The following is a 115,343-nucleotide window of genomic DNA, read 5'->3' as shown; positions in this document are numbered from 1 at the left end:
GACCAGCGCTTCGCGGCCTACTCCGCCGAATTCCCTGAGTTGGCCAACGAGCTGGTGCGTCGCCTGGCCGGTGACCTGCCTGCCGACTTCTCGGAAAAAGCCTCGGCCTACATCGCCGAAGTCGCGGCCAAGGGCGAGACCATCGCCAGCCGCAAAGCCAGCCAGAACACCCTGAATGCCTTCGGCCCGCTGCTGCCTGAGTTCCTCGGCGGTTCGGCCGACCTGGCCGGTTCCAACCTGACCCTGTGGAAGGGCTGCAAAGGCGTGACCGCTGAAGACGCCAGCGGCAACTACATGTACTACGGCGTGCGCGAGTTCGGCATGAGCGCCATCATGAACGGCGTGTCCCTGCACGGCGGCCTGGTGCCTTACGGCGCGACCTTCCTGATGTTCATGGAATACGCGCGCAACGCCGTGCGCATGGCCGCGCTGATGAAGAAGCGTGTGATCCACGTGTACACCCACGACTCCATCGGCCTGGGCGAAGACGGCCCGACGCACCAGCCGGTCGAGCAATTGACCAGCCTGCGCACCACGCCGAACCTGGATTGCTGGCGCCCGGCCGACGCGGTGGAATCCGCGGTGGCCTGGAAGCACGCCATCGAGCGCAAGGACGGCCCTTCGGCGCTGATCTTCTCGCGCCAGAACCTGCAACACCAGGTGCGCAGCGACGCGCAGATCGCCGACATCAGCCGTGGCGGCTACGTGCTCAAGGACTGCATCGGCGAGCCGGAGCTGATCCTGATCTCCACCGGTTCCGAAGTGGGCCTGACCGTTCAGGCCTACGACAAGCTGACCGCGCAAGGCCGCAACGTACGCGTGGTGTCCATGCCGTGCACCAGCGTGTTCGAAGCCCAGGACGCGGGCTACAAGCAATCGGTATTGCCGTTGCAGGTCAGCGCGCGTATCGCCATCGAAGCGGCGCACGCCGACTACTGGTACAAGTATGTGGGCCTGGAAGGCCGCGTCATCGGCATGACCACCTACGGTGAGTCGGCGCCGGCGCCAGCCTTGTTCGAAGAGTTCGGCTTTACTCTGGAAAACATCCTGGGGCAGGCTGAAGAACTGCTGGAAGACTAAGTCAGTCTGCGTTGTCTGTACTGGCGCTATCGCGGGCAAGCCCGCTCCCACAGGTGGATTGCGGTCTACTGTGGGAGCGGGCTTGCCCGCGATGGCGATGGTGCATTCAACACCGAACTCACCTTGATCGAGAACCCCATGCCCCAACCGCGTCCCTACAAAGTTGCACTCAACGGCTACGGCCGCATTGGCCGTTGCGTCTTGCGTGCGCTGTTCGAGCGAGGGGCGGCGGCCGGGTTTGAAGTTGTCGCGATCAACGACCTGGCCGACATGGCCAGCATCGAATACCTGACACGCTTCGACTCCACCCACGGTCGCTTCCCCGGCGAAGTGCGGGTCGAGGGCGATTGTCTGCACATTAATGGCAACTGCGTGCAGGTCTTGCGCAGTGCCACCCCCGAAGGCATCGACTGGAAAGCACTGGGCGTCGACCTGGTGCTGGAGTGTTCCGGTGTCTATAACACCCGCGCCGACGGCCAGCGTTTTCTCGACGCCGGCGCACCGCGTGTGCTGTTTTCCCAGCCGATGGCCAGCGAGGCGGATGTCGACGCCACCATCGTCTACGGCATCAACCAGGACTGCCTGACCGGCGCTGAACTGCTGGTGTCCAACGCTTCGTGCACCACCAACTGCAGCGTGCCGCTGTTGCGCCTGCTGGACCAGGCGATCGGCATCGATTACGTGTCGATCACCACCATCCACTCGGCGATGAACGACCAGCCGGTGATCGACGCCTATCATCATGAAGACCTGCGCCGCACACGCTCGGCGTTCCAGTCGGTGATTCCGGTGTCCACCGGCCTGGCGCGCGGCATCGAACGACTGTTGCCGGAACTTGCCGGACGAATCCAGGCCAAAGCCGTACGGGTACCGACGGTGAATGTGTCCTGCCTGGACATCACCCTGCAAACCGTGAGCGACACCGATGCGACCGAGGTCAACCGGATCCTGCGCGACGCCGCCACCCGCGGCCCGCTCAAAGGCTTGCTGGCCTATACCGAGTTGCCCCACGCCAGTTGCGATTTCAACCACGACCCGCATTCGGCGATTGTCGATGCCAGCCAGACCCGCGTTTCCGGCCCAAGGCTGGTGAACATCCTGGCCTGGTTCGACAACGAATGGGGCTTTGCCAATCGAATGCTCGACGTTGCGGAACATTATCTGCACATCGCTACCAAACAACCTCAACAGTAATTCAGGAACTGCCACCCATGACCGTGTTGAAGATGACCGACCTCGATCTGCAAGGTAAGCGCGTACTGATTCGCGAAGACCTCAACGTCCCAGTCAAGGACGGTGTGGTGACCAGCGATGCGCGAATCCTGGCTTCGCTGCCGACCATCAAGCTGGCCCTGGAAAAAGGCGCGGCCGTGATGGTCTGCTCCCACCTGGGTCGCCCGACCGAAGGTGAGTTCTCTGCCGAAAACAGCCTCAAGCCTGTGGCCGACTACCTGAGCAAGGCCCTGGGGCGCGACGTGCCGCTGGTGGCGGATTACCTCGGCGGCGTCGACGTCAAGCCGGGCGACATCGTGCTGTTCGAAAACGTGCGCTTCAACAAGGGCGAGAAAAAGAACAGCGACGAACTGGCCCAGCAATATGCCGCCCTGTGCGACGTGTTTGTGATGGACGCTTTCGGCACCGCCCACCGCGCCGAAGGTTCGACCCACGGCGTGGCCAAGTTCGCCAAGGTTGCCGCTGCTGGCCCACTGCTGGCTGCCGAGCTGGACGCACTGGGCAAGGCCCTGGGCGCACCGGCCCAACCGATGGCCGCCATCGTGGCCGGCTCCAAAGTCTCGACCAAACTCGACGTGCTCAACAGCCTGAGCCAGATCTGCAACCAACTGATCGTCGGCGGCGGCATCGCCAACACCTTCCTGGCCGCCGCCGGCCACCCGGTGGGCAAGTCCCTGTACGAGCCGGACCTGCTCGACACCGCCCGCGCCATTGCCGCGAAAGTCAGCGTGCCATTGCCGGTAGACGTTGTAGTCGCCAAGGAATTCGCCGAAAGCGCCGAAGCCACCGTCAAGCTGATCGCTGACGTAGCAGACGACGATATGATCCTGGACATCGGCCCGCAAACGGCAGCCAACTTCGCTGAACTGCTGAAGGCTTCCCGGACTATCCTGTGGAACGGCCCGGTTGGCGTGTTCGAATTCGACCAATTCGGCAACGGCACCCAAGTGCTGGCCAAGGCCATCGCCGAAAGCTCGGCATTCTCCATCGCCGGCGGCGGCGACACCCTGGCGGCTATCGATAAATATGGCGTTGCTGACCAGATCTCCTACATTTCTACCGGCGGTGGCGCATTCCTCGAATTCGTTGAAGGCAAAGTCCTGCCGGCCGTTGAAGTATTGGAAACTCGAGCCAAAGGTTAAGGCGCGTGATCCGGAAAAGGAGTATTCCCATGATCAAGTCGTTGGCACTGGTGATCGCAGCGGGCCTGTTGGCCGGCTGCGGCAGCACGCCAAGCGCGGCGCCAGCGCCCGGGAAACCGGTGCCGGCGTCGGAAAAAAGCTGCTACCAGGCTGATTGGCAAGCCGAGACCATGCCGGTGATCAACAAGCGCATCGGCAACGAACGGCTGGAGAAATACGACTCCGCGCCAAACGGTCAGGAACAGGGTTGCCCTTGACGGGTCTGATCAACTTGAGGATTGGCAATGAAAGGCGCTTTCGTCCTGGCAGCCCTGGCTTTATTGACCGGCTGCAGCAGCATGAACATGTTCAACAAGGCAGAAACTGCCGACAAGTGGACCACCTGGACCTGCGACAGCAAGGCCGAGGTCAACTGGCGCTTTGCCAACCCGGCCAAATCCGAGGTGGATGTTCGCCTCGGCGGTTCCGACCAGGTTTACCGCCTTAAACAGGACGTTGCCGCCTCGGGCGTTCTGTATGCCAACGACCAATTGGCGTTTCACACCAAAGGCGAGGAAGGCCTGGTTTACTGGGTGGCCACGGATGATCTGATCGGGCGCGGTTGCAAGGCTCAATAAGTGGAACTCGATCTCAAATCCAATGAGATCCAACTGTGGGAGCGGGCTTGTGTGGGAGCTGGCTTGCCTGCGATGCAGACACCTCGGTACAACAGATGTACCGAGTTGATGCTATCGCGGGCAAGCCCGGCTCCCACACAAGCCAGCTCCCACATTGATCCGGTTCACAGTGGCATTTGCACCAGGCCACACCAGCAATAACGATTCAGCAAGCCAGGTACGCAAACCCTGACCTGCAATAACTTGAATAGCAGCCGCCGCTACGGCAGGCTTGCACGAATTAACGACCCTCGACCGGGAGAGACAACACAATGGCACTTATCAGCATGCGTCAGATGCTGGACCACGCAGCCGAGTTCGGCTACGGCGTCCCAGCCTTTAACGTCAACAACCTTGAGCAGATGCGCGCCATCATGGAAGCCGCTGACAAGACCGACTCCCCCGTGATCGTCCAAGCTTCGGCCGGCGCGCGCAAATACGCCGGCGCCCCGTTCCTGCGTCACCTGATCCTCGCCGCCATCGAAGAATTCCCGCACATCCCGGTGTGCATGCACCAGGACCACGGCACCAGCCCCGACGTGTGCCAGCGCTCGATCCAACTGGGCTTCAGTTCGGTGATGATGGACGGCTCCCTGGGCGAAGACGGCAAGACCCCAACCGACTACGACTACAACGTGCGCGTCACCCAGCAGACTGTGACCATGGCCCACGCCTGCGGCGTCTCGGTTGAAGGCGAGCTGGGCTGCCTGGGTTCGCTTGAAACCGGCATGGCCGGCGAAGAAGACGGCATCGGCGCCGAAGGCGTGCTCGACCACAGCCAGATGCTGACCGACCCCGAAGAAGCCGCCGACTTCGTCAAGAAAACCCAAGTCGACGCCCTCGCCATCGCCATCGGCACCAGCCACGGCGCCTACAAGTTCACCAAGCCCCCAACCGGCGATGTACTGGCCATCGACCGCATCAAGGAAATCCACAAACGCATCCCCAACACCCACCTGGTGATGCACGGCTCTTCCTCGGTGCCGCAAGAGTGGCTGGCGATCATCAACCAGTACGGCGGCGACATCAAAGAAACCTACGGCGTGCCGGTTGAAGAAATCGTCGAAGGCATCAAGTACGGCGTGCGCAAGGTCAATATCGATACCGACCTGCGTTTGGCGTCGACCGGTGCGATGCGTCGGTTGATGGCGACCAACCCGAGCGAGTTTGATCCGCGTAAGTTCTTCGGCGCGACCGTGACTGCCATGCGTGACGTGTGTATCGCACGTTATGAAGCGTTTGGTACTGCCGGTAATGCATCGAAGATCAAGCCGATCTCGTTGGAAGCGATGTATCAGCGGTATTTGAAAGGTGAGTTGAACGCTAAGGTGAATTAAGCCTAAGGTGTTCAAAAAGAAGCCCGCAGAGATGCGGGCTTCTTTTTGCCTAGAATTTGATCAGGCGGCGTTGGGCTTATCAAAACCACGGGGTTTGATCACGCGGAACACATCCCAACGATACGCGCTCTTGGGTCAAGGCGTCTTATGTTCTGCTTATAGTTGAGCGCTATAACAAGTGGGTAAAACTGTTCTGAAAAACTGTCAATGTTAACAGGTGCGAAAAAATGACGACCCTGTAGAGTTAGGTGTGTGAGCTTTTTATAGTCGCTATTTTTAACGGAAGAGGTGTGCGATCGTGAAGCACGTTACCCAACTAGAGGCCACTTATTATAGTGAGCCTATTAATGAAACATTTTATACTTTCAAGCTGACATCGGTTGATAACGATAGTGGGAAAATTATAGGTCAGTGCGGTAAGGGGCAGTATTTGGGAAGTGATTTTACCGGGTGGTTAAGCTGGCGGGGCGGTGTGCTGCCTTATGAGGTAATTATCCACTTTAAGGCTGATGGCGAGACGGCTCTTTTGTATAGTGATGATAAAGAATTTGATCGTTTGTACGGTAAGCTTTATAGGCTTGAAAAATCGGCCTCTCTCCCGGATTTTCCTAAAGGCGATGAGCAGTACGACATTGTTTTTAATAAGGATAAGGCAGCGAGTACTCCTCAGCCTTCCACTAATGTTACGAGTGGTTGACTTGTCATGGCTTAACTTTTTTCTCTGAGAACGCATTCGTTTTACTCAAGAAAGCTTATGTTGGGTACTTATAAGATTTGTTAGAGTAGATTTTACTCTCACGCTCCCTAGCGTAGATCCTATTATTAAAAGCTCTGCCGCCGAAACCGATGTTCAAGAAAAAAACGTTGCGTGACTTTTACGCTAGCTGGCCATAGCAAAATGCTGAGTGTAAAAGCTTAAGTTTTACGTATGTATCCCTTCAATTTAAAGGTTGGAGAACAATAATGTCCAGATCGCTTGAGTATCCAATTCCCGTTTTAACGAAGGACGATGTCCGCGTTATTAGTGTCTATGTCTCTGAAGGCAAGAATATGCCTATCACCAGTACTTCTATAGCGCAACGTTTTCCCAATGAGCCCTCTGCGTGGAAACCAGAAATAGAGGCGAAGTTTAAAGCTATCTATGATCATGCTAATTCTTGGGATGGCGTTAAACGCTCTATGAGCGAGTTAAGTGGCATTCTTGATGCATTTGCAGACAGTTTTATTTCGTACGGTGACCAGGCTGTTGCCCTTATCAAAGGCATGAAGGGTTATGAAAGTGCGGGCATTGGCTCGCTGGACGCAGGGCAAATTGCATCGCTCCCTGCGGTCTCCATCGATGGAGGTGACGCTCAACCGTTTTTGAGTCTCACCGATGCAGTCAAGTCGCTTAAGGCGGCAATTGATTCAGAAAAGATAAAGACACATGCCATTTTATCTAGTGTTGATGCGTTCAAACTCACTTTGACTAACGTCATTGAACCGTGGCTAGGTGCGATGATCCAGGCATCAAATCCAGATAATCTCAATGTAGAAATATCAAACCTGCGACTACAAATTACACAGCTGAAAGACACAGTAAAGCAATCCAAGGCTGGCAGCCCAAAGCCCAGTGTCACTCCTCTTTTGGGGCTTGAACTATTACTTGCCCCCTTATATGCCGCTAAAACGGATATTTCTTCACATGCTGGTGTGTCCGCGCTCAGCGATCAACTTAAATTAAAGGTTGAATCGCTTGAAACAAGTGTTGGTTTGAGAGGGTTTATCACTAAGCTACACGACACAATGGGGCCACTTTATGATGCAGTAACCCCCGTCGTTAATTCAACGGCTCAGTTGCACACTCATTGGGATGCTGTGAGCTACGAAATTGATAATTCTGTCCATCAGTTCACTAATTACTCCCTATTGGGGTTATTTGTTTTGAAGATGGAGGCTGCCCTTAATGATTGGCGTAATATTAAGGCAAATTCTAACGTGCTTCGGGATGCGCTGACTGACGTATAAAATATTTTACGAGGTTACTATCATGAATACTGGAATTGTAACTCTATCGCGACCTAACATGGTGGCAATGAAAGGAAGCAGAATTACGATTAGATCGTATGTAAATATCCGTCTCAGTAATATAAAAAACTCAACAATAGTGGGCGACTTGAAGGCATTGGATAGTTATCGTGAGGATGTCGATCAACGGGGGAATGACACCTTGCGTAAAATGATCGATTTGTCCGATTCTTCAAGTGTTGTTAATGCATTAAGCTATCTAACTCGCGTAGATAGAAACGCAGACCCGGGTGCATTTTCAGCCTTTGAGCAAAATTTGAACTCGGTGCTCACCGATAAACAAAATGACTTGCTTCAGTGGCGTAATACCCTCAATACGGCAGTATTCAATCTAAGAACTATGAGCCTGACCGATAATACCTATAAGTTGACTGAGCTGGAGAATACAATTGCTACGCTCAGGCAAATTGCGAAAAAAGAAAGTGATGGATCACATTACGACGAGATGCTCAAGCGAATGGCTACATTGGAATCGGCAATTGAGGCGTATGAGAGTGAAACATTTCTCGATAAAGCCAAGCCTGTAATTGATGAGGTCGTCAAGACTGTTGGTTCAGTAGTTGACTCCCCTGCTACTTACAAGGCTACACTGGTGAAAGAGGGTGCGACGGTCGTGAGTTTAATTCTTAATATTGCTAACGCTGCGGTTAAATATGATGATATGGTCACCCTGCGGGGGCAGTTGGCTGTGAAAATTAATACGCGCGAACTGGCTGCGGATTTGACAGATCGGGATATCAGAGAACATGTGCACGAGCTTGAGCAGTTACGAAGTTTCGAGATGTTGAAAGGTGTAAAAACTGAATACGTCAATGAAATTCAAAAAGTCGCCGATTCCTGTACGTCTTTTCTAGATGAAGTCTACTCAAGCACGCCGTCAGATGCGGAAGGTATTGCTACCCGTTTTAATCTTCATGCACCTTTATTCCAGGCTTATGCGAGCGACCTTTTTAATCAATGGTTGCGTGTGTAGAGTTTTACTTTTTAGCGAGTGTGCTCACTCAAAAGGACGTATCTCGTGGATAGCCATATCTAACAAATTTCATGAGGGAATATGGGTTGATTATCTTCATGGAGGGCGGTATGCCCGCGATGGCGATGTGTCAGTTACCAGATAAATAAACTGACACACCGCCATTGTGGACAAGCCCGGCTGCCAAACCGGTTCACGTTGTTTGAAGGTGTGGGTTAATCAGTGAGTATTCCGAGAACTCCTCAGACGATTCCTGCTTGAAGTGAGGCCTAACAGTTCACTCGTGATCAATATCCAACTTCTCAAACGTCACCTTGGCCCCCTCGTTGGTATCCCCGCTGTTGTCCTGCACATACACGCCCGCCTTGAAGTAAAGCGGTTTTGACGCCCACGCTGCGCCGATACGCGCGTTCCATTCCTTGTCGGCGGCGTACACGGCGAGCAGTCCGGCTTTGTTCAGGTTGATCACGTAGGTGAAGCTTTTTTGCAGCGGCACATTGGACGCGATGGTGATCACGCGGCTTTCATCTTCATCCGGGCGCATGCGCACTTTGGCGACGATGTTGCCGGTCTGGGTCTTTTCCTTGAATGGGTATTCGAGTTTGATCAGCGGTTTCTGGCTGTCATAGGCATGAATCTGTCCGATCACGATCTTGCCGGTGGACGGTACCTGATTGACGGCCAAGGTGGCGCGCAGGAAGTTGTCTGCGTCCGGATAGGTCCAGTTGCGCAGACGTCCGTCGGCGTAAGTTCTCGCAATTCGCTCCGAGAATAAATCTATCCCCATTCTCAGGCATGGCCGGCGAAGAGGACGGCATCGGCGCCGAAGGCGTGCTCGATCACAGCCAAATGCTGACCGACCCCGAAGAAGCCGCCGACTTCGTCAAGAAAACCCAAGTCGACGCCCTCGCCATCGGCACCAGCCACGGCGCCTACAAGTTCACCAAGCACCCAACCGGCGACGTACTGGCCATCGACCGCATCAAGGAAATCCACAAACGCATCCCCAACACCCACCTGGTGATGCACGGCTCTTCCTCGGTGCCGCAGGAATGGCTGGCGATCATCAACCAGTACGGCGGCGACATCAAAGAAACCTACGGTGTGCCGGTGGAAGCGATTGTTGAAGGCATCAAGTACGGCGTGCGTAAGGTCAATATCGATACCGACCTGCGTTTGGCGTCGACCGGTGCGATGCGTCGGTTGATGGCGACCAACCCGAGCGAGTTTGATTCGCGTAAGTTCTTCGGCGCGACCGTGACTGCCATGCGTGACGTGTGTATCGCACGTTATGAAGCGTTTGGTACTGCCGGTAATGCATCGAAGATCAAGCCGATCTCGTTGGAAGCGATGTATCAGCGGTATTTGAAAGGTGAGTTGAACGCTAAGGTGAACTGAGCCTGAAGCGTTTATGAGAAAACCTGCAGAGATGCGGGGTTTTTGTGGGGGGTATATAAATGAGTGCGTGTCAAACGAATCGGACCTGCGTTACAGCGGTTTGCCCCTGCACCTGACCCGCTGCGTTGGTCACGACCATTCTGAACAGCATATCGATATTCAGTAGTTGGCTTTGAAGGTTGGGCAATGTTGCACCCAATACGTCTCTTGCTGCGCCGTTTCTTTGATAGACATAAGTATCCACGGTCACTCTGGGATAGGCTCCACCTCCAGGCATGGTCCCGGTTCGCTGGAGAGAGGCTGTCATCGTGTCGCCGGCCTTTAGGGTAATGGCGGACGAGGCAGGTAGCAATGAGGTGGCTATGACGGTGCCGCGTGCCGCAATGATTGGATAAGATAGCGTGGCGGGCACGGGCGGGCGGTTACCTTGAAATTGTGATCGGGGGGCGGCTGGGAAGGGCATGATGGTTACCTTCTTGAACGATTGGAAATCGCTCATCAAATACTTGATTTAGTAGACCAGTGGTACATATGGAGCCCCGCTTGGCGGGGCAACGGGCGGCTGGTTCGTCTGCGCTGGGCCATAAACCACGCCTCCTGGGCAAGAGACGCCGTCTTCAACCCAGAGAGCGCCCACATATTGTCCTGTGGTTTGAAAAATCCTGCCGTGCGGATCGCTGGAGAGCTCTACGCCTGGGAAATTGACAGTAAAAAGAGCATATTGGGGCTCGACAGGGGTAGCGTTTGCTCGTGTATCGAGTGCGGCTAACTCAGCCTGCATATTAGGGGTTAGATTATACGTTAGAATCATATCTGAAATAGCGAATACGTCAGTACTTCCGTCGGAATGCAGCAGTGAAACTGTTCCGTTAGCTATGTCTGTAATTGTCGAATCCTGGTATTCGGTTCCGAATGCACTAACGGTTATAGATTTTCCTACTTTATATCCGACTATGGGGAGTTGGCAGAGTTCAAAGATGTCAGGCGTGATCTGTGCGCTCTATGAGTGAGGTCCGTGTTAACTTCGACTGTTCAAGGTTTCGGTTGTTTTTGTGGGTGAGTTAGCGTTTGCTTGAGATACCTCCTGATTGTCGTTTACCGTACAGGGAATGGTTTCTTGATTCTGACTTGCGTTATCGTTTGTGTACTCACCGAAATAAAATAGCTAAGGAGGCTGGATGACTGTCGCTCTCGACGGGTGAATCTGAATCTCCGCTCAGTCAGTCCATTGGTGCTTCGATTGACCTCTTTCAAATAGGAACGTCTACTGTCAAAGTTGACAGGTGTTTCAATTGATTGGTTATAACGGAAACGGAGAGGTAATGCGCCCAGTCATAATGGTGCGTTCAAACCGAGGTGTGAAGTTCTGGAGGATGATATCAGCGAGCCATCTTGTAGTTAATGACTGTTAATTTATACACTGTTAACTCTGACAGTTGACAGAATAGCTTGAGTAATTATGTTATGGGGTGTACCTGCTTTTTTGATCACGAGGATAAAGAATATGCCGTCTTATATCATGCATCCCCCGCTTGAAGTGTATTACTCCGATATGAGTGGCCCTGGGTTTGTTGTAGAGCCTGAATTGGGCCTTGATCCCAAAAATCTCATTAATACAAACTATGCAAAATACAGTAAGCCCTACAGTACTTTTCAATGGTTGGGGGGGGGTGAATCTAAGGTTGCACCTTAATTCAATTGCGATTTCTGCAGGCGATCAATTGGAATACTATGTTTACAACATAACAACGCAAAATATGTTGTCGCGCTATACCTACAGGCAGGTATTTCAGAATTATGGCGGAGGCGTTCAACAAGAAGCGATCATCATGGTAGGCATGCCCGCTCTCAGTCAACTGGGCGCGGGCATTCTTGAGGGTTTCGGTTCACTGACGACAGCCAATACCGTATATGTATTTGGTTCCACCTTCAGGACTCTCGTACTGCCTTGATTGGTAGGGGCAAGCAGTTATAACTACTTTGATCATGGGCGATTAATATTTAACGTTCGCCAATGTCACCCTTGCCCTTCCATTAATTAAGTAAATTCAATCTTCGTCACCGCGGATTGGCCTATCAGCAGGCCCGTCGGATCCGTCACTGCCAACCTGATCAGATATTCAGTATTGAGTAAGTAATTTGCCGGATTCTGTAACTCTGCGCCTAATACATCGTTGGGCTGTCCAGGTCTTGTATAACTGTAGGTATGGAAGGGGACGCGTGGGTAAGGTGTGTTGGAGGAAGGCTGGAGTCCATTCTGTTGGATCGTAGCGATTACACTGTGGCCAGCCATCAACGTAGCGATCATTGCAGGAGTCAGGATAGAGTAGAAAATGTGGTACCCGTAATAAGCCGGGATTTTATACGTTAGCGTAGCGCCGATGGGCGGAGGAGGTTCTTGAACACGAACCTTTGGAGCGCTAAATGGCATGATGTCACCTACATTATTCATGTGAGATTGGGGAGGGCTGTAGTCAAATAATAAATATGTATTGCCTTGCATTATCGATCAGGGAGTGAATTCTATTTTGCGAGCCGCGCAGATATGGTAGGTGTCAGTCGATATTGAGTAAATATCCATCAAAATAAGTTGATTGCCTGTGCCAAGGCTGTTCATTTCTCCAACGGTGATAATAGCGGAAAATGCTGTATCCCACGCCATAGGGGCATTAAAGGAAGAACGGTAGGACCCTGCACCTTTAGTGATATTAATGATCCTGAAGCGTACGCCATCACCTTTTTTAAACATGGTTGCATAGGGGTCTGACATCAAATTAAAGCCTGACGTCTTGGCATGTGAGGGCATGTTGATGCCTGGATAATTGTAATCGATACAGTTTGGATCGCTTCTGTTAATACAGATTTTCGGATTCAGCGGTATTTGTTTAGGATCGACTGGAGATAACGGATAATAGTAAGCCGTTGGTTGATTCTCAAGTTTATAAGAGGGCATGGTTGTCTCCTTTTAACTCTATCATGGAGGGTTCTGAGACATCACGACGCTAGAATACGGCTGCCTTGTAGATGTCCATATGCGATGGTTCAAGTTTCCAAAGGGAAAGCACGTTCCGTAGTGTCGTTCGGTGCATTCGTATACTGACGTGTAAATAATAAGCCATTGACATTGACATTGACATTGCCAGAGGCTGCGGGCTCGCAGACTTATCAGATGGTGAAAGATTAGGGATACCCAATACAACTTTAATATCATCATGAAGCAAAACGTCTTCGTCTCCATTCGGATGCACAAGGGTAACTGAATCGTCGTCTATTGTTTTCAAGATCACGACGGTTATGTCGCCGAAAAAATCGATCGTGATTGTCTCACCCTCTTTGTATGCCAGTATTTGCGCTCGCCTTTCATTCAAAACCGTGGGCATGATATCGGTACTCTGCAGAGTTGGACTCAAGGGTTCAGTCTTTTTTCTCGCTTTTCGATGCTCCATCCTTGGAGCCATATTCAATAGATAGTGATGATTAAATTGCTTGATTATCGCACGAGAGTCTACTGTTAAAGTTGACAGGTAATTAAGTCTATTTGCTATAAGTAAGGTCCAGATGTGACGGAAGGCTTATAAAGAACTTTGCCTATTATTTAGGCCTATGGTTCTTATGTAGAACCGATGCGCGCGCACCGGTACTATTCGAAAGACACGCCAATCACTCGTGATCAATATCCAACTTCTCAAACGTCACCTTCGCCCCCTCCTTGGTGTTGCTACTGTTGTCCTGCACATACACGCCGGCCTTGAAATACAGCGGCTTTGACGCCCACGCGGCACCGATGCGCTCGTTCCATTCCTTGTCGGCGGCATACACGGCGAGCAGCCCGGCTTTGTTCAGGTTGATCATGTAGATGAAGCTTTTTTGCAGCGGCACATTGGACGCGATGGTGATCACGCGGCTTTCATCTTCATCCGGGCGCATGCGCACTTTAGCGACGATGTTGCCGGTCTGGGTCTTTTCCTTGAATTGGTATTCGAGCTTGATCAGCGGTTTCTGGCTGTCATAGGCGTGAATCTGTCCGATCACGATCTTGCCGGTGGACGGCACCTGATTGACGGCCAAGGTGGCGCGCAGGAAGTTGTCTGCGTCCGGATAGGTCCAGTTGCGCAGGCGTCCGTCGGCGTAAGTCTCGCAATTCGCTCCGAGAATAAATCTATCCCCATTCTCAGGCATGGCCGGCGAAGAGGACGGCATCAGCGCCGGTAATGCTTCGAAGATAAAGCCGATCTCGTTGGAAGCCATGTACCAGCGTTACCTGAAAGGTGAGTTGAACGCTAAGGTGAATTGATCCTCAAGCGTTTAAAAGAAGCCCGCAGTGATGCGGGTTTTTTTTCGGCTGGATTTTTTCCAGGCGAAACGCCCGGTCTGTGTAGGTTAAGTTTCTGTTCGGCACTGTCCATTTCTGTTTTATAGGTGGGCTGTCCAAACTGCGCTTTTATCGTTTCCGAATGGTTTAAGGTTAATCCTTATAACAATCTTCGGGAGATTTAATAATGGGCTTTATTAAAACGGCTGGCGCTTTCATGGCGTTTTTTGCAATGGGTTCTGTCGCTTCGGTACACGCCGAAAGTCGGGTGTTTACCGCATCTATTGATGAGAAAGGCACAATCACCGCGCAATCGCCGAAGTGGGTAAAAGAAGTGAAGTTGACCGCGCAGCCTGATTATTTTTCCGATTACAAAGTCAGGTTCGTGCCGGGCGCATTTAAACAGGCGCCGCGCTTTTGTACGGTCTCGGTAACGGATGTGAGTTCAAATGAACATATATTTTATGGTCATGCCAAGTTGGGCGGGATGCCGAGGCTTAATTACGTAAATGTATTGACGCTGAAAGTTGGCGATAACAAGCCGGCGGGAGATGCTTCGATGGGGTTCATGTTGATGTGTGTTGAATAGTCCGCTCCGCCTCCGATCTTAGGCGGTTATAAAGAAGCCCGCAGCGATGCGGGCTTTTTTTCGGATGGACGTTATCAAGCGGCGTCAGGCGTATCGAAGCCGCAGTGCTCGATCACCCGGAATACGTCACTCACGTCCTGAACCAGAATGCGCGCCGTGTTTGCCACATTATTCAGGTCGCGCTCGCCAAAGTCCGGCAGGCTGGAGCAGGCCATCAGGTTGAGGTGTTCGAGGGCGGCGTTGAGGCGTTCGCGCAGGCAGGCGTGGAGGTCCCGCAATGGGGCGTCGCTGTCGATCAAAAGCACGGGCGCGTCGGTGGCGGTTTCAGTGCAGGGGTAAAAGCGGCGGGGCGGAAGTGGGTTCTTCATGTCAAATCCTTAACTCAGTAGAAGAATGACCACCCATTGCTGCGAAACAAATGGGTGGCAGCTGTACGCGGGTTCGCAGACCGAGGAGTTAAGACCCGGCAGACCCGAAGGTCTCCCACGCACAGCCGCCATAACAAAGACGACCGTCGGCTGGGAGCCTGGGCTGTTTTTGACGGGTGCGGAATTAACTCTGTAGGGCTGCGAAACCCTATCGCCGGTCAAGACCGGCGACGGGTCGAACTATAAGCGTCGCCCAGACTCACCGCAACGGCCCTGTAGGACGAACACCAACCCCACAGGCAAAGGAGATTGACTGTGGGAGCCGGGCTTGCCCGCGATGGCGGTGGGCCAGCCGCTGGAATTATTGACTGGTACACCCCCATCGCGGGCAAGCCCGGCTCCCACAGGGATCGTCGGCGTGTTCAAGTGTGCGAATGGTCTATGGGTCATTAGGACGAGGCCTACACGAAATGCAGCACTGCTCAGTCGTGATCAATATCCAACTTCTCAAACGTCACCTTCGCCCCCTCGTTGGTGTTGCCACTGTTGTCCTGTACATACACGCCCGCCTTGAAATACAGCGGCTTTGACGCCCACGCGGCACCGATGCGCTCGTTCCATTCCTTGTCGGCGGCATACACGGCGAGCAGTCCGGCTTTGTTCAGGTTGATCACGTAGGTGAAGCTTTTTTGCAGCGGCACATTGGACGCGATGGTGATCACGCGGCTTTCATCTTCATCCGGGCGCATGCGCACTTTGGCGACGATGTTGCCGGTCTGGGTCTTTTCCTTGAATTGGTATTCGAGCTTGATCAGCGGTTTCTGGCTGTCATAGGCGTGAATCTGTCCGATCACGATCTTGCCGGTGGACGGCACCTGATTGACGGCCAAGGTGGCGCGCAGGAAGTTGTCTGCGTCTGGATAGGTCCAGTTGCGCAGGCGTCCGTCGGCGTAGGTTTCGCGCAGTTCACTGCGTGGGTAAATGGCGTTTTCCGTACGGGTGCCGGTGACGGGCGTCCAGAATTGCACGTTGCTGCCTTCGGCCTGGAAATATTGGTCCTTGAAACCGCTCATCAGCCTGGAGGTTTGGATGGTCGTAGGCGGGGAGCCGACAGGAATGCTGAGGTTCCAGGTGGATAGGTCAATCATGGCGTAGGCCTTTTTACAGAGGGGTGTAGGCATTGGCCCTTGGGCCAGACAGGTTCTTTATAGGTGGTGTTAACCAGATTGTTAAATGTTGCTTGGCAATTTATTGGCGTCAGCGAAGTGTCAAAAAGCCATGTTTCCCAAGATCCGTGGGCTTCAGGCACTGACCGTTAGTCGGCTTCCTGAAAATTGGCGCAATGATGGCACTGAGGTTACTTCTGATTTTTCGGTGCCGGGGCTAGAGTGAGGCCTCAGTGTTTGTCCGGGTTTTACCCTAGAAGTGACCGGAGCAGCTCCCTAAGGAAGAGACGTAGCATGGAATGCGCTCCACACCACGGCGATGGCGATTCGGTTCTTTTGGTGGTCGATGACTACCCGGAAAACCTCCTCAGCATGCGTGCGCTTTTACAGCGCGAAGATTGGCAGGTCATCACCGCAGGTTCCGGCCTGGAAGCGCTCGAATTACTGCTGGTGCACGAAGTCGATCTGGTGCTGCTGGACGTAATGATGCCCGGCATGGACGGCTTTGAAGTCGCGCGCTTCATGCGTGGCAGCCAGCGCACGCGCATGACGCCGATCATCTTTCTCAGCGCCGACGCCCAGTCGCCGGCCGCCGTGCTGGAAGGTTACGCCAGCGGCGCCATCGATTACCTGTTAAAGCCTTTCGACCCGCATATTCTCAAGCCCAAGATCGAGGCGTTGCTGGAACATCAGCGCAATCGCCGGGCTTTGCAGCGCTTGAGCCACGATTTGGAGTCCGCCCGGGCGTTCAATGCGTCGGTGCTCGACAACGCATCCGAGGGCATCCTGGTGGTCAGCGAAGCAGGGGTGATCGAATACGCCAACCCGGCAATTTCACGGTTGCTCAATGCCACCGTGGACGAGTTGCAGGGCCAGCAATTCCTGAGTTTCCTGCAAAAGCCCCATGTGCCGGCGTGGCTGGAGTCGCAGATGTACGCCGGTTACCGCAAGGGTGAAACCTGGCGCCTGCATGATGCGATCCTGCGTACCCGCCGTGGCCAGCAAGTGCCGGTGGCGTTGTCGTGCGCGCCGCTGCCCGCCGAGCAGAAGGCGATGGTGGTGACGGTGCTGGACATGTCCGAGGTGCGCCACCTGCATCAGCAATTGGAGTTCCAGGCCGTCACGGATCCCTTGACCGGGCTGCTGAACCGGCGCGGTTTCTACCAGGCGGTGGAGAACACGTTGCTGCGCAGCGAACGCGCTGAGCAATCCCTGGTGTTGCTGTACCTGGACCTGGACGGCTTCAAACGGGTCAACGATTCCCTGGGGCATGACGCCGGCGACCGGGTGCTGCGCTGGGTGTCGGAGCAACTGCAGGGGTGCCTGCGTTCCTACGACATCCTTGGGCGCATGGGCGGCGATGAATTTACCGCGCTGCTTGAGCTTGAGTTTCCTGAGCAGGCGGCGAAGATTGCGGAAAAACTGATCGAACGTGTGTCGATCTGCCAGCAAGTGGATGGCCTGGACGTGATGCTCGGGGTCAGCATCGGCATCGCCACCTTCCCGGATTGCGGCTCGGATCTCAATGGCCTGCTGCGCGCAGCCGACATCGCCATGTACGAAGCCAAGCGCGCGGGCCGTCAGCAATATCGTTATTACGACCAGGAAATGAACGGCCGCGCCCGTTCGCGCCTGATGCTCGAAGACAGCGTGCGTACAGCCATTCAAAACAAGGATTTCATCCTGGTCTACCAGCCTCAGGTTTCCTTGGAAGACGGACGTTTGCGCGGCGTCGAAGCCCTGTTGCGCTGGCAGCATCCAAGTGTCGGCGATGTGCCGCCGGGGCTGTTCCTGCCGTTGCTGGAAGAGGCGCGGCTGATCAGCCAACTGAGCACCTGGATCTACCAGCAGGCTGCTGCCCAGCGCCAGACCTGGCAGGCGATCTTTGATGATGAACTGATATTGAGCGTGAGCTTGAGCAGCAACCAGTTCTGTATGCCCAACCTGGCGAACCAACTGCAGCAGGTACTCGAACGACATGGGTTACAGGGGCGCCAGTTGGAGGTGGAAATCAGCGAAGAGAGCTTGATGAGTAACCTCGAGGAATCGACCAAGCAGCTCAAGTTGCTGCGTCAACTTGGCGTGCGTACCGCCCTCGACGACTTCGGCCTGGGCCACTGTTCCCTGGCGCATCTGCGTGACCTGGCCTTCGACACCCTCAAGCTCGACCCGCAGTTGGTCGCGCGCCTGCCGGGTTCTGCGCGGGACGCGGTCATGGCGCGCAGCATTATCGAGCTGTGCGGGCATTTTGAGGTGGCGGTGGTGGCTGAGGGGGTGCAAACCCAGGAGCAGGCCCAGTGGCTCAAGGCCAATGGTTGCGCGTTTATTCAAGGCCCGTTGGCGGCGCAACCGTTGATGGCCGAGGAAGTGGCCGACTGGTCGCGCGCCCGCTTGCGCTGAATTCGCTACACTGGCGCCTATCCGAACCTTGTTGCAGACCCCATGACCGCGCTGAAGTATCTCCAGGCCTATCCCGCAGCCCTCCAGGAGCAAGTGCGCCAACTGATCGCCAAGGATCAGTTGGGCGCTTACCTGGAACAACGTTACCCCGAACGCCATGCCGTGCAGAGTGACAAGGCGCTGTATGCCTACGCGCTGGCCTTGAAGCAGGAACATCTGCGCAATGCGCCGGCCATCGACAAAGTGCTGTTCGATAACCGCCTGGACCTGACTCACCGCGCCTTGGGCCTGCACACCACGATCTCGCGGGTGCAGGGCGGCAATCTGAAGTCCAAGAAAGAAATCCGCATTGCCGCGCTGTTCAAGGAAGCCGCGCCGCAATTCCTGCGCATGATCGTGGTACACGAACTGGCGCACTTCAAGGAATCGGACCACAACAAGGCGTTCTACAAACTCTGCGAGTACATGATGCCGGGCTACCATCAAGTGGAATTCGACCTGCGCGTGTACCTCACTTATCGCGACCTGCAGGGCAAGCCCTGACCGCACAAGGCGACCAACCATGGATGTGAGCAAGACCAAGAGCAGCTTCTACCGCCGCCTGTACGTGGCCTACCTGATCGACAGCGGCCAGGCCAGCAGTGTGCCGGCACTCACCGACGCCACGGGCATGCCCCGGCGCACGGCGCAGGATACGATTGCGGCGTTGGCTGATTTGGACATTGTGTGTGAGTTCGAGCAGGAGGACGGCGCCCGCAACCATGCGGGGCACTATCGGATTCGCGATTGGGGAGCGATTGATCGGCGGTGGATCGAGGTGAACCTGGTAGGGATAAAGCGGGTGTTGGGTTATCCCTGAAGCCCGTCGGTGACTGTGCTGACGCCTTCGCAGGCAAGCCAGCTCCCACATTGGATCGGGTTCACACGGTCAAAATGTGGGAGCTGGCTTGCCTGCGAAGAGGCCCTCAAACACGCCGCATACCGATATGTGGAATGTCATCCTCCAGATACTCCTCACCCGCCACCACAAACCCATACCGCCCGTAATACCCCTGCAGATGCGCCTGGGCCGAGAGGAATATCGGTGTATCCGGCCAGATGTCTTCAATTTGCTTGAGCGTCTCCTCCATCATCCGATGCCCCAGCCCGGTGCCGCGCGCCACGGGCGCCACAAGCACCCGGCCGATCACCACATCGCCGCCCTGGGATTCCGGATCCAGCAGGCGCAGGTAGGCCACCAGCGCGTCATCCTGCCAGGCCATCAGGTGATGGGTATCGCCCGACAAGTCCTGCCCGTCAATGTCCTGATAAACACATTTCTGCTCGACGACAAAAACCTCGTTGCGCAGGTGCAGGATGGCATAAAGCTGCTCCTTGCCCAGTTCGTCGTGATGTTTACAAACCCATTCAACCGTCATGGCGTGTTCTCGTGTAAAGGTCTGCTGTGGATAGTAAGCGCAGCAGGCGACGCTGTCTAAATGCGCTATTTTTGTGAATGAGGTCAATTTGCCATCATTCGGCGCCTTGGCGACCGGTTTCTTTGTGTAATCTGAGCTACTGTTAGCACCTCGGGCCCCGCCTGAGCCCAGGCCAACGCCTGCCTGCCAAGGACTTGAGCATGCCGCGATTCTCTCGTGCCGTTGCTTTGATTGCAGTGTTGCTGCTGGCCCAGCCGGCTTTTGCACAGCGTCTGCGCCTGGTAGCGGATGCCTGGCCGCCCTTTACCGATGCCACCTTGATCAACGGCGGGCTGGCCACCGATATTGTCAGCACCGCCCTGGCCCGTGCGGGGTACGCCAGTGACTTCGAGCAGGTGCCTTGGGCACGCGCGCTGATGGGGGTCGGCGATGGGCGCTATGACGTGCTCGTCAATGCCTGGTATGACAACGCCCGTACGCAGTTGGGGCAGTTTTCCAGTGAGTACTTGCTCAACCGCGTGCGCTTCATCAAGCGTCGCGACGATCCCATAGTGTTCCAGCACCTTGAGCAACTGCACGACTATCCGATCGCCGTGGTGCGCGGGTATGCCTATTCGGCGGCGTTTGATGGCGATGCGCAGTTGCAGAAAGTCCCTGTGCATAACTTCGCCATGGCCGTGCGCATGCTCGCGGCGCAGCGGGTGCGGCTGACGGTGGAGGATGAATATGTGGCGCGTTACTACCTGTCCCGCGAGTCCGCGCGGGTGCGCAATGCGGTGGAGTTCTTGCCCACGCCGCTGAGTGAAAACAGCCTGCATATCCTGGTCAGCCTCAAGCACCCCGAGCATGCGCAGATCGTTGCCGGGTTTGATCGGGAGATTGCCAAAATGAAGGCGGATGGGAGTTATGCGCGGTTGATGAAACAGCATGGGATGTAGTGTCCTTTCGGGCCTCATCGCAGCATAGGTATCTACACATCTTTGTAGTGAGCGGGCTTGCCCCGCGCTGGGCTGAAGCGGCCCCAATGAAGCCACCGCGGAGTCCAGATAGAAGCTGGTCGCCTGGTTTGGGGCGGCTTCGCCACCCAGCGCGGGGCAAGCCCGCTCACTACAAGGAGATTTTTCAGCCTTTGAAAGGTGTGTAGATACCTAAGCTCATCGCAGGCAAGCCAGCTCCCACATTTGACTGAGTACACAATCAAAAATGTGGGAGCGGGCTTGCCCGCGATAGCTATTCAGGCCGCGCTGGTATCTTTGATCAAATGCGCCGCCAGCGTGCGCAACGGCCCCAATTGCCGACAAATCAACGCCAACTGCGTCTGCACCAGCCGCTGCCCTTCATCGATTTCATCCGGCATCTGCTCCAAGTCCGCCGCCAGCGCTTCTTCGGCATCGCTCTGGATCCCAATCGGCTGTTTATTGGCCAGCCCCGTGGCGATTTCATCGATGCTGGCCGCCAGGGAATTACCTGCGCCTTCGATCAGATGCTCGCGCACCTCGGCCGGCAACTGGGTTTCGCGGTGCGCACCGAGCCCTGACAAATAGCTGAGCAAGGTGTGCGACAACACCAGGAAGCGGAAGCCCACGTCCGCCTCCTTACGGAAGTGCCCCGGTTCCATCAGCATGTTCGCCAGGGTCGTCGACAGTGCCGCATCGGCGTTGTGCGCGTTGCGCCGGGCCAGGCGATAGGCCAGGTCGTCGCGCTTGCCAGCGGCGTATTGCTGCATGATCTGGCGCAGGTAGATGCTATTGCAGGTCAGGGTGTTGGCCAGCACTTTGTTCAGGCGCCGGCCCTGCCAGTCCGGCAGGAACAGGAACACCGCCAGCCCCGCAATCAGGCTGCCCAGCAAGGTATCGAACAGCCGTGGCAGGAACAGCCCGTAGCCATCGCCGACCTGGTTGAAGCAGAACAGCACCATCAAGGTGATGGCGGCGGTGGCCAGGGTGTAGCGGGTGGTACGGTTGATAAAGAACACCAGGCCGGCGGCGATGGCGAACATCGACTGCACCAGCGGGCTCGGGAACAGGTCGAACAGCGCCCAGGCCACGGTCAGGCCGATGGCGGTGCCGATGATCCGCTGGCCGAGCTTGCGCCGCGTGGCGCCGTAGTTGGGCTGGCACACGAACAGCGTGGTCAGGATGATCCAGTAGCCCTGGGACGCGTGGATCGCGTGCAGCATGCCGTAGCCGACGGTCAACGCCAACGACAGGCGCAACGCGTGGCGGAACAGCAGCGATGTCGGCGTCATTTGGGTGCGCAGGCGTGTCCACATTTCCTTGAGGTTACGCGGGGCGCGGTCCAGCAGGTTGCTGTCGGTTGCGTCAGCCAGGGCGTCGGGGTTGCTGGCGTCGCCGAGCAGGCGGTCCAGCGTGGACAGGTTGGCCGCCAGCGCACGCAACGAACGCAGCAGGCCGCGCCAGGCCGGGTTGCTCTGGATGCGCAGGTGTTCCAGGGACGCGTTGAGGTCACCCAGGGCTTCGGCGAAGCTGTCGTCATAGATGAACGGCTGGCGCAGCTGGATCGATTCGCCCAGCGCCTGGCAAGCCTTGCCCTGTTGGCGCAGCAGGCGCTGGCAGCGGAACAGCACGTCGCTGTGGAAGAACGCGTCGGCGAGGGCGTTGTAGGGGTAGTGGGACGAACTGGCACGTTCGTGAATGTCCTGGGCGAGGAAGTACAGCTTCAGGTAGCGGCTGACTTTCGAGCCCGGCCGTCCATTGCCCACGCGGTGCAGGATGATTTCCTTCGCGGCGTTGAGCGCCGCCACCACGCGGCCATTTTGCTGGGCCAGCTCCAGGCGTCGCGCCTCTACATCCAGTTGGCGGATGGGTTCGAACAGCGACGACTTGAGCTTGAGGTAACGCCCCAATTCACGGAACAACCGCGCCAGGCTCTGTTGCACCGGCTGGTTGGAAAACAACGCCTGCCACAGCACCGACAGCGCGCCGTACCAGGCGGCGCCGGCCACCAGCAGCAGTGGCTCATGCCAGAAATCGCTGACGGCGCCACCGCGCTGGTCCACGCCGATCATGGTGTACACCGACAGGATCAGCGTCGCCGACGCAATCGCGCCATAGCGTTCGCCCAAGGCGCCGAGCATGGTCAGGCAAAAAGTGGCCAGGGCCAGGGAAATCGCGAAGATCCAGGGATAGGGGAACAGCAGCTCAACCGACAGCGCGGCGATACTGAAACACACCAGCGTCACTGCCAGGGCGTTGAGGCGGCCTTGCCAACTGTCATCGGTCTCGGCCAGGGCGCTGGCGATAATCCCCAGGAACAGCGGGATCAGCAGCGTCATTTCATCCTGATACCAGCACAGCGCCATGCTGCCGGTCAGGGCGATGAATACCCGAATGCTGTAGCTGAATTTATCCAGTGCCCACAGGCGCCGCAGGGACTGCTTGAACGAGGTCGATGACATGAAGGCAGGAGTCTTCCGGAGCGATGCCGCTAAATTGAGCCAGTAATGACGCTACGGCAAGCGTGGCGATCACATCTGAGAACAAAATATATTCCGGTCTCCGCATTTCAAAGTTGGAATGCAGTCAATGTGGGAGCGGGCTTGCTCGCGAATGCGGTGTGTCAGTTGATACATATTTAACTGATCCACCGCATTCGCGAGCAAGCCCGCTCCCACATTTTTTACCGCGCTGTGTCAGACATATTGCGCGGCGGCATACCCGGAAGCCCACGCCCACTGGAAATTGAACCCGCCCAGGTGACCGGTTACATCCAGCACTTCGCCAATGAAATACAAACCGGGGCTTTTCAGCGATTCCATGGTCTTGGACGACACTTCCCGCGTGTCCACCCCACCCAGCGTCACCTCGGCCGTGCGATAGCCCTCGGTACCCGCCGGCGCCAGTTGCCAGTTGCCGAGCTTCTCGGCGATATCGGCGATTTCGGCATGGGTGTATTGCTTCATCGGCTTGGACGCGAACCAGGTGTCCGCCAGCAGGTTGGCCATCTTCTTGGTGAAGATCTCCCCGAGCAACGTCTTCAGCTCGCTGTTGGCGCGCTCGGCCTGTTGCTGTTGCAACCAGGTGTGGGCATCGTGGTCGGGCAGCAGGTTGATCTCCACCGTGTCGCCGGGCTCCCAGTACGAGGAAATCTGCAGAATCGCCGGCCCGCTCAGGCCACGATGGGTAAACAGGATGTTCTCGCGAAAGCTCTGGCCGTTGCAGCTGACCAGGCAATCGACTGAAGTCCCCGACAGCTCGCCGCACAGGTCCTTGAGCTGATCGGTGATGGTGAACGGCACCAGACCGGCGCGGGTCGGCAGCAGTTCATGGCCGAACTGCTTGGCCACTTGATAGCCAAAACCGGTCGCGCCCAGGGTTGGAATCGACAAGCCGCCGGTGGCGATTACCAGGGACTCGCAGCGCAGCTCACCCAAGCTGGTCTGCAACTGGTAGCCGCCGTCGAGTTTGGCGATCTCCTGGATCGACGTGTCCAGATGCAGGCTCACACCGGTCTGGATGCACTCATCGAGCAACAGGCCGAGGATGTCGCTGGACTTGTTGTCGCAAAACAGCTGGCCGAGTTTCTTCTCGTGGTACGGCACGCCGTGCTTGGCCACCAGCCCGATAAAGTCCCATTGGGTGTAGCGGGCCAGGGCGGACTTGCAGAAGTGCGTGTTGTGCGAGAGGAAGTTGGCCGGCTCGGTGTACAGGTTGGTGAAATTGCAGCGGCCACCGCCGGACATCAGGATCTTTTTGCCGGCTTTGTTCGCGTGGTCGATCAACATCACCTTGCGCCCACGCCCGGCGGCGGTCAGCGCGCACATCAAGCCCGCGGCGCCGGCGCCAATGATCACAACTTCGGTCGAGCGCACAGCGATGTCCTCATACAAATTCTGAATTGGAATGCAGTCAAAAATGTGGGAGCGGGCTTGCTCGCGAATGCGGTGTGTCAGTTGATGAATATGTCGACTGACACACCGCATTCGCGAGCAAGCCCGCTCCCACATTGGATCTCCATTGAGTCGGAGATCTTTACAGGATCCGCACGCGCAACGAGCGGCCCTTGATCTTGCCGTCGTTCAAACGCTGCAGCGCCTGTTTGGCGATCCCGCGTTCCACGGCCACGAAGGCCTGGAAGTCAAAGATCGCGATCTTGCCCACCTGGGCACCCGGAATGCCGGCGTCACCGGTCAATGCGCCAAGAATGTCGCCTGGACGAACCTTGTCTTTACGCCCGGCGGCGATGCACAGGGTGCTCATCTGCGGCAGCAACGGACCGCCGCTTTGCGGCTTGAGGTTGTCCAACTGGTCCCAGTTCAGCGGCGACTTCTGCAGTTGCTCGATGGCCTGGGCGCGGTGCGCTTCGGACGGGGCCACCAGGCTGATAGCGATACCGGTCTCACCGGCACGACCGGTACGGCCGACGCGGTGGATGTGGATCTCCGAATCGCGGGCCAACTCGACGTTGATCACCATGTCCAGCGAGTCAATGTCCAAGCCTCGGGCGGCGACGTCGGTTGCGACCAGCACCGAGGTACTGCGGTTGGCGAACATCGCCAGCACCTGGTCACGGTCGCGCTGCTCCAGGTCGCCGTGCAGGCCGACTGCGGAAATGCCCTTGGACGTCAGGTGATCCACGGTTTCCTGCACTTGCTGCTTGGTAAAGCAGAACGCCACGCACGACGCCGGGCGGAAGTGCGCCAGCACCTTGGTCACCGCGTCCATGCGCTCTTCGGGCGAGATCTCGTAGAAGCGCTGTTCGATCTGATCGTCTGAGTGGAACGCCTCGGCTTTCACCTGTTGCGGCGCGCGCATGAATTTGGACGCGAGCTGCTTGATGCTCACCGGGTAGGTGGCCGAGAACAGCAGGGTCTGGCGGCGCGGCGGGGTCTTGCTGATGATGTCTTCGATCGCGTCGTAGAAGCCCATGTCGAGCATGCGGTCGGCTTCGTCGAGGATCAGCGTGTTCAAGCCGTCCAGTACCAGCGAACCCTTGCGCAGGTGCTGCTGGATGCGGCCCGGCGTGCCGACGATGACGTGGGCGCCGTGTTCCAGGGAGGCGATCTGCGGGCCGAGGGACACGCCGCCGCACAGGGTCAGCACCTTGATGTTGTCTTCGGCGCGGGCCAGGCGGCGGATTTCCTTGGCCACTTGGTCGGCCAGCTCGCGTGTGGGGCACATGACCAGCGCCTGGCAGCCGAAGTAGCGCGGGTTGATCGGGTTCAACAGGCCGATGCCGAACGCGGCGGTCTTGCCGCTGCCGGTCTTGGCCTGGGCAATCAGGTCCAGCCCCTTGAGGATCACCGGCAAGCTTTGCGCCTGGATCTGCGTCATCTCGACATAACCCAGCGAGTCGAGGTTAGCCAGCATGGCGGCGGACAGGGGCAAAGTATTAAAAGCGGTGGCGATGGTAGTCACGGGACTGGCTCTGCAAAACAAAATGTCGCGCAGTGTACCAGTCCCGTGGAAATTTCCCCGCAAGTTCTAGACGAGAAGCCGGTCAGTGCTCGATATGCTGCTCCGGGTTGACCACGCGTTTACCGTCTTTTGGCGACAATTGCAGGAAGATCGCCGCCGCCAGCATCGCCATGATGCCCACGGTGAGAAAGGTCAGTTGGAACGCGCCGAGCACGCTTTCCACCCCATCGTTGCCTGCTTCAGCGGTAAACCCGCCAAGCAACGCACCGGCGCACGCCACACCGAGGCTCAGCGACAACTGCGCCACCACCGAGAGCAAGCTGTTGCCGCTGCTGGCCTGGGCGTCGTCGAGGTCGATCAGGGTGACGGTGTTCATCGCCGTAAATTGCAGCGAGTTGATCGCCCCCAGCACGGCCAGCATGCCCAATAGCAGCGGGTAAGGCGTCTGTTCCGTGACCAGCCCCATGCTCGCCAGCATCAGGCCCAGCGCCAGGGTGTTGCCGGTCAGCACGACGCGGTAGCCCAGGCGTTCGATCAGCGGCCGCGCAACGGACTTGGCCACCATCGCCGCCGCCGCCAGGGGCAGCATGCTCATCCCGGCTTGCGACGGCGAGTAGCCCAGCGCCACCTGCAACAACAGCGGCACCAGGAACGGCAGGGCGCCGCTGCCCAGTCGCGCAAACAGGTTGCCCAGGATGCCGACCGCAAAGGTGCGCGTCTTGAACAGCACCGGCGAGAACAGCGCATGGTCGATGTGCCCGGCACGCAACCAATACGCCGCCAGGCACGCCAACCCGCCGAACAGCAGCAACATCACCCGCAGGTGCGGCAAGTGCAGTTCGCCCAGGCCTTCCATGGCGACGGTGATCAGCACCATTGCTGCGCCGAACAGCAGGAAGCCGACCCCGTCAAAGCGTGTGCGCTCACTGCCGCGCAGGTCGGGGATGAATTTCCACACGGCGTAGCAGCCGAGCATGCCCACCGGCAGGTTGAGCAAAAAGATCCAGTGCCAGGTCAGGTATTGCACCATCCAGCCGCCCATCGTCGGGCCCAGCAACGGGCCGAGCAGGCCAGGGATGGTGATGAACCCCATGATGCGCACCAGTTCGGAGCGGGGATACGCACGTAACACCACCAGCCGCCCGACCGGCAGCATCAGCGCGCCGCCCAGGCCCTGGATCACCCGTGCGCCCACGAGCATGCTCAAGCTGCTGGACAACGCGCACAGCAGCGAGCCAATGCTGAACAGCATGATTGCGCCAAAGAAGATTTTCTTGGTGCCGAAACGGTCGGCGATCCAGCCCGAGGCCGGGATCAGCAGGGCGACGGTGAGCATGTAGGCGATCACCACGCCTTGCATGCGCAGCGGGTTTTCCGCGAGGTCCCGGGCCATGGCGGGCAGTGCCGTGTTCAGGATCGTCCCGTCCAGCGACTGCATGAAGAAGGCAATCGCGACCACCCAGGGGAGCCAGCGGGCGGTCTTGGCATCGAGCGGGACGCGGTTCGGCATGGAAAAACCTTTTCGTTAGCAGCCTATGTGTTGGCGATTATGCGTCATTCGTCGCGTCTTTTCCCACCAGGAAATCCAGCAGTTCACGGTGCACCGCCACGGCCGCTTCGCTGGATTCGAGGTCAAGCAAGTGGCCGGTATGTTCAGCCACGGCAAAGCTGCTGAGCCTTACGTAGTGCTTGAACAACTGCGCGTCGGCGGCCGGGGTGTACTCGTCCAGCGCGCCGTTGAGAAAGTGCACCGGTGTTTCAATCTGCCGGAGTGCCGGCAGGTAATTGCCATCCCCCAGCGCCAGTACCTGGTGGATATGAAAGCGCGCCTGGCGGTATTCGGTGGTGGCCATGCTCGATAAGTGCCGATGGTTGTTGCGCTTGAGCCGGGGCGACAGGTATTTGCCCACAGTCTCGTTGAGCAGGTGGCCGACGGCGGACTTGTCATCCGCCTCGATCAGCACGCGCACTTGCTCCACATAGTCGAGCATTGCCTGGTTGAGGTTGGGCGCCAGGGCCATCACCACCGAGCTTTCGATGGAGGGCGGGTTGTGGGCCAGGGTCAGCAGCGTGGAGATACCGCCCCAGGAGGCCGACACCAGATGGTTGACCTGGAAGCGCTCGACCAGGGCGCGCAGGATCTGCACCTCGTCGTCCTTGGTCACCAGGTCCAGGTCAGTGTTGTGCTCGCGGGAGTAGCCGGAGAAGGGCAGGTCGAACAGCAGCACATTGAAGTGCTCGGCCAGGCATTTGCTGGTGCGGGCGAAGGACCGCGTGGTGGACAGCGCGCCGTTGATCATCAGCACGGTTTTGCGTTGCGGGTCGTGACCGAGTTGTTCGACGTGGACGTTGTAGTGCTTGAACAGCTTATGCAGGACGAAACTTCCCTGATTCATCGCGATACTTCCTGTCGGCTGGCGGTCTGCTATTAACCGTTATAGCGAGGTTTTTTAGGGTCGACAACCGGCTGTATGGAAGGTGGGAATGGGCGGTAGGACGAGGGGAAGCGAAGTGTCTGAAATCAACACCGAACCCCTGTGGGAGCGGGCTTGCCCGCGAATGCGGTATGTCAGCTACGGATTGGCTGGCTGACATACCGCTATCGCGGGCAAGCCCGCTCCCACCGGGGACCAGCGGTGTTCTATAAGGTCAGGGTCAGGCGTTTTACCAGGGCACCCGGCAACAGATTGGACGCCGTATTGCGCTGGCCATAAGTACTGGCCGACAGCAGCAGTTCCCGATCAGCCGTCAGCGCTTCCAACTGCGAACCGAGCAGGCTGTAGACGCTGTCATCAAAGCGCATGGTGCTGACCGGCGCCTTGATCTGGCCGTCTTCCACCCAGAACGTGGCGAAGCGTGTCATACCGGTCAGGCGCGCCGCCGGCAGGTCGGAGTAGTTCAGGTACCACAGGTTGCTGATGTACAACCCGGTGCCCAACTGCTTGAGGATATCGGCCTGGGCCAGAGTACCTGCGGCCATTTGCAACGCGCTGGGGGACTCGTCGCTGCTTGCGCCGTTGGTGCTCAATCCGTATTCGGCGGCGCTGCGCGAGTTGATCAACCGGCCTTCAGCCTTGCCCGCATTGATCAGCGTGACGTCACCGCGCGGGTAACCTTCGCTGGAAAACGCCTGGCTCAGGGAGCCACTGACCTGTTCGTCGACCTTCACCAACGGGCTCAGGGATTGTTCGCCGGCGTACAGCTTTTGCAGCGAACTGCCTTTGCTGGCGATGGCCTGGGCGGAGAAACCACCCCAGGTAATGATGCTGATGATTTCTTCCAGCGCCGCCGGGGCCAGGTAGGCGCGGTACTGTCCGGGCGCAAGGGCGTGCAACGGGCGGCCGAGGAACTCAAGTTGCTGGCGGGCCTGCTGGAAACGTCGGGCGAACTCGGCGCTGTCCCAGGTGTGGCCGGCATAGCTGGCCTTGACCGCTTCGCCATTGGCATGGAACAGGCTGAAGTCGAAGTTGAAGCTATTGGCCTGGTGCCAGCCGAAGGCGCCGTTCGAGCTGGCAAAACCCCGGCTGATGGGGCCGGCGGCGTAAATGCCGACCAGGTCGACGCCGTCCGCGGACTGGCTGATGTCGTCCAGCACCTGGGCCAGTTCCGGCAGCGGCCGGGCCTGTTCATTGTGGCTTTGCCAGGCGTTGTGGTTCAGCAGCAGGTACGGATCCGGGGGCAGCAACGGCAAGGTTTCGCGCAGCTGTTGCAGGCCATTGGCGAGGCGCTGGCGGTCCAGCTCCGGCTCACCGGCCAGGGTGATGGCGAGGTCGGCATGGCGGCCGTCGTTGATCAGCTTGAAGTTCAGGCTGGCTTGTTGCACGTGCCCGGCCTGGCGCACCTTGGCGTGGTTGAAACGCACGAACTCGGACGCCTCCGCCGCGTAGCCCAGGTGAAATTGCTCCTTGTCGGTGATGGCCTGCTTGAGCCACTGCACCAGTGCCTTGAAATCATTCATCAGGCATCTCCCCCGAATACGTCGACATCACTGAACACACAGGCTGGCGACGCATGGCCGACACGGATCACCTGGTTGGGCTCGCCTTTGCCGCAGTTCGGCGTGCCCAGCACCTGGAAGGTACTGGCGTCGCCGACGGCGCTGAGCTTGCGCCAGAACTGTGCGGAAATCGCTCGGTAGTTGGGGTTTTTCACCACGCCCTTGAGTTCGCCGTTTTCGATCAACTGGCCCCATTCGCAGCCGAACTGGAACTTGTTGCGCGCATCGTCGATGGACCACGAACGGTTGGTCGACATCAGCACGCCGTGTTCGATGCCCCTGATCAGCTCGGCCAGGGACTTGTCGCCGGACTCGATATTCAGGTTGGCCATGCGGTCGATGGGCGCGCGGTTCCAACTGCTGGCGCGGCTGTTGGCCACGCCTTGCATGCCCGCACGAAATTGCGACAGCGCCCCGCCCAGCGGCTTGAGCAGCAGCCCTTCGCGGATCAGGAACTGCTTGCTGGCGCGGCTGCCGTCGTCGTCATGGCTGTAGCTGGCGAGCTGTTCGGGGATGTCCGGGTCGAAGGTCACGTTGAGCAGCTCGGAGCCGTATTGCAGGTGGCCAAAATCGCTGGCCTTCACAAAGCTGGTGCCGGCGTAATTGCGCTCGTCACCGAGGATGCGGTCCAGCTCCAGCGGATGGCCGATGGACTCGTGGATCTGCAGGATCATCTGGTCGGGCATCAACAGCAGGTCACGCGGGCCCTGGGGCGTGTTGGGGGCCAGCAGCAATTGCAGGGCGTCGTCGGCGATGCGCGGCGCGGCGCCGACCAGGCCGAAGCGGCTGATCACGCCCAGGCCGCCTTGCTGGCCGAAGTTGCTGCCGCCGAAGGTGCGCGTCTGGCTGTCGTTGCCGTCGAAGGCCGTGACGTTAACGCCCGGGAACACAAAACGCTGGGCCTGGCGCAGTTCGGCGCCGGCACTGTTGAGGTAGATCTGTTCGACATGGGTCAGGCCCAGGCTGACTTCCCAGTTCACCAGGCGCTCGTCCCCGGGGACGGCGGCGGACTCATCGCCGAGCAGCTGGTAGCAGTCGCTCAGGGACGGGAAGGGTTGATCAAGGTCGGGTGACAGGTAGTCGGCCACATCGCTGGAGACGTGCTGGTCGCGCAGGTCGAGCAGAGCGTGGGGCAGGATCTGCCGGGCTTGCCGTTCGGCGCGCTCAAGGGCGGCTTGCAGGCCAGGCAGGGAAATGTCGTTGGTCGCGGCGTAAGCCTCCACGCCATTGAGACGCACGGTGAGCATGGCGCCCTCGTCGTGGTTCAGGTGCGGCGGTTCGGCGACGTTTTTGCGTACGGCCAGGTACTGGCCGGATTCGCGGACGTAGCGCAGCGAGAAGAATTCGGCGCGGGTGCGCAGGGCACTGAAGTGCTTTTTGAGTGTGGCGTGGTGGTCGAACATGGGGCCTTCCTTGTGGGCGGCTCAGCGCGGGGCAGGCAACAGAGTAGGCCTGGGCTGGGAGCTGATCAAGGAAGGTTTGTGGTGTTTGTTCGGGCCTCATCGCGGGCAAGCCCGGCTCCCACAGGGGAATGCATTCCAATGTGGGAGCTGGCTTGCCTGCGATACAAACGCCGCGGTGTCTCAGTTACTGCGCAGCAGGCGCCACTTCACGCAGCGGCTTGCCCCGTACCGGCGCATCGCCCGCCACGTAGTAGTCGGCAGTGCTGCGCGGCAGTGGCTGGCGGCCACGGATCTTGTCGGCGATTTTCTCGGCGATCATGATCGTCGGCGCGTTCAGGTTGCCGGTGGTGATGATCGGCATGATCGAGGCATCCACCACGCGCAGGCCTTGCATGCCATGCACGCGGCCTTCGCCGTCCACCACCGCCATCTCATCGGTGCCCATCTTGCACGAGCACGACGGGTGGAACGCGGTTTCGGCGTGCTCGCGGATGAACTGGTCGAGCTGCTCATCGGTTTGCACTTCGATGCCGGGGCTGATTTCGCGGCCACGGTACGGGTCCAGCGCCGGCTGCTGCATGATTTCACGGGTCAGGCGAATGCCGTCGCGAAATTCCTGCCAGTCCTGCTCGCTGGCCATGTAGTTGAAGAGGATGCTTGGGTAATCCCGTGGGTTCTTCGACTTCAACTGCACGCGGCCCCGGCTCGGCGAACGCATGGAGCCCATGTGCGCCTGGAAGCCGTGCTCCTTCACCCCGTTGCTGCCGTTGTAGTTAATCGCTACCGGCAGGAAGTGGTACTGGATGTTCGGCCATTCGAATTCTTCACGGGTACGGATGAACCCGCCCGCTTCGAACTGGTTACTGGCGCCGATACCGGTGCCATTGAACAGCCATTCGGCACCAATCGCCGGCTGGTTGTACCAGAGCAGCGAAGGGTACAGCGACACCGGCTGGGTGCACGCATATTGCAGGTACAGCTCAAGGTGATCCTGCAGGTTTTCACCGACGCCTGGCAGGTCGTGGACCACCGGGATGTCGAGGCTTTCCAGCAGTTTGGACGGGCCGACGCCGGAGCGTTGCAGCAATTGCGGCGAGGCAATGGCGCCGCTGCACACCAGCACTTCTTTACGGGCGCGGGCTTCAACACGCTCTTCGGCGGCGCCGATCAGGTAGCGCACGCCAACGGCACGCTTGCCTTCGAACAGTACTTTGTCGGTGAGGGCATGGGTGACGATGGTCAGGGTAGAACGCTTTTTCGCCGTGTCCAGGTAACCGCGCGCGGTGCTGGCGCGACGGCCGTTCGGCGTGACGGTACGGTCCATCGGGCCGAAGCCTTCCTGCTGGTAACCGTTCAAATCTTCCGTGCGCGGGTAACCGGCTTGCACGCCGGCCTCGACCATGGCGTGGAACAGCGGGTTGTTGCCGGCCTTGGGCGTGGTCACGCTGACCGGGCCATCGCCGCCGTGCCAGTCGTTGGGGCCGATGTCGCGGCTTTCGGCCTTGCGGAAGTACGGCAGGCAGTCCAGGTAGGTCCAGTCTTCCAGGCCCGGCAGTTTCGACCAGTTGTCGTAGTCCATGGCGTTGCCGCGGATGTAGCACATGCCGTTGATCAGCGAAGAGCCACCCAGGCCCTTGCCCCGGCCACATTCCATGCGGCGACCGTCCATGTGTGGCTCTGGATCGGTTTCGTAGGCCCAGTTGTAGCGCCGGCCTTGCAGCGGGAACGCCAGGGCGGCCGGCATCTGGGTACGGAAGTCCAGGCGGTAGTCGGGGCCGCCGGCTTCGAGCAGCAAAACGGTGACGCCTTCGTCTTCGGTCAGACGGGTCGCCAGGGTGTTACCGGCGGAGCCGGCACCCACAATGATGTAATCGTATTCTTGGGACATTGAATGCACCCTCTTTGAAGTGTGGTCAGGTCGGGCCTCATCGCGGGCAAGCCCGCTCCCACAGGGGAACGCATTCCAAATGTGGGAGCTGGCTTGCCTGCGATGGGGCCTGGCAGGCACTACAAAAAACCAGTGTTAGAACACCGAGGCGTAGTCGCCCAGCTCAACCTGTACCGATTTGATGCGGGTGAAGTTGTTCAGCGAGCTGATCCCGTTCTCACGCCCGACACCGGATTGCTTGTAGCCGCCGACCGGCATCTTCGCGTCGGACTCGCCCCAGGCGTTGATCCAGCAGATACCCGCTTCCAACTGATGAATCACGCGGTGGGCGCGGTTCAGGTCCTTGGTGACCAGGCCGGCCGCCAGGCCGAAGTCGGTGTCGTTGGCGCGGCGGATCACTTCTTCTTCGGTTTCATAGGTGAGGAGGCTCATCACCGGGCCGAAGATTTCTTCACGCACGATCACCATGTCATCGGTGCAGTCGGTGAACACCGTCGGGGCCACGTAGGCGCCTTTGGCCAGCTCGCCGTCGGTCAGGCGATCGCCGCCGCACAGCAGGCGCGCGCCTTGCTCTTTGCCCTTGGCGATATAGCCCAGCACGCTTTCCATGTGGGCGAAGCTGACCAGCGGGCCGAAGTTGGTGGTGTCGTCTTGCGGGTCGCCCACACGAATGCGCGCAACGCGCTCAAGGATCTTGGCTTCGAACGCCGCTTGCAGGTGCTTGGGCACGAACACGCGCGTGCCGTTGGTGCAGACCTGGCCGGAGCTGTAGAAGTTGGCCATCATCGCGATGTCGGCGGCGCGATCCAGGTCGGCGTCTTCGAACACGATCAGCGGCGACTTGCCGCCCAGTTCCATGGTCACTTCCTTGAGCGATGAGCTGGACGCGCTGGCCATGACTTTCTTGCCGGTGTCGGTGCCGCCGGTGAACGAGACTTTCTCGATGCGCGGGTGTTCGGTCAGCCAGGTGCCGACTTCACGGCCGCTGCCGGTCAGGACGTTGAACACGCCCGCTGGAACGCCGGCTTCGGTGTAGATCTCGGCCAGTTTCAGGGTTGTCAGCGAGGTGACTTCGCTCGGCTTGAAGATCATCGCGTTACCCGCGGCCAGGGCCGGTGCGGATTTCCACAAGGCGATCTGGATCGGGTAGTTCCACGCGCCGATACCGGCGACCACGCCCAGTGGCTCGCGGCGGGTGTAGACGAACGAGGTGTCGCGCAGCGGGATCTGCTCGCCCTCGATGGCCGGCACCAGGCCTGCGTAGTACTCCAGTACGTCGGCGCCGGTGACGATGTCGACGTACTTGGTTTCGGAGAAGGATTTGCCGGTGTCCAGGGTTTCCAGGGCAGCCAGTTCGTCGTTGCGCTCGCGCAGGATGTCGACGGCGCGACGCAGGATCCGCGAACGCTCCATGGCGGTCATGGCGGCCCAGATTTTCTGGCCTTTTTCGGCGCTGACCACGGCGCGCTCAACGTCTTCCTTCGTTGCGCGTTGCACTTGGGCGAGAACTTCACCGTTAGCCGGGTTGATGGCTTCGAAGGTGGCATCGCTGCCAGCGTCGCTGTAGCCGCCGTCAATGTAGAGTTTTTGCAGTTCGAAACGGGCCATAAAGTCCTCGCAAGTGCATAAGTGGTTGGCCTGTTCGGGAGTTGAGCGGTTATCGGTGCTCTAACTCACCTGCTTGGCCAATTGGAAATCCATGTATTCGTGCGCAATGCGTTGCGCCTGCTCCGTGTCGAAAGCGTCTCCCGACAGGGCACCGCGCAACCACAAACCGTCGATCAGGGCCGCCAGCCCTCGGGCTGCGCTGCGTGCTTCGGGCAGCGGCAGCGCACGGCGGAACTGGCAGCACAGGTTGGAATACAGACGTTGATCGTTGATCCGCTGCAACCTGTGCAAAGACGGGTGGTGCATGCTGGAGGCCCAGAAGGCCAGCCAGGTTTTCATTGCCGGGCCGTTGACCTGGCTGGCGTCGAAGTTGCCGGCGACGATCACCTGGAGGTGGGCGCGCGGGCTGTCATCCTTCAACGCTTGTCGACGGGCGTGGATGTTTTCCATCAGCACGCTCATCAAGTACTGCATCGTCGCCGCGATCAGGCCGTTCTTGTCCCGAAAGTAGTGACTGATGATGCCGTTCGAGACGCCCGCCAAACGGGCGATCAGCGCAATGCTGGCATCTCCCATCCCGACTTGATCAATGGCCGTCATCGTGGCTTCGATCAACTGCTGGCGGCGTATGGGTTGCATACCGACCTTGGGCATGTAGCACCTCTCCTTAGGCCTGCCGACGGGCGATCACGTCCATCGGCTTGAAGGCCAGTCTATTTTGTTTTGATTGAACGTTCAATCAACAAAGAATAAGCTCTGCGACAAATGGTCGCTGCCTACAGATGTTTCCTACCTGAGAGCGGCAACCGCTGACACCTGCGAAAACCCCTGAAACAGGCCGTATCAGGGCCTGGGCACCGCTTTGGCGGGGTTCGGGATTTTCGGGGTGTCTTTATAACACCCGTCCGTCGACTGCCGAAAAATCGATGTCCCGGGATAACCGTTGCCTTGTGTTTCTCTCTCGCACTGCCCGGAGCATCTGCGCCATGAGTTCTGCCTCTCTTATAAAGACCCCGCCGGAAAAGGTGCGGGTCAACGGTTGGGTGTTCTACACCTCCACCGCATTGATTCTGTTGTTGACCGCCATCCTGATCATCGCCCCGCAGGAGGCCGGGCGCATGCTCGGCGTCGCCCAGGCCTGGCTGTCGAAAAGCTTTGGTTGGTACTACATGGTGGTCATCGCCGCCTACCTCGTCTTCGTGGTCGGCCTGGCGTTTTCGTCCTATGGCAAATTGAAACTGGGCAGCAAGGACGACACCCCGGACTTCAGCTACGGCGCCTGGGCCGGCATGTTGTTCTCGTCGGGTATCGGTATCTCGCTGTTGTACTTCGGCGCCTCCGAGCCCCTGGACCACTACTTCAACCCGCCCGAAGGCGCGGCCGCCAGCAATGGCGCCGCACGCCAGGCGCTGCAATTGACCTTCCTGCATTGGGGCCTGCACGGCTGGGCGATCTATGCCCTGGTGGGCCTGGCCGTGGCGTACTTTGCGTACCGCCATAACCAGCCGCTGGCCTTGCGTTCGGCGCTGTACCCGCTGGTGGGCGAGCGTTGGGTAAAAGGCGCGGCCGGCCATGCGGTGGATGGCTTCGGTATGTTCGTGACCCTGCTGGGCCTGGTGACCAACCTGGGGATCGGCTCGATGCAGGTTTCGTCCGGGCTGGAAAACCTGTTCGGCATGCAGCACAGCAACACCAACCTGCTGATCGTGATCATCGTGATGAGCACCGTGGCCACCATCGCGGCGGTGTCGGGCGTGGAGAACGGCATCCGCCGCCTGTCCAACCTCAACATCGTGCTGTTCAGCGGCTTGCTGATCTTCGTGCTGTTGTTCGGCCCGACCCTGCATTTGCTCAACGGCCTGGTGCAGAACACCGGTGACTACCTCAACGGCATCATCCTGAAAACCTTCGACCTCTATGTGTACGAAGGCGACGCCGACAAGACCGAGCGCTGGATGGGCCTGTGGACCCTGTTCTACTGGGCCTGGTGGATTTCCTGGGCACCCTTCGTGGGCATGTTCATCGCGCGCATTTCCCGGGGGCGGACCGTGCGCGAACTGGTGGCGGGCGTGTTGCTGATCCCGCTGGGCTTTACCCTGGCGTGGCTGTCGATCTTCGGTAACTCGGCCCTGGACCTGGTGCTGAACCACGGTGCGGTGGAGCTGGGCAAGACCGCCCTGGAACAGCCGTCCATGGCTATCTACCAACTGCTGGAACATTACCCGGCGTCGAAAATCGTCATTGGTGTGTCGATCTTCGTGGGCTTCGTGCTGTTCCTGACGCCTGCGGATTCCGGCGCGGTGATGATGGCCAACCTTTCCTGCAAAGGCGGCAATGTGGACGAAGACGCCCCGCATTGGCTGCGGATCTTCTGGTCGGGGGTGATCACCCTGGTGACCATCGGCTTGCTGTTCGCGGGTAACTTCGAGGCCATGCAGACCATGGTGGTGCTGGCGGGGCTGCCGTTCTCGGTGGTGCTGGTGCTGTTTATGTTCGGTTTGCACAAGGCGATGCGTCAGGACATGGCGATCGAACAGGAGCAGGCGCAATTGGCCGAGCGCGGCCGTCGCGGTTTCAGCGAGCGCTTGACCGCGCTGGACCTGCAACCGAGCCAGGGCACCGTGCAGCGATTCATGGACAAACACGTCACGCCGGCGCTGGACGAAGCGGCGATTGCGTTGCGTGATCAGGGGCTGGAAGTGCAGACGTTGCTGGGTAAATCCAAGCGCTGCATCGGGGTGCGGATCGAGAGGGAAGAGGGCAACCCGTTTGTTTACGAAGTAAGCCTGGATGCCTATTCGTCGGCGCCGAGCGACTTGCCCGAGGAAGAGCGTACGCGTTACTACCGTGCCGAGGTCTACCTGCACAACGGTGCTCAAGAGTACGACCTGATGGGGTTCACTCAGGAGCAGATCACCCGGGATGTGCTCGATCAGTTTGAAAGCCATCGGCAGCTCCTTGGCCGGGTTTATAGCTGATAGTTGAACGCTGCTCCAAAGTTGAAATGCGACCAACTGTGGGAGCTGGCTTGTCGAATCGTCGCACCGCTGCGATAGCGGTGGTGAATTCACTGCAGCTATCGCAGGCAAGCCAGCTCCCACATTGAGCCGGTTTCTTCAGTGGGTCTGGGCTTAGCCCAGGTTTTTGCCTAGAAGAGCATGGTAGAGCTCGCTGTCGCCCAGAATACCCACCACCTGGTTGTTGTCATGCAACACCAGCTTGTTGCCGGTCTGGTAACGGATCTGCAATGCGTCGCGCATGCCGATATTGGAGTCCACCAGCGTCGGCACCCGACCCAAGCCTTCCACCGCTTGCCCCGGTGCCCAGTTCTGCAGGTTCATCGCCACGCCGTTCTGGCGCGCGCCCTTGATGGTGTTGCCTTCGGCCAGGTCCAGCCAAGAATCGCCGCCCGGGTCCAGGCACACCGAACCGTTCACGTGCGTGCACTTGTCCAGGGTGCGCATCAGGCTGCGGCCGCACAGTACGTTCAGCGGGTTGGTATGGGCGACGAAGGTGCGCACATAGTCGTCCGCCGGGTTCAGCACGATTTCTTCCGGCACGCTGTACTGGATGATCTTGCCGTCTTTCATGATCGCGATACGGCTGCCGAGTTTCAGCGCCTCGTCGAGGTCATGGCTGACGAACACGATGGTCTTGCTCAGCTTGCGCTGCAGCTCCAGCAGTTCATCCTGCAGGCCCTGGCGGATCAACGGGTCGAGGGCGGAGAAGGGTTCGTCCATCAGCAGGATATCGGCGTCCATCGCCAATGCGCGGGCCAGGCCGACGCGCTGCTGCATGCCGCCGGAGAGTTCGTCCGGCTTCTTGTTGCGCCATTGGGTCAGGCCCACCAGTTCGAGTTTTTCATCCACCAGCTTGCGCCGGTCTTTCTCCGGGCGACCCTGCATTTCCAGGCCAAAGCTGATGTTCTCGCGCACCGTCAGCCAGGGCATCAGGGCGAATTTCTGGAACACCATGGCGATACGCTTGGTGCGCATCATTTTCAACTCGGCCGGCGTGCAGGACGCGATATCGATCTGGCGCCCTTCATGTTCCACGAACAACTGGCCACGGCTCACGGTATTGAGGCCGTTGATGCAGCGCAGCAAGCTGGATTTGCCGGAGCCCGACAGGCCCATCAGCACGCAGATCTCGCCTTTCTCGACATCGAGGCTGGCTTTTTCCACGCCGACGATCTGGCCGGTCTTTTTCAGGATTTCATTGCGGCTCATGCCCTGGTCCAGCAGCTTGAGCGCTTCGCGTGGGTCTTTGGAGAAGATCACGTCGACATTGTCGAATCGGATAATGCTCATGCATCACCCCCTACTTTAGCGTCGGGTTGTTTGCAGATGCGGTCGAGCATGATGGCCAGCAGCACGATCGCAAGGCCAGCTTCAAAGCCCAGGGCGATGTCGGCGGTGTTGAGTGCGTTGACCACCGGTTTGCCGAGGCCGTCCGCGCCCACCAGGGCCGCGATCACCACCATCGACAACGACAGCATGATGCATTGGGTAATGCCGGCGGCAATGCTCGGCATGGCGTGAGGCAGTTCAATGCGCGAGAGCAGTTGACGGCGCGAGCAGCCGAAGGCCTTGCCGGCGTCCATCAACTCTTGCGGAACATCGCGGATACCCAGGTAGGTCAGGCGGATCGGCGCGGCAATCGCGAACACCACCGTGGAAATCAGCCCGGGCACCACACCCAGCCCGAAGAGGGTCAGGGTAGGGATGAGGTAGACGAAGGTCGGTACGGTCTGCATCAGGTCGAGCACCGGCCGCATCAGGGTGTAGAACATCGGTTTGTGCGCGGCAACAATGCCCAGCGGCACGCCGATGACCACGCAGACCAGGGTGGCGAACAGCACCTGCGCCAGGGTCTCCATGGTTTCCTGCCAGTACCCGAGGTTAAGGATCAGCAGGAAGGAGGCGATGACAAAAACAGTCAGGCCCCATTTACGTTGAATGAAGTGAGCCAGCAGCGCAATCAGACCGATCAATGCCAGCGGATTGAACCAGGTCAGCGCAAACGTCACGCCGTGGATCATCGTTTCCAGTGTCGATGCGATTGCGTCGAAGTAGTTGGCACCGTTCTGGGTCAACCATTCGACGAAGGCAGCGATGTACTGGCCTAGTGGGATTTTCTGTTCAGTCAGCATGGTAGTGAATGTCCACATGCGAAGAGGAAAACATCCCGGGGCAGCGCACCGCCCCGGGGTCAGCGGGGGTTACTGGGCGAGGTAAGCCTTGACGGCTTCCAGACCTGGTTTGCCATCGACGGTGGTGACACCGGCGAGCCAGGTGTCGAGTACTTGCGGGTTCTTCTTCAGCCACGCCTTGGCGGCGGCGTCGGGTTTCATCTTGTCGTCCAGCACGTTACCCATCAGGGTGCTTTCCATGTTCAGGGTGAACGACAGGTTCTTCAGCAGTTGGCCAACGTTGCTGCATTCCTGGGTATAGCCCTTGCGGGTGTTGGTGTAGATGGTGGCCTGGCCGTAGTTGGGGCCGAACGAATCGTCACCCCCGGTCAGGTACTTCATCTTGAAGCGGGTGTTCATGGGGTGCGGTTCCCAACCGAGGAACACGATGGCCTGGTCGCGCTTGGTGGCGCGCTCGACCTGAGACAGCATGCCGGCTTCGCTGGATTCGACCACCTTGAAGCCGGCGGTTTTCAGGCCGAAGGCGTCTTTGTCGATCAGCGTCTGGATGGTGCGGTTGCCGTCGTTGCCCGGCTCGATGCCGTAGATCTTGCCGCCCAGCTCATCCTTGAATTTGGCGATGTCGGCGAAGTCTTTCAGGCCTTTGTCGTACAGCGCCTGCGGGACCGCCAGGGTGTATTTGGCGTTCTCCAGGTTGGCGCGCACGGTTTCCACGGTGCCGGCATCACGGTACTGCTTGATGTCGTTTTCCATGGTCGGCATCCAGTTGCCGAGGAAGATGTCCATGTTCTTGCCGTCGGCCAGTGACTTGTAGGTCACCGGTACCGAAATCATCGTGGTGCGCGGCTTGTAGCCCAGGCCCTTGAGGACTTCGCTGGTGGTCGCGGTGGTGACGGTGATGTCGGTCCAGCCGACATCGGAGAAGTTGACGGTCTTGCACTGTTCCGGTTCTGCGGCGTGCGCCATCACTGGCAGACTCAGCATGGCGGCCAACAACAACGAGGGTGAACCTTTCATCTGGGTAGACTCCTGTGTTTTTTCTGGCGGCTTTCACCGCGCTTTATAAGTGTTGCGGTTGGTGCGTGCGACGAAGCGGATGGCACGGTGCCCTGCAAACGAGTCGGGACTGATCATGTACCAGTGAAAATCTGACGCCTACAGGGGGCGTCGTATCCAGTACAGGGATGGTCGTATCCAGTGTCGGTGACGTCGCTTACAGATTTTTCCTCAGGCAAAACTGCAGTTTTTGCCCATCTGCACCGTTAAAAACGGCCAAAACAGCTGATCGCACGCAAGCGACGCTCGTGAGCATGGTTGCGTCGGTGTGAGACGCCGTGACGGCGGACAAAAGCCGGATGATGCCGCCATCTGGGCGATCTGAGCGTAGCACCTCGTTCAAGCCTGGCCGTGCTTATCGAGGAGTTCTACCGCCATGGCTATCAGCGTTTTCGACCTGTTCAAGATCGGCATCGGGCCTTCGAGTTCTCACACCGTCGGCCCCATGCGCGCCGCGGCGTTGTTCGTTCAAGCATTGCGTGAACGTGACCTGTTGGAACAGGTTCGGCGCGTCGAAGTTCAGCTGTACGGCTCTTTGTCGGCCACCGGCATCGGCCACGGCAGCGACACCGCGACCATCATGGGCCTGATGGGCGAGTGGCCGGACGCGATTGACCCGTCGCAAATCGGCGTGCGCATTCACACCCTGCGCGAGACCGATACGCTATTGCTGGATGGGCGATTGCCGGTGCCTTTCATTTGGGCCCGGGACATGCGTCTGCTCGACGAAAACCTGCCGTTCCATCCCAACGCCATGACGCTGGTGGTGTGGGGTGATGAGGGCGAGTTGCACCGCGACACCTACTACTCCGTCGGCGGCGGCTTTGTGGTGGATCAAGCCCAGGCCGAGAGCGGCGTGGCAGATAGGGACCGCACCGAGTTGCCTTACGATTTTTCCAGCGCGGTGGAGCTGTTGCAACTGTGCAAGACCCACCACCTGCGCGTGGCCGAGTTGATGCTGGCCAACGAAAAGGTCTGGCGCTCCGAGGAAGAAATCCGCAGCGGCCTGATGAAGCTCTGGCGCGCCATGCAGGCGTGTGTCGAGCAGGGCCTCAAGCACGAAGGCATCCTGCCTGGCGGCCTGAATGTGCGTCGTCGCGCGGCCAAGTTGCACCGCAGCCTGCAGGAGCTGGGCAAGCCGAACGTGATCGGCTCGACCTTGAGCGCCATGGAGTGGGTGAACCTGTTCGCCCTGGCCGTCAACGAAGAGAACGCCGCCGGCGGGCGCATGGTCACTGCACCCACCAACGGTGCGGCGGGGATTATTCCGGCGGTCCTGCATTACTTCATGAAATTCAGCGAGGACGTCACCGAGGCCAACGTGGTCGACTACCTGCTCAGTGCGGCGGCGGTGGGGATTCTGTGCAAGAAGAACGCCTCGATCTCCGGTGCCGAAGTCGGTTGCCAGGGCGAGGTGGGATCGGCCTGCGCGATGGCGGCCGCCGGTTTGGCCGAAATCCTCGGCGCGACGCCGGAGCAATTGTGCAATGCCGCCGAAATCGGCCTGGAACATAACCTGGGCCTCACGTGCGACCCGGTCGGCGGGCTGGTGCAGGTGCCGTGCATCGAGCGCAATGCGATTGCGGCGGTCAAGGCGATCAATGCCGCCCAGATGGCCCTGCGCGGTGACGGCCAGCATTTTATCTCGCTGGACCGCGTGATCCGCACCATGCGCGATACCGGGGCGGATATGCATGACAAGTACAAAGAGACGTCGCGAGGTGGGTTAGCGGTGAGTGCTGTGGAATGTTGAGTCAGTGACACTGCTATCGCAGGCAAGCCAGCTCCCACCTTTGGAATGCGTTCCCCTGTGGGAGCCGGGCTTGCCCGCGATAGCGGTAGTTCAAGCAACACTGCGCATAAAGTGAACACCCGAACCAAAACCGCCGCCTTTTAGCGCGTCGCAAATAGATAAGTAGCTTGCGAACGATTTCCAGCCTGACCACCCGTCCACCGCGCCTGCGGTGACAGACTTTTCCCACACCCTCAAAGCGCCTTCCCACAAGTGCTACCGATCTGCTCACACCCCTCGAGCAGGCTCGTTCCTACGGCCAATTCCGGCCATATCCCTACGTCCGGCACGGGCTTGTTTAGACGCGTCAGCAGGTCGTTTTTAGGATTTATTGAATAGCCATTCAAATTCAGGCACGGCATTTGCTCTATCAATTCAAAGCCTCTGCCCTTGCTGTAGGGAGAGCGTAATAACAAGAGCCTCGCCTGAGGCCACCACCTGCTTTGTGTGAGGAGATACCGCGATGACGTCGTCCAACGCCGGGGCCCAACCCCAGAACCGTGCGCCTCAATCCATCGGCTTTTTGCTGCTGGATAATTTCACGCTGATTTCCCTGGCTTCGGCAGTCGAACCGCTGCGCATGGCCAACCAGCTTTCCGGCCGCGAGCTGTATCGTTGGACCACCCTAAGCGTCGACGGCAACCAGGTGTGGGCCAGCGACGGCCTGCAAATCACCCCGGATGCGGCCATGCAAAAAGCTCCGGCCCTGGACACGGTGATCGTGTGCGGCGGCGTGGGCATCCAGCGTACCGTGACCCGCGAACACGTGTCCTGGCTGCAAAGCCAGGCGCGCCAGTCCCGTCGCCTGGGTGCGGTGTGCACCGGCAGTTGGGCCCTGGCCTGCGCCGGTCTGCTCGATGGCTTTGACTGCAGCGTGCACTGGGAATGCCTGGCCTCGATGCAGGAAGCCTTTCCCCGCGTGGCCATGAGCACACGCCTGTTCACCCTCGACCGCAACCGCTTCACCAGCTCCGGCGGCACCGCGCCGTTGGACATGATGCTGCACTTGATCAGCCGCGATCATGGCCGTGAACTGTCGGCCGCTATTTCCGAAATGTTCGTGTACGAACGCATCCGCAACGAACAGGATCACCAGCGCGTGCCGCTCAAGCACATGCTGGGCACCAACCAGCCGAAGCTGCAGGAAATCGTCGCGCTGATGGAAGCCAACCTCGAAGAGCCGATCGACCTGGATGAACTGGCGGTGTATGTCGCCGTGTCCCGTCGGCAACTGGAGCGGTTGTTCCAGAAATACCTGCACTGTTCGCCGTCGCGCTACTACCTCAAGCTGCGCCTGATTCGCGCGCGGCAGTTGCTCAAGCAAACGCCGATGTCGATCATCGAAGTGGCGTCGGTGTGTGGCTTCGTGTCCACGCCGCACTTCTCCAAGTGCTACCGCGAATACTTCGGCATTCCGCCACGGGATGAGCGCGTTGGCTCCAATACCACGCAGCAGGTGGCGATGATGCCGATTCCGCAGGCGCTGGTGTTGTCACCGCTGTCGGGGCCGATGTCGGCGTTGAGCCAGGCGCGCAATGAGTCGACTTTTGCCAGTGTAAGGCTCTAGACCGCGTCGTCTGCATCGCAGGCAAGCCAGCTCCCACATTTGACTGTGTTCACAGATCAAACTGTGGGAGCTGGCTTGCCTGCGATAGCGATCTATCAGGCGCCAGAGCTCTGCTTGAACTGCACCAAAGCGGGCAACAACTGCTTATCGATCGCCTGCCGCACCGCCGGCAAAATCGTCGCGCTGCCGGTGTACATCTGCTCCACCATGCCCTTGAGCGCCTTGGCCCGCGCCGCGCTCAAGCCGCGCACCGCAGACTCGCAAGCCTGTTCGGCGGTGGCGCCGCTGGAGACCTCGAAACCCAGTGAGCGCAACTGGCTAAGCAGGTCGTCCTGGTCAATCAAATCCGCGTGCATCATGACGTTTAATCCTGGTGAGGGGAGCGGGGTTTGACCTTGATTCTGGTAGTCGCTCAAACAGTCGGCAAGGGCAGAATGCGTCAATGCCTCAGATGGCTATGAGCGTGTCGTTTTCGGGCCATGTACCGAGCGCACTTACCGGCACACTGAACCCAGGCACACAGCTTGAAGGTTTGGTCACCCTCGGGATGTACGGCTCACACAAAACATTCTGCCCCGATCCAGTCACGGCTGGTCGGGGCTTTTTTGTTGGCCGGGCAAGCCGATGACGCGGCCGAGGAGGGCGGGCCTGGGCAGTTCGGCGTGTGATGCGATGAGGGCCGAGAGTTGCGCCAGCGTGGCCTCGCTGAACGGCGCCGAGCGCGGGCCGGTGAGGTCGACGTGCAGCAGCATTTGTTCGTTGCCGGCCAATTCCTTTTCATCACCGACTGAATGCAGGCTGTGATAGAGGTGCAGACGCTTGGCGTCGTGAGCGATCAATTGCGTGCGCACCTCGACCTCGGCGCCGAGCTTCACTTCGTGCAGGTAGTTCAGGTGCAGCTCCAGGGTGAACAGCGAATGGCCGCTGGCTTCGCGGTTTTCGCTGTCCAGGCCTAGCGTGTCCATCAACGCGTCGGTGGCGTAGCTGAAGATCAGCAGGTAGAACGCGTCGCGCAGGTGGCCGTTGTAGTCGACCCAGTCGGGTTGGATTTTGGTGGTGTAGGTTTTTAATCGGGGCATGGGTCTGTACTCGGTCAAAAATGTGGGAGCTGGCTTGCCTGCGATGGCGATGCAAGATTCACCGCCGCCATCGCAGGCAAGCCAGCTCCCACAGGGTTATTCGGCGAAGCTCATACCGTGTTTGGCTTTAGTCACCTTCACAGCCTCAAGCACCGCCAGCAAGCAATCATCACGATAGCGCTCCAGCGCCGAAATGCTGTGTTTGCCCAGTTGATCGCTGGTCCCCGCCACCACATCATCAATCAACGTGTCGGTCAGCTCCGGTGCCGGCAAATACGTCCACGGCAGCTGCAGCGCCGGGCCGAACTGGGCCATGAAATGCCGCATCCCGGCATCGCCGCCGGCCAGGGTGTAGGTCAGGAAGGTGCCCATGAATGACCAACGCAGGCCTGCGCCAAAGCGGATCGCGTCATCGATTTCGCCGGTGGTCGCCACGCCGTCGTTGACCAGGTGCAAGGCCTCGCGCCACAGCGCCTCCAACAAGCGGTCAGCGATGAAGCCCGGCACTTCCTTGCGCACATGCAACGGGCGCATGCCAAGGGATTCATACACCGTGATCGCCGCCTGGATCGCCTCCGGCGCGGTGTGCTTGCCGCCGACCACTTCCACCAGCGGCAGCAGGTAAACCGGGTTGAACGGGTGACCGACCACGCAGCGTTCCGGGTGGGTCGAGCCCTCGTAAAATTCGCTCGGCAACAGGCCCGAGGTACTCGAACCAATCAGCGCATTGGGCTTGGCGGCGGCGCTGATCTTGCTGTGCAAGTCTAGTTTCAGTTCCAGGCGTTCCGGGGCGCTTTCCTGGATGAAGTCGGCGTCTTTCACACATTCCTCTATGGTTGCGACAAAGCGCAAGCGGTCCTGCGAGGCACCCGTTGCAAGGCCTTGTTTCTCCAGGGCGCCCCAGGCATTGGCGACGCGTTTGCGCAGCGCGGCTTCGGCGCCGGGCGCTGGGTCCCAGGCGACCACATCCAGGCCATGGGCCAGTGCGCGGGATACCCAGCCACTGCCGATGACACCGCTGCCGAGGGCGGCGAAGGTTTTGATTTCGGTGATAAAGCTCATTGGCGACGTTCCTGAATAATGTGATGAACCCCTGTGGGAGCCGGGCTTGCCCGCGATGGCGGCATTCCAGGCTGTAGAGAAGTGCCAGATGTACTGGCCTCATCGCGGGCAAGCCCGGCTCCCACAGGGTTATATGTTGTCTGGAGTGGATCAGCCGCGCTTGGTCAGGCCCATCTTGATTCGGCCTTCCGCCGGGGTCATAACCCGCGCGCCCAGGCGGCTGAGGATTTCACTGGCGCGCTCCACCAATTGACCATTGGTGGCGAGCACGCCCTTGTCCAGCCACAGGTTGTCTTCCAGGCCGACCCGCACGTTGCCGCCCAGCAGCACCGCTTGCGCCGCCATCGGCATTTGCATGCGGCCGATGCCGAAGCCGGCCCACACAGCGTCGGCGGGCAGGTTGTCGACCATGGCTTTCATGGTGGTGGTGTCGGCCGGCGCGCCCCAGGGGATGCCCAGGCACAGTTGGAACAGCGGGTTGTCGAGCAAACCTTCCTTGATCATCTGCTTGGCGAACCACAGGTGGCCGGTGTCGAAAATTTCCAGCTCGGCCTTTACGCCCAGTTCCTGGATGCGCTTGGCGCCGGCCCGTAGTTGCGCCGGGGTGGACACGTAAATGGTGTCGCCATCGCCGAAGTTCAGCGTGCCGCAATCCAGGGTGCAGATTTCCGGCAGCAGCGCCTCCACGTGGGCCAGGCGCGTCAGCGGGCCGACCAGGTCGGTGTTGGGGCCGAACGCCATCGGGTTCTCGCCGCTACCGATCTCCAGATCGCCGCCCATGCCGGCTGTGAGGTTGACGATGATGTCGATGTCCGCCTCGCGGATGCGCTCCATCACTTCGCGGTACAGGGCCACGTCGCGGCTGAACTTGCCGGTTTCGGGGTCACGCACATGGCAATGCACCACCGTGGCGCCGGCCTTGGCGGCTTCCACCGCGGCGGCGGCGATTTGTTTGGGGGTGACCGGCACGTGTGGGCTTCGGCTGGTCGTGTCGCCAGCACCGGTGAGTGCGCAGGTGATGATGACGTCGTGGTTCATGGGGCGGTTCCTTACAGGCGTGATGATGCCGTTCGCAGCCGGTCGGGGCTGCGAAGCGGTGATTGAAAAGGGTTATTGGCGAGTCAGTTGGAGATTGACCGCAGCCGGTTTGCCATCGAAGGTGGTTACGCCTTCCAGCCAGCGCGCCTGGTCTTGCGGGTGATCCTTGAGCCACTGCTTGGCCGACTCGATAGGATCCTTGTGATCCAGCAAAGGCTGCATCATCCGGCTCTCGTCGGCGGCGGTGAAGGTGAGATTGGTCAGCAATTTGTGCACGTTGGGGCACTGTTGTGCGTAGGTCGGCGCGGTGACTGTCCACACGGTCGCCTTGCCCTCGTTCGGGCCCAGGGCGTCTTCGCTGCCGGTGAGGTAGGTCATGGCGACGTTGACGTTCATGGGGTGCGGCGCCCAGCCGAAGAACACCACCGGCTCCTTGCGACGAACCGCACGGTCGACGGCGGAGAGCATCGCGGCTTCACTGGACTCGACCAGTTGGAATTTGCCCAGGCCGAACTGGTTCTTGGCGATCATCGCCTTGATCTGGGTGTTGGCGCCCGAGCCTGGCTCGATGCCGTAGATCTTGCCACCCAATTCTTTCTCGAATTTGGCGATATCCGCGAAGGTTTTCAGGCCCTTGTCCGCCAGGTACGTCGGCACGGCGAGGGTGGCGCGGGCGTCTTCCAGGCTGGGCTTGTCGAGGACTTTGACTTGCTTGGCGTCGACGAACGGCGTGATGGTCTGGGTCATCAGCGGGTTCCAGTAGCCCAGGAACAGGTCTAGGCGCTGGTCGCGGATGCCGGCAAAAATGATTTGCTGGGAGGCGCTGGTCTGTTTGGTCTTGTAGCCGAGGCCGTCGAGCAGCACCTGGGCCATGGCACTGGTGGCGATCACGTCGGTCCAGTTCACCACGCCCAGGCGTACGTTCTGGCATGAAGCGGCATCCGCTGCCATGACGTGGGTGCTCAAAATAGCGCTGACGCTGAGTGCAAGCACGCTGCGGCTGATCAGTCGGTTCATGGTGGATCCCTCGGCAGGTCGTTATTGTGGGGTCCGGCGTCTTTGTGCGCCGTGGGGTCACGTTACGCAGCTTGCGGGGCGGTAAAGCGCACGGCGGCGACCCGCTCTTGCACTGCAGCGACCTGTCCTCTTGAATCCGCCCATGAACGGGAGTATCACAGTGCCACGCTGGCCGTCCGACGAGAGCGCCACCATGTCCCAGGATTACTATTTCTTGCTGATGCCAGGGTTCTCGGCCATCGGCTTTATCTCCGCGCTGGAGCCGCTGCGGGTGGCCAACCGGTTTCGCGGCGAGCTGTACCGCTGGCATGTTTTGAGCGCCGATGGCGGCGCGGTGCTGGCGAGCAATGGCATGTCGGTCAACGCCGACGCCGCGCTGGAACCGCTGAAAAAGGGCGCGACGCTGATGGTGGTCGCCGGCTTCGAACCGCTGCAGTTCGCCACCCCCGCGCTGGAACACTGGCTGCGCCGCCTCGACCACGACGGCGTGACCCTCGGCGCCATCGACACCGGCGCCTGCGTGCTGGCTGAGGCGGGCCTGCTCGATGGCCACCGACTGACCCTGCACTGGGAAGCCATCGACGCCTTCAAGGAGTCGTATCCGCACCTGAGCGTGACCCAGGAACTGTTCGAGATCGACCGCCGCCGCATCACCTGCGCCGGCGGCACGGCATCCATCGACCTGATGCTCGACCTCATCGCCCAGGCCCACGGCCCGGAGTTGGCGATCCAGGTCTCCGAACAATTCGTGCTCGGCCGCATCCGCCCACGCAAAGACCACCAGCGCATGCAGATCGCCACGCGCTACGGCATCAACAACAAGAAGCTGGTGCAAGTGATCGGCGAGATGGAACAGCACACCGAGCCGCCGCTGAGCACCTTGGCGCTGGCCGACGCGATCAAGGTGACGCGCCGCCAGCTGGAACGCCTGTTCCGCCTGCATCTTAACGACACGCCGAGCAACTTCTACCTCGGCCTGCGCCTGGAAAAAGCCCGGCAGCTCTTGCGTCAAAGCAATATGAGTGTGCTGGAGGTGAGTATTGCGTGCGGGTTTGAGTCGCCGTCGTATTTCACCCGAAGTTATCGGGCGCGGTTTTCGAAATGTCCGAGGGAGGACCGGCGACGGGAGGTGGTTTGACGGGCAATTATAGTCAATTATACTAGCGACTATAATTTATAGTCCTTTCAATAATTGAGTATAAAACCATGTCCAAGCACATTGGCTTTGTGTTCCGTCGCCCCACCTTGGCGCATAGCATTGCCGACGGCCTGGTGGGGGCTGGTATTCAGGATTTCACCTCAGGCCTGTTTCTTGCTGCGCCGCGGCGTACGGGCAAAAGTACTTTTTTGCGCGAGGATTTGATCCCGGAGTGTCAACTCCGAGGCTGGCTTAGCGTGTATGTCGATCTGTGGGCTGACAAAGAGAAAGATCCAGCGGAATTGATTGCCAGCGCTATTGCCACAGCGCTGGTTCCCTATGAAAAGGGCATTCGCAAGCTTGCCAAGAACATTGGAATCGAGAAACTGAGCTTTCTGCGTACCTTGTCTTGGGACTTTAGCCAGCCACAATTGCCTGTGGGCGCAACGCTGACCCAAGCCTTGGAGTTGCTCCACAGTGCCGCAGAAAAACCCGTAGTACTGGTGATAGACGAAGCACAGCACGCCTTGACCAGTGATTCAGGTATCAATGCGATGTTCGCGCTGAAGGCCGCCCGGGATCAGCTCAACCAGGGTCGTGACGAGGACGGCAGTGGCTTGCACCTAGTGTTCACCGGATCCAACCGCGACAAGCTGGCCCATCTGGTATTGGGTAAGAGCCAACCATTTTTCGGCTCCAGCATCACGCCGTTTCCGCTGTTGGGCAAGGAGTTCACCCGAGCCTACACCGTACACCTCAATGCACACCTGGCGAGCACCAACCAGTTCGATGCCTGCGATATTGATGAGGCGTTTGAGTTGGTGGGTCGCAGGCCCGAGATGTTGCGTACCATCATCGGTGAAGTGGCGCTGGAACTGGGTGAGGCGAGTAATCTTGGGCAATTACTGCACGGACGCGCTGAACTGCTGAGAGCCGGAGTTTGGACCGAATTCGAAAGCGCATGGAACGACCTCACCATTCCCCAGCGCGCGGTATTGGAAGTGATGGTAGCTCGTTCGCTGAACAACGAACCCTTTGCCCCGTTTACCGACAGCACTCTCACGGCAGTCAGCAAAAAACTGGAAGACATGGGCAGCGATATGGTGCCAGGCACTCAGACCATTCAAGCCTGTATTGACGCACTGAGGGACAAAGAGCTGGTGTGGAAGTCGAGCCGAGGTGGCTATGCCCTGGAAGACAAGTCCTTCGGCGATTGGCTGCTGCACAAGAGCCGCACACTTGACTAAAGGCGCCACAAACCAAATGTGGGCTGGCTTGCCCGCGATTCTCCCTGTAGTGAGCGGGCTTGCCCCGCGCTGGGTGGCGAAGCCGCCCCAATAGAGGCATCGCCGAGTTTCAGGTAGAACTCAGGTGCCGGGTTTGGGGCCGCTTCGCTGCCCAGCGCGGGGCAAGCCCGCTCACTACTATTTTTTCACCAGTGCGGAACACGCCGCCTTGAACGCCTCATGCTGATACTTGTTCAGCGTCGCCGGCAGATCAAAGTTGTGCTTCTTGTTCTGCGCGTTGAGGGTCTGCGGCGACAGCAGCGTCACTTCAACCCCTTCCAGCAACTGAAACACGCCTTCAATCTTGAACGTGGTCGGGCCACCGGCGAATTCGCCTTTCTTGCTGCGCTTCTTGATGGCGATACGGGTGATGGCGTTTGCCTGCACAAACGCCTTCACCTGAGCCGCGAAGGCTTTGACGTTGGCCGCTTCATCATCGTCTTCCAGCGCGATTTTCTTGGTGGCCAGGGCGACGTGGGTCAGCGCCTGGTTGTCCAGGGAGGCGACGGCGATGATGGCTTCGCTGCCTTTGATTTCGATGCCGCAGATGGTCATGAATAGCCTGCTTCAGAAAGAAATTGACGGGGATTGTCGCTTATTCCTGCCCAATCGACTCCAAAAACTCCGACCGCTCATCACTCATCCGTGCCAGGCAATCATTCTGCGCAATCGCGTAGGCCTTGGTGCCGTTCACCGCCGGGAAGGTGTCCACCGCGCAATCGGCATCGCGCAGTTTTTCCCACTTCTGCTGGGCATCCTTCAGACGAGCGGTAATGTCAGCCAGTTTGGTCTTGTCGCTGCCATAGACCGAGGCCATGCGTTCCAGCAGGCCCTGGTAGTTGTCTTTGAGCAGTTGTTCTGCGGTGGTCTTGTTGTAAGAGGCGCATTCCAGGGTTTGCTTGTCGTTTTCGATGCCGTCGCACGGCGTGCTGTCGGTGTCGTCGGCCGCGTGGGCGGCGGTTGCGATGAGTGCCAAAGCCAGGAAAATCGATTTCATTGCGCCGTCTCATATCAGGTGATGCGGGAATTCTGGCTCAAGCGTAAGACAAAGAACAGCCGCCAGTCAGACCTCTCTTAACAGCCTTTGTCGCGGATTGACGCTTTCGGCAATTCCCCTGTCGTTTTTGCACCCGGCTCTGTCGGCCCCTGGGCATATGCTGGCCCCAAAGCGCCGGCAGACGATTCGGCGCGTGAAACGCCACAATAAGGGGACGCCTGATGAGCCCAGCCGAGTTGCACGCCGACAGCATCGTTATCGACGGGCTGATTATTGCCAAGTGGAACCGCGACCTGTTCGAGGATATGCGCAAAGGTGGCCTTACCGCCGCCAACTGCACGGTGTCGGTGTGGGAAGGGTTCCAGGCCACCATCAACAATATCGTGGCCAGCCAGACCCTGATCCGTGAGAACAGCGACCTGGTGATCCCGGTGAAAACCACCGCAGACATCCGCAAAGCCAAGGAACAAGGCAAGACCGGCATCATCTTCGGTTTCCAGAACGCCCATGCCTTCGAAGACCAGCTCGGTTATGTCGAGATCTTCAAGCAGCTCGGCGTGGGTGTGGTGCAGATGTGCTACAACACCCAGAACCTGGTGGGTACCGGCTGCTACGAGCGCGACGGCGGCCTGTCGGGCTTCGGGCGTGAGGTCGTCGGCGAGATGAACCGCGTCGGCATCATGTGCGACCTGTCCCACGTGGGCTCCAAAACCAGCGAAGAAGTCATCCTCGAATCGAAAAAGCCGGTGTGCTACTCCCACTGCCTGCCGTCCGGGCTTAAAGAGCACCCGCGCAACAAATCCGACGAAGAACTGAAGTTCATCGCCGACCACGGCGGTTTTGTCGGCGTGACCATGTTTGCGCCGTTCCTGGCCAAGGGCATCGACTCGACCATCGATGACTACGCCGAAGCCATCGAATACACCATGAACATCGTCGGCGAAGACGCGATTGGCATCGGCACCGATTTCACCCAGGGCCATGGCCAGGATTTCTTCGAAATGCTGACCCATGACAAAGGCTACGCGCGCCGCCTGACCAGCTTCGGCAAGATCATCAACCCGCTGGGCATCCGCACCGTGGGCGAGTTTCCCAACCTCACCGAAACCCTGCTCAAGCGCGGCCACCCCGAGCGTGTGGTGCGCAAGATCATGGGCGAAAACTGGGTCAACGTCTTGAAGGACGTCTGGGGCGAATAAGCCAGACACCCATCGGCACTATCACAACGAATTTTTCTGGAGTTAAGTTTCCATGGCCAAGATCGCCCCGCAATTGCCTATCGAAGTCGACAGTGAAACCGGTGTCTGGACCTCCGACGCCCTGCCAATGCTGTATGTGCCACGCCATTTTTTCGTCAATAACCACATGGGCATCGAAGAAGTGCTGGGCGCCGACGCCTACGCCGAGATTCTCTACAAGGCCGGCTACAAATCCGCCTGGCACTGGTGTGAAAAAGAAGCCGAATGCCACGGACTGGAAGGCGTCGCGGTGTTCGAACACTACATGAAGCGCTTGTCGCAACGCGGCTGGGGCCTGTTCAAGATCCAGGACATCGACCTCGACAAAGGCACCGCCAGCGTCACGCTCGAGCACTCGGCGTTCGTCTATGTGTACGGCAAGGTCGGGCGCAAAGTCGACTACATGTTCACCGGCTGGTTTGCCGGCGCGATGGACCAGATCCTTCAAGCGCGCGGCAGCACCATTCGCACCGTCGCCGAACAAGTCTACGGAGGCTCCGAAGAGGGCTTTGATTCTGGCTTGTTCACCGTCAAGCCGTTGTAAGCCGAGGACCGTGCCATGGCTTTCGAAGCAATGTTTGCGCCGATCCAGATCGGCAAGCTGACCATCCGCAACCGCGTGCTCAGTACCGCCCACGCCGAGGTGTATGCCACCGACGGCGGCATGACCACCGACCGCTATGTGAAGTACTACGAAGAGAAAGCCAAGGGCGGTATCGGCCTGGCGATCTGTGGCGGCTCCTCCGTGGTGGCCATCGACAGCCCGCAGGAATGGTGGGCTTCGGTCAACCTGTCGACCGACCGCATCATCCCGCACTTCCAGAACCTGGCCGACGCCATGCACAAGCATGGCGCCAAGATCATGATCCAGATTACCCACATGGGCCGTCGCTCGCGCTGGGACGGCTTCAACTGGCCGACCCTGATGTCGCCATCCGGCGTGCGTGAGCCGGTGCACCGCGCCACCTGCAAGACCATCGAGCCGGAAGAAATCTGGCGCGTGATCGGCAACTATGCCCAGGCCGCGCGCCGGGCCAAGGCCGGTGGCCTGGACGGCGTGGAACTGTCGGCCGTGCACCAGCACATGATCGACCAGTTCTGGAGCCCACGGGTCAACAAGCGTACCGACGAATGGGGCGGCACCTTCGAAGGCCGCATGAAATTCGGCCTGGAAGTGCTCAAGGCCGTGCGCGCCGAAGTGGGTGATGACTTCTGCGTGGGCATGCGCCTGTGCGGTGACGAGTTCCACCCGGACGGCCTGTCCCACGAGGACATGAAGCAGATCGCCAAGTATTACGACGACACCGGCATGCTCGACTTCATTGGCGTGGTGGGCTCGGGTTGCGATACGCACAACACCCTGGCCAACGTGATCCCGAACATGAGTTACCCGCCGGAGCCGTTCCTGCACCTGGCCGCCGGGATCAAGGAAGTGGTCAAGGTTCCGGTGCTGCACGCGCAGAACATCAAGGACCCGAACCAGGCCACGCGCATCCTGGAAGGTGGCTATGTGGACATGGTCGGCATGACCCGTGCGCACATTGCCGACCCGCACCTGATCGCCAAGATCAAGATGGGCCAGATCGACCAGATCAAACAGTGCGTCGGCGCCAACTATTGCATCGACCGCCAGTACCAGGGCCTGGATGTGTTGTGCATCCAGAACGCCGCGACCTCCCGTGAATACATGGGCGTGCCGCACATCATCGAGAAGTCCACCGGGCCCAAGCGCAAAGTGGTCGTGGTGGGGGCAGGCCCGGCTGGGATGGAGGCTGCACGTGTCGCTGCCGAACGCGGCCACGACGTGACCCTGTTCGAGAAGAAAGAGTTTATCGGCGGGCAGATCACCACGGCCTCCAAAGCCCCGCAGCGCGACCAGATCGCCGGGATCACGCGCTGGTTCCAGTTGGAACTGGCGCGTTTGAAAGTCGACCTGCGCCTGGGCGTGGCGGCCGACGCCGATACCATCCTCGACCTGCGCCCGGACGTAGTCGTACTGGCGGTCGGCGGGCATCCGTTCATCGAGCAGAACGAACACTGGGGCGCGGCCGAAGGTTTGGTGGTGAGTAGCTGGGACGTGCTCGATGGCAAGGTGGCACCGGGCAAGAACGTGCTGGTGTACGACACCATCTGCGAATTCACCGGCATGTCGGTGGCGGATTTCCTGGCCGACAAAGGCTGCCAGGTTGAAATCGTCACCGACGACATCAAGCCGGGTGTGGCGATTGGCGGTACGTCGTTCCCGACCTACTACCGCAGCATGTACCCCAAGGAAGTGATCATGACCGGCGACATGATGCTGGAAAAGGTCTACCGCGAGGGCGACAAGCTGGTCGCGGTGCTGGAGAACGAATACACCGGGGCCAAGGAGGAGCGGGTGGTGGACCAGGTGGTGGTGGAGAACGGCGTGCGTCCGGACGAAGAGATCTACTACGCCCTCAAGCCGGGTTCGCGCAACAAGGGCCAGATCGACGTCGAAGCGTTGTTCGCGATCAAGCCGCAGCCCTGCCTGAACGAGTCAGGTGAGGGGTACTTGCTGTTTCGCATCGGTGACTGTGTGGCCCAGCGCAATACCCACGCTGCGATCTATGACGCCCTGCGCCTTTGCAAGGATTTCTAGGCAATCACCGAACCAAAGTGTGCTCGGTCAAGAAATGTGGGAGCAGCTTTTCTGTGGGAGCCGGGCTTGCCCGCGATGCAGGCAACTCGGTCTAGCTCAAGACCGCGTTGATGCCATCGCAGGCAAGCCAGCTCCCACACAAGCCCGCTCCCACATTCAGGGCCAGTTTCACAGTAGACCTCTGTGGTCTTTGGGAGCTTCACCATGCTGAACACCCTTCTTCCCATCCTGCTGTTCGCCGCCCTGGGCCTTGCCGTCCTCGGCGCCCTGCGCCGGGCGAACATGTGGCGCCGTGGCCGCGCGTCGAAAGTCGACCTGCTCGGCGGCCTGCTGGCCATGCCCAAGCGCTACATGGTCGACCTGCACCATGTGGTTGCCCGCGACAGATATATCGCCAACACCCACGTCGCCACGGCGCTGGGCTTTGTGCTGTCGGCGCTGCTGGCGATCCTGGTGCACGGTTTCGGCCTGCAGAGCCGCATCCTGGGCTACGCCCTGCTGTTGGCCTCGGTGTTGATGTTTATCGGCGCCACGTTCATGTATCTGCGCCGTCGCAATCCACCGTCTCGTCTGTCGAAAGGCCCGTGGATGCGCTTGCCGAAAAGCCTGATGGCATTCTCGGTAAGCTTCTTCCTCGTGACCTTGCCGGTGGCCGGGATGCTGCCGGCGGACTTCGGTGGCTGGTTGCTGGCTGCGCTGCTAAGCGTGGGCGTGTTGTGGGGCGTGTCCGAGATGTTCTTGGGCATGACCTGGGGTGGCCCGATGAAGCACGCCTTCGCCGGTGCACTTCACTTGGCCTGGCACCGCCGCGCCGAACGTTTTGGTGGCGGCCGTTCAACCGGCTTGAAGCCGCTGGACCTCAGCGACAAGACCGCACCATTGGGTGTGGAAAAACCCAAGGATTTCACCTGGAACCAACTGCTCGGCTTCGACGCCTGCGTGCAGTGCGGCAAATGCGAAGCCGCCTGCCCGGCGTTCGCCGCCGGCCAGCCGCTGAACCCGAAAAAGCTGATCCAGGACATGGTGGTCGGCCTGGCCGGCGGCACCGACGCCAAGTTCGCCGGCAGCCCCTATCCAGGAAAAGCCATTGGCGAACACGGCGGCAACCCGCACCAGCCGATCGTCAACGGCCTGGTGGACGCCGAGACCCTGTGGTCGTGCACCACCTGCCGCGCCTGCGTGGAAGAGTGCCCGATGATGATCGAGCACGTCGATGCCATCGTCGACATGCGCCGCCACCTCACCCTGGAAAAAGGCGCTACCCCAAACAAGGGCGCCGAAGTCCTCGAAAACCTGATCGCCACCGACAACCCCGGCGGCTTTGCTCCGGGCGGCCGCCTGAACTGGGCCACGGATTTGAACCTGCCGTTGCTCAGTGACAAGGGCAGTTGCGAGGTGCTGTTCTGGGTCGGCGACGGTGCCTTCGACATGCGTAACCAGCGCACCCTGCGCGCGTTCGTCAAAGTGCTCAAAGCGGGCGGTGTGGACTTTGCGGTGCTGGGTCTTGAAGAGCGCGACAGCGGCGACGTGGCCCGGCGTCTGGGCGATGAAGCGACGTTCCAACTGCTCGCCTCGCGCAATATCCAGACCCTGGGCAAATACAGTTTCAAGCGCATCGTCACCTGCGACCCGCACAGCTTTCATGTGCTGAAAAACGAGTACGGCGCCTTCAACGGCAATTACTTCGTGCAGCACCACAGCACCTTCATGGCCGAGCTGATCGGCGACGGCGCGCTGAACCTGGGCCAGCACAGAGGCAGCAGCGTGACCTATCACGACCCCTGCTACCTGGGCCGCTACAACGGTGAATACGAGGCGCCGCGCCAAGTGCTGCGGGCGTTGGGCATCGAGGTCAAGGAGATGCAACGCTCGGGCTTGCGTTCACGCTGCTGCGGCGGCGGCGGCGGGGCACCGATCACTGACATTCCCGGAAAGCAACGGATCCCGGACATGCGCATGGACGACATCCGCGAAACCGGCGCCGAGCTGGTGGCCGTGGGTTGCCCGCAGTGCACCGCGATGCTTGAAGGCGTGGTCGAGCCGCGCCCGTTGATCAAGGACATTGCCGAACTGGTGGCTGACGCCTTGCTTGAAGACGCCGCGCCTGCCAAAGCCCCTAATATGCGTGAACCTGCGGAGGTGCACTGATGAGCGATATTATCCGCCGCGACCCCCGTGCCGAATGGATCGCCCGCAACCGTCTGCACCCGCTGCATGCGGCGATGCAGCCGGTGCCACACAGCTGGATGGGGCCTAACGGCGTGATCCGCAAGAACGTGCATGGCGTCGGTTTTATCGGCCCCAACGGCATCAAGCGTATCGACCGCAGCGGCGCCCAGCAGGGCGGCGCGGCCAAACGCACGGCGGCCGTGGAAGCGCAATTGCCGCTGCATCAGGTCCCGGTCCCGGCGTTCTACATCAACGTGGTACCGGACATGGTCGGCGGTCGCTTGAGCAGCCACGACCGCGATTTACTCGGCCTGGCCCGGCAACTGGCCGGCAACGACGGCGCGGTGCTGGCCGTGGTGTTTGGTGACCACAAGGAAACGGCCTTTGCCACCGCCGGTGCGGATCGCCTGCTGGTGCTGGAAGGCCGTGAATTCGAGGGTTATTCACCTGAGCAGCGCGTGCAGGGTTTGCGCGCTGTGGATAACCAGTTCAACCCGCGCCATTGGTTGCTGCCGGACAGCCGCAGCGGTGGTGGCGAACTGGGCCGGCGCTTTGCCGCCAGCCTCAAGGAACGCCCGGCCACACGGGTGTGGCAGATCAAAGGTGATGAGTGCATCGGCCGTGCCGGTGCCGGCCAGGAGGATTTGGCTCGCCCACTGGCGCGCTTGATCCTGGCCGCCGCCGAGTGCGCCGACCCGGTCAGTGAGACCTGTCACGAGGCGTTGCCGGTGGAGTTATCCACAACCTTGGCGCGCAGCCTGCCGCGCATCGAAGACTTCGGCGCGGTGGCCGTGGACCCGGCGGCGATTCCCATGGCCGAGGCCGAATTCATTTTTTCCGGCGGCAACGGCGTGAAGGACTGGGCGCTTTTCCACCAGGCCGCCGCCGCCTTGGGCGCCACAGAAGGCGCCTCGCGGGTGGCGGTGGACGATGGCTTCATGGCGCGTGATCGCCAGGTCGGCGCCAGCGGCACCTGGGTGACGGCGCGGGTCTACGTGGCGGTGGGTATTTCCGGGGCGATCCAGCACCTGCAGGGCATCGGTGCCTGCGACAAGGTGGTGGCGATCAACCTGGACCCTGGCTGCGACATGATCAAGCGTGCCGACCTGTCGGTGATCGGCGAAAGCGCCGCGATACTGCAAGCCTTGATCGATGCGGTCCAGGCCTACCGCAACGGCGCCAAGCGCGATGCGGCTTAAGGAGTTGGTCATGACGACAAATGTAATCAGCCTGGTGTCCATCGGTGCCCACCCCACTTCGGGGCGCCCGCGCCGTGCGGAACAGGATGCACGCGCCGTGGAGCTGGGCCTGCAATTGGCTGGGGATAAGTTGCAGGTGCTGCACGCCGGCAACATCGCCGAGCCGACCTTGCGCAGCTACCTGGGCATGGGCTTGCCACACCTGCATGTGCTGGAACAACCGGCGGGCAGCGATGCATTGCCGGTACTCAGCGAGTACCTGCGCGACGCCGGCGCCCAGGTGGTGCTTGCCGGCAGTCAGGCCGAAACCGGTGAAGGTTCGGGCATGCTGCCGTTTCTGCTGGCCGAGCAATTGGGCTGGCCGCTGATTGTCGGGCTGGCGCAGGTGGAGTCCATCGACGCCGGCGTGGCCCTTGTGCTGCAAGCGTTGCCTCGCGGTCAACGGCGACGCTTGAAGGTGCGCTTGCCGTTCCTGGCGACGGTGGATAACGCCGCGCCCAAACCACGGCAAAGCGCCTACGGCCCGGCGCAGCGCGGTGAACTGGCGGCCCATGAAGTCGAGGTCGAACAGGACGAGTTATTCACAGGCGCTGTGTTGCAACCGGCCAAGCCACGGCCCAAGCGCCTCAAGGTAATCAAGGCCAAGAGTGGGGCGGATCGCATGAAGGCCGCTACGGCCAAGGCCAGTGGCGGTGGCGGGCAGGTGCTCAAGGGTGTCAGTCCAGAGGCGGGCGCCGAGGCCATCCTCAAGTTGTTGGTAGAAGAGGGTGTCGTACGCTAATCCTCTGTGGGAGCTGGCTTGCCTGCGATGGCAGTGTGTCAGTCCCACATGAGCTGACTGATCCACTGCTATCGCAGGCAAGCCCGCTCCCACATTAGTTTTTGCGGCGTTTGTAAGCTTACCCACAATCCCTGTTGACCCGTCTGTGGATAACCTGTTCGCGGTTGTCCACAGCCCCTGAATTTCAAGCCCTGCAGCCCTCTGTACGAAAAACAACCAACCTAACTGGCGGTTTTCCTTGGGGTTTTCTCTGCTCCTATACATTTTTCCAGGCAGACTTGCCCCCATACTCTGTTGGCGCTTCTGTGGATAAGGTGTTCGCTATCGGCTGCAGCCCTTGTAAATCAAGGCTTTCATGAATGCGATCAAAATTTGATCAATTCACGCTTTTGGCTGCGCGAAAGACACTCAAAACCCCGGTTTATGAAGGTTTCAGGTGGTTTTCCACAGCCGTCCTCAAGTTGCCCCCAAAGTCTGTTGGCGGTTCTGTGGATAAGGTGTTCGCGTACTGCTACAGGCCACGTATAACGTGGCTTTCATGCGATTGGTTAATAAGTGACCAGGTGGGAGCCAAAAACGCTGGCTTGAATAAGTCACGGATTTTCTTGATTTAATGTGAGAGGCGTAGCGCACTTGCCCACAATTGCTGTGGGTGGCTCTGTGGATAAGTTGTTGGGTGAAGGCTGGAGGGCAGGCTGGCAGAGGCTTGCGAAAGGTTTGATCAAATATTAAGCAGTGTGAGATTCAAGTGTGGGAGCGGGCTTGCTCGCGAATACGGTGGATCAGTCAATATATCTTGTGACTGTCACTGCGCATTCGCGAGCAAGCCCGCTCCCACATTGTTGATCTGTGGGGTGCCAGGTTATTCGTGTGCAGCCACGCCCTTGAGGTAGGGCGCCGGCGCCGCGCCGAGGTTGTTGAGCATGCGCTCGCTGTACCAATCTACAAAATTGACCACACCAAACTCATAGGTCTTGGAGTACGGCCCCGGCTGGTAAGCGGTGGAGTTGATGCCGCGCTGGTTCTCTTCAGCCAGGCGACGGTCCTGGTCGTTGGTGGCGTCCCACACTTGGCGCATGCGCTCCACGTCGTAGTCCACGCCTTCCACGGCGTCCTTGTGCACGATCCACTTGGTGGTGACCATGGTTTCCTGGGCGCTGAGCGGCCACACGGTGAACACGATGATGTGATCGCCCATGCAGTGGTTCCACGAATGGGGCAGGTGCAGGATGCGCATCGAGCCCAGGTCCGGGTTCTGGATGCGGCCCATGAGTTTGGCGCAGCCCTGCTTGCCGTCCAGCGTCATCGACACGGTGCCCTTGAGCAGCGGCATGCGCACGATGCGGTTACGCAGGCCGAAGCTGGCGTGGGCGTAAGGGATCTTCTCGGCATCCCAGGCGGCGGCCGAGGCGGCAACGTGGTCCTTGAACCCCTGGTCCGCGCGCGGGTCGGTGACGTCGTCCCATTCCAGCAGGGTTTTGAGCAGTTCCGGGTGCGAGGCGTTGCAGTGGTAGCACTCGCGGTTGTTTTCCAGCACCAGCTTCCAGTTGGCTTTTTCGAACAAGGTGGTCTGGATCGCCACCTTGGTGTTTTCCATGTCGTAGGGTTCCATGTAGTGGTTGAGCGTCGACAGGAAGTCATCGATGGCCGGCGGGTTCTCGGCCAGGCTGATGAAGATGTAGCCGCCGGCGGTCTTCACGTTCACCGGCTTGAGGCCGTACTGCTTCATGTCGAAGTCGGCGCCCATCTCGGTGCCGGCGAACAGCAGGCGACCGTCCAGCTCGTAGGTCCACTGGTGATAGTGGCAAACAAGCTTGGCAACCTTGCCCTTGTCGCTGGTGCACAAGCGCGAGCCACGGTGGCGGCACACGTTATGGAAGGCATGCACCACGCCTTCGGCGCCACGGATCACGATGATCGGGTTCTTGCCCACTTGCAGGGTCAGGTAATTGCCCTTGGTGGGGATCTCGCAGGTCATGCCGGCGATCAGCCACTCTTTCTGGAAGATCTCCTGCATGTCGATATCAAACAGCCGCTCATCAGAGTAGAACGGCTGTGGCAGCGAAAAAGTGCGCTCGCGCTCGTGCAGCATCTGCGCGGTGGCCTTGCGTGCGGGTTCCAGCGGATCGCCCAAGCTTAAGGTTGCGGTGACGTCCATCGTGTGTGTCCTCATGGCCATTCTGTGTGGCCGGCGAATAGTGGCTGATCAGGTTTGCAGCAAGGCGTAAAGAAAGCGTCGTTGTTGGGAGCGAGTGTGGGCCCGGCGTTGCGTGGAACCTTATCCATGGGCGACATGGCCCAATCTGATCCCGACGCGCAAGCCCCTGTTATTGGGGGCTGGTCGCGGTAAGTATGTGAATGTCGCAGATAGGTAAGTGGGCGGTTCTCGCGTTACGCAGAATCGCCACCATAAGGCCGACGTCGGCGGTGGAGAACAACATGTCCAATAGTTTCCTGAATCCGGTAACCACCCAGACCTGGGCCAATGGCCGGCACATCGTCCGTTGCGTCAAAGTCATCCAGGAAACCTGGGACGTGCGCACCTTCTGTTTCATGGCCGACCAGCCGATCCTGTTCTTCTTCAAACCGGGGCAGTTCGTCACCCTGGAGCTGGAGATCGAAGGCCAGCCGATCATGCGTTCCTACACCATTTCCAGCTCGCCGTCGGTGCCCTACAGCTTCTCGGTGACCATCAAGCGCGTACCGGGCGGCCGCGTTTCCAACTGGCTGCACGACACCCTGCACGAAGGCCAGGAGCTGGCGGTGCACGGGCCGGTCGGGCTGTTCAATGCGATCGACTTCCCAAGCCCTAAAGTGCTGTATCTGAGCGGTGGCGTCGGCATCACGCCGGTGATGTCCATGGCGCGCTGGTTCTACGACACCAACGCCAATGTCGACATGACGTTCGTTCACAGTGCCCGTTCACCCAAAGACATCATCTACCACCGCGAGCTGGAGCACATGGCGTCGCGTATCGACAACTTCAGCCTGCACCTGATCTGCGAGAAACACGGCCTGGGCGAACCTTGGGCGGGTTATCGCGGTTACCTGAACCACAAGATGCTCGAGTTGATGGTGCCGGACTTTCTTGAGCGCGAAGTGTTCTGCTGCGGGCCGACGCCGTACATGAGCGCAGTGAAGCGCCTGCTGGAAGCTGCTGGCTTCGATATGGCGCGCTATCACGAAGAATCCTTCGGTGCGACACCACCGGAAGCACGCGCCGACGCGGTGGAGCAGGCCGAACAAGCGGCGGATGCGCCGGAAGTCGACCTGGCGGACCTGCACCAGGTGGAATTCATCGCCTCGGGCAAAAGTATCCGCGTGGCCCCGGGAGAAACCGTGCATGCGGCGGCGGCCAAGCTTGGCTTGCTGATTCCCAAGGCCTGCGGCATGGGCATCTGCGGCACCTGCAAGGTGATGAAGCTGGGCGGCGAGGTCGAAATGGAGCACAACGGCGGGATCACCGAGGAAGATGAAGCCGAAGGCTACATCCTGTCGTGCTGCAGCGTGCCGAAGGGTGATGTGCGCATCGAATTCTAATCCTCACTGATCGTTCCCACGCTCCGCGTGGGAATGCTTCCTGGGACGCTCCGCGTCCCGCTGTCGCGCACGACTTAAGGCTGGCGAACGTTGTGACGCGGAGCGTCACGGGCTGCATGCCCACGCAGAGCGTGGGAACGATCTTTACGATCGTCAGGACCAGCGCTGTATCTCGATCAAACCCTCCATACCGGCATAGTTGCGAGCACTTGAGTACCGCCAGTGTTCCGCCAGATCCACGTAACCCCGTTTCACCGGGTTGTGGTGAATGTAATCAAGCTTCTGGCGCATCACGCTCTCGCTGTACACCAACTCGGCATGTGAGCCTTCCTGCCACAGTTGATAAACCCGATCTGTCTTGTGTGCGCGCTTGCTGAAACGCAGGCGTTGTAATACCCGCTCGGCGCCTTTGCTCTGCAGGTCATCAATGATGCTGCGGGCGGTGAAGGATTTGAATTGGCTGACGCACTTGGCCAGGTCGGGAGCCTGAGCGACGAAATGCAAGTGGTTTTCAAGGATGATGTAGCCATAAAGGTTTAAGTCTTTATGGCTTTGCTGATAGCGCCAGCAATCCAGCAAATGGCCGACGAGGTAGTCGCGGGTAAACAAAGGCAGCCATTCCATAACGGTGCATGTCAGGAAGTGCGGTTTTTCGGGTTCAGTGATGGTGTAGCGACTTCTGCCCATGCATTCATCCTTGAATCTTCTGGGGGGAGGGCTGGACGCGGAGCGTCCGGGGATGCATTCCCACGCAGAGCGTGGGAACGATCAAACGATCAAGGCCCGCATCGCAGGTCATGAGTCTGCGATGCGGGCCTTGTTGATCAACGAACGTTGAGGTTGATGACGTAGCGTTCACCGGATGCGGTCATCTCGAACGCCTTTCCGGTAACGGTGAAGGTTCTGGATGGCTCGATGATGGTGTCACCGACCTTTGCCAGTTTCCTCAGGTCGTCCAGGCTGACGAGTGTGGCGTTGATGTCCACTTCGTGTTGCGAGCTGGTGGTATAGCATTGATTTTCCATGATGTAGCCCTCTGCGGGATTTCCATTTCCAACCGAACATTCGGTAGGCAGTCAGCCCCGAAAAACGCGTCCGTCTGTTCGGGGTGTGGAGATCCTATCCAACGCAGGGGGTAGATAGATACCGTCAGAAATACGTACAAACAGTCTCTGCGAACGCGCCCAAAGGCCCGTCGTATCAGGCTTCCATCACTTTCCGAATGTCCGCCGCCAACTCTCTTACACGCTCTTCCTCGGTATCCCACGCACACATGAAGCGCGCGCCGCCTTTGCCGATGAAGGTGTAGAAACGCCAGCCCTTGGCGGTCAGCGCCGCGATGGCCGGTTCCGAGAGTTGCAGGAACACGCCGTTGGCTTGCACGGGGAACATCAGCTCAACGCCTTGGATATCCGCCACCAGGCTGCTCAGCAGCTGTGCGCACTGGTTGGCGTGGCGCGCGTGTTTGAGCCAGGCGTCGTTTTCCAGCAGGCCAACCCAGGGGGCGGAGAGGAAGCGCATTTTCGAGGCCAGTTGGCCGGCTTGCTTGCAGCGGTAATCGAAGTCTTCGGCCAGCGTGTGGTTGAAGAACAGGATTGCTTCGCCCACCGCCATGCCGTTCTTGGTGCCACCAAAGCACAGCACATCCACGCCGGCCTTCCAGGTCAGGTCCGCCGGCGAGCAACCGAGGAACGCACAGGCGTTGGAGAAGCGCGCACCATCCATGTGCAGGTTCAGGCCCAGCTCTTTGCAAGTGGCGCTGATGGCACGGATTTCTTCCGGGGTGTACACGCTGCCGACTTCAGTGGCCTGGGTGAGGGTGACCACCCGCGGCTTGGGGTAGTGGATGTCCTGGCGCTTGAGGGCGATCTCGCGGATCGACTCCGGGGTCAGCTTGCCGTTTTCGGTGCGGGCGGTGAGCAGCTTGGAGCCGTTGGAGAAAAATTCCGGCGCGCCGCATTCGTCGGTCTCGACGTGGGCGGTTTCCGAGCAAATCACGCTATGGTAGCTCTGGCACAAGGATGACAGGGCGAGGGAGTTGGCGGCGGTGCCATTGAAGGCAAAGAACACTTCGCAGTCGGTTTCGAACAGGTTGCGGAAACCGTCGGCCGCGCGGTGGGTCCATTCATCATCGCCATAGGCGCGCTGATGGCCCTGGTTGGCTTGTTCCATGGCGGCCCAGGCTTCCGGGCAAATGCCGGAATAATTGTCACTGGCGAATTGTTGGCTCTTGTCGGTCATGGCCCATTCCTGTGGTCGATGTTGGTGCGCACTGTAACCAAGATTGTCGCGGGTGCGCACGCACTGTAAATGCAAAGTCATTGGGGAATTATGCACGGTACTGAAACAATGCCTGTCGGACGCGTCCGTGATGGCGCTTTGGATTTGCTCAAGTGGTTGGCGCTGTTGAGCATGGTGCTGGATCACTTGCGCTATGTGGGGTTGAGTCTGGATGGCCTGTACGTACCCGGACGCCTGGCGTTTCCGTGGTTTTGCCTGGCGATCGCGGCGAACCTGCATCGAGTCAAAAACACAGCCGTCACCGGCCAGTGGCGGTATCTGGGCTGGCTGTTGCTGTTCAGTGTGATCAGCGAAGTGCCGTATCGGCTGTTTATCGAGGATGCCGATACGTTGAACGTGCTGCCAACCTTGGCGCTGGGCTTGCTGGTTGCACGGGGATGGCAGCAAAAGGCGGTGGTTGATCGAGGATTGGCGCTGATTGCCCTTGCGTTGGCGGCGGTGTTTTCAACCCACCTCATGTTCGGTTTTTTTGGTGTATTGCTGCCATTGGCGATGATGCTGGTGTTCCGTCGCCCTTGGTATTTCAGCTTATTGCCCGGTTTGGTGTGCGTCGCGGCCAACCAATGGCAGGTGTTACTCAGTAGCGGCAGCCTGGTTGCGATGCTTGGCTTGGCGACATGCCTGATTGCGCCATTGGCAGGATTGGTCTTGTTGCGACGTGGCAAAAGTGTTTCGCCACCGGCTATGCGGCGCTGGGCCTATGCCCTTTATCCCGCGCATTTCCTGCTGCTGCTACTGATCCGCCAGATCACTACCTAACCCCTGTGGGAGCTGGCTTGCCTGCGATGCTGGCACCTCGGTGTGTCAGCAGGAAAGCGGTGATGCCATCGCAGGCAAGCCAGCTCCCACACAAGCCTGTTCCCACATTTGTTCGGTGTCGCTCAGCTAATGTCGTAAACGCACCTTTGCGTGGCGTGCGCAGGCATTTGGCCTGCCTGCGCCAGCCCTACCATCGCATCAAAGGGCCCTGCGAGGGCCTCAACAATACGAAAGGCTGGGAGAGACGCGATGTTCAGCAAACAAGATCAGATCCAGGGATATGACGACGCACTGCTGGCGGCGATGAATGCCGAGGAGCAGCGTCAGGAAGATCATATCGAGCTGATCGCGTCGGAGAACTACACCAGCAAGCGCGTGATGCAAGCGCAAGGCAGCGGCCTCACCAACAAATACGCCGAAGGCTACCCGGGCAAGCGCTACTACGGTGGCTGCGAGCACGTGGACAAGGTCGAGGCCCTGGCCATCGAGCGTGCCAAGCAACTGTTCGGCGCCGATTACGCCAACGTGCAGCCGCACTCCGGTTCGTCCGCCAACAGCGCGGTGTACCTGGCGCTGATCAATGCCGGCGATACCATCCTGGGCATGAGCCTGGCCCACGGTGGCCACCTGACCCACGGCGCCAAAGTGTCGTCCTCGGGCAAGCTGTACAACGCCGTGCAGTACGGCATCAACACCGACACCGGCCTGATCGACTATGACGAAGTCGAGCGCCTGGCCGTGGAGCACCAGCCGAAGATGGTCGTTGCCGGCTTCTCCGCGTACTCCAAGACCCTGGATTTCCCGCGTTTTCGCGCGATCGCCGATAAGGTCGGTGCGCTGTTGTTCGTCGACATGGCCCATGTCGCCGGCCTGGTCGCCGCCGGCCTGTACCCGAACCCGCTGCCGTACGCCGACGTGGTCACCACCACCACCCACAAGACCCTGCGCGGTCCGCGTGGCGGCCTGATCCTGGCCAGGTCCAACGAAGCCATCGAGAAGAAACTCAACGCCGCCGTATTCCCCGGCGCCCAGGGCGGCCCACTGATGCACGTCATCGCCGGCAAGGCCGTGTGCTTCAAGGAAGCCCAGGAACCTGGCTTCAAGGTCTACCAGCAGCAAGTGATCGACAACGCCCAGGCCATGGCCGAGGTGTTTATCAAACGCGGCTACGATGTAGTGTCCGGCGGCACCGATAACCACCTGTTCCTGGTCAGCCTGATCCGTCAGGGCCTCACCGGCAAGGACGCGGACGCCGCCCTGGGCCGTGCCCACATCACCGTCAACAAGAACGCCGTGCCGAATGACCCGCAGTCGCCGTTCGTGACCTCGGGGCTGCGCATCGGCACCCCGGCGGTGACCACGCGTGGTTTCAAAGTGCCGCAGTGCATCGAACTGGCCGGCTGGATCTGCGACATCCTCGACAACCTCGGCGACGCCGACGTCGAGGCCAACGTGGCCAAGCACGTGTCTGCCCTGTGCGCTGATTTCCCGGTTTATCGCTGAGCGCGGTTTTGGAGTAATGACTATGCAACGCTACTCAGGCTTCGGCCTCTTCAAGCACTCACTCAGCCACCACGAAAACTGGCAGAAGATGTGGCGCACGCCTACCCCTAAAAAAGTCTACGACGTGGTCATCGTCGGCGGCGGCGGGCATGGTCTGGCGACCGCTTACTACCTGGCCAAGGAGCACGGCATCACCAACGTGGCCGTGGTCGAAAAGGGCTGGTTGGGCGGCGGTAACACCGCGCGCAACACCACCATCGTGCGTTCCAACTACCTGTGGGACGAGTCGGCGCACCTGTACGAACACGCGATGAAACTCTGGGAAGGCTTGTCCCAGGACCTGAACTACAACGTGATGTTTTCCCAGCGCGGCGTGTACAACCTGTGCCACACCCTGCAGGACATCCGTGACTCCGAGCGCCGCGTCAGCGCCAACCGCCTCAACGGCGTGGACGGCGAGCTGCTCAACGCCAAGCAGGTAGCCGACGAGATCCCCTACCTCGACTGCTCGAAAAACACCCGCTACCCGGTGCTCGGCGCCACCGTGCAACGGCGCGGCGGCGTGGCCCGTCACGATGCGGTGGCCTGGGGCTTTGCCCGCGCCGCTGACGCGCTCGGCGTGGACTTGATCCAGCAGACCGAAGTGATCGGCTTTCGCAAGGAAAACGGCGTGTGCATCGGCGTGGAAACCAACAAGGGCTTTATCGGCGCCAAGCGCGTCGGTGTGGTGACCGCCGGTAACTCCGGCCACATGGCCTCACTGGCAGGCTTTCGCCTGCCGATCGAATCCCACCCGCTGCAAGCGCTGGTATCGGAGCCGATCAAGCCGATTATCGACAGCGTGATCATGTCCAACGCCGTGCACGGCTACATCAGCCAGTCCGACAAGGGCGACCTGGTGATCGGCGCCGGTATCGACGGCTACAACGGCTACGGCCAGCGCGGTTCGTACCCGGTGATCGAACACACCATCCAGGCCATCGTCGAGATGTTCCCGGTGTTGTCCCGCGTGCGCATGAACCGCCAGTGGGGCGGCATCGTCGACACCACGCCGGATGCCTGCCCGATCATTTCCAAGACCCCGGTACCGAACATGTTCTTCAACTGCGGGTGGGGCACCGGTGGGTTCAAGGCCACCCCAGGCTCGGGCAACGTGTTTGCCGCCAGCCTGGCCAAGGGTGAAATGCACCCGCTGGCGGCACCTTTCTCCATCGACCGTTTCCACAACGGTGCGTTGATCGACGAACACGGCGCCGCGGCCGTCGCCCACTAACAGGAGAAATACCTCATGTTGCATATCTTCTGTCCTCACTGTGGCGAACTGCGCTCCGAAGAGGAATTTCACGCGTCCGGCCAAGCGCACATCCCGCGCCCGCTGGACCCGAATGCTTGCACCGACGCGGAGTGGGGCGACTACATGTTCTTTCGCGACAACCCCCGTGGCCTGCATCACGAACTGTGGATTCACGCCGCCGGTTGCCGTCAGTACTTCAACGCCACTCGCGACACCCTGACCTACGAAATGCTTGAAACCTACAAGATCGGCGAGAAGCCGCAATTCACCGCCAAGGCTTCTGGAGAGAAGGTATGAGCCAGACCAATCGCCTGTCCAACGGTGGCCGCATCGACCGTAATAAAGTCCTGACGTTTACCTTCAACGGCCAGAGCTACAAAGGCTTTGAAGGCGACACCCTGGCCGCTGCCCTGCTGGCCAACGGCGTTGACATCATTGGCCGCAGTTTCAAATACTCGCGCCCTCGCGGCATCTATGCGGCGGGCGCTGAAGAGCCGAACGCTGTGCTGCAGATTGGCGCAACCGAAGCCACGCAAATCCCTAACGTGCGCGCCACGCAGCAGGCGCTGTATCAAGGTTTGGTCGCCACCAGCACCAACGGCTGGCCGAGCGTGAACAACGACATGATGGGCATTCTCGGCAAGGTCGGCGGCAAGCTGATGCCGCCGGGTTTCTATTACAAAACCTTCATGTACCCGCAGTCGTTCTGGATGACCTACGAGAAGTACATCCGCAAGGCTGCCGGGCTTGGCCGCTCGCCGACCGAGAACGACCCGGACACCTACGACAACTTCAACCGTCACTGCGACGTGCTGGTGGTCGGCGCAGGCCCCGCCGGCCTGGCCGCGGCACTGGCGGCCGCGCGCAGCGGTGCCCGCGTGATCATCGCCGATGAGCAGGAAGAGTTCGGCGGCTCCTTGCTTGATTCGCGCGAAAGCCTCGACGGCAAACCGGCGGCTGAATGGGTCGCCAGCGTGATTGCGGAGTTGAAAGCCCTGCCCGACGTGGTGCTGCTGCCCCGCGCGACCGTCAACGGCTACCACGACCATAACTTCCTGACCATTCACGAGCGCCTCACCGATCACTTGGGTGACCGTGCGCCGATCGGCGTGGTGCGCCAGCGTATCCACCGTGTGCGCGCCAAGCGTGTGGTGCTGGCCACCGGTGCGTGCGAGCGCCCGCTGGTGTACGGCAACAACGACGTGCCGGGCAACATGCTCGCCGGTGCGGTCTCGACCTACGTGCGTCGCTACGGCGTGGCACCGGGCAAGAAGCTGGTGTTGTCGACCAACAATGACCACGCCTACCGCGTCGCGCTGGACTGGCTCGACGCCGGCCTGCCAGTGGTCGCAGTGGCCGATGTGCGCCACAACCCACGCGGCGCGCTGGTGGAAGAAGCCCGCGCCAAAGGTATTCGTATCCTCACCGGCAGCGCCGTGATCGAAGCCCGTGGCACCAAGCGCGTGACCGCTGCGCGTATCGCCGCGATTGACGTCAAGGCGCATAAAGTCACCAGCCCCGGCGAGTGGCTGGACTGCGACCTGGTGGCCAGCTCCGGCGGCTACAGCCCGGTGGTACACTTGGCCTCTCACCTGGGCGGCAAGCCAACCTGGCGCGAAGACATCCTTGGTTTTGTGCCGGGCGAAGCACCGCAAAAACGCGTGTGCGTCGGTGGCATCAACGGCGTCTACGGCCTTGGCGATTCCCTTGCTGACGGTTTTGAAGGCGGCGTGCGCGCCGCCAGCGAAGCCGGTTTTGCGCCGGTGGAAGGCACCTTGCCAAAAGCCCTGAGTCGTCTGGAAGAACCGACCCTGGGCATCTACCAGGTGCCGCACGACAAGCCCACCGCTCGGGCACCGAAGCAATTCGTCGACCTGCAGAACGACGTCACCGCCGCTGCCATCGAGCTGGCGACCCGCGAAGGTTTCGAGTCGGTCGAGCATGTCAAACGCTACACCGCGTTGGGCTTCGGTACCGATCAGGGCAAGCTGGGTAACGTCAACGGCCTGGCGATTGCCGCCCGTTCGCTGAACGTGACCATCCCGCAGATGGGCACCACCATGTTCCGCCCGAACTACACGCCGGTGACCTTCGGTGCAATTGCCGGGCGTCACTGCGGGCACATTTTCGAACCGGTGCGCTACACCGCGTTGCAAGCCTGGCACGTAAAGAACGGCGCCGAGTTTGAAGACGTCGGCCAGTGGAAACGCCCGTGGTACTTCCCACGCAACGGTGAAGACCTGCACGCTGCGGTAAAACGCGAATGCCTGGCCGTGCGCGACAGCGTCGGCCTGCTGGATGCGTCCACACTCGGCAAGATCGACATCCAGGGCCCTGACGCGCGTGAGTTCCTCAACCGCATCTACACCAACGCCTGGACCAAGCTCGACGTGGGCAAGGCGCGCTACGGCCTGATGTGCAAGGAAGACGGCATGGTCTTCGACGATGGCGTGACCGCGTGCCTGGCCGACAACCACTTCCTGATGACCACCACCACCGGCGGCGCCGCCCGCGTGCTGCAGTGGCTGGAAATCTATCAGCAGACCGAATGGCCGGACCTCAAGGTGTACTTCACCTCGGTCACCGACCACTGGGCGACCATGACCCTGTCCGGCCCCAACAGCCGCAAGCTGCTGGCGGAAGTCACCGACATCGACCTGGACAAGGACGGCTTCCCATTCATGACCTGGAAGGAAGGCTTGGTCGGCGGCGTTCCGGCGCGGGTGTTCCGTATTTCGTTTACCGGTGAGCTGTCCTACGAGGTCAACGTACAGGCCGACTACGCCATGGGCGTGCTGGAACAGATCGTCGAGACCGGCAAACAGTACAACCTGACCCCGTACGGCACCGAAACCATGCACGTATTGCGGGCCGAGAAGGGCTTCATCATCGTCGGCCAGGACACCGACGGCTCGATGACCCCGGACGACCTGAACATGGGCTGGTGCGTGGGCCGTACCAAGCCGTTCTCGTGGATCGGCTGGCGCGGGATGAACCGTGAAGACTGCGTGCGTGAAGAGCGCAAGCAACTGGTGGGCTTGAAGCCGATTGACCCTAACGTTTGGCTGCCGGAAGGCGCGCAGTTGGTGTTCGATCCGAAGCAGACGATTCCGATGAAGATGGTCGGCCATGTCACCTCAAGCTATGCGCACAACTCCCTGGGTTATTCGTTTGCCATGGGCGTGGTGAAGGGCGGCTTGAAGCGCATCGGTGAGCGGGTGTTTTCACCGCAGGCCGATGGCAGCGTGATCGAGGCGGAGATTGTGTCTTCCGTGTTCTTTGATCCGAAGGGCGAGCGGCAGAACATCTGATAGACCGAGTCGTCTGCATCGCAGGCAAGCCAGGTCCCACAGGGGAATGCATTCCAAATGTGGGAGGGGGCTTGCCCCCGATGAGGCCAGAACAGTCACCACAGAATTCAGACAGGTGCTTTATGACAGCAGCCAACGTATACCAACAACGCCCCACCACCGGCGCCAAGGCCGAGTCGTCGCTGCACCATGCCGACCTCGCCAGCCTGGTCGGCAAGGGCCGCAAGAACGCCGGCGTGACCGTGCGTGAAAAGAAACTCCTCGGCCACCTGACGATTCGTGGCGATGGCCATGACGCCGCCTTTGCCGCCGGCGTGCATAAGGCTCTGGGCATCGAATTGCCCGGCGCTCTCACCGTTATCGTCAAGGGCGACACCAGCCTGCAATGGCTCGGCCCGGACGAGTGGCTTTTGATCGTGCCGAGCGGTGAAGAATTCGCCGCCGAGCAAAACCTGCGTGCGGCCCTGGGCGACCTGCATATCCAGATCGTCAACGTCAGCGGCGGCCAGCAGATCCTCGAACTGAGCGGCCCGAACGTGCGCGATGTGCTGATGAAATCCACCAGCTACGACGTGCACCCCAACAACTTCCCGGTAGGCAAGGCGGTGGGCACGGTGTTCGCCAAGTCGCAACTGGTAATCCGCCATACCGCTGAAGACACCTGGGAACTGCTGATCCGTCGCAGCTTCTCGGATTACTGGTGGTTGTGGTTGCAGGACGCCTCGGCCGAGTTCGGTCTGAGCGTTCAAGCCTGATCGAATGAGCGCAAGAGGGCTGTTGTGGCGAGGGGGCTTGTCCCCCGTTGGAGCGCGCAGCGGTCCTATTAAGGTCAGCGCATTTTTCCTGAAATAACCGAGCAGCAGGTTTAAGGGCTGCTTCGCAGCCCAACGGGGGACAAGCCCCCTCGCCACAAGGGCCTGAGGATTGCACTATGAGCCGCGCACCTGATACATGGATTTTGACCGCCGACTGCCCCAGCGTGCTCGGCACGGTGGACGCGGTTACCCGCTACCTGTTCGAGCAGGGCTGCTACGTGACCGAGCACCACTCGTTCGATGACCGGCTTTCGGGGCGGTTTTTCATCCGCGTGGAGTTCCGCCAGCCCGACGGTTTCGATGAGCAGGCATTTCGCGATGGCCTGGCCAGGCGCGGCGAAGCCTTCGGCATGATCTTCGAGCTCACGGCGCCGAACTACCGGCCAAAAGTGGTGATCATGGTCTCCAAGGCCGATCACTGCCTCAATGACTTGCTGTACCGCCAGCGCATTGGGCAACTGTCGATGGACGTGGTTGCGGTGGTGTCCAATCACCCTGATTTGCAGCCCTTGGCCGACTGGCACCAGATTCCCTACTATCATTTTCCATTGGACCCCAACGACAAACCGTCCCAGGAGCGTCAGGTGTGGCAAGTGGTGGAAGACACCGGCGCCGAACTGGTGATCCTTGCGCGCTACATGCAAGTGCTGTCGCCGGAGCTGTGCCGCAAGCTGGATGGCAAGGCCATCAACATCCACCACTCGTTGCTGCCAGGGTTCAAGGGCGCCAAGCCGTATCACCAGGCTTATAACAAGGGCGTGAAACTGGTCGGGGCCACGGCGCATTACATCAATAACGACCTGGATGAAGGGCCGATCATTGCCCAGGGCGTGGAGGTGGTGGATCACAGTCACTATCCTGAGGACCTGATCGCCAAGGGGCGGGATATCGAGGGCCTGACATTGGCCCGCGCGGTGGGGTATCACATTGAGCGGCGGGTGTTCTTGAATGCCAATAGAACGGTGGTGCTCTGACGGGCGCCATCGCAGGCAAGCCAGCTCCCACATTTGAAATGTGTTCACACATCCAAACTGTGGGAGCCGGGCTTGCCCGCGATGAGGCCCCTGCAAACAACACAAAAAACAGCATCTGTACCCAAGCACTTAACGCGCTGCCCACCCAACCGGCAACGCAGTTCCATAAAAACAACAGCGAGGTGAAAGCATGTCTGGTAATCGTGGTGTCGTGTATCTCGGCAGCGGCAAGGTCGAAGTACAGAAAATCGACTATCCCAAAATGCAGGACCCCCGTGGCAGGAAGATTGAGCACGGCGTCATCCTGCGCGTGGTTTCCACCAACATCTGCGGCTCCGACCAACACATGGTGCGCGGCCGCACCACTGCCCAGACCGGCCTGGTGCTCGGTCACGAGATCACCGGTGAAGTGATCGAGAAGGGCAGCGACGTCGAAAACCTGAAGATCGGCGACCTGGTGTCGGTGCCCTTCAACGTGGCCTGCGGCCGTTGCCGTTCCTGCAAGGAAATGCACACCGGCGTTTGCTTGAGCGTTAACCCGGCGCGCCCGGGCGGTGCCTACGGCTACGTCGACATGGGCGACTGGACCGGCGGCCAGGCTGAATACGCGCTGGTGCCCTACGCCGACTTCAACCTGCTCAAACTGCCGGATCGCGACAAGGCCATGGAGAAAATCCGTGACCTGACCTGCCTCTCCGATATCCTGCCCACCGGCTACCACGGTGCGGTCACTGCGGGCGTCGGCCCAGGCAGCACGGTCTACATCGCCGGTGCCGGCCCGGTCGGCCTGGCTGCGGCCGCTTCAGCACGTCTGTTGGGCGCAGCGGTCGTGATCATCGGCGACGTCAACCCGATCCGCCTGGCCCACGCCAAGGCCCAGGGTTTCGAGATCGCCGACCTGTCCACCGACACACCGTTGCACGAACAGATCGCCGCGCTGCTCGGCGAGCCGGAAGTGGACTGCGCCGTCGATGCCGTCGGTTTTGAAGCACGCGGCCACGGCCACGACGGCGTCAAGGCCGAAGCCCCGGCCACCGTGCTCAACTCGCTGATGGGCGTGGTGCGCGTGGCGGGCAAGATCGGCATTCCGGGCCTGTACGTTACCGAAGATCCGGGTGCGGTCGACGCTGCCGCAAAAATGGGCAGCCTGAGCATCCGTTTTGGCCTGGGCTGGGCTAAATCCCACAGCTTCCACACCGGCCAGACGCCGGTGATGAAGTACAACCGCCAGCTGATGCAGGCGATCATGTGGGACCGGATCAACATTGCCGACATCGTTGGCGTGGAGGTGATCAGCCTGGATGACGCGCCACGTGGCTACGGCGAGTTCGATGCGGGTGTGCCGAAGAAGTTTGTGATTGATCCGCACAAACTGTTCAGCGCGGCGTAACGCGCAGCGTAAAAAAGGGCGACCCTCGGGTCGCCCTTTTTGCATCTGCCGTTTAAGCCTGCAAGCGCTGGCTGATCACATCCAGCAAATCGCACCCGTCGCGCAGCGGAATGGCGCAGAGCAGGGCGAAGTCCTGGAGGACAACGTTATCGGTGTCCAGGCCTTCGCGAAAGGCCAGGTTTTCCATGACTTGGGTGACGGCGCGGATGCGATAGGCGGCGGCGTCGTGGAGGATGTGCAGCGGGGTTTGGGTGTCGATGAGCAGGGACGGGGTGGTGCTGTCGTGGCCGGTGAGCGGTATGTATCGGTTCATGTGTGCAACCTTTATTTCAGAGAGTGGGGCTACCACTCATTCGTCGCCAAACGAATGGGTGGCAGCTGTACGCAGGTTGGCGAACCGGTGAAATAAAGCAAAGGCCGGCAGACCCGAAGGTCTCCCGCGCACAGCCGCCATAGAGCAGCTTTACGCGTGCAAAAAACCTGCGAAGAGCCAGGTGCTTTTGCATGCATTATTTCGATCGGGTCGCCAAACCCGTGTCGCCATGTGGACGACCGCCGAACTATAAGCGCCATCCATCGCCATGAGCAAGTCACCCAGGCGCGGAAGATCAAATGTGGGAGCGGGCTTGCTCGCGAATGCGGTGGGTCAGTTGTGCATCAGTGTCTGACCCACTGCATTCGCGAGCAAGCCCGCTCCCACAGGGGGATTTGGGGTGTTTCAGCGAGTAGCCAATGCACCTTGATACACCGTCGGCCCGGTCGGTTGCTTGCTCACCGACCCACCCTTGCTTTCCGAACTCACCATCAGCTCCACCGGCTTGCTGATGGAGGCCTGCTGGCGTGGGTTCAAGCCGATGATGCCTTTACCGTCTTCGGGCAAGAGGCCAAGGGACACAGGCGTGCCGCCTTCTGGGATGGCCCACAGCTCCAGGCTCTGGTCCGGCGCCGGGGCCGTGGAGGCAATTGGTTGCACTTCAAGGTAATCCTTGTGCGCCATGATCTGTGCGGCCGGCTGCTGGGTGGCGGTCACCAGGGTGGCGGCGGACTTGACGTTGTCCTGGGTGTAGAGCGCGCCGCCGATACCGGCAACCACCACCACGCAGGCGCCGATGAACAGGCGAGGGCGGCTCCAGAACGCAGGCTTGTGCTCAATCACTTGGGGTTGGATCGTAGTCATAAGTCTCTTCCCAACAAATTTTTTAGTCAGTTCATGGACCGGCTTATCGCCGATGGGTTCCAGGCGCCTTGGAACAACCGACGGGATACCCAGTCAAACGCCTGCTTTCACCCCTACACCCAGAGGTTGTTTCGATGAAGATTTCACGCGGTTTCGCCCTTTCCTGCCTGATGACGCTGGCAGCCGGCCCGGTGTTTGCCGCAGGGTTCAACCTCGGCGACGCGGCTAATGCCATCTCCGGCATGCAGGGGGGCAACAACAAGGCGGCCGCCGCCGCGCCGTCGTCCGAGACGGCCGGCTTGCTCAGCGCACTGACCTCCCAACTCAACATCACCCCCGAACAAGCCGTTGGCGGCACGGGCGCCATGCTAGGCCTGGCCAAGAACAAGCTGAGCGGTAACGATTATTCGCAACTGGGCAACAGCGTGCCGGGCCTGGACCAGTTGTCTGGCAACAACGCCTTGGGCAGCCTCGGCGCGTTGAGCGGTTTGCTCGGCCAGACCGGCGGCAGCAAGACCAGCGGCCTGGACGGCCTGCTGGGTAACGTGAAGAACACCAACGACCTGAACACCGCGTTCAGCGCCTTGGGCATGGACAGTGGCATGGTCGGGCAGTTTGCCCCGGTGATCCTGCAATACCTGGGCGGCCAGGGCGCGAACAGCTCGGTATTGGGTAAATTGGCCCAGGCCTGGGGCACGGGTACCTGAGGATCTGCGTTTTAACTGGCAATGTGGTGAAATATTTTTCGCGGAACGGCGTGGGATGCTTCGCCACGTAAGAGGACCGCTCGGGGCAATTAACCTGCGTCGAGCGGATTCCTTAAAACAGCCATGCAGGAACAACGCTATGTATATTCCCGGTCCTATCAGCGCTATCAGCGATGCAGCTTATCTGCTCTCTACCCTCAAGCTGCCCGACCCTGCCAAGCAGGGGAACGCCGCCGGTCATGCATGCGATGCACGGGCTGAGGCGGTGGCTGAGCAAGACACTATGGTAAGCAAGCCAGCGTTGAAGACGGGCTACGATTCTAGAACCTGGCCGAAGGTGGAGCATCGCCAGTAATTGCCTGATCAGGTCCCGGCGGACTCGCCAGACAGTTGGCGGATTCGCTGATCCTTCTCCCTCCAAAGCTGGTTCACCCAGCTCTGGACCACCTGGCGAAACACCGGATCGTTCTCGTAATCCCCCTGCCACAATACCGGGTCCAGTTCACGGGTGCGGATATCGATGATCACCTTTGGCACGGCGCCACTGATCAAATCCCAGAACCCCGGGATCTTTTGTTGCGGATACACCACGGTCACGTCAAGCACCGCATCCAGTTGCTCGCCCATCGCCGCCAGCACAAACGCCACACCGCCGGCCTTGGGCTTGAGCAAGCAACTGAACGGTGAACCCTGCTGTGCCCGCTTGGCTTCGCTGAAGCGCGTGCCTTCCAGGTAATTGACCACCGTTACCGGCTGGCGCTTGAACAGCTCGCAGGCTTGCCGAGTGATCTTCAGGTCCTGCCCGGCCAGTTCCGGGTACTTGGCCAGGAACGCCTTGGTGTAGCGCTTCATGAACGGGTAGTCCAGCGCCCACCAGGCCAGGCCCAGGAAGGGCACCCAGATCAGCTCTTTTTTCAGGAAGAATTTGAAGAACGGCGTGCGTCGATTGAGGGCCTGGATCAACGCCGGGATATCCACCCACGACTGGTGGTTACTGATCACCAGGTAGCTGGTATCACCCCGCAGGTTATCACCGCCGCGAATGTCCCACTGGGTCGGGATGCACAGCGCAAAGATCAGCTTGTCGATCTCGGCCCAGGTTTCGGCGATCCACATCACCGCCCCTGACATGGCGTCGCGGTAGCGACCGGGAGCCACCAGCTTGAGCAGGGCAAACACCGTCAACGGACCGATGAGGACCAGGGTATTGAGCAATAGCAGCAATGAGACCAGACAGCCGGTGAGCAGGCGGCGCATAAGTAACTCTTGAAATCCTGTAGGCGGGTCATGATAAGCAGCTTGAGTCCAGAGGCCAAATCCCGATTCGCCGGACGAATGTTTCACAGTGCGCCGGTTATGCTGGCGTCAGCTAACTAAGTGCTGCTTTTGCGGTCTAGAATCCGCCTACTTCTTTCCGAGGAAATCACGTCGTGAAACTGCTATTTGCCTCGCTCGCACTCGCCGCCTTGCCCGTCATGGCCGCCGAACCGACCCTCTACGGTCGCTACGAATACATCCAGTTGCCGGAGATCGGCGAAACCTTCAAGGCCAAGATGGACACCGGCGCGCTCACGGCTTCGCTGTCGGCCCGAGACATTGAAACCTTCACCCGTGATGGCGACGACTGGGTGCGTTTCCGCCTCGGCGGCAAGGACGCCACCGACAAAGTCTACGAACACAAGGTCTCGCGCATCAGCAAGATCAAGAGCCGCGCCGATGAAGACGATGACAAGGACGAGGCCAGCGTGGCCAAGCGCCCGGTCATCGACCTGGAAATGTGCCTGGGCAAGGTCAAGCGCACCGTCGAGGTTAACCTCACCGATCGCAGCAGCTTCAACTACCCCTTGCTGATCGGCGCCAAGGCCCTGCGTGAATTCGACGCTGCGGTCAACCCGGCCCGTCGCTACACTGCCGACAAACCGGACTGCTGACGGACCCCCATGCCGCATATCCTGATTGTCGAAGACGAAGCGGCGATAGCCGATACGCTGATATTCGCCCTGCAAGGCGAGGGCTTTACCACCACCTGGCTGAGCCTCGGCCAGGAAGCGCTGGCCCATCAGCGCCAGACCCCGGCCGACCTGATCATCCTCGACATCGGCCTGCCGGACATCACGGGCTTTGAAACCTGCAAGCAACTGCGCCGGTTCAGCGAAGTGCCGGTGATGTTCCTCAGCGCGCGGGATGGCGAGATCGACCGCGTGGTGGGGCTGGAGATCGGCGCCGACGATTACGTGGTCAAGCCCTTCAGCCCTCGGGAAGTCACCGCGCGGGTCAGGGCGATCCTCAAACGAATTGGTCCAAGTGCCGCGCCCATCGTGTTCCAGGTCGACCTGGAGCGCATGCAGATTACGTATCGCGGCCAGCCGTTAAGCCTCACGCGCCACGAGTTCCGCCTGCTGCAAAGCCTGCTGGAGCAACCCGAGCGCGTGTTCAGCCGCGAGCAACTGCTGGATGCCGTCGGTGTCGCGGCGGATGCCGGTTACGAGCGCAATATCGACAGCCACATCAAAAGCCTGCGCGGCAAATTGCGCAACGTGGCCGCCGACGCCGAGCCGATCCAGACCCATCGCGGCCTCGGCTACAGCTACAGCCCGAGCCACGGCTGATGCGCCTGGGGCTGCGGATTTTCCTGGTGTATGCGCTGTTTATCGGCCTCACCGGCTACTTTGTGCTCAGCACCGTGATGAAGGAAATCCGCCCCGGCGTGCGCCAGTCCACCGAAGAAACCCTGGTGGACACCGCCAACCTGCTGGCCGAGATCCTGCGCGACGACGTCAAAAACGGCACGCTCGGCCAGAGCCACTGGCCGGAGCTGCTCAAGGCTTACGGCAATCGGCAGCCAGGGGCGACCATCTGGGGGCTGCCGAAAAACCAGGTCAACCACCGTATCTATGTCACCGACGCCAAGGGCACCGTGTTGCTCGACTCCACGGGCACGGCGGTGGGGCAGGATTATTCAAAATGGAACGACGTGTACCTGACCCTGCGCGGCGAGTACGGCGCGCGTTCTTCGCGCAACGAACTGGATGATCCCACCTCGTCGGTGATGCACGTGGGCGCACCGATCCGCGACAACGGGCAGATCATCGGCGTGGTCACCGTGGCCAAGCCGAACAGTTCATTGCAGCCCTATGTCGACCGCACCGAGCGCCGCCTATTGTGGTACGGCGCGGGCCTGGTGATTCTCGGCCTGTTGCTCGGCGCGCTGCTGTCCTGGTGGCTGAGCGTTGCGCTACGGCGTTTGACGGCGTACGCCGAGGCGGTCAGCGAAGGCCGGCGCGCCGAGCTGCCGTATTACCGGGGCGGCGAACTCAAGCAGTTGTCCACCGCCGTGGAACACATGCGCACGCAGCTGGAGGGCAAAGCCTACGTCGAGCGTTACGTGCACACCCTGACCCACGAACTGAAAAGCCCGTTGGCCGCGATACGCGGCGCGGCGGAGCTGTTGCAGGGCGACATGAGCCGCGAACAACAGCAGCGCTTTGTCGGCAACATCGACAGCGAGAGCGCGCGCCTGCAGCAGTTGATCGAACGCTTGCTGAACCTGGCGCAGGTCGAGCAACGCCAGGGCCTGGAAGAGCAGGCCAGTATCCCGTTGGCGGCCATGGTCGATGAGGTGCTCAAGGCCCAATGCGCACGTATCGAGGGCGCCGGCTTGCAGGTCGAGCAGACGATTGCGGCGGGTGTGAAGGTGTATGGCGAACCCTTCCTGCTGCGTCAGGCCCTGGGCAACCTGCTGGACAACGCCCTGGATTTCACCCCGCCCGGCGGCCGGTTGGAGTTCAGTGCGCAGATGCGCCACAACGATGTGCAGGTAAGCCTGTTCAACCAGGCCGCACCGATTCCCGACTACGCGTTGCCGCGCCTGAGCGAACGTTTCTATTCGCTGCCACGCCCGGCCAGCGGGCGCAAAAGTACCGGGCTGGGCCTCAACTTTGTCGAGGAAGTGATGAAACTGCACGGCGGCGCGTTGCAGATCGGCAACGTACCCGGCGGCGTGCAAGCGGTGCTGCATCTCCACACAGTCTCCACATTGCCCACATAAATCCCCCACACGGGTTGCCCAGACTCTCCCCATCAAAACAGGGAGAGACCCATGAACCGCAGCCTGCTTTTCAAACTTGGCGCGATTGCGCTGCTGATCCTGCTACTGCTGATTCCATTGCTGATGATCAACGGCATCATCAGCGACCGCCAGCAACTGCGCGACGGCGTCTTGATGGACATTGCCCGCAGTTCCAGCTACGCCCAGCGCCTCACCGGTCCGGTGATGGTGGTGCCGTATCGCAAGACCGTGCGCGAGTGGAAGCTCAATGAAAAGCTCAACAAGCGCTACGAAGTCACCCGTGAAGAACGGGGGCGCCTGTATTTTCTGCCGGACCGTTTCGAGCTCGACGGCCAGGTGCAAACCGAACTGCGCGCGCGGGGCATTTACCAGGCGCGGCTGTTCCATGCCGACAACCGCATCAGCGGGCGTTTCGAACTGCCGGCGCAGTTGGGCATTACGGAAAACTTCGCCGATTACCGCTTCGAGCCGGCGTTTCTGGCGGTGGGCATCAGCGATATCCGTGGCATCGAAAACGCATTGAAGCTTGAGCTCGGCGGCCAGCAGTTGGAATTCGAACCGGGCTCCCAGGTGGACTGGTTGGGTGAGGGCGTGCATGTGATGCTGCCGGAGCAGGACAGCAAAAAGCCCAACGCCTTGGCGTTTGCCTTCGACCTGCGCCTGCAAGGCACCGAGCAACTGCAAGTGGTGCCGGTGGGCAAGACCAGCCAAGTGTCGCTCGCCTCCAACTGGCCGCACCCCAGCTTCATCGGCAACTTCCTGCCGGCACAACGCGAGATTACCGACAAGGGCTTTACCGCCCACTGGCAGACCTCATTCTTTTCCACCAACCTCGAACAAGCCCTGCAAACCTGCCTGGACGGCCAGGGCTGTGACGACTTCAACAACCGCAGCTTCGGCGTGAACTTCATCGACCCGGTGGACCAGTACCTCAAGAGCGACCGTGCGATCAAATACGCGCTGCTGTTCATTGCCCTGACCTTTGCCGGCTTCTTTCTGTTCGAAGTGCTCAAGAGCCTGGCGGTGCACCCGATCCAGTACGCCTTGGTGGGCGTTGCGCTGGCGCTCTTCTACCTGCTGTTGTTGTCGTTGTCCGAGCACATTGGCTTCGCCATGGCCTACCTCATCTCTGCCAGTGCCTGCGTGTTGTTGATTGGTTTCTACGTGTGCCATGTGCTGCGCAGCGTGGCCCATGGCCTGGGCTTTTCGGCGGCGTTGGCGGCGCTGTATGGCTTGTTGTACGGGCTGTTGAGTGCCGAGGATTACGCGCTGCTGATGGGGTCGCTGTTGCTGTTCGGCCTGCTGGGCACGGTGATGGTGCTGACGCGCAAACTGGACTGGTACGGCGTGGGCAAGCGCAAGGCGGCCGAGCCGCTGCAGTTTGACCTGGAGGCGGTGCAATGATCGGTTTGCGCGAGGATCAGCAGATGAAGGCGAGGATGGTCAACTTTCTCAACAACGCCGCCGCACACTGTGGGAGCTGGCTTGCCTGCGATGGCGGCGTGTCATCCACCACATCTTTTCCTGACCCACCGCTATCGCAGGCAAGCCAGCTCCCACACTGGACCTTGGTGGATGTCAGACGGGAGGCTGCGTCGCCTGCATCGAAGGCCGCTGGCTGACTTCTGCGTACCACTGGGCAAGCTTGGGATTTTCCAACCGCCATTGCATATCCGGATGCCGGAAATCCAGATAACCCAAGGCACACGCCACGCTGATGGCGGCGATGTCGAAGTGGCTGGCCAATTCGGCGATGGCGTGCGCTTCCAGTTCGGCGAGGGTGCGGCGGATCTTGTTGCGCTGCTCGTCGAGCCATTGGTCCCAATGCTTTTCCACCGGACGCAGGGCGGTCTCGTAGCGCACCAGCACGGCGGCGTCCATGATGCCGTCGGCCATCGAGGCCAGGGTCAGGCGGCGCCAGCGGGCCGAGCCGTCACGGGGGATCAGTGGGTTGCCGACGTGCTGGTGGTCGAAGTAATCGAGGATTACGCGGCTGTCATGCAGCACAGTACCGTCGGCCAGGCGCAGGGCCGGGATCTTGCCCACGGGATTGCCTTGTACCAACTGCGCATCCGGGGTGACCGGGGTCGGCATGCAGCCGTGCAGCGTTACGCGGTCCTGTTGGCCGGTTTCAGCCAGCAGCACGCGAACCTTGCGAACGAAGGGTGAAGCGGGGTTGTGGAACAGGGTCATGCTGGGCGCGGACATGGGCATTCCTCAAGATGGGCAGTGGCTAGCCTAGTGGGTTGCAGGGGGGCTGGCGAGGGGCATTTTTGTTGTTTTTGAGGACGCTATCGCAGGCAAGCCAGCTCCCACATTTGACGGTGTTTCACATCACCCTGTGGGAGCTGGCTTGCCTGCGATGAGGCCTTCAGCCGCGCCGCTTGAACAACGCCCAAATACCCAAGGCGGCAGGAATACCCAGCCCCACCCAGCTGAGCGAATCCCACAGCCCATCCCCCAGCAGCGCCGCAAACAACCCCGCAGCGCTGAGCAGACCAATGCCCAGCGGCGCGCCAAATACCTTCCAGAAATTCGACTGGCGCGGCCTCATGCCTTGCCCGCCTTGCGCCGCACGATCCACAAATAGATCCCGCTCACCAGCACGATGATGGTCAGCACATCCAGCACCGCCCAGAGGATTTTCATCGGCATGCCGCCGTAGTCGCCAAAGTGCAGCGGCTGGGACATGCCCATGGCGTCCATGTACCACGGTCGTTCGCCGATGGCAGTGACCACCAGGGTGCTGGCGTCGATCAGCACCGGCGTGAGCAAGTGCGAGGTAAGTTGGGTACTGCCCTTCATGAATACGGCGTAGTGGTGCTCACTGGAAAAGCGCGTGCCGGGGAAGGCGATGAAGTCCGGTTGCATGCCGGGCGTGGCCTTGGCGGCAATCGTCAGCAAATCGCTGGCCGGCGCCCGTTGGGTCAGTGGCGGCGCGTTTTTGTAGGGTTCGATCATGGCGCTGAGGCTGTCCTGGCGCCAGGCGTCGATGATCAGGTCGGCGCACGCACTGATCACGCCGGTGACGCCGACCACCAGCGCCCAGGTCAGCGTGACCACGCCAATCAGGTTATGCAGGTCGAGCCAGCGCAGACGCGGGGATTTGTCCTGGCGCACGGTGGCGAACGTCAAGCGACGCATGAACGGCAGGTACAGCACCGTGCCCGAGATAATCGCCACTACAAACAGAACCCCCATGAATGCCAGCAGCCACTTGCCCGGCAGGCCGGCGAACATGTCCACATGCAAGCGCAGCAGGAACAGGGTGAACCCACCGTTGGCCGCGGGGGTTTCCACGGCATCACCGGTGCGCGCGTCGAGCATGAAGGTGTGCGACAAATTGGGTTCGGTGCCGGCGCTGGCGGCCATGATCGCGATCACACCGTTCGCATCGTCTTCGTCCCAGGCCAGGTACTGCATGGCTTCGCCGGGGCGATGGGCCTGGGCCTTGCCCACCAGTTGCTCCAGGTTGAGCCGCGGCGTATCGACGGGCATTTGCGCCAGCTCAGGCTCGTTGCCCAGCAGGTGATCGATCTCGTGGTGAAACACCAGCGGCAGGCCGGTGAGGGCGAGCAGCAGCAGGAACACCGTGCAGATCAGGCTGGTCCAGGTGTGGATAAAGGACCAGCGGCGGATGGTTTTGCTTTTCATTTTCCAGCGCTTACCACTGGTAGGTGGCGCTGGCGACTACGCTGCGTTGGTCGCCGAAATAGCAGTAGGAACCGTCACAGGTGGAAATGTAATCCTTGTTGAACAGGTTGGTGGCGTTGAGCTTTACCGATGCGCCTTTGAGGCTATTGTCGATGCGACCCAGGTCGTAATGCACCGCCCCGTCGAATACGGTGTAGGCGTTGGCTTTACCCAACCAAGTGTTGCCTTGGTCACCGTAAGTGTTACCGGTGTAGCGGGCGCCGAAGCCGATGCCGAAGCCGTCCAGCGGGCCGGTATGCCAGGTGTAGTCCGTCCACAACGATGCTTGCTGGTTGGGCATCAGTTGCAGGCGGTTGCCTTTAAAGTCGCCTTTTTGCACTTCGGACTTCGCAAGGGTGTACGCCGCAATGACCTTGAGGTTTTCGGTCACATCAGACACGGCTTCCAACTCCAGACCTTTGACTTTTACTTCTCCGGTCTGATCGGTGACCGGCGTGCCGCTCGTTCCGGTGCTGGTGACCAGTACGTTTTTCTGGGTCAGGCTATAGACCGCCGCACTCAGCAAGGTATTGGAGCCGGGTGGTTGATATTTGATCCCCAGTTCCCATTGTTTGCCTTCGGTGGGTTTGTAGGACTTCACTGGGTCGGCACTGGCGTTGCTCGCCGGTTGGAAGGATTCAGCGTAGGACAGGTATGGCACGAAGCCCGAGTCGAATACATAGCTGACTGCCGCGTTGCCGCTGAAGTTTTTGTTGCGGTCGGTATTGGTCGCGTCTTGTTTGTTGAAGTACGTGGTGCCCTGATGCACCCAGTCTTCACGGCCACCCAGGGTCAGGCGCCAGTTGTCGAGTGCCATCTGGTCTTGTGCATAGAGACCGGTCTGCACGGTTTTCTGGTTGTAGTCATAGAACGCAGCGGAGCGCGCTGGGCGCACCACCGGCGTGGTATTGACCGGATTGAAAATGTTGACGCGTCCGGCACCGCCGAATATCGACAGGTAAGACGTATCTGTCCGCTGGTGGTCAAGACCCAGCAAAAGGGTGTGGGTAACGTCGCCGGTGGCAAAGTCAGCCTGGAAATTGTTATCCACCGCGAACTGTCCGATATCCTCGTCAACGTTGGTCGAGAGGCGGTCCATGTTGCCCGCGGCATCCACGGGAGCGAAGGCGTACGAGCCCACGGTCAGTTGCTGGAACGACAACTCCGATTTGGTGTAACGCAGGTTCTGTTTGAACTGCCAGGTATCGTTGAAGCGGTGCTCGAAGGCATAGCCCAACGCGTAGTAGGTGCGATCGTAAAACTCGTAGTCTGGATCGCCCAGGTTCTTATGATGTGAGACGTCCCCCAAGGGTGATTTGATCTTGGTGCCCACAATCGGCAAGAACTGACTGGTAGCCCCCGTATCATCACGCGTGAACTGCGAGAGGAAGGTCAGCTTGGTATCCGGATCAATATTCCAGGTCAGGCTCGGCGCAATGTTGTAGCGCTTGTTGTCGATGTGGTCGACCTGGGTGCCGGCATCGCGCACCACGCCGCTGAGGCCATACAGAAACTGACCTTCATCATCAATTTTGCCGGTGCTGGCGAAGTTGATCTGGCGGTAGTTGTCGCTGCCGTATTGCACTTGGATAGCATGGCTGGACTCTTCGCTGGGACGGCGGCTGACCATGTCCAGCAGACCGCCCGGCGGGGTCTGGCCGTACACCGACGAAGCCGGGCCACGCAGCAGGGCGAGGCGGTCGAGGTTCCAGGTTTCGGCTTTCGGGTTGGCGTATACGCCGCGTGGCAACGGCAGGCCATCGAGGAACTGGGTGGGTTCGAAACCACGCACGCGCATCCAGTCGTAGCGGGTGTCGCTGCCGTAGCTCGCGGACACGATGCCCGGCATGTATTTAACGGCGTCATCCAGGTTCTGTACGTTGCGGTCCTGCATCTGCGCGCGGGTCGCTACGGAGATCGAACGCGGTGCCTCGACCAGCGCGGTGTCGGTCTTGGTACCGGCGGCGGTGCGCGTGGCCAGGTAGCCGTGTACCGGGCCCCAAGCGCTTTCCAGGTTGGCGTCTTGGCCGGTGATATTAGTCACCGGCAATGCCATCGCACCCTCCGGAACCGCCACCAACGTATAGGTCCCCGCACTGCTCTGCTCCAACTGCAACCCCGTCCCACGCAACGCTTCACGCAGCGCGCCCGGTGCGTCGAACTGGCCCTGGACCGGCGCCGAGGTCTTGCCTGCGGCGAGCGCCGGGCTGAGGGTCAGCGCCAGGCCGCCCTGGCTGGCGATCTGGTTCAGGGTGCTGGCCAGGGGCGCCGCCGGCAGGTTGTACGCACGCACGCTGGAGGCCTGCTCGGCGGCGATCAGCAACGGGCTGGCCAGCGGGGCGCTGAGGGCAATGGCCACGGCTAACAGGCTGGGGCGCAACAAGGTGTCTAGCGTGCGGGACATAGGGCGGCTCCTGGATGGAAATATTTCTCAATTGCCTAGGTGCCGAACGAGAATCGAAAAGTGATAGGGCTGGGTAAAAATATTTTTTCTGAGGTGGCCTTCAGGGCGCCATCGCAGGCAAGCCAGCTCCCACATTGCGATTTGTGAACCCCGTCAAATGTGGGAGCTGGCTTGCCTGCGATAGCAATCGCTCAGGCACCGCCAAATCTAAGGCTTACCCTTCACCGTCACCCACCACGGCGTGCGCTGCTCAATCTGCACCGGCAGGGTCGGCAGCAGCGCATTCAACGCCAGGGTGGTGTCGTGCAGCGGGAAGCTGCCGGTGATGCGCAGGTCGGCCACGGTTTTGTCCACACCCAGGTAACCGGTGCGGTAGCGGCTGAGCTCTTCGACCACATCGCCCAGGCGGGCGTTGTCCACCACCAGCATGCCGCGGGTCCAGGCGTCTGTGGCGGGGGTGACGGCAAGCGCAGGGCCGAGGCCGTCGCTGCGCATCAGCACTTGCTGGCCGGCCTTGAAGATCTGTTCCTGGTGCAGCGCCTCGGGCTGGGCGGCGACGGCCGATTGCAGCACGCTCAAGCGCGTGGCGTCGTCTTCGCGCTTGACGATAAACCGCGTGCCCAACGCACGCAGGCTGCCGTCGCGGGTTTGCACATAGAACGGGCGCGCATCGTTGTGGCCGGTTTCGACCAGGATTTCGCCTTCCTGCAACACGATCAGTCGACGTTTTTCATCAAAACGCACGTCGATTGCACTGTGGGTGTTGAGGTTGATCAGGGTGCCGTCCGCCAGTTTCAGCGTGCGCTGCTCGCCGGTGGCGGTGCGCTGGTCGGCCAGCCAATAGTGGATCGGCACATAGCGCTCGCCGGCAAACAACGCCAGGCCAATGACCAGTGCGATGCTCGCCAGGCCGCTGCCCAGCTTGCGTACCCGCTGGCGAATACCCTCGCGCGACTGCAGCAGCGCCGCCCGCGCCGGGCCCGAAGCGGCGCTGAAACGCTGGTCGAGCATGCCCAGTTGGCGCCAGGCGCGCGCATGTTCCTCATGGCTGGCGAGCCATTTAGCGAATTCTTCGCGCTCAACCAGGCTGCCGTCGCCCGAATCGAGGGACAGTTGCCAGGCAATCGCGGCATCCAGTACGCGGGCCGAGACCGGCTTGGAGCTGATCATCGTCATTGCGGCTCGCCATACAGGGCGATGTAGCACTGGCGAATGCCCTGGGCCAGGTATTGGCGCACGCGCGGCACCGACACGCCGAGACGTTGGGCGATCTGCGCATGGCCCATGCCATCGAGGCGGTTGTACAGGAAGGCGGCGCGGGCCTTGCTCGACAGCTTGCCGAGCAGGCGGTCGATGGCCTTGAGGTCTTCGAGGATCAGTTGCTGCTCCAGCGGCGAAGGGTGTTCACTTTCCGGGAGCAGCATCAGTTCGGTGAGGTAGGCCTGTTCCAGGGCGGCGCGACGAAAATAGTCGAACAACAGGCCCTTGGCGATGGCCACCAGGAACGCCCGGGGTTCGCGGGGTTCGCGTAACTCGTCACGGCCCAGCAGGCGCATGAAGGTGTCCTGGCTCAAGTCTTCGGCGCGGCTCGGGCAGGCCACGTTTCGCCGAAGCCAGGCCAACAGCCAGCCACGATGATCGCGATACAACGCGCCAACGAGCTCACTGTGTGGGTTCTGGACCGACGACAAGGCATCACCGAATAAACAAGAGGTTTAAACTAACGAGAATTATTCGCGATTGTGTCAGAGCCGTGGGGTGGGCGCAATTGGCGTTTGTCGGGAGATGACGTTAAAACGATGGCGCCTGTCTGCGCCGTTTCCATTGGCTCAAACGCTCTTGCAGCGCCTGTGGCGAGTCGATGTGCTGCTGGCGCGCACGGTTCAACAGGATCAGCATCAGCTCCGCCGTGGCCAGGGCATCGGCGCTGGCGTGATGGCGCTCGCCCACGTGCAGGTTGAAGTGGTTGACCCAATCGTCCAGCCCGGCCTCGCGCAGAGGCACATCGGGGCACAGCAGCGGGGCGATCTCGGCAACATCGAGAAACGTATGGGTCAGGCGATGACCCAGGCTGTCCTTGAGCGCCCGGCACAACATGTGTTGATCGAATGGCGCGTGGAACGCGAGCAACGGGCTGTCGCCGACGAACTCCATGAAGTCCAGCAGCGCCTCCACCGGGTCGCTGCCGGCCGCAATCGCACTGGGGCCGAGGCCGTGGATCAATACGCTGGGGCTGAGTTTGGTTTCAGCGCGTTGCAGGGTGCGTTCGAAGAGTTGAGAGAAGTCCACCGCGCCGTCTTCGATCACCACCGCGCCAATGGACAGCACCTGGTCACGGTTGAGGTTCAGCCCGCTGGTTTCCAGGTCCAGCACGACCCAACGCTGGTCGCGCAAGGAACCGCCACCCAGGGCGGTGGGCTTGCGCAGCTGCTCCATGCGCTTGAGTTGGGCGCCGTCGAGCCCGGGCTTTTTCGTGCGCAGCCAACTGAACAGGCTCACAGCTGATACCGCAACGTCAGGCTGCTTTGCAGGCGCTGAGCCTGACGCAGAGACTCACGCAGGATGCGCCGGTCCAAGTGGTTGAGGCTGTCCGGGTCAACGCGGTTGGAATACGGCTGGTTCTCGCGGGTTTGCAGCTGGTGCTGTTGCATGCGGGTTTGCTGGATAAAGTGGTACGCCTCTTCATACGCGGCGCCGTCCAACGGTTCGATCACTTCTTTGATCACCAGTTGGCGCAGGCGCTCCAGGGTGTTGTTGGCGTGGATGCCATTGGCCAGGGCCAGCAGGCGCGCGCCGTCGACAAAAGGCGTCAGGCCTTGCACCTTCAGGTCGAGAGTGGCTTTTTCGCCGCCTTTACGCGTCAGCACAAACTCGCGGAAACGTCCTACAGGCGGCCGCTGGCGCAACGCGTTCTCAGCCAGCATGCGTTGGAACAAGCGGTTATCCGCGATCTGGTCGAGAATGCCCTGGCGCAATTGTTCGCAGCCACGTTCATCGCCCCACACCACGCGCAGGTCGAAATAAATGCTGGAGCCCAGCAGATTCTCCGGCGTCGCCTCACGAATGAATGCCGCAAACCGCCGCGCCCATTCCGCTCGGGACAGGCAAAGCTCTGGGTTGCCGGCCATGATGTTGCCCTTGCACAGGCTGAACCCGCACAACGCCAGGCTCTGGTTGATCTGCTGTGCCAGCGGCAACAGCAGTCCACGCATGGCCTCCGCTTCGCCCGCATCCTTGGCGTCAAACAGAATGCCGTTGTCCTGGTCGGTGTACAGCGTCTGCTCGCGACGACCTTCGCTGCCAAAACACAGCCAACTGAACGGCACGCCGGGGTCGCCTTTTTCGGCCAGCGTCAGTTCGATCACCCGACACACGGTGTGATCGTTGAGCAGGGTAATAATGTGGGTGATCTGGGTAGACGACGCACCGTGGGCCAGCATGCGTTCCACCAGTTGGCCGATCTCGCCGCGTATCGCCACCAGGTTGTCCACGCGCGGCGCATTACGGATGGTGCGCGCCAGGTGCACCAGGTCCACCCGTTGCAGGGAAAACAGGTCGCGCTCAGACACCACGCCACACAGGCGCTGGTCTTTGACCAGGCACACATGGGCGATATGCCGTTCAGTCATGGCGATGGCGGCGTCGAAAGCGCTGTGGTCCGGGGTCAAGAAGAAGGGTGCCTGGGTCATATGGCCTTCGATGCCCTGGCTGAAATCGCTGGTGCCATCGGCCACCACTTGGCGCAGGTCGCGCAGGGTGAAAATTCCCAGGGGTGCTTGGTCCTCATCGACGATCACAATGCTGCCCACCTGTTGTTCATGCATCAGCGTCACCGCTTCGCGCAGCGGCGTGGTTGGGCTGCACATCACTGGATGGCGCATGGCCAATTCACCCAGGCGGGTGTTCAGTGAGTATTGAGTGCCGAGGCTTTCCACGGCTTTTTGTTGAACCTGTTGATTCACGGTGTCCAACAGGCTGCTGACGCCACGCAGGGCGAAGTCGCGAAACGGGCTGGAAAGCGCGAACAGCTTGATAAAGGCCGGTTTGTTCAGTTGCAGGCAGAAGGTGTCTTCGGCGGCCTTGTGCTCGGTGCGGGTTGCCCGTTCACCTAACAGTGCTGCGAGGGGAAAGCATTCGCCAGTCGCGATTTCAAAGGTGGTTTCTTCGCTGTCCGGGCGCTCACCCACGACCCGTCCCTGCTTGACGATATAAAAGTGTTCAACCGGCCCGCCCGACGGCTTGAGGATGCTGTCACCGGGACCATAGAAGCGCAGCTGGCACTGTTCCACCAGAAACGCCAGGTGGGCGTTTTCCATCTGGTTGAAGGGCGGGAAGCGCTGCAGGAACTGCAGGGTGCCATGGATATTTTGCAACACAGCAGTTTTCCCCGCCTGGGCGAAGGCATCAGCTTTACTCATAACAGTGGCCGCATTTTTTTGTCGTTATCGTCCCGCATGGTCGACCCCCGCGCGGCGGGTGCCCATTGGACGTAAGTCTAGGTCGATGCAAAAGGCACGCACCTAAGGAAAAACCTTACATGACTATCGTCTAAACCCCGTATAACGCCCACTAGGCAAACTTTCCGACGAAGTGCACATTGATCGCCCTTCCGCAGATGTCTGACGAGTGTGCTGGGAGTTGAATAGAACTGCTGAGAACCGTATGTCCGACCACGATATTTTGAGCGATGCCGAGCGCGAGGCGCTGAGCGCCGTGATGCTGGAGCCTGATCTACCGCCACAACGCGTGTTGATTGTTGACGACGACAAGGATGCGCGTGAACTGCTGGCGGAGATCCTGGGGCTGGACGGTATCCGCTGCATGACCGCCGACAGTGGCGAGGCGGCATGGAATTTGTTGAAATCCAGCAGCTCCATCGGTTTGTTGATCACCGACCTGCGCATGGCCCCCAGCAACGGCCTGGAGTTGATCCGCCAGGTGCGTGAGTCCACGCGCGCGGCGCTGCCGATCATTATCATGTCCGGGGACGCGGAAGCGCCGGATGTGATCGATGCGATGCATTTGAGCGTGGTGGATTTTTTGCTCAAGCCCATTGATAGCTTGAAGTTGGCGAAGTTGGTGAAGCGGGAGTTGGGGATGGCGTCCTGATTTCGTGGTGACTGATGAGCATAGGTATGTACACATTTTTGTAGTGAGCGGGCTTGTCCCGCGCTGGGCTGAAGCGGCCCCAAACCAGGCGAATTGGGTTTATCTGAAACTGCGCGGCGTCTTTATTGGGGCGGCTTCGCCACCCAGCGCGGGACAAGCCCGCTCACTACAGGGAGTGTAGATGCCGATGCTGCGATGAGGCCATCACGGCATACCTGAATCTTCCCAGATGAAAAAAGCCCCGATCTTGCGACCAGGGCTTTTTCATTTACAGGCCGTTCTTAGCCTTGAACTCACGCCGCCGACGGTGCAACACCGGCTCGGTATACCCATTGGGCTGTTTAGTCCCTTCAATCACCAACTCCACCGCCGCCTGGAACGCGATGTTGCTGTCGAAATCCGGCGCCAATGGGCGATACAGTGCGTCCCCGGCATTTTGACGGTCCACCACCGGCGCCATGCGCTTGAGGCTTTCCATCACCTGGGCTTCGTTGACGATACCGTGACGCAACCAGTTGGCAATGTGCTGGCTGGAGATGCGCAGGGTGGCGCGATCTTCCATCAGGCCCACATCGTTGATGTCCGGCACTTTCGAACAGCCGACGCCCTGGTCAATCCAGCGCACCACATAGCCCAGGATGCCCTGGGCGTTGTTGTCCAATTCGTTGCGGATTTCTTCGTCGGACCAATCGGTGTTGCTGGCCAGAGGAATCGTCAGGATGTCGTCCACCGAGGCGCGTTCGCGCTTGGCCAGTTCGGCCTGGCGGGCGAAGACATCCACCTTGTGATAGTGCAGCGCGTGCAGGGCAGCGGCCGTTGGCGACGGCACCCAGGCGGTGTTGGCACCGGCCAGTGGGTGGGCGATTTTCTGTTCGAGCATCGCGGCCATCAGGTCGGGCATGGCCCACATGCCTTTACCGATCTGCGCGCGACCTTGCAGGCCGGTGCTCAGGCCGATATCGACGTTCCAGTTTTCGTAGGCGCCAATCCATTTCTCGGCCTTCATTGCGGCCTTGCGCACCATCGCGCCGGCTTCCATGGAGGTGTGGATTTCGTCGCCGGTACGGTCGAGGAAACCCGTGTTGATAAACACCACGCGCTCGCTGGCCGCCTTGATGCAGGCTTTGAGGTTGACCGTGGTACGGCGCTCCTCGTCCATGATCCCGACCTTCAGCGTGTTGCGCGGCAGGTTCAGTACATCTTCGATGCGGCCGAACAGCTCGTTGGTGAACGCAGCTTCTTCCGGGCCGTGCATCTTTGGTTTCACGATATACACGGAACCGGTGCGGCTGTTCTTGCGGCTGTTGTTGCCGTTCAGGCTGTGGACTGCCGCCAGGCTGGTCAGCAGGCCGTCGAGGATGCCTTCCGGCACTTCGTTGCCGTCTTTGTCGAGGATGGCGTCGATGGTCATCAGGTGACCTACGTTACGCACGAACAGCAGCGAACGGCCGTGCAGCGTGACGTCGTTGCCATCCACGCCGGTGTAAACGCGGTCGGCGTTCATGGTGCGGGTGAACGTCTTGCCGCCCTTGGCCACTTCTTCAGCCAGGTCGCCTTTCATCAGGCCGAGCCAGTTGCGGTAGATCACTACTTTGTCGTCGGCATCGACGGCGGCGACGGAGTCTTCGCAGTCCATGATGGTGGTCAGTGCGGCCTCCATCACCACGTCCTTGATGCCGGCGGCGTCGGTCTGGCCGACCGGGGTGCTGGCGTCGATCTGGATTTCGAAGTGCAGGCCGTTGTGTTTGAGCAGGATCGCAATCGGCTCGGCCGCTGGGCCCTGGAAGCCGATGAACTGGGCATCGTCGCGCAGGCCGCTGTTGCTGCCGCCCTTGAGGCTGACGATCAGCTTGCCGTCGACGACCTTGTAACCGGTGGACTCGACGTGGCTGCCGGCGCTGAGCGGCGCGGCTTCGTCGAGAAACGCACGGGCAAAGGCGATGACCTTGTCGCCGCGTACCTTGTTATAGCCCTGGCCCTTCTCGGCGCCGTCGGCTTCGCTGATGGCGTCGGTACCGTACAGCGCGTCATACAGCGAACCCCAACGCGCATTCGAGGCGTTGAGGGCGAAACGGGCGTTCATGACCGGTACCACCAGCTGGGGACCGGCCATACGCGCGATTTCGTCGTCGACGTTTTGGGTCGTGGCCTGGAAGTCCGGGGCGTCTGGCAGCAGGTAGCCGATGTCCTGCAGGAAGGCCTTGTAGGCCACCGGGTCGTGAGCCTTGCCTGCGTGAGTCTGGTGCCAGGTGTCGATCCGCGCTTGGAAGTCGTCGCGTTTGGCGAGCAGGGCTTTGTTCTTCGGGGCCAGGTCGTGGATGACCTTGTCGGCGCCGGCCCAGAACTGCTCGGCGGTGATGCCGGTGCCGGGAATGGCTTCGTTGTTCACGAAGTCGAACAGGACTTTGGCGACCTGCAGGCCACCGACTTGAACGTGTTCAGTCATCTCTTGCCTCACTCTGCGGAGCTTATGCGCTGTTTCGGATTTTCATTATGTAGTGCACGTTTGGGCATACTACATCATGACTTGCGGTTGTGAAAATTAGACTAAATACGTCGTTTAGCGACCCACTTTGGTCGTACGGTCACAGCGGAGAACCGGATGTTCTCAAAAAACTGTTGGATTGTTCCAGATAAATATAAAAATGGTACACGATTTGTTTTCGAGGGCGCCTGCGTCCACCTTGTAGATTGAATTCCAGAGGGCAACGCCATGGACCACCTTGTACTCACAATTATCGCCGCCGACAAACCCGGCCTGGTTGAACGTATTGCGCAGGTTATTGCCGCCCACGGTGGCAACTGGCTGGAAAGCCGAATGGCACATATGGCCGGGCAGTTCGCCGGGATCTTGCGTGTCAGTGTGCCTGCAGAAAACCGCCAGGCGCTGGTGGGTGCGCTGGAAGATTTATCCACGCAGGGTATTCGCGTGCTGGTGGGTGAGGGCAGCACCGGCCAGGCATCCGCGTCCAAGGCGATCGTGATGACGCTGCTGGGCAACGACCGTTCGGGCATTGTGCGTGAGATCACGGCGCTGCTAAGCAAGCAGGGCGTCAACCTGGAGCGCTTGAGTACCGACGTGCGGCCGGCGCCCATGAGCGGTGATCCGTTGTTCAGTGCCGAGGCGTTGTTGCAGGTGCCATCGACGTTATCCCTGGAGACGTTGCAGGAATCCCTGGAAACCCTGGCGGACGACCTGATGGTGGAGTTGCGTAACGAGGAATAACGGGGTGGATGTCTGCAAGCCAAGCAGGCTGTGGCTTGCAGAGGTTTGAGCGTTTTTTGATCAGCGTTTGCGCAGGCGCAGCCAGATATCCACGCTGTACACCAGCAGGCCGGCCCAGATAAAGGCGAAGGCGGTCAGCGTGCTTGGCGCCAGGTGTTCGCCGAACAGCAGCACGGCTTCCAGCAGCACCAGGGTGGGCGCTACGTACTGTAAAAAGCCCAGTGCGGTGTAGGGCAAATGCCGCGCGGCGGCGTTGAAACATACCAGCGGGATCAGCGTCACCGGGCCTGCAGCCACCAGCCACCAAGCCTCGGAAGTACTCCAGAATTCCAGCTGTGCACTGTGGGCGGTCGGGTTGAACAGCAACCAGGCTACGGCAATCGGCACCAGCATCCAGGTTTCCACTACCAGCCCCGGCAGGGCTTTCACTGGCGCCTGCTTACGGATCAGCCCGTAGAAGCCGAACGTCAGCGCCAGCACCAGCGACACCCAGGGCAAGCTGCCCACTTGCCAGACTTGTTGCGCCACGCCCACCGCGGCCAACCCGACGGCTACCCATTGCAGGCGGCGCAGGCGCTCGCCGAGCAGCAGCATGCCCAGCAGGACGTTGACCAGCGGATTGATGTAGTAACCCAGGCTCGCTTCCAGCATGCGCCCGGTGTTCACCGACCAGACATAGGTCAGCCAGTTAGCCGCGATCAACGTACCGCTCAGGGCCAGGATCGCCAGGCGCTTGGGGTTGTCGCGCAGCTCGCGGAACCAGCCGGGATGTTTCCACACCATCAGCAGCAAACCGCCGAACAGCGCCGACCAGAGCACCCGGTGCACGATGATTTCGGCGGCGGGTACGCTGGCGATGGCTTTGAAGTACAGCGGGAACAGGCCCCAGATGACATAGGCACTAAGGCCCAGGATGTAACCCTTGCGGGGGTTGGCGGCTTGCATGCGGAATCCTTGCTTGGGCTGCTGACAAAGCGCGATTGTAATTGGGTTTACCGATCGTTCCCACGCTCTGCGTGGGGATGCCGATTTGGACGCTCCGCGTCCGCTCTTGAACGCGTGACGCAGAGCGTCACCTGATGCATTCCCACGCGGAGCATGGGAACGATCAGCAGTCAGAAGAGTTTCAGCGGCTCTTCATTCAGGGCCGACAACTGTTCGCGCAAGGCCAACACTTGGTCGCCCCAATAACGCTCGCTGCCAAACCAGGGGAAGCTATGGGGGAACGCCGGGTCATCCCAACGGCGTGCCAGCCAGGCGCTGTAGTGCATCAGGCGCAGCGCGCGCAGAGGTTCGATCAGCGCCAATTCACGCGGGTCGAAGTCGTGGAATTCCTGGTAGCCATCCATCAATTCCGACAGTTGGCCCAGGCATTCCTGACGATCGCCCGCGAGCATCATCCACAGGTCCTGCACCGCCGGGCCCATGCGGCAGTCATCGAGGTCGACGATGTGAAACATTTCGTCGCGGCACATCATGTTGCCGGGGTGGCAGTCGCCGTGCATGCGAATGTTCTTGTGCGGCGTGGCCTTGTACACCTCTTCCACCCGTTTGAGCAGATCGCGGGCCACGGACTCGTAGGCCGGCAACAGGCTCTTTGGAATGAAGTTGCCTTCCAGCAGCGTGGTGAGGGAGTCATGGCCGAAGTTTTTCACCCCCAAGGCCTCACGGTGCTCGAACGGGCGGGTGGAACCCACCGCATGCAAACGGCCGAGCAATTGCCCAAGGCGATACAGCTGATCGAGATTGCCCGGCTCCGGCGCGCGGCCGCCACGGCGGGGGAACAAGGTAAAACGAAAGCCCGCGTGCTCGAACAGGCTCTCGCCGTTGTGGATCAGTGGCGCGACCACCGGCACTTCGCATTCGGCCAGTTCGAAGGTGAAGCGGTGCTCTTCGAGGATCGCTTCGTTGGTCCAGCGTTGCGGGCGATAGAACTTGGCGATCAGCGGCTCGGCGTCGTCGATACCCACTTGGTAGACGCGGTTTTCGTAGCTGTTGAGCGCCAGGATGCGAGCATCGCTGAGAAAGCCGATACTTTCCACAGCATCAAGCACCAGGTCGGGGGTGAGCGTTTCAAACGGATGGGCCATGCGTACTCCTGCGCGCAGCAGGTCGCCGCGTCCGGCCCGGTATGGTAACAGCATAGAAAGGCGGTGGCTGTTCGGACGCCATCGCGGGCAAGCCCGCTCCCACAGGTGACCGCGTATATCCTCTAAGAATGCGGTCACCTGTGGGAGCTGGCTTGCCTGCGATGAGGCCCTATCAGGCGCCGACGATACCGCCATCATCGCGCCGAATAGCCATCACCGACGAACGCGGTTTGCCATTCGGCACATGCTCCGGCCAGGTCGAACCACCGGTCTCGCCCGGGTGCTGAATGCCCACGAACAAGGTCTTCTGATCCGGCGAAAAGCTGATGCCCGTCACCTCGCACGCCACCGGTCCGACCATGAAACGGCGGATTTCCCCGGTGCTCGGGTCGGCGCAGAGCATCTGGTTATTGCCCATCCCCGCGAAATCGCCCGCGTTGCTGTAGTCGCCGTCCGTAAGAATCCACAGACGCCCGGCCTTGTCGAAACCCAAGCCATCGGGGCTGTTAAACATATTCTGCGGGTTGATATTCGACGAACCGCCCTTAGGCGTTCCGGCATGCACGCCAGGGTTGCCGGCCACCACGAACAGGTCCCAAGTGAACGCCTGGGCGCCGTGGTTATCGGCGTCGGCCTTCCAGCGCAGGATCTGGCCGTAGACGTTTTTCTCACGAGGGTTGGGTCCACCAACGGGCTGGCCGTCTTCACCGCGCTTGGCATTGTTGGTGAGGGTGCAATAGACCTGGCCATCGGTGGGGCTGACCACGATCCATTCCGGGCGGTCCATGCGTGTGGCTTTCACCACGCTGGCGGCCAGGCGCGCGTGGATCAGCACTTCGGCTTGGCTGTTGAAGCCGGTGCTGGCGTCGATGCCGTTTTTCCCAAAGGTCAACTCGACCCACTGGCCCTTGCCCTTTGGGTGGTCGGCATTGCCGTCGCCCGCGTCGAAGATCGCCACATACAAGGTGCCGTGGTCGAGCAGGTCTTTGTTGGCCTTGGGGTTCTTGTGGTTGATCTTGTCGCGGCTGACAAACTTGTAGATGAACTCGCCGCGCTCATCATCCCCCATGTACACCACGGCGCGCCCGTCGCGGGTTTCGGCCAGGGCGGCGTTTTCGTGCTTGAAACGGCCCAGGGCGGTGCGTTTGGTCGGAGTGGATTGTGGGTCGAACGGATCGATCTCCACCACCCAACCGTGGCGATTGAGTTCGTTGGGGTTCTTGGCAAGGTCGAAACGCGGGTCGTGCTGATGCCAGTTGATGTCTTTGCTGGCCGCGACCGCGCCGTAGCGTTTCTGCCCCGCGTCGAAGGTCTGTTGTGGGTTGCTGCTGCCGAAGCAGTCGGTGAAATTCTCTTCGCACGTCAGGTAAGTGCCCCATGGCGTCTTGCCGTTGGCGCAGTTCTGGAAGGTGCCCAGGGCGTTCTTGCCGGATTTGTCGGCGCTGGTTTTCAGCCAGTCGTGGCCGGCGGCGGGGCCGCTGAGGCGGATCGGCGAGTTGCCGTGGATGCGCCGGTTGTAGCGCGAGTCCTGGACGAACTGCCAGGTGTCGCCCTGACGTCGCACTTCGATCACGGACACGCCTTCGCTGGCCAGGGCCTTGCGCACGTCTTCGGCCGATTGCGGCGCGCCGCCGTGGGCGTAGAGGTAGCGGTAGTTGGTGTATTCGTTGTTGATCGCCATCAGCGCGCGGTTATCGTCGCCGGGGAAGGGGAACAGGCTCATGCCGTCATTGTTGTCACCGAACTGCTGTTCCTGGGCCTCTGCCGTGCCGTTGCCGGACGGGTCGAAGGCCGGCGCGCGCTTGCTCAGCGGCTGGCCCCAACTGATCAGCACCGAAGCGCTGTAGCCCGGCGGCAGGGTGATGGTGTCGCTGGTGGCGGCGGCGATGCTGGTAAAACCCAGCAGCGGGCTGGCGCTGGCGGCGTTGACGGCCAGGGCGCTGCGGCTCAACAGGTTGCCGCCCAGGAACATCGCGGCACCGCACAAGGCACCGGCACCGATGAAGCGGCGGCGGGTGAGGCCGACCATCTGTTCGAGGTCGGTGGCTTGGTTTTCTTCTAATAGGCTCATCTCAGGCTCCTTTACGGTTTTTGCAGATACCTTAAGGAGTGAGCGTGACGAAATTGTTGCATTTAAAAGAAGCGCGCGGCTTACACCGGTGTGCCGAGCAGCACATTGCTCGGCGCGAATTGCACCTGGATCGCCGTGCCGCTGGCGGCGCCGATGGCCTTGAGCGCGTCGGGCTGCGCCAGTGCGCAGAGAACCTGGCCGTTGGGCAGGGCGATGCGCACTTCGCTGGGGCCGTCGTCGGCGTCGAGAATGGCGTCAACGGTGCCGCGCATGCAATTGTGTCCGGGTGTTGCGGAATGCTCGATCGCCAGCAATTCCAGCCAGCCGGCCTTGATCAGCGCAACGACCTCCACACCGGTTTCCAGCTCCAGGCGCTGCGTGCTGTCGTGGGTAATCTGCGCATCCAGCGTCAGCCCACCCGCCAGTTGTAGGCGGACCCGATCATTGCGGCCCTGCTGGTCGATGGCAATGACCTGGCCGTGCAGTTGATTGCGCGCGCTGGTGCGCAGCATCAAGCGGCCCAGCAGGTTGAAGTCGCTGGCCGCTTCGTCGGAGCCCAGCACCTCGGCCTGCAGCACTTGCAGGCGCTGGTACAGACGCAACACCCGCTCTCCCTCGGCCGTCAGCCTGGCGCCTCCACCGCCCTTGCCCCCGACGCTACGTTCCACCAGGGGCTTTTGCGCCAGATTATTCAGCTCATCGATGGCGTCCCACGCCGCCTTGTAACTCAAGCCTGCGCTCTTCGCGGCACGGGTGATGGAGCCCTGCTCGACGATATGCGCCAGCAAGGCGATGCGCTGGGGACGACGGATGATGTGTTGGCTGAGCGGGATCGGCAGAGACATGTGGATACGCTTCGATGAGATAGGCCGAACGTTGCGGGCAAGCCTGGCTGGCGTCAAGTCAGGGGCCCGGTTTGGGCGTGCGGGCCAGGCAGTACACGTCGACCTTTCTCGCGCCTGCATTGATCAATAATCGCGCCAGGCTGTGGGCGGTCGCGCCGGTGGTGAGCACGTCATCGACCAGGGCGAAGTGACGCCCTTGCACCTGGGCTTCGGGCGCCAGGGCGAAGGCGCCGAGCAGGTTGCGCTTGCGCGTCCTGGCGTCGAGGGCTTGCTGTGCAACGGTTTCATGGGGGCGTAACAACAGGTGTTCATCGTGGGCGATATTCAGGTCGCTGCTGAGCCAGCGCGTCAGCATCAACGCCTGGTTATAGCCGCGTTCACGCAGGCGTTTGCGGGCCATGGGCACCGCCAGCAAGCAATCGGGTTGCGTGAGTTCGGTGTTGTCGAAGCGGTGTTGCAGATGCTGCGCCAACAGTCGTGCAAGCATCTGCCCGAGCGGCCAGCGTGCCTGGTGCTTGAAGCGGCTGATCAGGCTGTCGACGGGAAAGCTGTAGGTCCAGGGCGCGATCACCTGGCTGAAGGCGGGCGGTTGTTTCTGGCACTGGCCGCAGATCAATCCTTCCATCGGCAGGGGCAGGGCGCACACATCGCAATGCTCCATCAACCACGGCAGCTCCGTTTCGCATGCGTTGCATACCGCATCGGCGGATTGCGTCGATTCATCGCAGATCAGGCAGAATTGTATGGTTTTTAACCAGATGTAAACCTGGTGGTTGTTGCTGGGTTGACAGTGCATGGATCTTCCTTAAATATGCCGAGCATCCGTGTCGTGCCTGTGGGTATTACCCAGCCCACAGCGCTTGCCAAAGCATAATCAAGGAATCGCCCATGAGCGCCAGCACCACCGCCACATTGCGTCACGATTGGTCCCTCGCCGAAGTCAAAGCGCTGTTCGTGCAGCCGTTCAATGACCTGTTATTCCAGGCGCAGACCGTGCACCGCGCGCATTTCGACGCCAACCGTGTGCAGGTGTCGACGCTGCTCTCGATCAAAACCGGCGCGTGCCCGGAAGATTGCAAATATTGTCCGCAGTCGGGCCACTACAACACCGGCCTGGAAAAAGAAAAGCTGATGGAGGTGCAAAAGGTCCTCGAAGAGGCCGCCCGCGCCAAAGCCATCGGTTCGACCCGCTTTTGCATGGGCGCGGCCTGGAAACACCCGTCGGCCAAAGACATGCCCTACGTGCTGGAAATGGTCAAAGGCGTGAAGGCCATGGGCCTGGAAACCTGCATGACCCTTGGCCGTCTCGACCAGGACCAGACCGAAGCGCTGGCCCAGGCCGGCCTCGATTACTACAACCACAACCTCGACACGTCGCCGGAGTTCTACGGATCGATCATCACCACCCGCACTTACGGTGAGCGCCTGCAAACCCTGGCCTATGTGCGTGATTCCGGGATGAAGATCTGCTCCGGCGGCATCCTCGGCATGGGCGAATCCCTCGATGACCGCGCCAATTTGCTGATCCAGCTGGCCAACCTGCCGGAGCATCCGGAATCGGTGCCGATCAACATGCTGGTGAAGGTCGCCGGTACGCCGCTGGAAAACGCCGAGGACATCGACCCGTTCGACTTCATTCGCATGCTTGCCGTGGCGCGCATTCTGATGCCGCAGTCCCACGTGCGCCTGTCGGCCGGCCGTGAGGCGATGAATGAGCAGATGCAGGCCTTGGCGTTTTTTGCTGGTGCCAACTCGATCTTCTACGGTGACAAGCTGCTGACCACCGCCAACCCGCAGGCCGACAAGGACATGCAATTGTTCGCGCGCCTGGGGATCCTGCCGGAGGCGCGGGAAGAGCACGCCGATGAAGTGCATCAGGCGGCGATCGAGCAGGCGTTGGTTGAGCAGAAAAGCAGCGAACAGTTCTACAACGCCGCCGCCGTTTGATTGCAATGCAATCCAAATGTGGGAGCTGGCTTGCCTGCGATAGCGGTCTGTCAGGCATATTGATGTTGAATGTGCCGCCGTTATCGCAGGCAAGCCAGCTCCCACAATGTTGACCGAGTTAATCCTTTGAAGCCGAGGCCTGCATGTCTTTCGATCTCGCCGCGCGCCTCGCTGCCCGCCGGGCCGAACACCTTTATCGCCAGCGCCCGCTGCTGGAAAGCCCCCAAGGCCCGGAAGTGGTGGTGGACGGCCAGCCGTTGCTGGCGTTCTGCAACAACGACTACCTGGGCCTGGCCAATCATCCGCAGGTGATCGAAGCCTGGCGCGCCGGTGCGTCCCGTTGGGGCGTCGGCGGTGGCGCTTCGCACCTGGTGGTCGGGCATGCCACGCCGCACCATGAACTGGAAGAAGCCCTGGCTGACCTGACCGGTCGCCCGCGCGCCTTGTTGTTTACGACCGGCTACATGGCCAACCTGGGCGCGGTCACGGCGTTAGTGGGGCAAGGCGATACCGTGCTGGAAGACCGTCTTAACCATGCCTCGCTGCTGGATGCCGGCTTGCTGTCCGGTGCGCGCTTTAATCGCTACCTGCATAACGATGCCGAAAGCCTGGCCAAGCGCCTGGAGAAGGCCACCGGCAATACGCTGGTAGTCACCGACGGCGTGTTCAGCATGGACGGCGATTTGGCCGACTTGCCCGCGCTGGCCCGTGAAGCCAAGGCCAAAGGCGCCTGGTTGATGGTGGACGACGCCCACGGTTTCGGCCCCTTGGGCGCCAATGGCGGCGGGATCGTCGAGCATTTCGGCCTGAGCCAGGAGGACGTGCCGGTACTGGTCGGCACCCTCGGCAAAGCGTTCGGCACGGCCGGAGCCTTTGTGGCCGGCAGTGAAGCGCTGATCGAAAGCCTGATCCAGTTCGCGCGCCCCTACATCTACACCACCAGCCAACCACCGGCCCTGGCCTGCGCGACCCTGAAAAGCCTGGAGCTGTTGCGCAGCGAGCATTGGCGCCGCAAACACCTCAACAGCCTGATCCGCCAGTTCCGCCAGGGCGCCGAGCAGCTTGGCCTGGCGTTGATGGACAGCTTCACGCCGATCCAGCCGATCCTGATTGGCGACAGTGCCAAGGCCATGCGCCTGTCACAGCGGCTGCGCGAGCGCGGCCTGATGGTGACCGCGATCCGTCCACCCACGGTGCCGGCCGGTAGCGCGCGTTTACGCGTGACATTGACGGCGGCCCACAGCGCGGCGCAGGTGCAGCTATTGTTAAACGCCTTGGAAGAGTGTTTCCGCCTGGAGCCCGCCCATGCGTGATCGATTGATACTGCTGCCCGGCTGGGGCCTGGGTGTTTCACCATTGGAACCGTTGGCCGCCGCACTGCAGGGTTTGGACGAGCACCTGCAGGTGCAGATCGAGCCGTTGCCCGCACTGGACTCCAGCGACCTTAGTGAATGGCTCGACGAACTCGACGCCACGTTGCCGGACAACGCCTGGCTGGGCGGCTGGTCACTCGGCGGCATGCTGGCCTCGGAGCTGGCGGCACGGCGCGGCGAACGTTGCTGCGGCCTGCTGACCCTGGCGAGCAACCCGTGTTTTGTCGCCCATGATGGCTGGCCGAATGCGATGCCCGCCGAGACCTTCGATGCGTTTCTCGCCGGCTGCCATGCCGATTCCCAGGTCACCCTCAAGCGCTTCGGCCTGTTGTGTGCCAAGGGCGCCAAAGACCCGCGCGGGTTGTCGCGCCTGCTGGTCAGCGGTGCTCCGAGTACGCCTTCACGTGTCTTGATGCCCGGGCTTGAGCTGCTCGCCCAACTCGACACGCGCGACGCCCTGCTGGCGTATCGGGGTCCGCAGTTGCATCTGTTCGCAGGTCTGGACGAACTGGTACCCGCCGAAGCTGCCGGCGCGCTGCTGGCCCTGCTCCCGGATATTGAAATCGGCCTGATTGAACAGGCCGGCCACGCTTTTCTTCTGGAAGACCCCCACGGTGTAGCGGGGGCCATCCAGGCTTTTTTGCATGAGTGCGTCGATGACTGATTTATCCCAGGCCCCGCTGCCGGGTGCCTTGCCGGACAAGCGCCAGGTGGCGGCGTCCTTTTCCCGTGCCGCCGCCAGTTACGACAACGTCGCCCAGTTGCAGCGGGCGGTTGGCCACCAATTGCTGGCGCGTTTGCCGGCGGATCTGGCGCCGCAACGCTGGTTGGATATGGGCTGCGGCACCGGATATTTCAGCCGCGTGCTGGCCGAACGTTTTTCCAACAGCCAAGGCATCGCACTGGATATCGCCGAAGGCATGCTCAACCACGCACGCCCGTTGGGTGGCGCCGAGCACTTCATCGCAGGTGACGCCGAGCGCTTGCCGCTTAAGGCTGAAAGCTTGCAGTTGCTCTTCTCCTCCCTTGCGGTGCAATGGTGCGCGAACTTCGGGGCGGTGCTCAGCGAGGCCCATCGCGTGTTGCAGCCGGGTGGTGTGCTGGCCTTCGCCAGCCTCTGCGTGGGCACCCTGGAAGAACTGCGCGAAAGCTGGCGCGCGGCGGATGGCCTGGTTCACGTCAATCGCTTTCGCACCTTCCAGGCGTACCAACAACTGTGCGCGGCCAGCGGCCTGCGGGTGGTGAGCCTGGAACGGCGCGCGCATGTATTGCATTACCCCGATGTGCGCAGCCTCACCCATGAGTTGAAGGCATTGGGCGCGCATAACCTCAACCCCGGTCGGCCGGGCGGCTTGACGGGGCGTGCGCGGATCGCGGCACTGGTGCAAGCGTATGAGCAGTTCCGCCAGGCCCAGGGCCTGCCGGCGACTTACCACGTGGTGTATGCCGTACTGGAGAAACCGCTATGAGTGCCGCTTACTTCATCACCGGCACCGACACCGATGTCGGCAAAACCACCGTCGCCGCCGGCCTGTTGCACGCGGCGCGGCAAGCCGGACGAAGCACCGCCGCCGGCAAGCCCGTCGCTTCCGGCTGCGAGGTTACGCCCAACGGCTTGCGCAACGCCGATGCATTGGCGTTGTTGGCGCAATGTTCGTTGCCCCTGAATTACTCCGATGTGAACCCGGTGGCGTTCGAGCCGGCCATCGCACCGCATCTGGCGGCGCGCGAGGCGGGTGTCTCGCTGACCGTGCAGTCCCTGGTGAAGCCCATGCAGCAGGTCCTGGCCCTGAAAGCGGATTTCACCTTGATCGAAGGCGCAGGCGGTTGGCGCGTGCCACTGGCCGACCAAGCGAATTTGTCAGACCTGGCCATGGCGCTGAAACTGCCGGTGATCCTGGTGGTGGGCGTGCGCCTGGGTTGCATCAGCCATGCCTTGCTCACCGCTGAAGCCATTGCACGGGATGGTTTGCAACTGGCGGGGTGGGTGGCCAATATCATCGACCCCGAGACTTCCCGTCTGGAAGAAAACCTCGCCACCCTGGCCGAGCGCCTGCCTGCGCCGTGCCTGGGCCGTGTGCCCAGACTCAAGCACGCCGGGGCTGAGGCGGTGGCGCATTACCTGCAATTGGATTTGCTTGACTGATTTTGGCTATTGCCAGGCATTGTGCTATTAGTGTTTTTAACGGGCGTTTTGCCAGCATCTCTGTTTCAATCATTGTTCACGATTCTCTAAAAGGCAGGTTCAAGCCATGGACATCTCTGGCAGCAGCGCGTTTTATTCGGGCCTGAATACCATTGCGTCCGGGCAGAGCCGTGTCGACCAGGCCGCCGGCAAGATCGCCAGTGCCGCCACCAGCCAACCCTCGGACGCCCAGAATGATCGGCTGCAAGCGGTCAATCGCGGCCAGCCGACCAACTCTGCGAGCAATATGGTGGAATTGGCCGAAGGCAAATTCCAGGTAGAGCTGGGCGTCAAAGTCGCCAAGGCTTCGGATGAAATGCTTGGCAGCTTGATCGATACCTACGCTTAATCCTCTCTCTGTCTGTACGCCAGCTTCGCTTTTATGTGGGAGCTGGCTTGCCTGCGATCAGATCCCCTCGGTATGACTGATGTACAGCGGCGTCTGCATCGCAGGCAAGCCAGCTCCCACATTTGATCGTTCTTGCCTGCTCGAACTTCTAGACTTCTCAAATCACGTGGCGTCTTGCCACAGGCATCGCCGTGCGCGCCGTTGATCCACGTCATGACAAACGGCATCCGGACGACGCTTGACATCCCCAGGTCGTAAACGTATGTTTCAAACACCTGTTTGACCGCCATCACACATCCACGCGGTTGTTCATCCCAGATACATCAGCAGAGGTTTATCGCTATGCCTGACTACAAGGCCCCCTTGCGTGATATTCGCTTCGTTCGTGACGAACTGCTTGGCTATGAAGCGCACTATCAGAGCCTGCCGGCTTGCCAGGACGCTACGCCGGACATGGTTGACGCCATCCTTGAAGAAGGCGCCAAGTTCTGTGAGCAAGTGCTGGCACCGCTGAACCGTGTGGGCGACATCGAAGGGTGCACCTGGAGTGAGTCAGGCGTTAAAACCCCGACCGGTTTCAAAGAAGCCTACAAACAGTTCGTTGAAGGCGGCTGGCCAAGCCTGGCCCACGACGTGGAGCACGGTGGCCAAGGCCTGCCGGAATCCCTGGGTCTGGCCGTGAGCGAAATGGTCGGCGAAGCCAACTGGTCGTGGGGCATGTACCCAGGCCTGTCGCACGGCGCGATGAACACCATCTCCGAGCACGGCACTCCCGAGCAGCAAGACGCCTACCTGACCAAACTGGTGTCGGGCGAATGGACCGGTACCATGTGCCTGACCGAGCCGCACTGCGGCACCGACCTGGGCATGCTGCGCACCAAGGCCGAGCCTCAGGCTGATGGTTCCTACAACGTCTCCGGCACCAAGATCTTCATCTCGGCCGGTGAGCACGACATGGCCGATAACATCGTCCACATCGTCCTGGCCCGCCTGCCGGATGCACCGGCCGGCACCAAAGGCATTTCGCTGTTTATCGTGCCCAAGTTCCTGCCGAACGCCGATGGCTCGATCGGCGCGCGCAACGCGGTGACCTGCGGCTCGCTGGAACACAAGATGGGCATCCACGGCAACGCCACTTGCGTGATGAACTTCGACGCGGCCACCGGTTTCCTGATCGGCCCGGCGAACAAAGGCCTGAACTGCATGTTCACCTTTATGAACACCGCTCGCCTGGGTACTGCGCTGCAAGGCCTGGCCCACGCCGAGATCGGCTTCCAGGGCGGCCTGAAATACGCTCGCGACCGCCTGCAAATGCGTTCCCTGACTGGTCCGAAAGCGCCGGAGAAGGCTGCTGACCCGATCATCGTGCACCCTGACGTGCGCCGCATGCTGCTGACCATGAAAGCCTTCGCCGAAGGCAACCGTGCAATGGTGTACTTCACCGCCAAGCAAGTGGACATCGTCAAGTACGGCACCGACGACGAAGCCAAGAAACAGGCTGACGGCCTGCTGGCCTTCATGACCCCGATCGCCAAGGCGTTCATGACCGAAGTCGGCTTTGAATCGGCCAACCACGGCGTGCAGATCTATGGCGGCCACGGTTTCATTGCCGAGTGGGGCATGGAGCAGAACGTGCGCGACAGCCGCATTTCGATGCTGTACGAAGGCACCACCGGCATCCAGGCCCTGGACCTGCTGGGTCGTAAAGTGCTGATGACCCAAGGCGAAGCGCTCAAGGGCTTTACCAAGATCGTGCACAAGTTCTGCCAGGCCAACGAAGGCAACGAAGCGGTTCAGGAATTCGTCGCGCCGCTGGCTGCACTGAACAAAGAGTGGGGCGAGTTGACCATGAAGGTCGGCATGGCCGCGATGAAAGACCGTGAAGAAGTCGGTGCTGCTTCGGTGGATTACCTGATGTACTCCGGTTATGCGTGCCTGGCTTACTTCTGGGCCGACATGGCGCGCCTGGCGGCCGAGAAACTGGCTGCCGGCACCAGCGAAGCGGCGTTCTACACCGCCAAGCTGCAAACCGCGCGCTTCTACTTCCAGCGCATCCTGCCGCGTACCCGCACTCACGTCGCGACCATGCTCTCGGGTGCAGGCAACCTGATGGACATGAAAGAAGAAGACTTCGGCCTGGCTTACTAAGCCTCACCGGATCACCTTAAAACCGCCGCGCCCCTTGGGGCGCGGCGGTTTTTTTTGCACGATAAAAAACCGCACTGCCGCGCTCAGGGATTGCGGCCGGCTGCCGTTACAGTGATGGCAATGTGATACATGCTCGTCAGGTTGTGCTTAACTGTCAGGGTAAAGGCATAGTGCCATCATTCTTTGCGGGTCGGAGTTTTACCCTTGTCGCGCGTGTCCGCTGTACGGTTCAGTCATTTTCTCCCTTCGTTGCTGCTCTTGCTGGCCGGGCTCTCGGCTGCGTACGTCAAGGACCTCAACGTCTTCTTCACCTCGCTGTTCAATGTGCTGCCGACCCTGGTGCTGTTGCTCGGCGGTTCGTACTGCGCGGTGTACCGTCGTCAGCGTGAGCTGTTCCTGATGATCACGGTGTATATCGCCTACTATCTGCTCGATACCCAGACCGATTTCTACCGCGACCACGGCCGCGTGCGCGAAGACGCAGCGGTGGTGTTCCATCTGTGCTGTCTGCTGCTGCCGTTGCTGTTCAGCATCTACGCGCTGTGGCAGGAGAAAACCCACCTGTTTCGTGACTTCGTCGCCCGTGGCGCGGTGTTGCTGGCGATCGGCAGCGTAGCGCTGGCGCTGGAACAACGTTATCCCGAGGGCGTGCTGGATTGGCTGGCGGAGATTCGCTGGCCGATGTTGCATGGCGCCTGGATGAGCCTGATCCAGTTGTCGTACCCGATGTTCCTGGTTGGTTTCCTGACCCTGGCGGCGCAGTACTGGTACCAGCCGCGTCCGCTGCACGCTGCGCAACTGGTGGGGATCATTGGATTGATCTGGATGTTGCCTCAGACCTTCATCCTGCCGTTCACCCTCAATATCATGTGCAGCCAGGTCATGCTGATGATCGCCGCCGGCGTGGCCCACGAGGCCTATCAAATGGCATTCCGCGATGAACTCACCGGCCTGCCGGGCCGTCGGGCGCTGAATGAGCGTATGCAGCGCCTGGGGCGCAACTATGTACTGGCGATGAGTGACGTCGATCACTTCAAGCGCTTCAACGATACCCACGGCCATGATGTCGGCGACCAGGTGCTGCGGCTGGTGGCGAGCAAGCTGTCCAAAGTCAACGGCGGCGGGCGCGCCTACCGCTATGGTGGTGAAGAATTCTCCGTGGTGTTCGCCGGCAAGACGGTGGAAGAATGCATGCCGCACCTGGAAGAAATCCGCGAGATCATCGCCGACTACGCCATCAAGTTGCGCAACCTGGACCGTCCCCATGACGATCAGCAAGGCCGGCAGCGCCGCGCGGGCAGCGGCGCGTCGAGTGTTTCGGTGACCATCAGCATCGGCGTGGCCGAGCGCCAGGCCGAGCAGCGCACGCCGGAAGAAGTGCTCAAATCCGCCGACGAGGCGCTGTATGCCGCCAAGGGCGCCGGGCGTAACTGTGTGGTTGCAGCCGGTCAGACCCGCCGTGGCGCGGTGCGCATGCAAAGCGCTGCCGGTTGAGTAATGGCGCTGTATTCAGCAGCGCTACAGTGATTGTTCGGGCTCGTTGCCGGCAGTAGGTTTACCCCATCTGCCGCCGGAGACATCGCCATGCCTGACTACAAAGCTCCCCTGCGCGACATGCGCTTTCTGATCGACAACGTATTTGATTTCCACAGCCACTACGCCGCATTGGGCACAACCGACGCCAGCCCGGACATGGTCAGCGCGATCCTCGAAGAAGGCGCGAAATTCTGCGAGAACGTGCTCGCGCCGCTCAACCGCAGCGGCGATGAAGAAGGTTGCCATTTCGACAACGGCGTCGTTACCACGCCCAAGGGCTTCAAAGAAGCCTTCGCCCAGTACGTGGCGGGCGGTTGGCATGGCGTAGCGGCGGACCCCGCCTACGGTGGCCAGGGTTTGCCCCAATCACTGGGCCTGGTGCTCAGCGAAATGATCGGCTCCAGCAATACCTCCTGGGGCATGTACCCGGGGCTGACCCACGGCGCGATGTCGGCGATCCACGCCCATGGCACCGCCGAGCAGAAAGACACCTACCTGAACAAACTCACCGCCGGCGAGTGGACAGGCACCATGTGCCTCACCGAAGCCCATTGCGGCACCGACCTGGGCCTGATCAAGACCCGCGCCGTGCCCCAGGCGGACGGCAGCTATGCCGTCAGCGGCAGCAAGATCTTCATCTCGGCCGGCGAGCACGACATGAGCGCCAATATTATCCACCTGGTGCTGGCCAAGCTGCCGGATGCGCCGGCGGGCACCAAGGGCATCTCGTTGTTCATCGTGCCCAAATTCCATGCGGACTCCGGCACGCGCAACGCGGTGCACTGTGGTTCCATCGAACACAAGATGGGTATCAAGGGCTCGGCCACGTGCGTGCTGAATTTCGACGGCGCCAGGGGCTTTCTGATTGGCGAGGCGAACAAAGGCCTCAACTGCATGTTCACCATGATGAACCACGCGCGCCTGGGCACTGGCATGCAGGGCCTGTGTAACGGCGAGGCAAGTTTCCAGGGTGCGATCAAATACGCCAACGACCGTCTGCAAATGCGCTCTTTGACCGGCGCCAAGGCCCCGGAAAAAGCCGCCGACCCGATCATCGTGCACGCCGATGTACGTCGTATGCTGCTGACCATGAAAGCCTTCAACGAAGGCAACCGCGCACTCGCCTACTTCACCGCGCAATTGCTCGACACGGCGCACCTGAGCAGCGACGCCGGCCAACGCCAGGACGCCGAAGACTTGCTGGCGTTCCTCACTCCCATCTGCAAAGCCTTCATGACCGACACTGGGCTGGAGGTGACCAACCATGGCATGCAGGTGTTCGGCGGCCACGGTTACATCCGCGAATGGGGCATGGAACAACTGGCCCGGGATGCGCGGATTGCGCCGATCTATGAGGGCACCAACGGCATCCAGGCCCTCGACCTGCTGGGGCGCAAGGTGCTGGGCAGCCAAGGCAAGTTGCTGCGTGGATTCACCAAAATCGTACACAAATTCTGTGCCGCGAATGCCGAGCACCCGCAGTTCAAGGCCCATGTGGCGCAGCTCGATCAACTGAACCGCGAATGGGGCGAGCTGACAACCCGCGTGGGCATGGCGGCGATGAAGAACCCCGACGAAGTCGGCGCCGCTGCTGTGGATTACTTGATGTACAGCGGATACGTGGTGCTCGCTTACCTGTGGCTGCGCATGGCGCTGGCGGCCCTTGAGCAACCTGACGCTGACTTCGCCAAGGCCAAGCTGGCCACCTGCGATTTCTACTTCAAACGCTTGCTGCCGCGTACCGCCACCCACCGCGCGGCGGTGGAAGCGGGCAGCGAATGTCTGATGAGTCTGCCTGCGGAGTTGTTTGGCCTGTAGGAATTGTTCTAACTATGGGCGCTGATTGCCACTTTAAAAGGCTGAAAATCACTGTAGTGAGCGGGCTTGCCCCGCGCTGGGTGGCGAAGCCGCCCCAATAAAGACACCGCAGAGTTCTAGAAAGAATCACGTTGCCTGGTTTGGGGCTGCTTCGCAGCCCAGCGCGGGGCAAGCCCGCTCACTACAAAAATGTAGATATCCATGGGGGGATTACAGACGAGAATAAAACTGCGTGTGACTTGAAAATACCTGCTGGTCACGAACGGACCCTATGTGTCTGAAAAGTTGTTCGGGTACACTCTGAGCCTGTAAAACCGATCCTACCGAATCATTTTTCACGTTCTCACGAGGTTTGCCATGGCTGATTACAAAGCGCCGCTGCGTGATATGCGCTTCGTCCTCAACGAAGTGTTTGAGGTCGCCAAGACTTGGGCCCAATTGCCGGCATTGGCAGACACCGTAGACGCCGAAACCGTAGAGGCGATCCTCGAAGAAGCCGGCAAAGTCACCGCCAAGTCCATCGCCCCGCTCAGCCGCGGCGGCGATGAACAAGGGTGCCGCTGGGAAAACACCGCGGTGTTTACCCCGGACGGCTTCCCACAGGCCTACAAGACCTACGCTGAAGGCGGTTGGGTTGGCGTGGGCGGTGATCCGGCCTTTGGTGGCATGGGCATGCCCAAGGCAGTGTCGGCCCAGGTTGAAGAGATGATCAACTCGTCGAGCCTGGCGTTCGGCTTGTACCCGATGCTGACCTCCGGCGCCTGTGTGTCGATTGCCACGCATGCCAGCGAGGCACTCAAGGCCGCTTACCTGCCGAAGATGTATTCCGGCGAATGGGCGGGTTCCATGTGCTTGACCGAGGCGCATGCCGGGACTGACCTGGGGATCATTCGGACCAAGGCAGAGCCACAGGCGGACGGTTCCTACAAGGTCAGCGGCACCAAAATCTTTATCACCGGCGGCGAACACGACCTTACCGACAACATCATCCACCTGGTGCTGGCCAAGCTGCCGGACGCACCGGCAGGCCCCAAGGGCATCTCGCTGTTCCTGGTGCCCAAGTTCATGGTCAATGCCGACGGCAGCCTGGGCGCGCGTAACGCGGTGAGCTGCGGGTCCATCGAACACAAGATGGGGATCCAGGCATCGGCGACCTGTGTGATGAACTTCGACGCAGCCGTGGGTTACCTGGTAGGCGAGCCGAACCGTGGTCTGGCGGCAATGTTCACCATGATGAATTACGAGCGCCTGGGTGTCGGTATCCAGGGCCTCGCTTCCGGTGAGCGTTCTTACCAGAACGCGATCGAATACGCGCGCGATCGCTTGCAAAGCCGTTCGCCGACCGGCGCCCAGGCCAAGGACAAGGTAGCCGACCCGATCATCGTGCACCCGGACGTGCGTCGCATGCTGCTGACCATGAAGGCGGCGAATGAAGGGGGGCGTGCGTTCTCCACCTACGTGGCGACGCAACTGGACATCGCCAAGTTCAGCGACGATGCCGTGGCGCGCGAGCGCGCGGACAACCTGGTGGCGCTGTTGACCCCGGTGGCCAAGGCGTTCCTCAGCGACCTGGGCCTGGAAACCACGGTGTTGGGCCAGCAAGTCTTCGGCGGCCATGGCTACATTCGTGAATGGGGCCAGGAGCAACTGGTGCGCGACGTGCGCATTACCCAGATCTACGAAGGCACCAATGGTATCCAGGCGCTGGATCTCATGGGGCGCAAGATCGTTGGCAGCGGCGGTGCGTTCTACACCTTGTTCGCCGACGAAATCCGCGCGTTCATCGCTTCGGCGGGTGCCGAGCTGGCTGAATTCACCAAACCGCTGGGTGCGGCAGTGGACAACCTGGACGAATTGACCGCCTGGGTACTGGATCGCGCCAAGACCAACCCGAATGAAATCGGCGCGGCGTCGGTTGAGTATTTGCACGCCTTTGGCTACATGGCCTATGCGTACATGTGGGCGCGTATGGCCAAGGCGGCGTTGGGCAAGGAAGCAGAAGAAGGCTTCTACGCCAGCAAACTGGGCACCGCACGCTTCTACTTCGCGCGCCTGTTGCCACGCATCCAATCGCTGAGTGCGTCGGTAAAAGCCGGTAGCGAATCT

Annotated in this window: 97 protein-coding genes and 4 pseudogenes (2 of these 101 only partly in view); 53 read left to right on the top strand and 48 right to left on the bottom strand. The window is 60.4% G+C overall.

What is annotated here, in order from left to right; translation table 11 throughout:
* The 9 genes from tkt to KVG91_RS11150 all read left to right on the top strand — a co-directional run.
* Positions 1-1,080, top strand: partial view of a transketolase gene (tkt, locus tag KVG91_RS11190; RefSeq protein ID WP_169378939.1) — the 3' portion only. Its footprint begins 918 nt before the window's first position; 1,080 of the gene's 1,998 nt are visible here — the last part of the coding sequence; its start codon lies off the left edge, out of view; the stop codon is at positions 1,078-1,080.
* A 138-nt stretch (positions 1,081-1,218) separates the two neighbouring features.
* Positions 1,219-2,274 (top strand): erythrose-4-phosphate dehydrogenase, encoded by a 1,056-nt coding sequence (gene epd, locus KVG91_RS11185; RefSeq protein WP_169378938.1) that lies wholly within the window; start codon positions 1,219-1,221, stop codon positions 2,272-2,274.
* 17 nt (positions 2,275-2,291) lie between these two features.
* On the top strand, positions 2,292-3,455 hold the full coding sequence (locus KVG91_RS11180; protein ID WP_169378937.1) for a phosphoglycerate kinase: 1,164 nt from the start codon (positions 2,292-2,294) through the stop codon (positions 3,453-3,455).
* Positions 3,456-3,484: 29 nt separating this feature from the next.
* Entirely contained in the window at positions 3,485-3,712 is a 228-nt protein-coding gene (locus KVG91_RS11175) for a hypothetical protein (protein WP_169378936.1), read from the top strand.
* Positions 3,713-3,739: 27 nt separating this feature from the next.
* Positions 3,740-4,072 (top strand): MliC family protein, encoded by a 333-nt coding sequence (locus KVG91_RS11170; RefSeq protein ID WP_169378935.1) that lies wholly within the window; start codon positions 3,740-3,742, stop codon positions 4,070-4,072.
* A gap of 311 nt (positions 4,073-4,383) precedes the next feature.
* Positions 4,384-5,448: a class II fructose-bisphosphate aldolase gene (fba, locus tag KVG91_RS11165; RefSeq protein WP_217894887.1), complete on the top strand. Its 1,065-nt coding sequence runs from the start codon at positions 4,384-4,386 to the stop codon at positions 5,446-5,448.
* A 298-nt stretch (positions 5,449-5,746) separates the two neighbouring features.
* Positions 5,747-6,145, top strand: coding sequence for a hypothetical protein (locus tag KVG91_RS11160; RefSeq protein WP_169376813.1), 399 nt, complete (start codon positions 5,747-5,749; stop codon positions 6,143-6,145).
* 266 nt (positions 6,146-6,411) lie between these two features.
* The gene (locus KVG91_RS11155) at positions 6,412-7,455 is read left to right on the top strand and encodes a hypothetical protein (protein ID WP_169376812.1); all 1,044 of its coding nucleotides are present in this window, start codon (positions 6,412-6,414) and stop codon (positions 7,453-7,455) included.
* A gap of 22 nt (positions 7,456-7,477) precedes the next feature.
* Positions 7,478-8,488 carry an alpha-xenorhabdolysin family binary toxin subunit B gene (locus KVG91_RS11150; protein ID WP_169376811.1) on the top strand — a complete coding sequence of 337 codons (1,011 nt, stop codon included), beginning with the start codon at positions 7,478-7,480 and terminating at the stop codon, positions 8,486-8,488.
* 277 nt (positions 8,489-8,765) lie between these two features.
* On the opposite strand, the pseudogene KVG91_RS11145 reads toward KVG91_RS11150, so the two are convergent.
* Positions 8,766-9,265: pseudogene (locus KVG91_RS11145) on the bottom strand (polysaccharide lyase family 7 protein); the annotation flags it as partial.
* 12 nt (positions 9,266-9,277) lie between these two features.
* On the opposite strand from KVG91_RS11145, the pseudogene KVG91_RS11140 reads away from it, so the two are divergent.
* Positions 9,278-9,886, top strand: a pseudogene (locus tag KVG91_RS11140) (class II fructose-bisphosphate aldolase); the annotation flags it as partial.
* Positions 9,887-9,956: 70 nt separating this feature from the next.
* On the opposite strand, the gene KVG91_RS11135 reads toward KVG91_RS11140, so the two are convergent.
* The 3 genes and pseudogenes from KVG91_RS11135 to KVG91_RS11125 form a co-directional block, all read right to left on the bottom strand.
* The gene (locus tag KVG91_RS11135; RefSeq protein WP_169374435.1) at positions 9,957-10,385 is read right to left on the bottom strand and encodes a hypothetical protein; all 429 of its coding nucleotides are present in this window, start codon (positions 10,383-10,385) and stop codon (positions 9,957-9,959) included.
* Between the two features lie 2,010 nt (positions 10,386-12,395).
* Positions 12,396-12,839, bottom strand: a complete 444-nt coding sequence (locus KVG91_RS11130) for a hypothetical protein (RefSeq protein ID WP_169374436.1) — start codon at positions 12,837-12,839, stop codon at positions 12,396-12,398.
* A gap of 707 nt (positions 12,840-13,546) precedes the next feature.
* A pseudogene (locus tag KVG91_RS11125) lies at positions 13,547-14,045 on the bottom strand (polysaccharide lyase family 7 protein); the annotation flags it as partial.
* 42 nt (positions 14,046-14,087) lie between these two features.
* Here KVG91_RS11125 and KVG91_RS27980 point away from each other — a divergent pair.
* Positions 14,088-14,180, top strand: a pseudogene (locus KVG91_RS27980) (class II fructose-bisphosphate aldolase); the annotation flags it as partial.
* A 205-nt stretch (positions 14,181-14,385) separates the two neighbouring features.
* Positions 14,386-14,787: a hypothetical protein gene (locus tag KVG91_RS11120; protein WP_169376419.1), complete on the top strand. Its 402-nt coding sequence runs from the start codon at positions 14,386-14,388 to the stop codon at positions 14,785-14,787.
* Positions 14,788-14,861: 74 nt separating this feature from the next.
* Here the strand turns inward: KVG91_RS11120 and KVG91_RS11115 are convergent, their stop codons facing one another.
* Positions 14,862-15,155, bottom strand: a complete 294-nt coding sequence (locus tag KVG91_RS11115) for a fructose-bisphosphate aldolase (RefSeq protein ID WP_169376418.1) — start codon at positions 15,153-15,155, stop codon at positions 14,862-14,864.
* A 482-nt stretch (positions 15,156-15,637) separates the two neighbouring features.
* Positions 15,638-16,303 (bottom strand): polysaccharide lyase family 7 protein, encoded by a 666-nt coding sequence (locus KVG91_RS11110; RefSeq protein WP_217894886.1) that lies wholly within the window; start codon positions 16,301-16,303, stop codon positions 15,638-15,640.
* A gap of 312 nt (positions 16,304-16,615) precedes the next feature.
* Between KVG91_RS11110 and KVG91_RS11105 the strand changes: the two genes are divergently transcribed.
* The 3 genes from KVG91_RS11105 to KVG91_RS11095 are packed head-to-tail and all read left to right on the top strand — an operon-like array spanning position 16,616 to position 19,580.
* Positions 16,616-18,721, top strand: coding sequence for a putative bifunctional diguanylate cyclase/phosphodiesterase (locus tag KVG91_RS11105; RefSeq protein WP_169378929.1), 2,106 nt, complete (start codon positions 16,616-16,618; stop codon positions 18,719-18,721).
* Between the two features lie 42 nt (positions 18,722-18,763).
* On the top strand, positions 18,764-19,264 hold the full coding sequence (locus tag KVG91_RS11100) for a M48 metallopeptidase family protein (RefSeq protein ID WP_069077183.1): 501 nt from the start codon (positions 18,764-18,766) through the stop codon (positions 19,262-19,264).
* A 19-nt stretch (positions 19,265-19,283) separates the two neighbouring features.
* Positions 19,284-19,580, top strand: a complete 297-nt coding sequence (locus KVG91_RS11095) for a winged helix-turn-helix domain-containing protein (RefSeq protein WP_169378930.1) — start codon at positions 19,284-19,286, stop codon at positions 19,578-19,580.
* Positions 19,581-19,686: 106 nt separating this feature from the next.
* Here the strand turns inward: KVG91_RS11095 and KVG91_RS11090 are convergent, their stop codons facing one another.
* The gene (locus KVG91_RS11090) at positions 19,687-20,139 is read right to left on the bottom strand and encodes a GNAT family N-acetyltransferase (RefSeq protein ID WP_169378931.1); all 453 of its coding nucleotides are present in this window, start codon (positions 20,137-20,139) and stop codon (positions 19,687-19,689) included.
* A 200-nt stretch (positions 20,140-20,339) separates the two neighbouring features.
* Here KVG91_RS11090 and KVG91_RS11085 point away from each other — a divergent pair, with 200 nt between their 5' ends.
* A complete protein-coding gene (locus KVG91_RS11085) occupies positions 20,340-21,077 on the top strand; it encodes a substrate-binding periplasmic protein (protein ID WP_169378932.1) in 738 nt (245 codons plus the stop codon).
* A 296-nt stretch (positions 21,078-21,373) separates the two neighbouring features.
* On the opposite strand, the gene yccS is transcribed toward KVG91_RS11085, so the two are convergent.
* The 10 genes from yccS to betI form a co-directional block, all read right to left on the bottom strand.
* Positions 21,374-23,557: a YccS family putative transporter gene (gene yccS / locus KVG91_RS11080; protein WP_169378933.1), complete on the bottom strand. Its 2,184-nt coding sequence runs from the start codon at positions 23,555-23,557 to the stop codon at positions 21,374-21,376.
* Between the two features lie 234 nt (positions 23,558-23,791).
* The gene (locus KVG91_RS11075) at positions 23,792-24,970 is read right to left on the bottom strand and encodes a BaiN/RdsA family NAD(P)/FAD-dependent oxidoreductase (protein ID WP_169377002.1); all 1,179 of its coding nucleotides are present in this window, start codon (positions 24,968-24,970) and stop codon (positions 23,792-23,794) included.
* A 160-nt stretch (positions 24,971-25,130) separates the two neighbouring features.
* A complete protein-coding gene (gene dbpA, locus KVG91_RS11070; RefSeq protein WP_231999012.1) occupies positions 25,131-26,468 on the bottom strand; it encodes an ATP-dependent RNA helicase DbpA in 1,338 nt (445 codons plus the stop codon).
* Positions 26,469-26,598: 130 nt separating this feature from the next.
* On the bottom strand, positions 26,599-28,026 hold the full coding sequence (gene mdtD, locus KVG91_RS11065) for a multidrug transporter subunit MdtD (protein ID WP_169377003.1): 1,428 nt from the start codon (positions 28,024-28,026) through the stop codon (positions 26,599-26,601).
* A 37-nt stretch (positions 28,027-28,063) separates the two neighbouring features.
* Positions 28,064-28,912, bottom strand: a complete 849-nt coding sequence (locus tag KVG91_RS11060) for an alpha/beta fold hydrolase (protein WP_169377004.1) — start codon at positions 28,910-28,912, stop codon at positions 28,064-28,066.
* A 245-nt stretch (positions 28,913-29,157) separates the two neighbouring features.
* Positions 29,158-30,474 carry a TldD/PmbA family protein gene (locus KVG91_RS11055; protein ID WP_169377005.1) on the bottom strand — a complete coding sequence of 439 codons (1,317 nt, stop codon included), beginning with the start codon at positions 30,472-30,474 and terminating at the stop codon, positions 29,158-29,160.
* Positions 30,474-31,916, bottom strand: coding sequence for a TldD/PmbA family protein (locus tag KVG91_RS11050; protein WP_169377006.1), 1,443 nt, complete (start codon positions 31,914-31,916; stop codon positions 30,474-30,476). The genes KVG91_RS11055 and KVG91_RS11050 overlap by 1 nt, the downstream gene beginning before the upstream one ends.
* A 184-nt stretch (positions 31,917-32,100) precedes the next feature.
* A complete protein-coding gene (gene betA / locus KVG91_RS11045) occupies positions 32,101-33,804 on the bottom strand; it encodes a choline dehydrogenase (RefSeq protein ID WP_169377007.1) in 1,704 nt (567 codons plus the stop codon).
* Between the two features lie 135 nt (positions 33,805-33,939).
* Positions 33,940-35,412, bottom strand: coding sequence for a betaine-aldehyde dehydrogenase (gene betB, locus KVG91_RS11040; protein WP_169377008.1), 1,473 nt, complete (start codon positions 35,410-35,412; stop codon positions 33,940-33,942).
* A 60-nt stretch (positions 35,413-35,472) separates the two neighbouring features.
* Positions 35,473-36,066 carry a transcriptional regulator BetI gene (gene betI, locus KVG91_RS11035; protein ID WP_076953220.1) on the bottom strand — a complete coding sequence of 198 codons (594 nt, stop codon included), beginning with the start codon at positions 36,064-36,066 and terminating at the stop codon, positions 35,473-35,475.
* A 389-nt stretch (positions 36,067-36,455) separates the two neighbouring features.
* On the opposite strand from betI, the gene KVG91_RS11030 reads away from it, so the two are divergent.
* Positions 36,456-38,390: a BCCT family transporter gene (locus KVG91_RS11030; protein WP_318840888.1), complete on the top strand. Its 1,935-nt coding sequence runs from the start codon at positions 36,456-36,458 to the stop codon at positions 38,388-38,390.
* 153 nt (positions 38,391-38,543) lie between these two features.
* On the opposite strand, the gene choV is transcribed toward KVG91_RS11030, so the two are convergent.
* From choV to KVG91_RS11015, 3 genes are all read right to left on the bottom strand, one after another.
* Positions 38,544-39,722 (bottom strand): choline ABC transporter ATP-binding protein, encoded by a 1,179-nt coding sequence (gene choV, locus KVG91_RS11025; RefSeq protein ID WP_169377010.1) that lies wholly within the window; start codon positions 39,720-39,722, stop codon positions 38,544-38,546.
* A complete protein-coding gene (gene choW / locus KVG91_RS11020; RefSeq protein ID WP_169377011.1) occupies positions 39,719-40,564 on the bottom strand; it encodes a choline ABC transporter permease subunit in 846 nt (281 codons plus the stop codon). Before choW ends, choV begins: the two co-directional genes overlap by 4 nt.
* Before the next feature lie 69 nt (positions 40,565-40,633).
* Positions 40,634-41,581, bottom strand: a complete 948-nt coding sequence (locus tag KVG91_RS11015) for a choline ABC transporter substrate-binding protein (RefSeq protein ID WP_169377012.1) — start codon at positions 41,579-41,581, stop codon at positions 40,634-40,636.
* Positions 41,582-41,996: 415 nt separating this feature from the next.
* On the opposite strand from KVG91_RS11015, the gene KVG91_RS11010 reads away from it, so the two are divergent.
* Together KVG91_RS11010 and gbdR are read left to right on the top strand one after the other, a co-directional pair.
* Complete coding sequence (locus KVG91_RS11010; RefSeq protein ID WP_169377013.1) at positions 41,997-43,373, top strand: L-serine ammonia-lyase; 1,377 nt, start codon at positions 41,997-41,999, stop codon at positions 43,371-43,373.
* Between the two features lie 502 nt (positions 43,374-43,875).
* On the top strand, positions 43,876-44,979 hold the full coding sequence (gbdR, locus tag KVG91_RS11005) for a choline metabolism transcriptional regulator GbdR (RefSeq protein ID WP_076953225.1): 1,104 nt from the start codon (positions 43,876-43,878) through the stop codon (positions 44,977-44,979).
* A gap of 95 nt (positions 44,980-45,074) precedes the next feature.
* Here the strand turns inward: gbdR and KVG91_RS11000 are convergent, their stop codons facing one another.
* The 5 genes from KVG91_RS11000 to KVG91_RS10980 form a co-directional block, all read right to left on the bottom strand.
* Positions 45,075-45,338, bottom strand: a complete 264-nt coding sequence (locus tag KVG91_RS11000; protein WP_169377014.1) for a hypothetical protein — start codon at positions 45,336-45,338, stop codon at positions 45,075-45,077.
* Between the two features lie 225 nt (positions 45,339-45,563).
* Positions 45,564-46,058 carry a thioesterase family protein gene (locus tag KVG91_RS10995; RefSeq protein ID WP_169377015.1) on the bottom strand — a complete coding sequence of 165 codons (495 nt, stop codon included), beginning with the start codon at positions 46,056-46,058 and terminating at the stop codon, positions 45,564-45,566.
* A gap of 96 nt (positions 46,059-46,154) precedes the next feature.
* Complete coding sequence (locus tag KVG91_RS10990; protein ID WP_169377016.1) at positions 46,155-47,120, bottom strand: L-carnitine dehydrogenase; 966 nt, start codon at positions 47,118-47,120, stop codon at positions 46,155-46,157.
* A 150-nt stretch (positions 47,121-47,270) separates the two neighbouring features.
* Complete coding sequence (locus KVG91_RS10985; RefSeq protein WP_169377017.1) at positions 47,271-48,158, bottom strand: BKACE family enzyme; 888 nt, start codon at positions 48,156-48,158, stop codon at positions 47,271-47,273.
* A 72-nt stretch (positions 48,159-48,230) separates the two neighbouring features.
* Complete coding sequence (locus KVG91_RS10980; RefSeq protein ID WP_169377018.1) at positions 48,231-49,175, bottom strand: choline ABC transporter substrate-binding protein; 945 nt, start codon at positions 49,173-49,175, stop codon at positions 48,231-48,233.
* Between the two features lie 193 nt (positions 49,176-49,368).
* On the opposite strand from KVG91_RS10980, the gene KVG91_RS10975 reads away from it, so the two are divergent.
* Together KVG91_RS10975 and KVG91_RS10970 are read left to right on the top strand one after the other, a co-directional pair.
* A complete protein-coding gene (locus tag KVG91_RS10975; RefSeq protein ID WP_169377034.1) occupies positions 49,369-50,313 on the top strand; it encodes a GlxA family transcriptional regulator in 945 nt (314 codons plus the stop codon).
* 68 nt (positions 50,314-50,381) lie between these two features.
* Positions 50,382-51,560, top strand: a complete 1,179-nt coding sequence (locus KVG91_RS10970) for an AAA family ATPase (protein WP_169377019.1) — start codon at positions 50,382-50,384, stop codon at positions 51,558-51,560.
* Positions 51,561-51,737: 177 nt separating this feature from the next.
* On the opposite strand, the gene KVG91_RS10965 is transcribed toward KVG91_RS10970, so the two are convergent.
* Both KVG91_RS10965 and KVG91_RS10960 read right to left on the bottom strand, forming a co-directional pair.
* Positions 51,738-52,154 carry a DUF3010 family protein gene (locus tag KVG91_RS10965; protein ID WP_169377020.1) on the bottom strand — a complete coding sequence of 139 codons (417 nt, stop codon included), beginning with the start codon at positions 52,152-52,154 and terminating at the stop codon, positions 51,738-51,740.
* Positions 52,155-52,194: 40 nt separating this feature from the next.
* Positions 52,195-52,596 carry a lysozyme inhibitor LprI family protein gene (locus tag KVG91_RS10960; protein ID WP_169377021.1) on the bottom strand — a complete coding sequence of 134 codons (402 nt, stop codon included), beginning with the start codon at positions 52,594-52,596 and terminating at the stop codon, positions 52,195-52,197.
* 221 nt (positions 52,597-52,817) lie between these two features.
* On the opposite strand from KVG91_RS10960, the gene KVG91_RS10955 reads away from it, so the two are divergent.
* The 6 genes from KVG91_RS10955 to etfB all read left to right on the top strand — a co-directional run bounded on the left by KVG91_RS10955 (position 52,818) and on the right by etfB (position 60,603).
* Entirely contained in the window at positions 52,818-53,795 is a 978-nt protein-coding gene (locus KVG91_RS10955; RefSeq protein ID WP_015886257.1) for a dipeptidase, read from the top strand.
* A 52-nt stretch (positions 53,796-53,847) separates the two neighbouring features.
* Complete coding sequence (locus KVG91_RS10950) at positions 53,848-54,378, top strand: DUF5943 domain-containing protein (RefSeq protein ID WP_169377022.1); 531 nt, start codon at positions 53,848-53,850, stop codon at positions 54,376-54,378.
* 15 nt (positions 54,379-54,393) lie between these two features.
* Positions 54,394-56,454 (top strand): dimethylglycine demethylation protein DgcA, encoded by a 2,061-nt coding sequence (gene dgcA, locus KVG91_RS10945; RefSeq protein WP_169377023.1) that lies wholly within the window; start codon positions 54,394-54,396, stop codon positions 56,452-56,454.
* A gap of 204 nt (positions 56,455-56,658) precedes the next feature.
* On the top strand, positions 56,659-58,602 hold the full coding sequence (dgcB, locus tag KVG91_RS10940; protein ID WP_169377024.1) for a dimethylglycine demethylation protein DgcB: 1,944 nt from the start codon (positions 56,659-56,661) through the stop codon (positions 58,600-58,602).
* Positions 58,602-59,822 (top strand): electron transfer flavoprotein subunit alpha, encoded by a 1,221-nt coding sequence (etfA, locus tag KVG91_RS10935; RefSeq protein WP_169377025.1) that lies wholly within the window; start codon positions 58,602-58,604, stop codon positions 59,820-59,822. The genes dgcB and etfA overlap by 1 nt, the downstream gene beginning before the upstream one ends.
* Before the next feature lie 10 nt (positions 59,823-59,832).
* The gene (gene etfB / locus KVG91_RS10930; protein WP_169377026.1) at positions 59,833-60,603 is read left to right on the top strand and encodes an electron transfer flavoprotein subunit beta; all 771 of its coding nucleotides are present in this window, start codon (positions 59,833-59,835) and stop codon (positions 60,601-60,603) included.
* A gap of 862 nt (positions 60,604-61,465) precedes the next feature.
* Here the strand turns inward: etfB and gbcA are convergent.
* Positions 61,466-62,761 carry a glycine-betaine demethylase subunit GbcA gene (gene gbcA, locus KVG91_RS10925; RefSeq protein WP_169377027.1) on the bottom strand — a complete coding sequence of 432 codons (1,296 nt, stop codon included), beginning with the start codon at positions 62,759-62,761 and terminating at the stop codon, positions 61,466-61,468.
* Between the two features lie 281 nt (positions 62,762-63,042).
* Between gbcA and gbcB the strand changes: the two genes are divergently transcribed.
* A complete protein-coding gene (gene gbcB / locus KVG91_RS10920) occupies positions 63,043-64,143 on the top strand; it encodes a glycine-betaine demethylase subunit GbcB (protein ID WP_057723602.1) in 1,101 nt (366 codons plus the stop codon).
* 153 nt (positions 64,144-64,296) lie between these two features.
* Here gbcB and KVG91_RS10915 read toward each other — a convergent pair whose 3' ends face one another.
* The 3 genes from KVG91_RS10915 to KVG91_RS10905 form a co-directional block, all read right to left on the bottom strand.
* Positions 64,297-64,830, bottom strand: a complete 534-nt coding sequence (locus KVG91_RS10915) for an REP-associated tyrosine transposase (RefSeq protein WP_169377028.1) — start codon at positions 64,828-64,830, stop codon at positions 64,297-64,299.
* Positions 64,831-64,967: 137 nt separating this feature from the next.
* Positions 64,968-65,168 (bottom strand): hypothetical protein, encoded by a 201-nt coding sequence (locus tag KVG91_RS10910; RefSeq protein WP_169377029.1) that lies wholly within the window; start codon positions 65,166-65,168, stop codon positions 64,968-64,970.
* Between the two features lie 175 nt (positions 65,169-65,343).
* Positions 65,344-66,384 (bottom strand): threonine aldolase family protein, encoded by a 1,041-nt coding sequence (locus KVG91_RS10905; protein WP_169377030.1) that lies wholly within the window; start codon positions 66,382-66,384, stop codon positions 65,344-65,346.
* A gap of 90 nt (positions 66,385-66,474) precedes the next feature.
* On the opposite strand from KVG91_RS10905, the gene KVG91_RS10900 reads away from it, so the two are divergent.
* The 8 genes from KVG91_RS10900 to fdhA all read left to right on the top strand — a co-directional run bounded on the left by KVG91_RS10900 (position 66,475) and on the right by fdhA (position 76,490).
* Entirely contained in the window at positions 66,475-67,203 is a 729-nt protein-coding gene (locus KVG91_RS10900) for a TraX family protein (protein WP_169377031.1), read from the top strand.
* A 249-nt stretch (positions 67,204-67,452) separates the two neighbouring features.
* Positions 67,453-68,706 carry a serine hydroxymethyltransferase gene (glyA, locus tag KVG91_RS10895; RefSeq protein ID WP_169377032.1) on the top strand — a complete coding sequence of 418 codons (1,254 nt, stop codon included), beginning with the start codon at positions 67,453-67,455 and terminating at the stop codon, positions 68,704-68,706.
* A gap of 22 nt (positions 68,707-68,728) precedes the next feature.
* Positions 68,729-69,979, top strand: coding sequence for a sarcosine oxidase subunit beta (locus KVG91_RS10890; RefSeq protein WP_010207084.1), 1,251 nt, complete (start codon positions 68,729-68,731; stop codon positions 69,977-69,979).
* A gap of 15 nt (positions 69,980-69,994) precedes the next feature.
* Positions 69,995-70,297 carry a sarcosine oxidase subunit delta gene (locus KVG91_RS10885; protein ID WP_169378601.1) on the top strand — a complete coding sequence of 101 codons (303 nt, stop codon included), beginning with the start codon at positions 69,995-69,997 and terminating at the stop codon, positions 70,295-70,297.
* Positions 70,294-73,311: a sarcosine oxidase subunit alpha gene (locus KVG91_RS10880; protein ID WP_169378602.1), complete on the top strand. Its 3,018-nt coding sequence runs from the start codon at positions 70,294-70,296 to the stop codon at positions 73,309-73,311. Before KVG91_RS10885 ends, KVG91_RS10880 begins: the two co-directional genes overlap by 4 nt.
* Before the next feature lie 122 nt (positions 73,312-73,433).
* On the top strand, positions 73,434-74,066 hold the full coding sequence (locus KVG91_RS10875; protein ID WP_169378603.1) for a sarcosine oxidase subunit gamma: 633 nt from the start codon (positions 73,434-73,436) through the stop codon (positions 74,064-74,066).
* 176 nt (positions 74,067-74,242) lie between these two features.
* Complete coding sequence (gene purU, locus KVG91_RS10870; protein ID WP_169378604.1) at positions 74,243-75,100, top strand: formyltetrahydrofolate deformylase; 858 nt, start codon at positions 74,243-74,245, stop codon at positions 75,098-75,100.
* Between the two features lie 190 nt (positions 75,101-75,290).
* Positions 75,291-76,490 (top strand): formaldehyde dehydrogenase, glutathione-independent, encoded by a 1,200-nt coding sequence (fdhA, locus tag KVG91_RS10865; RefSeq protein ID WP_169378605.1) that lies wholly within the window; start codon positions 75,291-75,293, stop codon positions 76,488-76,490.
* Between the two features lie 52 nt (positions 76,491-76,542).
* Here the strand turns inward: fdhA and KVG91_RS10860 are convergent, their stop codons facing one another.
* Positions 76,543-76,803 carry a hypothetical protein gene (locus tag KVG91_RS10860; protein WP_178115307.1) on the bottom strand — a complete coding sequence of 87 codons (261 nt, stop codon included), beginning with the start codon at positions 76,801-76,803 and terminating at the stop codon, positions 76,543-76,545.
* A 405-nt stretch (positions 76,804-77,208) separates the two neighbouring features.
* Positions 77,209-77,667 carry an anti-sigma factor domain-containing protein gene (locus KVG91_RS10855; protein WP_169378606.1) on the bottom strand — a complete coding sequence of 153 codons (459 nt, stop codon included), beginning with the start codon at positions 77,665-77,667 and terminating at the stop codon, positions 77,209-77,211.
* A gap of 134 nt (positions 77,668-77,801) precedes the next feature.
* Between KVG91_RS10855 and KVG91_RS10850 the strand changes: the two genes are divergently transcribed.
* The gene (locus KVG91_RS10850; RefSeq protein WP_169378607.1) at positions 77,802-78,374 is read left to right on the top strand and encodes a DUF2780 domain-containing protein; all 573 of its coding nucleotides are present in this window, start codon (positions 77,802-77,804) and stop codon (positions 78,372-78,374) included.
* Positions 78,375-78,737: 363 nt separating this feature from the next.
* On the opposite strand, the gene KVG91_RS10845 is transcribed toward KVG91_RS10850, so the two are convergent.
* Complete coding sequence (locus tag KVG91_RS10845) at positions 78,738-79,631, bottom strand: acyltransferase (protein ID WP_169378608.1); 894 nt, start codon at positions 79,629-79,631, stop codon at positions 78,738-78,740.
* Positions 79,632-79,804: 173 nt separating this feature from the next.
* Between KVG91_RS10845 and rloA2 the strand changes: the two genes are divergently transcribed.
* From rloA2 to creD, 4 genes are read left to right on the top strand one after another with little or no spacing between them, the layout of a single operon-like run.
* Positions 79,805-80,305 (top strand): retropepsin-like aspartic peptidase RloA2, encoded by a 501-nt coding sequence (rloA2, locus tag KVG91_RS10840; protein ID WP_169378609.1) that lies wholly within the window; start codon positions 79,805-79,807, stop codon positions 80,303-80,305.
* Positions 80,306-80,314: 9 nt separating this feature from the next.
* On the top strand, positions 80,315-80,983 hold the full coding sequence (gene creB, locus KVG91_RS10835) for a two-component system response regulator CreB (protein ID WP_169378610.1): 669 nt from the start codon (positions 80,315-80,317) through the stop codon (positions 80,981-80,983).
* Entirely contained in the window at positions 80,983-82,422 is a 1,440-nt protein-coding gene (gene creC, locus KVG91_RS10830; protein ID WP_169378611.1) for a two-component system sensor histidine kinase CreC, read from the top strand. The genes creB and creC overlap by 1 nt, the downstream gene beginning before the upstream one ends.
* Positions 82,423-82,473: 51 nt before the next feature.
* The gene (creD, locus tag KVG91_RS10825; protein ID WP_169378612.1) at positions 82,474-83,847 is read left to right on the top strand and encodes a cell envelope integrity protein CreD; all 1,374 of its coding nucleotides are present in this window, start codon (positions 82,474-82,476) and stop codon (positions 83,845-83,847) included.
* 174 nt (positions 83,848-84,021) lie between these two features.
* On the opposite strand, the gene KVG91_RS10820 is transcribed toward creD, so the two are convergent.
* The 8 genes from KVG91_RS10820 to KVG91_RS10785 form a co-directional block, all read right to left on the bottom strand.
* The gene (locus tag KVG91_RS10820) at positions 84,022-84,651 is read right to left on the bottom strand and encodes a glutathione S-transferase (protein WP_169378613.1); all 630 of its coding nucleotides are present in this window, start codon (positions 84,649-84,651) and stop codon (positions 84,022-84,024) included.
* Positions 84,652-84,814: 163 nt separating this feature from the next.
* On the bottom strand, positions 84,815-84,997 hold the full coding sequence (locus KVG91_RS10815; protein ID WP_169378614.1) for a hypothetical protein: 183 nt from the start codon (positions 84,995-84,997) through the stop codon (positions 84,815-84,817).
* Positions 84,994-86,097 carry a PepSY-associated TM helix domain-containing protein gene (locus KVG91_RS10810; protein WP_169378615.1) on the bottom strand — a complete coding sequence of 368 codons (1,104 nt, stop codon included), beginning with the start codon at positions 86,095-86,097 and terminating at the stop codon, positions 84,994-84,996. The genes KVG91_RS10815 and KVG91_RS10810 overlap by 4 nt, the downstream gene beginning before the upstream one ends.
* 10 nt (positions 86,098-86,107) lie before the next feature.
* Positions 86,108-88,540: a TonB-dependent siderophore receptor gene (locus KVG91_RS10805; RefSeq protein WP_169378616.1), complete on the bottom strand. Its 2,433-nt coding sequence runs from the start codon at positions 88,538-88,540 to the stop codon at positions 86,108-86,110.
* A gap of 207 nt (positions 88,541-88,747) precedes the next feature.
* Positions 88,748-89,716 carry a FecR domain-containing protein gene (locus KVG91_RS10800; RefSeq protein ID WP_169378617.1) on the bottom strand — a complete coding sequence of 323 codons (969 nt, stop codon included), beginning with the start codon at positions 89,714-89,716 and terminating at the stop codon, positions 88,748-88,750.
* A complete protein-coding gene (locus tag KVG91_RS10795; protein WP_169378618.1) occupies positions 89,713-90,231 on the bottom strand; it encodes an RNA polymerase sigma factor in 519 nt (172 codons plus the stop codon). Before KVG91_RS10795 ends, KVG91_RS10800 begins: the two co-directional genes overlap by 4 nt.
* A 100-nt stretch (positions 90,232-90,331) precedes the next feature.
* The gene (locus KVG91_RS10790; protein WP_169378619.1) at positions 90,332-91,039 is read right to left on the bottom strand and encodes a 3'-5' exonuclease; all 708 of its coding nucleotides are present in this window, start codon (positions 91,037-91,039) and stop codon (positions 90,332-90,334) included.
* Positions 91,036-92,958: a putative nucleotidyltransferase substrate binding domain-containing protein gene (locus KVG91_RS10785; protein WP_169378620.1), complete on the bottom strand. Its 1,923-nt coding sequence runs from the start codon at positions 92,956-92,958 to the stop codon at positions 91,036-91,038. The genes KVG91_RS10790 and KVG91_RS10785 overlap by 4 nt, the downstream gene beginning before the upstream one ends.
* Before the next feature lie 244 nt (positions 92,959-93,202).
* Between KVG91_RS10785 and KVG91_RS10780 the strand changes: the two genes are divergently transcribed.
* Complete coding sequence (locus KVG91_RS10780) at positions 93,203-93,649, top strand: response regulator (protein WP_169378621.1); 447 nt, start codon at positions 93,203-93,205, stop codon at positions 93,647-93,649.
* A gap of 268 nt (positions 93,650-93,917) precedes the next feature.
* On the opposite strand, the gene KVG91_RS10775 is transcribed toward KVG91_RS10780, so the two are convergent.
* Positions 93,918-96,095: a malate synthase G gene (locus KVG91_RS10775; RefSeq protein ID WP_169376490.1), complete on the bottom strand. Its 2,178-nt coding sequence runs from the start codon at positions 96,093-96,095 to the stop codon at positions 93,918-93,920.
* Positions 96,096-96,362: 267 nt separating this feature from the next.
* On the opposite strand from KVG91_RS10775, the gene KVG91_RS10770 reads away from it, so the two are divergent.
* The gene (locus KVG91_RS10770; protein WP_169376491.1) at positions 96,363-96,875 is read left to right on the top strand and encodes a glycine cleavage system protein R; all 513 of its coding nucleotides are present in this window, start codon (positions 96,363-96,365) and stop codon (positions 96,873-96,875) included.
* A gap of 60 nt (positions 96,876-96,935) precedes the next feature.
* On the opposite strand, the gene rarD is transcribed toward KVG91_RS10770, so the two are convergent.
* From rarD to KVG91_RS10745, 5 genes are all read right to left on the bottom strand, one after another.
* Positions 96,936-97,820 carry an EamA family transporter RarD gene (rarD, locus tag KVG91_RS10765; RefSeq protein ID WP_169376492.1) on the bottom strand — a complete coding sequence of 295 codons (885 nt, stop codon included), beginning with the start codon at positions 97,818-97,820 and terminating at the stop codon, positions 96,936-96,938.
* A 170-nt stretch (positions 97,821-97,990) separates the two neighbouring features.
* Positions 97,991-98,965, bottom strand: a complete 975-nt coding sequence (locus KVG91_RS10760; protein ID WP_169376493.1) for a serine/threonine protein kinase — start codon at positions 98,963-98,965, stop codon at positions 97,991-97,993.
* Between the two features lie 172 nt (positions 98,966-99,137).
* Positions 99,138-101,036: a PhoX family protein gene (locus KVG91_RS10755; RefSeq protein ID WP_169376494.1), complete on the bottom strand. Its 1,899-nt coding sequence runs from the start codon at positions 101,034-101,036 to the stop codon at positions 99,138-99,140.
* Between the two features lie 80 nt (positions 101,037-101,116).
* Positions 101,117-101,881: a TOBE domain-containing protein gene (locus KVG91_RS10750; RefSeq protein ID WP_169376495.1), complete on the bottom strand. Its 765-nt coding sequence runs from the start codon at positions 101,879-101,881 to the stop codon at positions 101,117-101,119.
* Between the two features lie 58 nt (positions 101,882-101,939).
* A complete protein-coding gene (locus tag KVG91_RS10745) occupies positions 101,940-102,677 on the bottom strand; it encodes a ComF family protein (protein WP_169376496.1) in 738 nt (245 codons plus the stop codon).
* Positions 102,678-102,769: 92 nt separating this feature from the next.
* On the opposite strand from KVG91_RS10745, the gene bioB reads away from it, so the two are divergent.
* The 10 genes from bioB to KVG91_RS10695 form a co-directional block, all read left to right on the top strand.
* A complete protein-coding gene (gene bioB, locus KVG91_RS10740; protein WP_169376497.1) occupies positions 102,770-103,828 on the top strand; it encodes a biotin synthase BioB in 1,059 nt (352 codons plus the stop codon).
* A gap of 143 nt (positions 103,829-103,971) precedes the next feature.
* A complete protein-coding gene (gene bioF / locus KVG91_RS10735) occupies positions 103,972-105,141 on the top strand; it encodes an 8-amino-7-oxononanoate synthase (protein ID WP_169376498.1) in 1,170 nt (389 codons plus the stop codon).
* A complete protein-coding gene (locus KVG91_RS10730) occupies positions 105,134-105,865 on the top strand; it encodes an alpha/beta fold hydrolase (protein WP_169376499.1) in 732 nt (243 codons plus the stop codon). Before bioF ends, KVG91_RS10730 begins: the two co-directional genes overlap by 8 nt.
* Positions 105,858-106,670, top strand: a complete 813-nt coding sequence (gene bioC / locus KVG91_RS10725; protein WP_169376500.1) for a malonyl-ACP O-methyltransferase BioC — start codon at positions 105,858-105,860, stop codon at positions 106,668-106,670. Before KVG91_RS10730 ends, bioC begins: the two co-directional genes overlap by 8 nt.
* Positions 106,667-107,347: a dethiobiotin synthase gene (gene bioD, locus KVG91_RS10720; protein ID WP_169376501.1), complete on the top strand. Its 681-nt coding sequence runs from the start codon at positions 106,667-106,669 to the stop codon at positions 107,345-107,347. Before bioC ends, bioD begins: the two co-directional genes overlap by 4 nt.
* 106 nt (positions 107,348-107,453) lie before the next feature.
* A complete protein-coding gene (locus KVG91_RS10715) occupies positions 107,454-107,735 on the top strand; it encodes a pyrroloquinoline quinone biosynthesis protein PqqE (RefSeq protein ID WP_169376502.1) in 282 nt (93 codons plus the stop codon).
* A 342-nt stretch (positions 107,736-108,077) separates the two neighbouring features.
* Positions 108,078-109,883, top strand: a complete 1,806-nt coding sequence (locus KVG91_RS10710; protein ID WP_169376503.1) for a phenylacyl-CoA dehydrogenase — start codon at positions 108,078-108,080, stop codon at positions 109,881-109,883.
* Between the two features lie 204 nt (positions 109,884-110,087).
* Complete coding sequence (locus tag KVG91_RS10705) at positions 110,088-111,377, top strand: GGDEF domain-containing protein (protein ID WP_169376852.1); 1,290 nt, start codon at positions 110,088-110,090, stop codon at positions 111,375-111,377.
* A 90-nt stretch (positions 111,378-111,467) separates the two neighbouring features.
* Positions 111,468-113,237, top strand: a complete 1,770-nt coding sequence (locus tag KVG91_RS10700; protein ID WP_169376851.1) for an acyl-CoA dehydrogenase C-terminal domain-containing protein — start codon at positions 111,468-111,470, stop codon at positions 113,235-113,237.
* Between the two features lie 357 nt (positions 113,238-113,594).
* Positions 113,595-115,343: the 5' portion of an acyl-CoA dehydrogenase C-terminal domain-containing protein gene (locus KVG91_RS10695; RefSeq protein ID WP_169376850.1), read on the top strand. It continues 30 nt past the right edge of the window; the window shows 1,749 of its 1,779 coding nt (coding positions 1-1,749); the start codon lies at positions 113,595-113,597; the stop codon falls past the right edge of the window.

The sequence above is a fragment of the Pseudomonas azadiae genome, from assembly GCF_019145355.1.
Lineage (GTDB): Bacteria > Pseudomonadota > Gammaproteobacteria > Pseudomonadales > Pseudomonadaceae > Aquipseudomonas > Aquipseudomonas azadiae.
The sequence above is the reverse complement of the archived record's forward strand: the minus strand, read 5'-3'. Positions and strand labels throughout refer to the sequence as shown.

Bases quoted from the DNA above. Each gene is read 5' to 3' on its own strand.
- epd (WP_169378938.1), top strand. From the start codon at position 1,219: ATGCCCCAACCGCGTCCCTACAAAGTTGCACTCAACGGCTACGGCCGC.
- KVG91_RS11180 (WP_169378937.1), top strand. From the start codon at position 2,292: ATGACCGTGTTGAAGATGACCGACCTCGATCTGCAAGGTAAGCGCGTA.
- KVG91_RS11175 (WP_169378936.1), top strand. From the start codon at position 3,485: ATGATCAAGTCGTTGGCACTGGTGATCGCAGCGGGCCTGTTGGCCGGC.
- KVG91_RS11170 (WP_169378935.1), top strand. From the start codon at position 3,740: ATGAAAGGCGCTTTCGTCCTGGCAGCCCTGGCTTTATTGACCGGCTGC.
- fba (WP_217894887.1), top strand. From the start codon at position 4,384: ATGGCACTTATCAGCATGCGTCAGATGCTGGACCACGCAGCCGAGTTC.
- KVG91_RS11155 (WP_169376812.1), top strand. From the start codon at position 6,412: ATGTCCAGATCGCTTGAGTATCCAATTCCCGTTTTAACGAAGGACGAT.
- KVG91_RS11150 (WP_169376811.1), top strand. From the start codon at position 7,478: ATGAATACTGGAATTGTAACTCTATCGCGACCTAACATGGTGGCAATG.
- KVG91_RS11135 (WP_169374435.1), bottom strand. From the start codon at position 10,385: ATGAGCGATTTCCAATCGTTCAAGAAGGTAACCATCATGCCCTTCCCA.
- KVG91_RS11130 (WP_169374436.1), bottom strand. From the start codon at position 12,839: ATGCCCTCTTATAAACTTGAGAATCAACCAACGGCTTACTATTATCCG.
- KVG91_RS11120 (WP_169376419.1), top strand. From the start codon at position 14,386: ATGGGCTTTATTAAAACGGCTGGCGCTTTCATGGCGTTTTTTGCAATG.
- KVG91_RS11115 (WP_169376418.1), bottom strand. From the start codon at position 15,155: ATGAAGAACCCACTTCCGCCCCGCCGCTTTTACCCCTGCACTGAAACC.
- KVG91_RS11110 (WP_217894886.1), bottom strand. From the start codon at position 16,303: ATGATTGACCTATCCACCTGGAACCTCAGCATTCCTGTCGGCTCCCCG.
- KVG91_RS11105 (WP_169378929.1), top strand. From the start codon at position 16,616: ATGGAATGCGCTCCACACCACGGCGATGGCGATTCGGTTCTTTTGGTG.
- KVG91_RS11100 (WP_069077183.1), top strand. From the start codon at position 18,764: ATGACCGCGCTGAAGTATCTCCAGGCCTATCCCGCAGCCCTCCAGGAG.
- KVG91_RS11095 (WP_169378930.1), top strand. From the start codon at position 19,284: ATGGATGTGAGCAAGACCAAGAGCAGCTTCTACCGCCGCCTGTACGTG.
- KVG91_RS11090 (WP_169378931.1), bottom strand. From the start codon at position 20,139: ATGACGGTTGAATGGGTTTGTAAACATCACGACGAACTGGGCAAGGAG.
- KVG91_RS11085 (WP_169378932.1), top strand. From the start codon at position 20,340: ATGCCGCGATTCTCTCGTGCCGTTGCTTTGATTGCAGTGTTGCTGCTG.
- yccS (WP_169378933.1), bottom strand. From the start codon at position 23,557: ATGTCATCGACCTCGTTCAAGCAGTCCCTGCGGCGCCTGTGGGCACTG.
- dbpA (WP_231999012.1), bottom strand. From the start codon at position 26,468: ATGCTGGCTAACCTCGACTCGCTGGGTTATGTCGAGATGACGCAGATC.
- mdtD (WP_169377003.1), bottom strand. From the start codon at position 28,026: ATGCCGAACCGCGTCCCGCTCGATGCCAAGACCGCCCGCTGGCTCCCC.
- KVG91_RS11060 (WP_169377004.1), bottom strand. From the start codon at position 28,912: ATGAATCAGGGAAGTTTCGTCCTGCATAAGCTGTTCAAGCACTACAAC.
- KVG91_RS11055 (WP_169377005.1), bottom strand. From the start codon at position 30,474: ATGAATGATTTCAAGGCACTGGTGCAGTGGCTCAAGCAGGCCATCACC.
- KVG91_RS11050 (WP_169377006.1), bottom strand. From the start codon at position 31,916: ATGTTCGACCACCACGCCACACTCAAAAAGCACTTCAGTGCCCTGCGC.
- betA (WP_169377007.1), bottom strand. From the start codon at position 33,804: ATGTCCCAAGAATACGATTACATCATTGTGGGTGCCGGCTCCGCCGGT.
- betB (WP_169377008.1), bottom strand. From the start codon at position 35,412: ATGGCCCGTTTCGAACTGCAAAAACTCTACATTGACGGCGGCTACAGC.
- betI (WP_076953220.1), bottom strand. From the start codon at position 36,066: ATGCCCAAGGTCGGTATGCAACCCATACGCCGCCAGCAGTTGATCGAA.
- choV (WP_169377010.1), bottom strand. From the start codon at position 39,722: ATGAGCATTATCCGATTCGACAATGTCGACGTGATCTTCTCCAAAGAC.
- choW (WP_169377011.1), bottom strand. From the start codon at position 40,564: ATGCTGACTGAACAGAAAATCCCACTAGGCCAGTACATCGCTGCCTTC.
- KVG91_RS11015 (WP_169377012.1), bottom strand. From the start codon at position 41,581: ATGAAAGGTTCACCCTCGTTGTTGTTGGCCGCCATGCTGAGTCTGCCA.
- KVG91_RS11010 (WP_169377013.1), top strand. From the start codon at position 41,997: ATGGCTATCAGCGTTTTCGACCTGTTCAAGATCGGCATCGGGCCTTCG.
- gbdR (WP_076953225.1), top strand. From the start codon at position 43,876: ATGACGTCGTCCAACGCCGGGGCCCAACCCCAGAACCGTGCGCCTCAA.
- KVG91_RS11000 (WP_169377014.1), bottom strand. From the start codon at position 45,338: ATGATGCACGCGGATTTGATTGACCAGGACGACCTGCTTAGCCAGTTG.
- KVG91_RS10995 (WP_169377015.1), bottom strand. From the start codon at position 46,058: ATGCCCCGATTAAAAACCTACACCACCAAAATCCAACCCGACTGGGTC.
- KVG91_RS10990 (WP_169377016.1), bottom strand. From the start codon at position 47,120: ATGAGCTTTATCACCGAAATCAAAACCTTCGCCGCCCTCGGCAGCGGT.
- KVG91_RS10985 (WP_169377017.1), bottom strand. From the start codon at position 48,158: ATGAACCACGACGTCATCATCACCTGCGCACTCACCGGTGCTGGCGAC.
- KVG91_RS10980 (WP_169377018.1), bottom strand. From the start codon at position 49,175: ATGAACCGACTGATCAGCCGCAGCGTGCTTGCACTCAGCGTCAGCGCT.
- KVG91_RS10975 (WP_169377034.1), top strand. From the start codon at position 49,369: ATGTCCCAGGATTACTATTTCTTGCTGATGCCAGGGTTCTCGGCCATC.
- KVG91_RS10970 (WP_169377019.1), top strand. From the start codon at position 50,382: ATGTCCAAGCACATTGGCTTTGTGTTCCGTCGCCCCACCTTGGCGCAT.
- KVG91_RS10965 (WP_169377020.1), bottom strand. From the start codon at position 52,154: ATGACCATCTGCGGCATCGAAATCAAAGGCAGCGAAGCCATCATCGCC.
- KVG91_RS10960 (WP_169377021.1), bottom strand. From the start codon at position 52,596: ATGAAATCGATTTTCCTGGCTTTGGCACTCATCGCAACCGCCGCCCAC.
- KVG91_RS10955 (WP_015886257.1), top strand. From the start codon at position 52,818: ATGAGCCCAGCCGAGTTGCACGCCGACAGCATCGTTATCGACGGGCTG.
- KVG91_RS10950 (WP_169377022.1), top strand. From the start codon at position 53,848: ATGGCCAAGATCGCCCCGCAATTGCCTATCGAAGTCGACAGTGAAACC.
- dgcA (WP_169377023.1), top strand. From the start codon at position 54,394: ATGGCTTTCGAAGCAATGTTTGCGCCGATCCAGATCGGCAAGCTGACC.
- dgcB (WP_169377024.1), top strand. From the start codon at position 56,659: ATGCTGAACACCCTTCTTCCCATCCTGCTGTTCGCCGCCCTGGGCCTT.
- etfA (WP_169377025.1), top strand. From the start codon at position 58,602: ATGAGCGATATTATCCGCCGCGACCCCCGTGCCGAATGGATCGCCCGC.
- etfB (WP_169377026.1), top strand. From the start codon at position 59,833: ATGACGACAAATGTAATCAGCCTGGTGTCCATCGGTGCCCACCCCACT.
- gbcA (WP_169377027.1), bottom strand. From the start codon at position 62,761: ATGGACGTCACCGCAACCTTAAGCTTGGGCGATCCGCTGGAACCCGCA.
- gbcB (WP_057723602.1), top strand. From the start codon at position 63,043: ATGTCCAATAGTTTCCTGAATCCGGTAACCACCCAGACCTGGGCCAAT.
- KVG91_RS10915 (WP_169377028.1), bottom strand. From the start codon at position 64,830: ATGGGCAGAAGTCGCTACACCATCACTGAACCCGAAAAACCGCACTTC.
- KVG91_RS10910 (WP_169377029.1), bottom strand. From the start codon at position 65,168: ATGGAAAATCAATGCTATACCACCAGCTCGCAACACGAAGTGGACATC.
- KVG91_RS10905 (WP_169377030.1), bottom strand. From the start codon at position 66,384: ATGACCGACAAGAGCCAACAATTCGCCAGTGACAATTATTCCGGCATT.
- KVG91_RS10900 (WP_169377031.1), top strand. From the start codon at position 66,475: ATGCACGGTACTGAAACAATGCCTGTCGGACGCGTCCGTGATGGCGCT.
- glyA (WP_169377032.1), top strand. From the start codon at position 67,453: ATGTTCAGCAAACAAGATCAGATCCAGGGATATGACGACGCACTGCTG.
- KVG91_RS10890 (WP_010207084.1), top strand. From the start codon at position 68,729: ATGCAACGCTACTCAGGCTTCGGCCTCTTCAAGCACTCACTCAGCCAC.
- KVG91_RS10885 (WP_169378601.1), top strand. From the start codon at position 69,995: ATGTTGCATATCTTCTGTCCTCACTGTGGCGAACTGCGCTCCGAAGAG.
- KVG91_RS10880 (WP_169378602.1), top strand. From the start codon at position 70,294: ATGAGCCAGACCAATCGCCTGTCCAACGGTGGCCGCATCGACCGTAAT.
- KVG91_RS10875 (WP_169378603.1), top strand. From the start codon at position 73,434: ATGACAGCAGCCAACGTATACCAACAACGCCCCACCACCGGCGCCAAG.
- purU (WP_169378604.1), top strand. From the start codon at position 74,243: ATGAGCCGCGCACCTGATACATGGATTTTGACCGCCGACTGCCCCAGC.
- fdhA (WP_169378605.1), top strand. From the start codon at position 75,291: ATGTCTGGTAATCGTGGTGTCGTGTATCTCGGCAGCGGCAAGGTCGAA.
- KVG91_RS10860 (WP_178115307.1), bottom strand. From the start codon at position 76,803: ATGAACCGATACATACCGCTCACCGGCCACGACAGCACCACCCCGTCC.
- KVG91_RS10855 (WP_169378606.1), bottom strand. From the start codon at position 77,667: ATGACTACGATCCAACCCCAAGTGATTGAGCACAAGCCTGCGTTCTGG.
- KVG91_RS10850 (WP_169378607.1), top strand. From the start codon at position 77,802: ATGAAGATTTCACGCGGTTTCGCCCTTTCCTGCCTGATGACGCTGGCA.
- KVG91_RS10845 (WP_169378608.1), bottom strand. From the start codon at position 79,631: ATGCGCCGCCTGCTCACCGGCTGTCTGGTCTCATTGCTGCTATTGCTC.
- creB (WP_169378610.1), top strand. From the start codon at position 80,315: ATGCCGCATATCCTGATTGTCGAAGACGAAGCGGCGATAGCCGATACG.
- creC (WP_169378611.1), top strand. From the start codon at position 80,983: ATGCGCCTGGGGCTGCGGATTTTCCTGGTGTATGCGCTGTTTATCGGC.
- creD (WP_169378612.1), top strand. From the start codon at position 82,474: ATGAACCGCAGCCTGCTTTTCAAACTTGGCGCGATTGCGCTGCTGATC.
- KVG91_RS10820 (WP_169378613.1), bottom strand. From the start codon at position 84,651: ATGTCCGCGCCCAGCATGACCCTGTTCCACAACCCCGCTTCACCCTTC.
- KVG91_RS10815 (WP_169378614.1), bottom strand. From the start codon at position 84,997: ATGAGGCCGCGCCAGTCGAATTTCTGGAAGGTATTTGGCGCGCCGCTG.
- KVG91_RS10810 (WP_169378615.1), bottom strand. From the start codon at position 86,097: ATGAAAAGCAAAACCATCCGCCGCTGGTCCTTTATCCACACCTGGACC.
- KVG91_RS10805 (WP_169378616.1), bottom strand. From the start codon at position 88,540: ATGTCCCGCACGCTAGACACCTTGTTGCGCCCCAGCCTGTTAGCCGTG.
- KVG91_RS10800 (WP_169378617.1), bottom strand. From the start codon at position 89,716: ATGACGATGATCAGCTCCAAGCCGGTCTCGGCCCGCGTACTGGATGCC.
- KVG91_RS10785 (WP_169378620.1), bottom strand. From the start codon at position 92,958: ATGAGTAAAGCTGATGCCTTCGCCCAGGCGGGGAAAACTGCTGTGTTG.
- KVG91_RS10780 (WP_169378621.1), top strand. From the start codon at position 93,203: ATGTCCGACCACGATATTTTGAGCGATGCCGAGCGCGAGGCGCTGAGC.
- KVG91_RS10775 (WP_169376490.1), bottom strand. From the start codon at position 96,095: ATGACTGAACACGTTCAAGTCGGTGGCCTGCAGGTCGCCAAAGTCCTG.
- KVG91_RS10770 (WP_169376491.1), top strand. From the start codon at position 96,363: ATGGACCACCTTGTACTCACAATTATCGCCGCCGACAAACCCGGCCTG.
- rarD (WP_169376492.1), bottom strand. From the start codon at position 97,820: ATGCAAGCCGCCAACCCCCGCAAGGGTTACATCCTGGGCCTTAGTGCC.
- KVG91_RS10760 (WP_169376493.1), bottom strand. From the start codon at position 98,965: ATGGCCCATCCGTTTGAAACGCTCACCCCCGACCTGGTGCTTGATGCT.
- KVG91_RS10755 (WP_169376494.1), bottom strand. From the start codon at position 101,036: ATGAGCCTATTAGAAGAAAACCAAGCCACCGACCTCGAACAGATGGTC.
- KVG91_RS10750 (WP_169376495.1), bottom strand. From the start codon at position 101,881: ATGTCTCTGCCGATCCCGCTCAGCCAACACATCATCCGTCGTCCCCAG.
- KVG91_RS10745 (WP_169376496.1), bottom strand. From the start codon at position 102,677: ATGCACTGTCAACCCAGCAACAACCACCAGGTTTACATCTGGTTAAAA.
- bioB (WP_169376497.1), top strand. From the start codon at position 102,770: ATGAGCGCCAGCACCACCGCCACATTGCGTCACGATTGGTCCCTCGCC.
- bioF (WP_169376498.1), top strand. From the start codon at position 103,972: ATGTCTTTCGATCTCGCCGCGCGCCTCGCTGCCCGCCGGGCCGAACAC.
- KVG91_RS10730 (WP_169376499.1), top strand. From the start codon at position 105,134: ATGCGTGATCGATTGATACTGCTGCCCGGCTGGGGCCTGGGTGTTTCA.
- bioC (WP_169376500.1), top strand. From the start codon at position 105,858: ATGACTGATTTATCCCAGGCCCCGCTGCCGGGTGCCTTGCCGGACAAG.
- bioD (WP_169376501.1), top strand. From the start codon at position 106,667: ATGAGTGCCGCTTACTTCATCACCGGCACCGACACCGATGTCGGCAAA.
- KVG91_RS10715 (WP_169376502.1), top strand. From the start codon at position 107,454: ATGGACATCTCTGGCAGCAGCGCGTTTTATTCGGGCCTGAATACCATT.
- KVG91_RS10710 (WP_169376503.1), top strand. From the start codon at position 108,078: ATGCCTGACTACAAGGCCCCCTTGCGTGATATTCGCTTCGTTCGTGAC.
- KVG91_RS10700 (WP_169376851.1), top strand. From the start codon at position 111,468: ATGCCTGACTACAAAGCTCCCCTGCGCGACATGCGCTTTCTGATCGAC.